This window comes from Pseudomonas sp. O39 (genome assembly GCF_045447295.1).
Classification (GTDB): domain Bacteria; phylum Pseudomonadota; class Gammaproteobacteria; order Pseudomonadales; family Pseudomonadaceae; genus Aquipseudomonas; species Aquipseudomonas antarctica_A.
Genome location: NZ_JBJGXV010000021.1, coordinates 1 through 115,343, shown reverse-complemented (window position 1 = coordinate 115,343; position 115,343 = coordinate 1). Strand labels below are relative to the sequence as shown.

At 59.9% G+C, this 115,343-nt stretch carries 102 protein-coding genes and 1 pseudogene (1 of these 103 running past the window's edge); 42 read left to right on the top strand and 61 right to left on the bottom strand.

Annotated features, from left to right (window positions below):
- Positions 1 to 1,316, top strand: partial view of a hemolysin family protein gene (locus tag ACI77D_RS22925; protein ID WP_053258701.1) — the 3' portion only. It extends 25 nt beyond the left edge of the window; only the last 1,316 of its 1,341 coding nucleotides appear in the window; its start codon lies off the left edge, out of view; its stop codon occupies positions 1,314 to 1,316.
- Positions 1,317 to 1,359: 43 nt separating this feature from the next.
- Here ACI77D_RS22925 and ACI77D_RS22920 read toward each other — a convergent pair whose 3' ends face one another.
- The 9 genes from ACI77D_RS22920 to ACI77D_RS22880 all read right to left on the bottom strand — a co-directional run bounded on the left by ACI77D_RS22920 (position 1,360) and on the right by ACI77D_RS22880 (position 11,777).
- On the bottom strand, positions 1,360 to 1,659 hold the full coding sequence (locus ACI77D_RS22920) for a helix-turn-helix domain-containing protein (protein WP_064454760.1): 300 nt from the start codon (positions 1,657 to 1,659) through the stop codon (positions 1,360 to 1,362).
- A gap of 4 nt (positions 1,660 to 1,663) precedes the next feature.
- On the bottom strand, positions 1,664 to 1,987 hold the full coding sequence (locus ACI77D_RS22915) for a type II toxin-antitoxin system RelE/ParE family toxin (protein WP_064454761.1): 324 nt from the start codon (positions 1,985 to 1,987) through the stop codon (positions 1,664 to 1,666).
- 187 nt (positions 1,988 to 2,174) lie between these two features.
- Entirely contained in the window at positions 2,175 to 3,074 is a 900-nt protein-coding gene (locus tag ACI77D_RS22910; protein WP_407017546.1) for a response regulator, read from the bottom strand.
- A 168-nt stretch (positions 3,075 to 3,242) separates the two neighbouring features.
- Positions 3,243 to 4,004, bottom strand: coding sequence for a phosphate signaling complex protein PhoU (gene phoU, locus ACI77D_RS22905; RefSeq protein WP_053258703.1), 762 nt, complete (start codon positions 4,002 to 4,004; stop codon positions 3,243 to 3,245).
- Between the two features lie 115 nt (positions 4,005 to 4,119).
- Complete coding sequence (pstB, locus tag ACI77D_RS22900) at positions 4,120 to 4,953, bottom strand: phosphate ABC transporter ATP-binding protein PstB (protein ID WP_221295917.1); 834 nt, start codon at positions 4,951 to 4,953, stop codon at positions 4,120 to 4,122.
- A 93-nt stretch (positions 4,954 to 5,046) separates the two neighbouring features.
- Positions 5,047 to 6,717, bottom strand: coding sequence for a phosphate ABC transporter permease PstA (gene pstA / locus ACI77D_RS22895; protein ID WP_064454764.1), 1,671 nt, complete (start codon positions 6,715 to 6,717; stop codon positions 5,047 to 5,049).
- A gap of 15 nt (positions 6,718 to 6,732) precedes the next feature.
- Entirely contained in the window at positions 6,733 to 8,766 is a 2,034-nt protein-coding gene (locus ACI77D_RS22890; protein ID WP_407017548.1) for an ABC transporter permease subunit, read from the bottom strand.
- 484 nt (positions 8,767 to 9,250) lie between these two features.
- A complete protein-coding gene (locus tag ACI77D_RS22885; protein WP_053258707.1) occupies positions 9,251 to 10,237 on the bottom strand; it encodes a phosphate ABC transporter substrate-binding protein PstS in 987 nt (328 codons plus the stop codon).
- 250 nt (positions 10,238 to 10,487) lie between these two features.
- On the bottom strand, positions 10,488 to 11,777 hold the full coding sequence (locus tag ACI77D_RS22880) for an MFS transporter (protein WP_064454766.1): 1,290 nt from the start codon (positions 11,775 to 11,777) through the stop codon (positions 10,488 to 10,490).
- 455 nt (positions 11,778 to 12,232) lie between these two features.
- On the opposite strand from ACI77D_RS22880, the gene ACI77D_RS22875 reads away from it, so the two are divergent.
- Entirely contained in the window at positions 12,233 to 12,637 is a 405-nt protein-coding gene (locus tag ACI77D_RS22875; protein WP_003176975.1) for an acyl-CoA thioesterase, read from the top strand.
- A 57-nt stretch (positions 12,638 to 12,694) separates the two neighbouring features.
- Positions 12,695 to 13,594: a D-hexose-6-phosphate mutarotase gene (locus ACI77D_RS22870; protein ID WP_407017545.1), complete on the top strand. Its 900-nt coding sequence runs from the start codon at positions 12,695 to 12,697 to the stop codon at positions 13,592 to 13,594.
- A 119-nt stretch (positions 13,595 to 13,713) separates the two neighbouring features.
- Here ACI77D_RS22870 and ACI77D_RS22865 read toward each other — a convergent pair whose 3' ends face one another.
- The 5 genes from ACI77D_RS22865 to ACI77D_RS22845 form a co-directional block, all read right to left on the bottom strand.
- On the bottom strand, positions 13,714 to 14,250 hold the full coding sequence (locus ACI77D_RS22865; RefSeq protein WP_050784921.1) for a DUF3299 domain-containing protein: 537 nt from the start codon (positions 14,248 to 14,250) through the stop codon (positions 13,714 to 13,716).
- A gap of 77 nt (positions 14,251 to 14,327) precedes the next feature.
- Complete coding sequence (locus tag ACI77D_RS22860; RefSeq protein ID WP_010168336.1) at positions 14,328 to 14,573, bottom strand: GlsB/YeaQ/YmgE family stress response membrane protein; 246 nt, start codon at positions 14,571 to 14,573, stop codon at positions 14,328 to 14,330.
- Positions 14,574 to 14,680: 107 nt separating this feature from the next.
- Positions 14,681 to 15,766 carry a 5-(carboxyamino)imidazole ribonucleotide synthase gene (locus ACI77D_RS22855; RefSeq protein ID WP_053258711.1) on the bottom strand — a complete coding sequence of 362 codons (1,086 nt, stop codon included), beginning with the start codon at positions 15,764 to 15,766 and terminating at the stop codon, positions 14,681 to 14,683.
- An 11-nt stretch (positions 15,767 to 15,777) separates the two neighbouring features.
- Entirely contained in the window at positions 15,778 to 16,269 is a 492-nt protein-coding gene (gene purE, locus ACI77D_RS22850; protein ID WP_003195648.1) for a 5-(carboxyamino)imidazole ribonucleotide mutase, read from the bottom strand.
- A gap of 348 nt (positions 16,270 to 16,617) precedes the next feature.
- On the bottom strand, positions 16,618 to 17,526 hold the full coding sequence (locus ACI77D_RS22845; RefSeq protein WP_064454769.1) for a LysR substrate-binding domain-containing protein: 909 nt from the start codon (positions 17,524 to 17,526) through the stop codon (positions 16,618 to 16,620).
- 182 nt (positions 17,527 to 17,708) lie between these two features.
- On the opposite strand from ACI77D_RS22845, the gene aspA reads away from it, so the two are divergent.
- The 7 genes from aspA (at position 17,709) to ACI77D_RS22810 (ending at position 26,066) form a co-directional block, all read left to right on the top strand.
- Positions 17,709 to 19,133 carry an aspartate ammonia-lyase gene (gene aspA / locus ACI77D_RS22840; protein ID WP_407017544.1) on the top strand — a complete coding sequence of 475 codons (1,425 nt, stop codon included), beginning with the start codon at positions 17,709 to 17,711 and terminating at the stop codon, positions 19,131 to 19,133.
- A gap of 342 nt (positions 19,134 to 19,475) precedes the next feature.
- A complete protein-coding gene (locus ACI77D_RS22835) occupies positions 19,476 to 19,925 on the top strand; it encodes a GNAT family N-acetyltransferase (RefSeq protein ID WP_064454770.1) in 450 nt (149 codons plus the stop codon).
- 307 nt (positions 19,926 to 20,232) lie between these two features.
- Positions 20,233 to 21,684 (top strand): sodium:alanine symporter family protein, encoded by a 1,452-nt coding sequence (locus ACI77D_RS22830; protein WP_064454771.1) that lies wholly within the window; start codon positions 20,233 to 20,235, stop codon positions 21,682 to 21,684.
- An 85-nt stretch (positions 21,685 to 21,769) separates the two neighbouring features.
- Positions 21,770 to 22,747, top strand: a complete 978-nt coding sequence (locus ACI77D_RS22825; protein ID WP_407017543.1) for an asparaginase — start codon at positions 21,770 to 21,772, stop codon at positions 22,745 to 22,747.
- A 50-nt stretch (positions 22,748 to 22,797) separates the two neighbouring features.
- The gene (locus ACI77D_RS22820) at positions 22,798 to 23,790 is read left to right on the top strand and encodes an AraC family transcriptional regulator (protein ID WP_407017542.1); all 993 of its coding nucleotides are present in this window, start codon (positions 22,798 to 22,800) and stop codon (positions 23,788 to 23,790) included.
- A 153-nt stretch (positions 23,791 to 23,943) separates the two neighbouring features.
- Positions 23,944 to 24,978, top strand: a complete 1,035-nt coding sequence (locus ACI77D_RS22815; RefSeq protein ID WP_407017541.1) for a histone deacetylase family protein — start codon at positions 23,944 to 23,946, stop codon at positions 24,976 to 24,978.
- Positions 24,975 to 26,066, top strand: coding sequence for a polyamine ABC transporter substrate-binding protein (locus ACI77D_RS22810; protein WP_407017540.1), 1,092 nt, complete (start codon positions 24,975 to 24,977; stop codon positions 26,064 to 26,066). Before ACI77D_RS22815 ends, ACI77D_RS22810 begins: the two co-directional genes overlap by 4 nt.
- A 14-nt stretch (positions 26,067 to 26,080) precedes the next feature.
- On the opposite strand, the gene ACI77D_RS22805 is transcribed toward ACI77D_RS22810, so the two are convergent.
- On the bottom strand, positions 26,081 to 27,628 hold the full coding sequence (locus ACI77D_RS22805) for a PLP-dependent aminotransferase family protein (RefSeq protein ID WP_407017539.1): 1,548 nt from the start codon (positions 27,626 to 27,628) through the stop codon (positions 26,081 to 26,083).
- An 86-nt stretch (positions 27,629 to 27,714) separates the two neighbouring features.
- Between ACI77D_RS22805 and ACI77D_RS22800 the strand changes: the two genes are divergently transcribed.
- The 4 genes from ACI77D_RS22800 to ACI77D_RS22785 all read left to right on the top strand — a co-directional run bounded on the left by ACI77D_RS22800 (position 27,715) and on the right by ACI77D_RS22785 (position 31,037).
- Complete coding sequence (locus ACI77D_RS22800) at positions 27,715 to 28,353, top strand: FMN-binding negative transcriptional regulator (protein WP_407017538.1); 639 nt, start codon at positions 27,715 to 27,717, stop codon at positions 28,351 to 28,353.
- Positions 28,350 to 28,796 (top strand): GNAT family N-acetyltransferase, encoded by a 447-nt coding sequence (locus ACI77D_RS22795; RefSeq protein ID WP_064454778.1) that lies wholly within the window; start codon positions 28,350 to 28,352, stop codon positions 28,794 to 28,796. The genes ACI77D_RS22800 and ACI77D_RS22795 overlap by 4 nt, the downstream gene beginning before the upstream one ends.
- A 10-nt stretch (positions 28,797 to 28,806) precedes the next feature.
- Positions 28,807 to 29,478: a GNAT family N-acetyltransferase gene (locus ACI77D_RS22790; protein WP_407017537.1), complete on the top strand. Its 672-nt coding sequence runs from the start codon at positions 28,807 to 28,809 to the stop codon at positions 29,476 to 29,478.
- Between the two features lie 266 nt (positions 29,479 to 29,744).
- The gene (locus ACI77D_RS22785; RefSeq protein ID WP_407017536.1) at positions 29,745 to 31,037 is read left to right on the top strand and encodes an autotransporter domain-containing protein; all 1,293 of its coding nucleotides are present in this window, start codon (positions 29,745 to 29,747) and stop codon (positions 31,035 to 31,037) included.
- Positions 31,038 to 31,119: 82 nt separating this feature from the next.
- Here ACI77D_RS22785 and oadA read toward each other — a convergent pair whose 3' ends face one another.
- Both oadA and ACI77D_RS22775 read right to left on the bottom strand, forming a co-directional pair.
- Complete coding sequence (oadA, locus tag ACI77D_RS22780; RefSeq protein ID WP_064454781.1) at positions 31,120 to 32,928, bottom strand: sodium-extruding oxaloacetate decarboxylase subunit alpha; 1,809 nt, start codon at positions 32,926 to 32,928, stop codon at positions 31,120 to 31,122.
- A gap of 101 nt (positions 32,929 to 33,029) precedes the next feature.
- Entirely contained in the window at positions 33,030 to 34,445 is a 1,416-nt protein-coding gene (locus ACI77D_RS22775; RefSeq protein ID WP_003213442.1) for an acetyl-CoA carboxylase biotin carboxylase subunit, read from the bottom strand.
- Between the two features lie 196 nt (positions 34,446 to 34,641).
- On the opposite strand from ACI77D_RS22775, the gene ACI77D_RS22770 reads away from it, so the two are divergent.
- Positions 34,642 to 35,616 (top strand): LysR family transcriptional regulator, encoded by a 975-nt coding sequence (locus ACI77D_RS22770; protein ID WP_407017535.1) that lies wholly within the window; start codon positions 34,642 to 34,644, stop codon positions 35,614 to 35,616.
- Here the strand turns inward: ACI77D_RS22770 and ACI77D_RS22765 are convergent.
- The 3 genes from ACI77D_RS22765 to ACI77D_RS22755 form a co-directional block, all read right to left on the bottom strand.
- Positions 35,546 to 35,740, bottom strand: coding sequence for a PA3496 family putative envelope integrity protein (locus tag ACI77D_RS22765; protein ID WP_082895969.1), 195 nt, complete (start codon positions 35,738 to 35,740; stop codon positions 35,546 to 35,548). The two genes, ACI77D_RS22770 and ACI77D_RS22765, sit on opposite strands and share 71 nt — an antisense overlap.
- A 219-nt stretch (positions 35,741 to 35,959) precedes the next feature.
- Positions 35,960 to 36,826, bottom strand: coding sequence for a transcriptional regulator HexR (gene hexR / locus ACI77D_RS22760; RefSeq protein WP_010168370.1), 867 nt, complete (start codon positions 36,824 to 36,826; stop codon positions 35,960 to 35,962).
- 162 nt (positions 36,827 to 36,988) lie between these two features.
- Complete coding sequence (locus ACI77D_RS22755) at positions 36,989 to 39,862, bottom strand: EAL domain-containing protein (RefSeq protein ID WP_064454783.1); 2,874 nt, start codon at positions 39,860 to 39,862, stop codon at positions 36,989 to 36,991.
- A 279-nt stretch (positions 39,863 to 40,141) separates the two neighbouring features.
- On the opposite strand from ACI77D_RS22755, the gene uvrD reads away from it, so the two are divergent.
- The 3 genes from uvrD (at position 40,142) to ACI77D_RS22740 (ending at position 43,929) form a co-directional block, all read left to right on the top strand.
- Positions 40,142 to 42,325 (top strand): DNA helicase II, encoded by a 2,184-nt coding sequence (gene uvrD / locus ACI77D_RS22750; RefSeq protein ID WP_064454784.1) that lies wholly within the window; start codon positions 40,142 to 40,144, stop codon positions 42,323 to 42,325.
- Between the two features lie 190 nt (positions 42,326 to 42,515).
- A complete protein-coding gene (locus ACI77D_RS22745) occupies positions 42,516 to 43,385 on the top strand; it encodes a Tim44 domain-containing protein (protein WP_221295926.1) in 870 nt (289 codons plus the stop codon).
- A 136-nt stretch (positions 43,386 to 43,521) separates the two neighbouring features.
- Positions 43,522 to 43,929 (top strand): SMI1/KNR4 family protein, encoded by a 408-nt coding sequence (locus ACI77D_RS22740; protein ID WP_017739032.1) that lies wholly within the window; start codon positions 43,522 to 43,524, stop codon positions 43,927 to 43,929.
- Positions 43,930 to 43,946: 17 nt separating this feature from the next.
- On the opposite strand, the gene ACI77D_RS22735 is transcribed toward ACI77D_RS22740, so the two are convergent.
- Entirely contained in the window at positions 43,947 to 45,710 is a 1,764-nt protein-coding gene (locus ACI77D_RS22735) for a cation:proton antiporter (RefSeq protein ID WP_064454786.1), read from the bottom strand.
- Between the two features lie 294 nt (positions 45,711 to 46,004).
- Between ACI77D_RS22735 and ACI77D_RS22730 the strand changes: the two genes are divergently transcribed.
- Positions 46,005 to 46,490 carry an acyl-CoA thioesterase gene (locus ACI77D_RS22730; RefSeq protein ID WP_053258732.1) on the top strand — a complete coding sequence of 162 codons (486 nt, stop codon included), beginning with the start codon at positions 46,005 to 46,007 and terminating at the stop codon, positions 46,488 to 46,490.
- 130 nt (positions 46,491 to 46,620) lie between these two features.
- On the opposite strand, the gene pdxY is transcribed toward ACI77D_RS22730, so the two are convergent.
- Complete coding sequence (gene pdxY, locus ACI77D_RS22725; protein ID WP_064454787.1) at positions 46,621 to 47,493, bottom strand: pyridoxal kinase PdxY; 873 nt, start codon at positions 47,491 to 47,493, stop codon at positions 46,621 to 46,623.
- A gap of 117 nt (positions 47,494 to 47,610) precedes the next feature.
- On the opposite strand from pdxY, the gene ACI77D_RS22720 reads away from it, so the two are divergent.
- Complete coding sequence (locus ACI77D_RS22720) at positions 47,611 to 48,006, top strand: DUF3301 domain-containing protein (RefSeq protein ID WP_064454788.1); 396 nt, start codon at positions 47,611 to 47,613, stop codon at positions 48,004 to 48,006.
- Here ACI77D_RS22720 and ACI77D_RS22715 read toward each other — a convergent pair.
- The 4 genes and pseudogenes from ACI77D_RS22715 to dksA form a co-directional block, all read right to left on the bottom strand.
- Complete coding sequence (locus tag ACI77D_RS22715) at positions 48,000 to 48,962, bottom strand: GTP-binding protein (protein ID WP_221295928.1); 963 nt, start codon at positions 48,960 to 48,962, stop codon at positions 48,000 to 48,002. The genes ACI77D_RS22720 and ACI77D_RS22715 overlap by 7 nt on opposite strands.
- 44 nt (positions 48,963 to 49,006) lie before the next feature.
- Positions 49,007 to 49,651 (bottom strand): DUF1826 domain-containing protein, encoded by a 645-nt coding sequence (locus ACI77D_RS22710; protein ID WP_064454790.1) that lies wholly within the window; start codon positions 49,649 to 49,651, stop codon positions 49,007 to 49,009.
- Positions 49,651 to 50,857, bottom strand: a pseudogene (zigA, locus tag ACI77D_RS22705) (zinc metallochaperone GTPase ZigA). The gene ACI77D_RS22710 and the pseudogene zigA overlap by 1 nt, the downstream one beginning before the upstream one ends.
- Positions 50,858 to 50,884: 27 nt before the next feature.
- Positions 50,885 to 51,289: an RNA polymerase-binding protein DksA gene (gene dksA / locus ACI77D_RS22700; RefSeq protein ID WP_064454792.1), complete on the bottom strand. Its 405-nt coding sequence runs from the start codon at positions 51,287 to 51,289 to the stop codon at positions 50,885 to 50,887.
- Positions 51,290 to 51,417: 128 nt separating this feature from the next.
- Between dksA and ACI77D_RS22695 the strand changes: the two genes are divergently transcribed.
- Positions 51,418 to 51,786: a hypothetical protein gene (locus tag ACI77D_RS22695; RefSeq protein WP_064454793.1), complete on the top strand. Its 369-nt coding sequence runs from the start codon at positions 51,418 to 51,420 to the stop codon at positions 51,784 to 51,786.
- Here the strand turns inward: ACI77D_RS22695 and ACI77D_RS22690 are convergent.
- A complete protein-coding gene (locus ACI77D_RS22690; RefSeq protein ID WP_064454794.1) occupies positions 51,783 to 52,994 on the bottom strand; it encodes an N-acetylmuramoyl-L-alanine amidase in 1,212 nt (403 codons plus the stop codon). The genes ACI77D_RS22695 and ACI77D_RS22690 overlap by 4 nt on opposite strands.
- Before the next feature lie 128 nt (positions 52,995 to 53,122).
- Between ACI77D_RS22690 and folE2 the strand changes: the two genes are divergently transcribed.
- The 7 genes from folE2 to ACI77D_RS22655 are packed head-to-tail and all read left to right on the top strand — an operon-like array spanning position 53,123 to position 58,748.
- Positions 53,123 to 54,019, top strand: coding sequence for a GTP cyclohydrolase FolE2 (gene folE2, locus ACI77D_RS22685; protein ID WP_407017534.1), 897 nt, complete (start codon positions 53,123 to 53,125; stop codon positions 54,017 to 54,019).
- Positions 54,016 to 54,684 carry a metal ABC transporter ATP-binding protein gene (locus ACI77D_RS22680; protein WP_262666605.1) on the top strand — a complete coding sequence of 223 codons (669 nt, stop codon included), beginning with the start codon at positions 54,016 to 54,018 and terminating at the stop codon, positions 54,682 to 54,684. The genes folE2 and ACI77D_RS22680 overlap by 4 nt, the downstream gene beginning before the upstream one ends.
- A complete protein-coding gene (locus ACI77D_RS22675) occupies positions 54,684 to 55,550 on the top strand; it encodes a metal ABC transporter permease (RefSeq protein WP_053258743.1) in 867 nt (288 codons plus the stop codon). The genes ACI77D_RS22680 and ACI77D_RS22675 overlap by 1 nt, the downstream gene beginning before the upstream one ends.
- An 11-nt stretch (positions 55,551 to 55,561) precedes the next feature.
- Positions 55,562 to 56,440, top strand: a complete 879-nt coding sequence (locus ACI77D_RS22670; protein ID WP_064454797.1) for a metal ABC transporter substrate-binding protein — start codon at positions 55,562 to 55,564, stop codon at positions 56,438 to 56,440.
- Entirely contained in the window at positions 56,437 to 56,850 is a 414-nt protein-coding gene (hisI, locus tag ACI77D_RS22665; RefSeq protein WP_407017533.1) for a phosphoribosyl-AMP cyclohydrolase, read from the top strand. Before ACI77D_RS22670 ends, hisI begins: the two co-directional genes overlap by 4 nt.
- Positions 56,847 to 57,407, top strand: a complete 561-nt coding sequence (locus tag ACI77D_RS22660) for a DapH/DapD/GlmU-related protein (protein ID WP_407017532.1) — start codon at positions 56,847 to 56,849, stop codon at positions 57,405 to 57,407. Before hisI ends, ACI77D_RS22660 begins: the two co-directional genes overlap by 4 nt.
- A gap of 3 nt (positions 57,408 to 57,410) precedes the next feature.
- Complete coding sequence (locus tag ACI77D_RS22655) at positions 57,411 to 58,748, top strand: dihydroorotase (protein WP_407017531.1); 1,338 nt, start codon at positions 57,411 to 57,413, stop codon at positions 58,746 to 58,748.
- Here ACI77D_RS22655 and ACI77D_RS22650 read toward each other — a convergent pair.
- Positions 58,745 to 59,266 (bottom strand): DUF3617 domain-containing protein, encoded by a 522-nt coding sequence (locus ACI77D_RS22650; protein WP_053258748.1) that lies wholly within the window; start codon positions 59,264 to 59,266, stop codon positions 58,745 to 58,747. The two genes, ACI77D_RS22655 and ACI77D_RS22650, sit on opposite strands and share 4 nt — an antisense overlap.
- Before the next feature lie 130 nt (positions 59,267 to 59,396).
- Between ACI77D_RS22650 and cls the strand changes: the two genes are divergently transcribed.
- On the top strand, positions 59,397 to 60,836 hold the full coding sequence (cls, locus tag ACI77D_RS22645) for a cardiolipin synthase (RefSeq protein ID WP_064454800.1): 1,440 nt from the start codon (positions 59,397 to 59,399) through the stop codon (positions 60,834 to 60,836).
- 133 nt (positions 60,837 to 60,969) lie between these two features.
- On the opposite strand, the gene cfaB is transcribed toward cls, so the two are convergent.
- The 8 genes from cfaB to hflK (ACI77D_RS22605) form a co-directional block, all read right to left on the bottom strand.
- Positions 60,970 to 62,154 carry a C17 cyclopropane fatty acid synthase CfaB gene (gene cfaB / locus ACI77D_RS22640; protein ID WP_064454801.1) on the bottom strand — a complete coding sequence of 395 codons (1,185 nt, stop codon included), beginning with the start codon at positions 62,152 to 62,154 and terminating at the stop codon, positions 60,970 to 60,972.
- An 87-nt stretch (positions 62,155 to 62,241) separates the two neighbouring features.
- Entirely contained in the window at positions 62,242 to 63,030 is a 789-nt protein-coding gene (locus ACI77D_RS22635) for a putative DNA-binding domain-containing protein (RefSeq protein WP_407017530.1), read from the bottom strand.
- Entirely contained in the window at positions 63,021 to 63,866 is an 846-nt protein-coding gene (locus ACI77D_RS22630) for a DUF692 domain-containing protein (protein WP_064454803.1), read from the bottom strand. Before ACI77D_RS22630 ends, ACI77D_RS22635 begins: the two co-directional genes overlap by 10 nt.
- Before the next feature lie 67 nt (positions 63,867 to 63,933).
- The gene (locus ACI77D_RS22625) at positions 63,934 to 64,185 is read right to left on the bottom strand and encodes a hypothetical protein (RefSeq protein ID WP_064454804.1); all 252 of its coding nucleotides are present in this window, start codon (positions 64,183 to 64,185) and stop codon (positions 63,934 to 63,936) included.
- A gap of 117 nt (positions 64,186 to 64,302) precedes the next feature.
- On the bottom strand, positions 64,303 to 66,189 hold the full coding sequence (locus ACI77D_RS22620; RefSeq protein ID WP_221295933.1) for a cation-translocating P-type ATPase: 1,887 nt from the start codon (positions 66,187 to 66,189) through the stop codon (positions 64,303 to 64,305).
- Positions 66,186 to 67,220, bottom strand: coding sequence for a protease modulator HflK (gene hflK / locus ACI77D_RS22615; protein ID WP_064454806.1), 1,035 nt, complete (start codon positions 67,218 to 67,220; stop codon positions 66,186 to 66,188). The genes ACI77D_RS22620 and hflK (ACI77D_RS22615) overlap by 4 nt, the downstream gene beginning before the upstream one ends.
- A complete protein-coding gene (hflC, locus tag ACI77D_RS22610; RefSeq protein WP_064454807.1) occupies positions 67,217 to 68,206 on the bottom strand; it encodes a protease modulator HflC in 990 nt (329 codons plus the stop codon). Before hflC ends, hflK (ACI77D_RS22615) begins: the two co-directional genes overlap by 4 nt.
- Positions 68,207 to 68,218: 12 nt before the next feature.
- Positions 68,219 to 70,144 (bottom strand): protease modulator HflK, encoded by a 1,926-nt coding sequence (gene hflK, locus ACI77D_RS22605; protein WP_407017529.1) that lies wholly within the window; start codon positions 70,142 to 70,144, stop codon positions 68,219 to 68,221.
- A 319-nt stretch (positions 70,145 to 70,463) separates the two neighbouring features.
- Between hflK (ACI77D_RS22605) and ACI77D_RS22600 the strand changes: the two genes are divergently transcribed.
- From ACI77D_RS22600 to ACI77D_RS22575, 6 genes are read left to right on the top strand one after another with little or no spacing between them, the layout of a single operon-like run.
- Positions 70,464 to 71,081, top strand: a complete 618-nt coding sequence (locus ACI77D_RS22600) for a CDP-alcohol phosphatidyltransferase family protein (protein WP_407017528.1) — start codon at positions 70,464 to 70,466, stop codon at positions 71,079 to 71,081.
- A 10-nt stretch (positions 71,082 to 71,091) separates the two neighbouring features.
- Positions 71,092 to 72,846 (top strand): bifunctional alpha/beta hydrolase/class I SAM-dependent methyltransferase, encoded by a 1,755-nt coding sequence (locus ACI77D_RS22595; protein ID WP_407017527.1) that lies wholly within the window; start codon positions 71,092 to 71,094, stop codon positions 72,844 to 72,846.
- Between the two features lie 2 nt (positions 72,847 to 72,848).
- Positions 72,849 to 74,147 (top strand): phosphatase PAP2/dual specificity phosphatase family protein, encoded by a 1,299-nt coding sequence (locus ACI77D_RS22590; protein ID WP_407017526.1) that lies wholly within the window; start codon positions 72,849 to 72,851, stop codon positions 74,145 to 74,147.
- Entirely contained in the window at positions 74,137 to 74,580 is a 444-nt protein-coding gene (locus ACI77D_RS22585) for a hypothetical protein (RefSeq protein ID WP_069552833.1), read from the top strand. Before ACI77D_RS22590 ends, ACI77D_RS22585 begins: the two co-directional genes overlap by 11 nt.
- 9 nt (positions 74,581 to 74,589) lie before the next feature.
- Positions 74,590 to 75,210, top strand: a complete 621-nt coding sequence (locus tag ACI77D_RS22580) for a lysophospholipid acyltransferase family protein (RefSeq protein WP_407017525.1) — start codon at positions 74,590 to 74,592, stop codon at positions 75,208 to 75,210.
- 1 nt (position 75,211) lies between these two features.
- The gene (locus ACI77D_RS22575; RefSeq protein WP_064454814.1) at positions 75,212 to 76,144 is read left to right on the top strand and encodes a phosphatidate cytidylyltransferase; all 933 of its coding nucleotides are present in this window, start codon (positions 75,212 to 75,214) and stop codon (positions 76,142 to 76,144) included.
- A gap of 85 nt (positions 76,145 to 76,229) precedes the next feature.
- Here the strand turns inward: ACI77D_RS22575 and ACI77D_RS22570 are convergent, their stop codons facing one another.
- On the bottom strand, positions 76,230 to 76,703 hold the full coding sequence (locus ACI77D_RS22570) for an Lrp/AsnC family transcriptional regulator (RefSeq protein ID WP_407017547.1): 474 nt from the start codon (positions 76,701 to 76,703) through the stop codon (positions 76,230 to 76,232).
- 137 nt (positions 76,704 to 76,840) lie between these two features.
- On the opposite strand from ACI77D_RS22570, the gene ACI77D_RS22565 reads away from it, so the two are divergent.
- The 3 genes from ACI77D_RS22565 (at position 76,841) to pbpC (ending at position 85,634) form a co-directional block, all read left to right on the top strand.
- Positions 76,841 to 77,470, top strand: coding sequence for a LysE family translocator (locus ACI77D_RS22565; RefSeq protein WP_221295938.1), 630 nt, complete (start codon positions 76,841 to 76,843; stop codon positions 77,468 to 77,470).
- Between the two features lie 78 nt (positions 77,471 to 77,548).
- Positions 77,549 to 83,356, top strand: coding sequence for an alpha-2-macroglobulin (locus tag ACI77D_RS22560; RefSeq protein ID WP_407017524.1), 5,808 nt, complete (start codon positions 77,549 to 77,551; stop codon positions 83,354 to 83,356).
- A complete protein-coding gene (gene pbpC, locus ACI77D_RS22555; RefSeq protein WP_407017523.1) occupies positions 83,337 to 85,634 on the top strand; it encodes a penicillin-binding protein 1C in 2,298 nt (765 codons plus the stop codon). Before ACI77D_RS22560 ends, pbpC begins: the two co-directional genes overlap by 20 nt.
- Here the strand turns inward: pbpC and ACI77D_RS22550 are convergent, their stop codons facing one another.
- The 24 genes from ACI77D_RS22550 to rpmH form a co-directional block, all read right to left on the bottom strand.
- A complete protein-coding gene (locus ACI77D_RS22550) occupies positions 85,635 to 86,801 on the bottom strand; it encodes a hypothetical protein (RefSeq protein WP_407017522.1) in 1,167 nt (388 codons plus the stop codon).
- Complete coding sequence (locus ACI77D_RS22545; protein WP_064454818.1) at positions 86,798 to 87,379, bottom strand: LemA family protein; 582 nt, start codon at positions 87,377 to 87,379, stop codon at positions 86,798 to 86,800. The genes ACI77D_RS22550 and ACI77D_RS22545 overlap by 4 nt, the downstream gene beginning before the upstream one ends.
- Before the next feature lie 121 nt (positions 87,380 to 87,500).
- Positions 87,501 to 87,863, bottom strand: a complete 363-nt coding sequence (locus ACI77D_RS22540) for a hypothetical protein (RefSeq protein ID WP_407017521.1) — start codon at positions 87,861 to 87,863, stop codon at positions 87,501 to 87,503.
- Positions 87,864 to 87,922: 59 nt separating this feature from the next.
- Complete coding sequence (gene glmS / locus ACI77D_RS22535; RefSeq protein ID WP_064454820.1) at positions 87,923 to 89,755, bottom strand: glutamine--fructose-6-phosphate transaminase (isomerizing); 1,833 nt, start codon at positions 89,753 to 89,755, stop codon at positions 87,923 to 87,925.
- 10 nt (positions 89,756 to 89,765) lie between these two features.
- Positions 89,766 to 90,536 carry a DeoR/GlpR family DNA-binding transcription regulator gene (locus ACI77D_RS22530; RefSeq protein WP_208604482.1) on the bottom strand — a complete coding sequence of 257 codons (771 nt, stop codon included), beginning with the start codon at positions 90,534 to 90,536 and terminating at the stop codon, positions 89,766 to 89,768.
- 226 nt (positions 90,537 to 90,762) lie between these two features.
- Positions 90,763 to 92,130: a bifunctional UDP-N-acetylglucosamine diphosphorylase/glucosamine-1-phosphate N-acetyltransferase GlmU gene (glmU, locus tag ACI77D_RS22525; RefSeq protein ID WP_064454822.1), complete on the bottom strand. Its 1,368-nt coding sequence runs from the start codon at positions 92,128 to 92,130 to the stop codon at positions 90,763 to 90,765.
- A 123-nt stretch (positions 92,131 to 92,253) separates the two neighbouring features.
- Complete coding sequence (locus ACI77D_RS22520; protein WP_003177061.1) at positions 92,254 to 92,670, bottom strand: F0F1 ATP synthase subunit epsilon; 417 nt, start codon at positions 92,668 to 92,670, stop codon at positions 92,254 to 92,256.
- Positions 92,671 to 92,714: 44 nt separating this feature from the next.
- On the bottom strand, positions 92,715 to 94,094 hold the full coding sequence (atpD, locus tag ACI77D_RS22515) for a F0F1 ATP synthase subunit beta (protein ID WP_064454823.1): 1,380 nt from the start codon (positions 94,092 to 94,094) through the stop codon (positions 92,715 to 92,717).
- A gap of 27 nt (positions 94,095 to 94,121) precedes the next feature.
- Positions 94,122 to 94,982, bottom strand: coding sequence for a F0F1 ATP synthase subunit gamma (gene atpG / locus ACI77D_RS22510; RefSeq protein ID WP_010207685.1), 861 nt, complete (start codon positions 94,980 to 94,982; stop codon positions 94,122 to 94,124).
- A gap of 50 nt (positions 94,983 to 95,032) precedes the next feature.
- Positions 95,033 to 96,577 carry a F0F1 ATP synthase subunit alpha gene (gene atpA / locus ACI77D_RS22505; RefSeq protein WP_053258793.1) on the bottom strand — a complete coding sequence of 515 codons (1,545 nt, stop codon included), beginning with the start codon at positions 96,575 to 96,577 and terminating at the stop codon, positions 95,033 to 95,035.
- Positions 96,578 to 96,598: 21 nt separating this feature from the next.
- Positions 96,599 to 97,135 carry a F0F1 ATP synthase subunit delta gene (locus ACI77D_RS22500; RefSeq protein WP_407017520.1) on the bottom strand — a complete coding sequence of 179 codons (537 nt, stop codon included), beginning with the start codon at positions 97,133 to 97,135 and terminating at the stop codon, positions 96,599 to 96,601.
- Between the two features lie 12 nt (positions 97,136 to 97,147).
- Entirely contained in the window at positions 97,148 to 97,618 is a 471-nt protein-coding gene (locus ACI77D_RS22495) for a F0F1 ATP synthase subunit B (RefSeq protein ID WP_016970692.1), read from the bottom strand.
- A 58-nt stretch (positions 97,619 to 97,676) separates the two neighbouring features.
- On the bottom strand, positions 97,677 to 97,934 hold the full coding sequence (gene atpE, locus ACI77D_RS22490) for a F0F1 ATP synthase subunit C (RefSeq protein ID WP_002555987.1): 258 nt from the start codon (positions 97,932 to 97,934) through the stop codon (positions 97,677 to 97,679).
- Positions 97,935 to 98,067: 133 nt separating this feature from the next.
- Positions 98,068 to 98,937 (bottom strand): F0F1 ATP synthase subunit A, encoded by an 870-nt coding sequence (atpB, locus tag ACI77D_RS22485; RefSeq protein WP_053258795.1) that lies wholly within the window; start codon positions 98,935 to 98,937, stop codon positions 98,068 to 98,070.
- A gap of 16 nt (positions 98,938 to 98,953) precedes the next feature.
- On the bottom strand, positions 98,954 to 99,361 hold the full coding sequence (locus tag ACI77D_RS22480) for a F0F1 ATP synthase subunit I (protein ID WP_053258796.1): 408 nt from the start codon (positions 99,359 to 99,361) through the stop codon (positions 98,954 to 98,956).
- 148 nt (positions 99,362 to 99,509) lie between these two features.
- Entirely contained in the window at positions 99,510 to 100,382 is an 873-nt protein-coding gene (locus ACI77D_RS22475) for a ParB/RepB/Spo0J family partition protein (RefSeq protein ID WP_064454825.1), read from the bottom strand.
- Between the two features lie 9 nt (positions 100,383 to 100,391).
- Complete coding sequence (locus ACI77D_RS22470) at positions 100,392 to 101,189, bottom strand: ParA family protein (protein WP_407017519.1); 798 nt, start codon at positions 101,187 to 101,189, stop codon at positions 100,392 to 100,394.
- Positions 101,190 to 101,207: 18 nt separating this feature from the next.
- The gene (gene rsmG, locus ACI77D_RS22465) at positions 101,208 to 101,852 is read right to left on the bottom strand and encodes a 16S rRNA (guanine(527)-N(7))-methyltransferase RsmG (protein WP_064454826.1); all 645 of its coding nucleotides are present in this window, start codon (positions 101,850 to 101,852) and stop codon (positions 101,208 to 101,210) included.
- On the bottom strand, positions 101,849 to 103,741 hold the full coding sequence (gene mnmG / locus ACI77D_RS22460; protein ID WP_407017518.1) for a tRNA uridine-5-carboxymethylaminomethyl(34) synthesis enzyme MnmG: 1,893 nt from the start codon (positions 103,739 to 103,741) through the stop codon (positions 101,849 to 101,851). Before mnmG ends, rsmG begins: the two co-directional genes overlap by 4 nt.
- 552 nt (positions 103,742 to 104,293) lie before the next feature.
- Positions 104,294 to 105,664 carry a tRNA uridine-5-carboxymethylaminomethyl(34) synthesis GTPase MnmE gene (gene mnmE, locus ACI77D_RS22455; protein ID WP_407017517.1) on the bottom strand — a complete coding sequence of 457 codons (1,371 nt, stop codon included), beginning with the start codon at positions 105,662 to 105,664 and terminating at the stop codon, positions 104,294 to 104,296.
- 79 nt (positions 105,665 to 105,743) lie between these two features.
- On the bottom strand, positions 105,744 to 107,423 hold the full coding sequence (yidC, locus tag ACI77D_RS22450; protein WP_064454828.1) for a membrane protein insertase YidC: 1,680 nt from the start codon (positions 107,421 to 107,423) through the stop codon (positions 105,744 to 105,746).
- Between the two features lie 2 nt (positions 107,424 to 107,425).
- A complete protein-coding gene (gene yidD / locus ACI77D_RS22445) occupies positions 107,426 to 107,671 on the bottom strand; it encodes a membrane protein insertion efficiency factor YidD (protein WP_073636650.1) in 246 nt (81 codons plus the stop codon).
- Positions 107,664 to 108,068 (bottom strand): ribonuclease P protein component, encoded by a 405-nt coding sequence (rnpA, locus tag ACI77D_RS22440; protein ID WP_026013533.1) that lies wholly within the window; start codon positions 108,066 to 108,068, stop codon positions 107,664 to 107,666. Before rnpA ends, yidD begins: the two co-directional genes overlap by 8 nt.
- A gap of 16 nt (positions 108,069 to 108,084) precedes the next feature.
- On the bottom strand, positions 108,085 to 108,219 hold the full coding sequence (rpmH, locus tag ACI77D_RS22435; protein ID WP_003213577.1) for a 50S ribosomal protein L34: 135 nt from the start codon (positions 108,217 to 108,219) through the stop codon (positions 108,085 to 108,087).
- Between the two features lie 585 nt (positions 108,220 to 108,804).
- Between rpmH and dnaA the strand changes: the two genes are divergently transcribed.
- From dnaA to gyrB, 4 genes are read left to right on the top strand one after another with little or no spacing between them, the layout of a single operon-like run.
- Positions 108,805 to 110,325: a chromosomal replication initiator protein DnaA gene (gene dnaA / locus ACI77D_RS22430; protein WP_064449985.1), complete on the top strand. Its 1,521-nt coding sequence runs from the start codon at positions 108,805 to 108,807 to the stop codon at positions 110,323 to 110,325.
- Between the two features lie 38 nt (positions 110,326 to 110,363).
- Positions 110,364 to 111,467, top strand: a complete 1,104-nt coding sequence (gene dnaN / locus ACI77D_RS22425) for a DNA polymerase III subunit beta (RefSeq protein ID WP_053258802.1) — start codon at positions 110,364 to 110,366, stop codon at positions 111,465 to 111,467.
- Positions 111,468 to 111,487: 20 nt separating this feature from the next.
- Entirely contained in the window at positions 111,488 to 112,591 is a 1,104-nt protein-coding gene (gene recF, locus ACI77D_RS22420) for a DNA replication/repair protein RecF (protein WP_064449986.1), read from the top strand.
- 4 nt (positions 112,592 to 112,595) lie between these two features.
- Positions 112,596 to 115,013, top strand: coding sequence for a DNA topoisomerase (ATP-hydrolyzing) subunit B (gene gyrB, locus ACI77D_RS22415; protein WP_064449987.1), 2,418 nt, complete (start codon positions 112,596 to 112,598; stop codon positions 115,011 to 115,013).
- Positions 115,014 to 115,343 lie beyond the last annotated feature (330 nt).

Sequence of the window (115,343 nt, the reverse complement as noted above, 5' to 3'; positions counted from 1 at the left end):
TCGCCACACTCTTCGCCGACTTCGGCATGATTCTTTTTGCACTGATCCTGGTACTGCTCAACGGTTTTTTCGTTGCGGCGGAGTTTGCCATGGTCAAATTGCGTGCCACCCGGGTCGAGGCCATCGCCCATAAAAACGGCTGGCGCGGGCAGATCCTGCGCACCGTGCACAGCCAGCTCGACGCCTACCTGTCGGCCTGCCAGCTGGGTATCACCCTCGCCTCCCTGGGCCTGGGCTGGGTCGGTGAGCCGGCCTTTGCGCACATCCTCGAGCCGTTGCTGGGCGCCGTGGGCGTGCAATCGCCTGAGGTGATCAAGGGCGTTTCGTTCTTTGCCGCCTTCTTCGTGATTTCCTATCTGCACATCGTGGTCGGTGAGTTGGCACCCAAATCCTGGGCGATTCGCAAACCCGAGCTGCTGTCGCTGTGGACGGCCGTGCCGTTGTACCTGTTCTACTGGGCGATGTACCCGGCGATCTACCTGCTCAACGCCAGCGCCAACGCCATCTTGCGTATCGCCGGCCAAGGGGAGCCCGGCCCACACCATGAGCACCATTACAGCCGCGAAGAACTCAAGCTGATCCTGCACTCCAGCCGTGGCCAGGACCCGAGCGACCAAGGCATGCGCGTGCTGGCCTCTGCGGTGGAAATGGGCGAGCTGGAAGTGGTGGACTGGGCCAACTCCCGGGAAGACCTGGTGACCCTGGACTTCAACGCCCCGCTCAAGGAAATCCTGGCGCTGTTCCGCCGCCACAAATTCAGCCGCTACCCGGTGTACGACGCAGTGCGCAATGAGTTCGTCGGCCTGCTGCACATCAAGGACCTGCTGCTGGAACTGGCGGCCCTGGACCACATCCCCGAATCGTTCAACCTGGCCGAGCTGACCCGCCCGCTGGAGCGCGTGTCGCGGCACATGCCGTTGTCGCAGTTGCTGGAGCAGTTCCGCAAAGGCGGCGCGCACTTCGCCCTGGTGGAAGAAGCCGACGGCAAGATCATCGGCTACCTGACCATGGAAGATGTGCTGGAAGTGCTGGTCGGCGATATCCAGGACGAACACCGCAAGGCCGAGCGCGGCATCCTCGCCTACCAGCCGGGCAAACTGCTGGTGCGTGGCGACACGCCGCTGTTCAAGGTGGAGCGCCTGCTGGGCGTCGACCTGGACCACATCGAAGCCGAAACCCTGGCCGGTTTGATCTACGACACCCTCAAGCGGGTGCCGGAAGAGGAAGAAGTGCTGGAGGTTGAAGGCTTGCGCATCATCATCAAGAAGATGAAAGGGCCGAAGATCGTGTTGGCCAAGGTGCTGTTGCTCGATTGATCAGATCAACGCAGGAGCGAGCAACTCGCTCCTGCGCCGTTGATTATGCCGGCAGCGGGGAGAAGCAGATGTCGACCTCCAAATGCGCTGCGGCAGACAAATTGACCAGCGCGTCCAGTGAGAACTTATCGATCTTGCCATTCAGGATGTTATTGAGCCGAGGCTGACTGATATTGAGCCGCTCGGCGGCCGCTTTCTGCGACAACTCCCAACTGCGAATGGTGTTGCACAGTTCCAGCAGCAACTTTGAGCGCAGCCGCATGTTGGCGGCTTGCTGCGGAGTATCCTCCAAAGCATCCCAGACACTACTGAAACGTTCGGTTTGAATTTTTGAGTCTGTCATAGGCTTAACCTAACTCCTGCAATCTGGCACGAGCCAGTTCGATATCCCGCCCTTCGGTTTTCTGTGTGGTCTTGCGCAGCGCGTGCAGCACATAGACAGCTTCCGGCCGATTGACCACATAGAAGACTCGAAACGCTCCCGATTCCTCCGTGATCCGAATCTCGCTGACGCCCCTCCCGATAGTTTTCATCGGCTTGCAATCAAAAGGCTGTTCACCCTGTTGCAAAAGATCCAACTGAAAACCGGCTGCCCTTCGGGCGTCGAGAGGAAACTCCTTGAGGTCCTTGAGCGAGCTACCTAGAAACACCACGTCCTTGTGCCTTGGCATTGGCTTCTCCTTTCCTGGAAAGAAAAAGCGTAATAGACGACTCAGGCGAAGGCGGTGCAGCTTTGTTTCAAGGCATAGCAAAAGCGCGATCGCACTGATGCGCTATCGAAAGACTATATCGAAACAGATATAAATCAAGTCACCTGACGGGAATCAGACAGTCGGTCGATTCCCGTTATTCAGGCGATCACGCACCCGGCACAAAGTGCTTCTGCGCCGTGCCGCGCGCGATCAGGCGGGAGATGTAGTCGAGCTTCTGCGCATCCTGGTCGATAAACCGGAAGGTCAGTTGCAGCCAGTCGCTGTCGGGCCTCGGCTCATAGGCGACGATCGCGTGCAGGTAGCCGTTGAGGCGTGCGACTTCGGCGTTGTCGCCTTGCTCAAGGTCCAGTACCGCGCTTTCCAGCACCTGAGGCAGGACTTCGCCACGACGCACCACCAGCAGTGCTTCCTTGATGCTCAGCGCCTTGATCACGCATTGCTGGGTGCCGCTGGACAGGCGCAGTTGGCCCTGACCGCGCCCACCAGCCGGCGAAGCAGCCGGAGCCGCCTGCACAGGCTGGTTGTTAAGCAGGCCGTTGCTCGGCGCTGCCACAGGGGCAGCTTTGACGGCTTCAGGCCTGCCGCCAGTCAAGGCGCTCAGGGAATCGTTGCCGAAGGCCGAGTTCATCTTGGTCGGCGCGCTGGCGACCAGCGCGTCAAGGCGGCCGACTTTGTGCAGGGCCTGTTTGACCTTGCTCAGCAACTGTTCGTTGGTGAACGGCTTGCTGACATAGCCGGAAACCCCGGCCTGGATCGCCTGGACTACGTTTTCCTTGTCGCCACGGCTGGTCACCATCACGAAGGGCATGGCCTTCAGATGGGCTTGCTCACGGCACCAGGTCAGCAATTCAAGACCGGACATCTCGGGCATTTCCCAGTCGCACAGCACCAGGTCGAAGGTCTCGCGCATCAGGATGGTTTGCGCCTTTTTGCCGTTCACCGCGTCTTCAATCTTGATCCCAGGGAAGTAGTTGCGCAGGCACTTCTTCACCAGGTCGCGGATAAACGAGGCGTCATCCACCACCAACACACTGACTTTACTCATCGACCCTTCATCCTATAAAAACTTCGGCACGCAAAACGCCTGACTGATGGCATTTTGCCAAAACTCGCTGGTCGCAGAAGGACTATATTGCTCCTGCTGCGCAAAATATTCAGATACCTCAAACGAAAACGCCCGACCAAAGGCCGGGCGTTAATTTCTCGGGCAACCTTACTTATCGTCAGATTCGCCCGGAACATTAGGGATTTGATCAGCGGTGCCTTCAACTTCAGCCTTCATACGCTTGAGCCCCATGTGCCGTACGTCGGTACCGCGCACCAGGTAAATCACCAGTTCCGAGATATTGCGCGCGTGGTCGCCGATACGCTCCAGGGAGCGAAGCACCCAGATAATGTTCAAGACCCGCGAGATAGAGCGCGGGTCTTCCATCATGTAGGTGGCCAGCTCACGCAGTGCGGTCTTGTATTCGCGGTCGATGGTCTTGTCGTACTGCGCCACCGACAACGCCAACTCGGCGTCGAAACGGGCAAACGCGTCGAGGGCGTCGCGCACCATGTTGCGTACCTGGTCACCGATATGGCGCACTTCCACATAACCGCGCGGTGCTTCGCCTTCTTCGCACAGCTGAATGGCACGGCGGGCGATTTTGGTCGCTTCGTCGCCAATGCGCTCCAGGTCGATTACCGACTTGGAGATGCTGATGATCAAACGCAGGTCAGACGCCGCCGGTTGGCGACGCGCCAGAATGCGCAGGCATTCTTCGTCGATATTGCGTTCCATCTGATTGATCTGGTCATCGATCTCGCGCACTTGCTGGGCCAGACCAGAGTCGGCCTCGATCAGCGCAGTGACGGCATCGTTGACTTGCTTCTCCACCAGCCCGCCCATCGCCAGGAGGTGGCTGCGCACTTCCTCAAGTTCGGCGTTGAACTGCGCGGAGATGTGATGGGTTAAGCCTTCCTTCGAAATCATGGTTTTGCTCCACAAAAGCTGTATGCCGCAAGCTACAAGCTGCAAGTTGATATGTGTCGTTGCATTGAACTGCTTTTACTTGCCGCTTGAAGCTTGCGGCTCGCAGCTGCTCCAACTAGCCATAACGACCGGTGATGTAGTCTTCGGTCTGCTTCTTCGCCGGATTGGTGAACAGGGTATCGGTGTCGCCGAATTCCACCAGCTTGCCCATGTACATGAACGCGGTGTAGTCGGAAACCCGCGCCGCCTGTTGCATGTTGTGGGTCACGATGACGATGGTGAACTTGGACTTGAGCTCGTAGATCAGTTCTTCGACTTTCAGCGTCGAGATCGGGTCAAGTGCCGAGCACGGTTCGTCGAGCAGCAAGACTTCCGGTTCCACGGCGATGGTACGGGCGATCACCAGACGCTGCTGCTGGCCGCCGGACAGGCCGAGTGCCGAATCGTGCAGGCGGTCTTTGACCTCTTCCCACAGTGCCGCGCCTTTCAGGGCCCACTCCACCGCTTCGTCGAGGATGCGTTTTTTGTTGATGCCCTGGATGCGCAGGCCGTAGACCACGTTTTCGTAGATGGTCTTGGGGAACGGATTCGGCTTCTGGAACACCATGCCCACACGGCGACGCAGCTCGGCCACGTCCTCGCCCTTGCGGTAGATGTTGCTGCCGTAGAGGTTGATTGCACCATCTACGCGGCAACCGTCCACCAGGTCGTTCATGCGGTTGAAGGTGCGCAGCAGCGTGGACTTGCCGCAGCCGGACGGGCCGATAAAGGCGGTCACGCGCTGCTTGGGAATGTTCATGCTGACATCGAACAGGGCCTGCTTTTCACCGTAGTACAGGCTCAGGCCTGGCACTTCGATGGCCACGGTTTCCTGGGCCAGGCTCAGGCTCTGCTTGTCGCGACCCAGGGCCGACATGTTGATGCCGTGGGTGTGGGTTTCGTGTTGCATGGTCTCACTCCGTTCGTAGCTGCCAGCTTCTAGCTGCAAGCTGCAAGATTTGAGCAAAAGCGGCTTGTAGCTTGCCGCTTGTGGCTAATAGCTTTAGCTGTCCAGCGCTTTGTATTTTTCGCGCAGGTGGTTACGAATCCACACCGCCGACAGGTTGAGCGTGGCGATCACCAGCACCAGCAGCAAGGCGGTGGCGTATACCAGCGGTCGTGCGGCTTCGACGTTGGGGCTCTGGAAGCCGACGTCATAAATATGGAAGCCCAGGTGCATGATTTTCTGGTCCAGGTGCAGGTACGGGTAGTTGCCATCCAGCGGCAGCGATGGCGCCAGTTTCACCACACCTACCAGCATCAGCGGTGCCACTTCACCGGCGGCGCGGGCCACGGCGAGGATCATGCCGGTCATCATCGCCGGGCTGGCCATTGGCAGCACGATCTTCCACAGCGTTTCCGCCTTGGTCGCGCCAAGCGCCAACGAACCTTCACGCACCGTGCGAGGAATCCGCGCCAGGCCTTCTTCGGTCGCGACGATCACCACTGGCACCGCGAGCAACGCCAGGGTCAGCGAGGCCCACAACAGGCCAGGCGTGCCGAAGGTCGGTGCCGGCAGGGCTTCGGCGAAGAACAAACGGTCGACCGAGCCGCCGAGCACATACACGAAGAAGCCCAGGCCGAACACGCCGTAGACGATGGCCGGTACGCCGGCCAAGTTGTTCACGGCGATACGGATAATCCGGGTCAGGGTGTTCTGCTTGGCGTATTCACGCAGGTACACCGCTGCCAGCACGCCGAACGGGGTCACGATCATCGCCATGATCAGGGTCATCATCACGGTGCCGAAAATCGCCGGGAAGATCCCGCCTTCGGTGTTGGCTTCCCGTGGGTCATCGCTGAGGAATTCCCAGACCTTGCTGAAGTAGAAGCCGACCTTGGTCAGCGTGCCCATGGCGTTCGGCTGGTAGGCATGTACCACTTTGCCGATGCCGATTTCCACTTCTTTGCCGTTGGCGTCGCGAGCGGTCAGGCTGTCGCGGTTGAACTGGGCGTGCAAGTCGGCCAGGCGCGCTTCGACGTCCTTGTAGCGGTTGTTCAGTTCGGCACGGCCTGAATCCATGTCCGCTTGGGCGGTAGCATCGAGCTTACCTTCCAGCTCAAGCTTGCGACCGTGCAGGCGGATGCGCTCCAACCCGGCGTTGATCGCGCCGATATCGGTTTTTTCCAGGCTCTTGAGCTGGGCAGCCAACTTGTTCACGCGGTCGACGCGGGCTTGCAGCTCCGGCCAAGCGGCTTCGCCTTCGGCGATGACCTTGCCATCCTGCTTGACGTTGACCAGCGTGCCGTAGAAGTTGCCCCACTCACGCCGCTCGATGGTCATCAGGTTGGCAGGCTTGGTCTGGTCCTTGAGCCACTCGCCGACGATCCAGGTGAAATCGTTGCCGTTCAAGTCACGGTTGCCGACCTTGATCAGCTCGCGGGTCATGAATTCCGGGCCTTGGTCCGGTACCGGCAAGCCAGCGCTTTTCAGGCGCTCGCGCGGTACTTCTTCCTTCTGTACCACTTCGCCGATGACGATATGGTTTTCCTGGCCCGGCACGTTGTAGTTGGCCTGGATCAGGTCAGCCGGCCAGAAGTGGCCCAAACCGCGCACCGCAATCACAGCCAGCAAACCAATGGTCATGATAACCGCGATGGACACCGCGCCACCGCTGATCCAGACGCCGGGGGCGCCGCTCTTGAACCATCCATTCAGGGAGTTCTGTTTCACAGACTTCTACCTTTCTTAAAGCGACGAGTATTTCTTGCGCAGACGCTGACGAATCAGCTCGGCGAGGGTGTTCATGATGAAAGTGAACAGCAGCAGCACCAGCGCCGAGAGGAACAGCACGCGGTAGTGACTACCACCGACTTCCGACTCAGGCATTTCCACCGCGACGTTGGCCGCCAGGGTGCGCAGGCCTTCGAACAGGTTCATCTCCATCACCGGAGTGTTACCGGTGGCCATCAGCACGATCATGGTCTCGCCGACGGCGCGGCCCATGCCGATCATCAGCGCCGAGAAAATCCCCGGGCTGGCGGTCAGGATGACGACGCGCGTCATGGTCTGCCATGGCGTGGCGCCCAGGGCCAGGGAACCCAGGGTCAGGCCGCGCGGCACGCTGAACACGGCGTCTTCGGCGATGGAGTAGATGTTCGGGATCACCGCAAAGCCCATGGCCAAACCGACTACCAGGGCGTTGCGCTGGTCGTAGGTGATGCCCAGGTCATGGGAAATCCACATGCGCATGTCGCCGCCGAAGAACCAGGTTTCCAGGTACGGGCTCATGTACAGCGAGAGCCAGCCCACAAACAGGATCACCGGAATCAGGATGGCGCTTTCCCAACCATCGGGCACACGCAGGCGGATCGATTCAGGCAGGCGGCTGAAGATAAAACCAGCGACCAGAATGCCAATCGGCAGCAGCATCAGCAGGCTGAAAATCCCCGGCAAATGCCCTTCCACATATGGCGCAAGGAACAGGCCGGCGAAGAAGCCGAGGATCACCGTCGGCATCGCTTCCATCAATTCGATCACCGGCTTGACCTTGCGGCGCAGGCTCGGGGCCATGAAGTAAGCGGTGTAGATCGCCGCGGCGACGGCCAGTGGGGCGGCCAGCAGCATGGCGTAGAACGCGGCTTTGAGCGTACCGAAGGTCAGCGGCGCCAGGCTCATCTTGGGTTCGAAGTCGGTGTTGGCGGCGGTCGATTGCCAGACGTATTTAGGCTCGTCGTAGTTCTCGTACCAGACCTTGCTCCACAACGCGCTCCAGGACACTTCCGGGTGTGGGTTGTCCAGTAGCAGCGGTTGCAGCTTGCCACCGGCTTCGACGATCACACGGTTGGCGCGTGGCGACATGCCGAACACACCCTGGCCATCGACCACCGGGTCCACCAGCAAGGTGCGATGCGCCGTGCTGTGGAACACGCCGAACTTGCCGGACGCATCGAGCGCCGTGAAGCCTTTGCGACGTTCTTCAGCGGTGATTTCCACAATCGGCGCGGTGCCCATCTGGAAGGTACGGATCTGCTTCAGGCGCTGTTCGCCATCCGGGTCGCGCGCCATGAACCACTGGGCCAGGCCACCCTTTGAGTTGCCGACGATCAGCGAGATACCGCCCACCAGCTGGGTGCTGGCGGTGATTTCGGCGTTGCCGTCTTCGAGCAGTTTGTAGCGACCGTTGAGGCTCTTGTCGCGCAGGCTGAACACATCGGCCAGGGCGCGACCGTTGATCACATACAGCCACTGCTGGCGTGGGTCGATGAAGATCGCCTTCACCGGCTCGGTCATTTGCGGCAGCTCGATGCGCTTCTGCTCGCTGGTGACTTCACCCGTCATCATGTTTTCTTCGCGGCTCAGGGCCAACACGTTCAAGTGCGAACCGGCCGAACCGGCGACCACCAGCGACGAGTCGGTGGCATTGAGGGCGACGTGTTCCAACGGACGACCGGCTTCATCCAGCACGATCGGCGTTTCGCCGTAAGGGTATTCAACCGCAGGCGTAATGGTTTTCTTGCCGTCCGGGTAGGACACCTTATAGGTATGGCGGAACACCAGGGACTGGCCATTCGACAAACCGAGGATCACCAGCGGGCTGCCCGGCTGGTCTTCACCAATGGAGGCAACACTGGTGCCTGCCGGAAGCGGCAAGTCGACACGCTTGAGCTCGGCACCCGTGTCCACATTAAAGAACAGCGCCTGGCCCTTATCGGAAACCCGCATGGCGACCTGGTTCTGTTCTTCGAGGGAGATCATCAACGGCTTGCCGGCGTCCTGGATCCAGGCTGGCGTCAGCGCGTCTTCCTTGGTCAGCGAGGCACCTTGGAACAGCGGCGCAACGACATAAGCGAGGAAGAAGAAAATCAGGGTAATGGCGCCGAGGACGGCGAGGCCGCCGATCAACACATACCAACGGGTCAGGCGATCTTTCAGCGCGCGAATACGGCGCTTGCGTTGCAGCTCAGGCGTATTGAAATCAATGCGCTTGGGGGGAGAAGTCGTCGTCATGGTGGAATTGGCCAGATCATTCATGCGCACACCCTAGCGATCCTGTATGACAGAAAGATGACAATGCAGTGACGCAAGAAATCCGCCGCGGAGCAGAGCTGGCAGCGGACTAAAAAATTAGGGGTGTAGACGGCGAGTGGGGGAGCGGTTTTGCCCGCGATGGCGTCATACGGTTTCAACTCTAAACCGCGTCGCCAGCATCGCGGGCAAGCCCGCTCCCACAGAAAAACATGCGTCTACACCAGGTCTTGCAGGCTTAGTTGCCTTCTTTCAAACCCAGGTCAGCCAGGGCCTTGGCGGCAACTTTGGCTGGCAGTGGGATGTAGCCGTCTTTGACGACCACTTCCTGGCCCTGTTTGGACAGAACCAGTTTCACGAACTCAGCTTCCAGCGGGGCCAGAGGCTTGTTCGGGGCTTTGTTGACGTACACGTAGAGGAAACGCGACAGCGGGTATTTGCCGTTCAGGGCGTTTTCTTCGCTGTCTTCGATGAAGTCAGTGCTGCCTTTCTTGGCCAGGGCCACGGTCTTCACGCTTGCAGTCTTGTAGCCGATGCCCGAGTAACCGATGCCGTTCAGCGAGGAACTGATCGACTGCACGACCGACGCCGAGCCTGGCTGTTCGTTCACGTTAGGCTTGTAGTCGCCTTTGCACAGGGCTTCTTCTTTGAAGTAGCCGTAGGTGCCGGATACCGAGTTACGACCGAACAATTGCACCGGCTTGTTGGCCAGGTCGCCGGTCACACCCAGGTCGCCCCAGGTTTTCACGTCGGCTTTAGCGCCGCACAGACGAGTAGACGAGAAGATCGCGTCGACTTGTTCCATGGTCAGGTGCTGGATCGGGTTGTCCTTGTGCACGAATACAGCCAGGGCATCCACAGCCACCGGAATAGCGGTTGGCTTGTAGCCGTACTTCTGCTCGAAGGCCGCCAGTTCGGTGTCCTTCATTTTGCGGCTCATCGGGCCCAGGTTGGAGGTGCCTTCAGTCAGCGCAGGAGGTGCAGTGGCGGAGCCGGCAGCCTGAATCTGGATGTTGACGTTCGGGTATTCCTTTTTGTAGGACTCAGCCCACAGGGTCATCAGGTTAGCCAGAGTGTCGGAACCAACGCTGGACAAGTTGCCCGAGACGCCGGTGGTCTTGGCGTAAGCCGGAATTGCCGGGTCAACACCAGCGGCCACCGCGTGGGCGGTCGCAACGCCAGCAGCGACAAAAGTCATTGCCGCCATCAAACGCTTCAGTTTCATGCCTTGCTCCTAGCAGATAGGGATAGTTGGATCGGGGCCAAGTATCGGTAGGCCGTGTGAACACTCTATGTCCGCAATGTGACAATTAGATGAAAGGCCAGCATTTATGAAAAACCTGACAGGAAGGGGAAAGATCAATAAATACGGGGCTTGCGAGGAGGTTGACGCGCTTGAAGCGGTGTTTCAGAAATACTCTGTAATCTATGACCGTTCCTACACAGCTGCGTAGGAACGATCTTCAACTATCGGCTTACCGCCCGCGCTTCCACAGGTACCCACCGACCAACGTCCCCATCACGCACAACACGGCGACATAGTAAGCAGGGCCCATGGGGCTTTCCTTCATCAGCAGCGACACCGCCAGCGGCGTCAACCCCCCAAACACGGCGTAGGCGACGTTGTAGGAAAACGACAACCCGCTGAAACGCACTACCGGTGGGAAGGCTTTCACCATCACGTAAGGCACCACGCCGATCACACCGACAAACAGACCCGTCAGGGTGTACAGCGGGAAGAGCCAGTTCGGGTGATCGATCAGGCTGTGGTAAAGCGTCCACGACGTCGCCAACAGCAACAGGCAACCGATGACCAGTACGCGGCCGGCGCCAAAGCGGTCGGCCAGGGCGCCGGAGGCGACGCAGCCGAGGCTGAGGGTGACGATGGCCAGGCTATTGGCTTGCAGCGCGATGGTCGGGCTGAAGTGATAGACGGTTTGCAGCACGGTCGGGGTCATCAGGATGACCACGACAACACCGGCCGACAGCAACCAGGTCAGCAACATCGACAGCACGATGGCGCCACGGTGGTCGCGCAACACGGCGCGCAAGGGCAGTTCGGCAGCCAGGGTTTTGCGTTGCTGCATTTCGGCGAAGATCGGCGTTTCATGCAGCCAGCGGCGCAGGTACACCGAGAGCAGACCGAACACGCCACCCAGCAGGAACGGGATTCGCCAGGCGTAATCCGACACTTGCTCCGGGCTATAAAGGGTGTTGATGGCGGTGGCCACCAGCGAGCCGAGCAGGATGCCGGCAGTGAGGCCGCTGGTCAGGGTGCCGCAGGCGTAGCCGATATGGCGCGGCGGTACGTGTTCGGAGACGAACACCCAGGCGCCCGGTACTTCGCCGCCAATCGCCGCGCCCTGGATAACGCGCATCAACAGAAGCAGGAGCGGCGCCCACAGGCCGATCTGCGCATAGGTCGGCAGCAGGCCCATGATCAAGGTCGGCACGGCCATCATGAAGATGCTCAAGGTGAACATCTTCTTGCGACCCAGCAAGTCGCCAAAGTGCGCCATGATGATGCCGCCCAACGGCCGCGCCAGGTAGCCGGCGGCGAAGATGCCGAAGGTCTGCATCATGCGCAGCCATTCCGGCATGTCGACGGGAAAAAACAGTTTTCCGACCACGGTGGCGAAAAACACAAAGATGATGAAGTCGTAAAATTCCAGCGCCCCGCCCAAGGCAGACAGTGACAGGGTTTTGTAGTCGTTGCGGGTCAGCGGGCGCGACGGTTGCGCACTGCTTGCGGGCACGGAGGACATGGCAAGGCTTCTCTTATAGTAGTGACGGCAAGCCCGGGACTTGCGGCGGGTCTGGCAAGATAGCAAATCGCTTGAAAAAGCACAGCGCCCACCGAATAACAGTTTAAAGGCGCGCGTTATTCCCCGTTCCTGCGCTTTATTAGTCATCAGAAGCACAGTTGCGGGAAAAAGCCGCATTACAGCCGCGATTTGCCGACCAAATGAGTGCCGGGAGGTCGTCTCGGCGCCAGGGTCTCGATATACTCGGCCCGTGCAAGCGCCAAACCCGCTGTCTTGACGGGCTGCTGTGCCAAAACGTCGTTGGGTGCCATCCAGCCGATTTGGCAGAGTTTCCCTTTAGTACGCCTTATGAGAAACGTATCGAGCGGTGTATGTTGGTGCTGAAACGTTTTTCCGGAAGACGGCTATCCACTTGAAATACCCATGAAGCGTCACGGGTCAGAGGCACCCTCGGCATGATCGAACTCGAACAAGAAGATCCTATCCCGCAAGGCGATCTCGCCCTGCAAATCACCGCCCTCCCGCGTGAAACCAACGGTTTTGGCGATATTTTCGGCGGCTGGCTGGTCGCGCAGATGGACCTGGCCGGTACGGCCATGGCCAGCAAGGTAGCGGGCGGACGTGTGGCCACCGTGGCCATCGATCGCATGGCGTTCCTGGTACCGGTGGCGGTGGGCGCGCAATTGTCCTTCTATACCCAGGCTCTGGAAATCGGCCGCAGTTCGATCCAGATGATGGTCGAAGTCTGGAGCGACGACCCGCTGTCCAGCGAATGGCGCAAAGTCACCGAGGCGGTGTTTGTGTTCGTCGCGATTGATGGCAGCGGCCGCACGCGTTCAGTGCCGTCACGCGCACGTTAAACCTCGCCGGGTTTTGACGGTCAATTGCCCCATTGCCTGCCATAAAGAGTGCTCTGTATGCCTACGCCCCACGTTGAAACCGTGAAAATCGACGAGCTGGACTGCTGGCGCATCCGTCACAACGGCGCCGAACTGCTGGTGGCCCAACAGGGCGCACATATCTTCAGTTACCAGCGTCAGGGCGAGCAGCCGTTGATCTGGCCGAACCCCGAGGCGGTGTTCAAGCAGGGCAAAGGCATTCGTACCGGCGTGCCGGTGTGCTGGCCGTGGTTCGGCGTGTTCGACCGCAACCCGCAAAGCGTACAAACGATGCGCCAGAGCGATCAACCTGCCGGCGCCCACGGTTTTGTACGGACTGCACGCTGGGAATTGGCCGGGACCACGATTGAAGGCGATGCAGTGCGCGTAGACCTGGTATTGCCAGTGCCTGCAGGCGGTTTCCCCGGCTGGCCCCATCAGGTCGACCTGAAGCTGAGCCTGTTGCTGGACGATCAACTGCATATCCAGCTGACCAGCCACAACCGTGGCACCGATACGGTAACCCTCAGCCAGGCGCTGCACACCTATTTCGCCGTGAGCGACGTGCGCAACGTACAGGTCGAAGGCCTGGACGGGCTGGCGTATATCGACACCGCCGACGGCTGGAGCAACAAACAGCAATCCGGGTTGCTGCACTTCACGGCCGAGACCGACCGTATCTACCTCAATACCCCGGCGCAGTTGAACATTGTCGATAAAGACTGGCAGCGCCGCATCCAGCTCACCAGGCAGGGCTCGAACTCGACGGTGATCTGGAACCCCTGGACCGAACGCGCCAAGGCGTTCGACGACATGGCCGATGATGGCTGGCAGGGCATGCTGTGCATCGAGACAGCGAATGTGCTGGATGATGTGGTGAGCTTGGCGCCGGGTGAAAGCCATACCTTGGGCGTAAGCATCATCAGTCTCGCCCTGTAAACCCAATCAAAAATGTGGGAGCGGGCTTGCTCGCGAATACGGTGTGTCAGCCACACATGCAGTGACTGACACCCTGCATTCGCGAGCAAGCCCGCTCCCACATTGGGTTCTGCGTCAGCTTAAAGATCCGATTCCTTCACCACCCGCACTTTCCCCGCATCCAGCGCATACGCCGCATCCGCCAAATCGTTATTCACCTTCTCCACCTTCAACGTGCCCGTGACCCACAGCGGTGTGTAGATATCATCCAGCTTCAACCCCTTGGGATAACGCACCAGCACCAACTGGTTAGGCGGCGGTGGCGGCACATGGATGCAGGCGCCCGGGTAAGGCACCAGGAAGAACAGCGTGCTGCGGCCTTTGGCATCGGTTTCCAACGGCACCGGGTAACCGCCGATACGGATGTTCTTGCCGTTCATGGCGGCCACGGTCTTGGTCGAATACATCACCGCCGGCAAGCCTTTGCTTTGCTTCAAGCCACCTTTGTCGGTGAACGTGCCTTGGGCTTCGGGGGAGTTGTGGTCGATCTCGGGCATGGCTTCGAGGGCTTTCTGATCCGACAGCGGCATCAGGTCGAGCCAATCGGTTTCTGGCAGTTCGCCAGCGTGGGCCAGGCCGGAGCCCAACAAAAGGAGAGTCAAAAGAAGGCGGCGCATGGAGAGGCTCGGCAATTACAAGTGACGAGCATTCTAGCCCTCTGCGCCTGCGCAGCGCAGAGGGCTTTGTCGCTTAATTATTTTTTACGCAGCAGACCGTAAATCACCAGCAACACGATGGCGCCGATCAGCGCACCGATAAAGCCTGCGCCTTGACCCGCCTGGTAGATGCCCAGGGCCTGACCGCCATAAGTGGCGACCAGGGAACCTGCGATACCCAACAGGATAGTCATGATCCAACCCATGCTGTCGTCGCCAGGCTTGAGGAAACGCGCGAGCAGACCGACGATCAGGCCGATAAAAATGGTTCCGATGATACCCATGGCATTTCCCTCTGAATTGAATGTGAGTCATGCCAAAGCCTAGTCAGGCTTTGCCATCCTGCAATCAGAGAGACGGCGGCAACCAATGGTTCCCGCCGTCCCCCGGGTTATTGCTCGGCGATCAGCGCTTCGACCTTGAGGATCTGCCCTTGCAGGGTCGCGCGGTCCTTGCAGCGCAGGTTGGCGTGGCCGACCTTGCGCCCGGCCTTGAAGGCCTTGCCGTAGTGATGCAGGTGGCAGTCGTCGATGGCGATGACTTTTTCCACCGGCGGTACAACACCGATGAAGTTGAGCATGGCGCTCTCACCGACCTTGGCCGTGGAGCCCAACGGCAAGCCCGCCACCGCCCGCAGGTGGTTTTCGAACTGGCTGCACTCGGCGCCTTCGGTGGTCCAGTGCCCGGAGTTGTGCACGCGCGGGGCGATTTCGTTGGCCTTGAGGCCACCGTCGACTTCAAAGAACTCGAACGCCATCACGCCGACGTAATCCAGCTGCTTGAGCACACGGCTGGAATAGTCTTCGGCCAGGGCCTGCAACGGATGGTCAGTGCTGGCCACGGACAGCTTGAGGATGCCGCTGTCGTGGGTGTTGTGCACCAACGGGTAGAAGCGGGTTTCGCCATCACGGGCACGCACGGCGATCAGGGAGACTTCACCGGTGAACGGCACGAAACCTTCCAGCAGGCAGGCAACGCTGCCCAGCTCGGCGAAGGTGCCGACCACATCGGCAGCCGTGCGCAGGACTTTCTGGCCCTTGCCGTCGTAACCCAGGGTGCGGGTTTTCAGCACGGCCGGCAGGCCGATGGAGGCAACGGCGGCGTCCAGGTCGGCTTGGGACTGGATGTCGGCGAACGCCGGCGTCGGGATGCCCAAATCCTTGAACATGCTCTTCTCGAACCAGCGGTCACGCGCGATGCGCAAGGCTTCGGCGCTCGGGTACACCGGTACGAACTGCGAGAGGAAGGCCACGGTTTCGGCCGGGACGCTTTCGAACTCGAAGGTCACCAGGTCGACTTCGTCGGCCAGTTGGCGCAGGTGATCCGGGTCGCTGTAGTCAGCCCGCAGGTGCTCGCCGAGTGCCGCCGCGCAAGCGTCGGGCGCCGGGTCCAGGAAAGCAAAGTTCATCCCCAGCGGGGTTCCCGCCAAGGCCAGCATGCGGCCCAACTGGCCGCCACCGATTACACCGATCTTCATCGTCAACAACCTCAGGCGATGCGTGGGTCTGGATTGTCCAGCACGCTGTCTGTCTGCTCAGCACGGAATTTTTTCAGCACCGCATGGAACTGTGGGTGCTTGGCGCCCAGGATGCTGGCGGACAACAAGGCGGCGTTGATCGCGCCGGCCTTGCCGATCGCCAGGGTCGCCACCGGGATACCGGCCGGCATCTGCACGATGGACAACAGCGAATCCACGCCCGAGAGCATCGACGACTGCACCGGCACGCCGAGCACCGGCAGGTGGGTCTTGGCCGCACACATGCCTGGCAGGTGCGCCGCACCGCCGGCACCGGCGATGATCACCTCGATGCCACGGGATTCTGCTTCATCGGCATACTGGAACAGCAAATCCGGGGTGCGGTGGGCAGAGACCACTTTCACTTCATACGGAATGCCGAGTTTTTCCAGCATATCGGCGGTGTGGCTAAGGGTGGACCAATCGGACTTGGAGCCCATGATCACGCCAACCAATGCACTCATCGTCGTGCCTCTTCTCTCTGGGCGCCCGCAGGCGCGTCAAAAAACAACAAGCCACGCGGGAAATCCGGCGTGGCTTGTTGTACGAAATTTGGCCGGTTGGACCGGCCGAAGGCCGCGCAGTATACCGTAATAATCCAGATAAACAGCCCCTGGAATGACCATCTGTCCAGCGGCGCAAACCGGCGGTTTTATTGACTTTCAGGTCAGCGAAAACACCGCCGATCAACCATGGGACTTGGAACAATGTGGGAGCTGGCTTGCCTGCGATAGCATCACCTCAATATGCCTGATGTATCGAGGTGCCCGCATCGCAGGCAAGCCAGCTCCCACATTTGATCTTCATCCCTTTCAGGTGCCTTGTGCAGCACCACCTTCCAACTTACGCCACAACAACCGCACGTTCGCCTTGCGCACCAACGCGCAGCGATACAGGCGAATTTCCAGCGGTACATGCCATTGCGGCCCGCCGCAGACCACCAGTTCACCGCGCGCCAGTTCGGCCCGCACGCTCAGTTGGGGCACCCAGGCAATGCCGAGCCCTTCCAGCGCCATGCTCTTGAGGCTGTCGGCCATGGCGGTTTCGTACACCGTGGTAAAACGCAGTGCGCGTTGGCGCAGCAACAGGTTCACCGAGCGACCGAGAAATGCCCCGGCGCTGTAGGCCAGCAGCGGCACACTGCCCTCGCCTTCCAGGTCGAACAACGGCTTGCCGTCGGCATCGGCAGCACACACCGGGAGCATTTCGGTATTGCCCAGGTGCAGCGACGGGAAGATCTCCGGGTCCATCTGCATCGCCGCATCCGGGTCGTAGAACGCCAGCATCAAATCGCAGCCGCCTTCACGCAGGGCGTGCACCGCGTCACCGACGTTGGTGGCGACCAGCCGTGTAGCAATATTCAGCCCTTCGTTACGCAGTTGCGCGATCCAGCGCGGGAAGAAGCCTAAAGCCAGGGAGTGAGCGGCCGCCACTTGCATGACTTCGCCCTGCCCGCCTTCCAAGTGATGCAAATGGCGCAGCACTTCACCGAGTTGCTCGACCACCGTGCGCGCAGTCACCAGGAACAACTGCCCCGCCGCCGTCAATTCGACTGGCGTGCGCGAGCGGTTGACCAGGGTCAAGCCGAGCGCAGCTTCCAGGCTGCGAATACGACGGCTGAACGCTGGCTGGGTAACAAAGCGCCGCTCCGCCGCCTGGGAAAAGCTGCGAGTCGCCGCCAAGGCGCTGAAGTCTTCCAGCCATTTGCTCTCAAGGTTCATCACTTCCTCCCACGGGTACGCACCATTTTGGCACACACGCCCGCCATGATAGCTGGGTCACACCTGCATTATGCCGTTTGTGCATAGGCCAGTGTTTAACAGCATTGGCCCAAAAACTCCCACAAGCCTAGCATTCGCAGCGTTCCGGCCAGTTCCGGGTCCATATCGAGATGATTTCCGTCATGTCCTCCGCTGCATCATTCCGCACAGAAAAAGACCTGCTTGGCGTACTCGAAGTACCTGCTCAAGCGTATTACGGCATCCAGACCCTGCGAGCGGTGAATAACTTCCGCCTCTCGGGCGTTCCGATTTCGCATTACCCGAAATTGGTGGTCGGCCTGGCAATGGTCAAGCAAGCAGCCGCTGACGCCAACCGCGAGTTGGGCCAGCTCAGCGAAGCCAAGCACGCTGCCATCAGCGAAGCCTGTGCCCGCCTGATCCGTGGCGATTTCCACGAAGAATTCGTGGTGGACATGATTCAAGGCGGCGCTGGCACTTCAACCAACATGAATGCCAACGAAGTCATCGCCAACATCGCGTTGGAGGCCATGGGCCACAACAAGGGCGAATATCAGTACCTGCACCCCAACAACGACGTGAACATGGCGCAGTCGACCAACGACGCCTACCCGACCGCGATCCGCTTGGGTCTGCTGCTGGGCCATGACGCGCTGCTGGCCAGCCTCGACAGCCTGATCCAGGCGTTCGCCGCCAAGGGCGTCGAGTTCAGCCAGGTGCTGAAAATGGGTCGCACCCAATTGCAAGACGCCGTGCCGATGACCCTCGGCCAGGAATTCCGCGCCTTCGCCACCACCCTCGGTGAAGACCTGGCCCGCCTGAAAACCCTGGCGCCTGAGCTGTTGACCGAAGTGAACCTGGGCGGCACCGCCATCGGCACCGGCATCAACGCCGATCCGCGCTACCAGGCCCTGGCCGTGCAGCGCTTGGCACTGATCAGCGGCCAGCCGCTGGTACCGGCTGCCGACTTGATCGAAGCCACCTCCGACATGGGCGCCTTCGTGCTGTTCTCCGGCATGCTCAAGCGTACCGCGGTGAAACTGTCGAAGATCTGCAACGACCTGCGCCTGCTGTCCAGCGGCCCACGCACCGGCATCAACGAGATCAACCTGCCGGCACGTCAGCCAGGCAGCTCGATCATGCCCGGCAAGGTCAACCCGGTGATCCCGGAGGCTGTTAACCAAGTGGCGTTCCAAGTCATCGGCAACGACCTGGCCCTGACCATGGCAGCCGAAGGCGGCCAGCTGCAGCTGAACGTGATGGAACCGCTGATCGCGTTCAAGATCTTCGACTCGATCCGCCTGCTGCAACGCGCCATGGACATGCTGCGCGAGCACTGCATCGTCGGTATCACCGCCAACGAAGCACGCTGCCGCGAACTGGTGGAGCACTCCATCGGCCTGGTCACCGCGCTGAACCCGTACATCGGTTATGAAAACGCCACCCGCATCGCGCGCATCGCCCTTGAAAGCGGTCGTGGTGTGCTGGAGTTGGTGCGCGAAGAAGGCTTGCTCGACGACGCCATGCTCGACGACATCCTGCGCCCCGAAAACATGATTGCCCCACGTTTGGTCCCGCTGAAGGCCTAAGCGTTTGTTGCACCGCTCACCAGGTTGAGGGACTAGACACCTCTCACCTTTTGAGGGCTTGGAGAACCATTCTCCAGGCCCTTTTTTTTGCCTGTCGTAAAGCCTCGACAGATACAAAAGCAAGCGCCCTCTTTTTCGTGTGTAAAGTCCTGCGCGGACGTTGCAGACACAGATGCTTTCTCCTTGCCAGGGCTGGAAACCTGATAGCAGGAGCACTCAGTACGGAGGATGGAGCCTTCCAGCGCAATCTATGGTTTTTGAATGTGCTGTTAGCTATGGTTGGCGCAGGGCTTGTCGCACTCACGGCCAGGGTCAAATTCTTTAGTAAAATGGAACTTTATAATGAAAAAGAATGATGATTTTTTTACTGCTGAGGGCTACCGCCTGAACGCAGACAAGCGCCTGCTGGACCTGGACTTTATCCATGGGTTTCTCGTCCAGTCGACGTGGGCCAAAGGCATTACCCGTGACCGTGTGCAATTAAGCATTGATAACAGTTTATGCATGGGCGTCTATCACCATGAGCGGCAAGTCGGCTTTGCCCGGCTGGTGACGGATTTTGCGACGTTCGGCTATTTGTGCGATGTGTTTGTCGACGAACAATATCAAGGTAAAGGCCTGGGCCGCTGGGTGTCCGAAGGCATACTGGCGGGCCCCGAGGCCGAGCAGCTGCGCCGCATCATACTGGCCACTACGACAGCGCCGTGGCTGTATGAAAAGATGGGCTTTGTGCCGGTTAACCAACCGAACTACATCTGGCAAGTCTTCCGCTCCGATATCTACCAGCGCTGAAACCTCGTTAAACCCCGCCTGGGGAACCACCCCGGGCGTGAGCGTTCATCGGTCCATAAGCCGGTGGTCACTGACCGCTGCATCTTCCTTTAATCGCCTCATGCAGACGTATGCCGTTCGGCTAGGTATAGTGCGGCCCCTCTTCGCGTCTGCGGCCGTCGGTAACGAGGCCCGGATACAACGCGAAAGCGCATGAATAACAACACCCGCAAAAGGATTGGGGCGAAGCGTCGTGCACTGCCTGGTGCCGAGCGACGCGTCGGACCGTCCTGCGTTTGCCATTAGAAAAATCAGCGAGGAACACTCCATGCTCGAAGTCATCAACGACTTCCTCTCAGGGAAAGTACTGATCGTGCTCATTGTCGGGCTCGGCGGTTATTTCACGATCCGCTCGCGTTTCGTTCAGTTGCGTCACTTTTTCCACATGTTCTCGGTGTTTAAAGACAGCCTGAAGAGCAGCGCCGGCCAACTCAGCTCGTTCCAGGCGCTGATGCTCAGCCTGGCCGGCCGCGTCGGTGCCGGTAACATCGCCGGTGTCGGCATTGCCGTCACCCTGGGTGGCCCGGGTGCCGTGTTCTGGATGTGGGTCACCGCGTTGGTGGGCATGTCCTCGAGCTTTATCGAATGCTCGCTCGGCCAGCTGTATAAGCGCACCGACGCTGAAGGCACTTACCGCGGTGGCCCGGCCTACTACATCCAGCACGGCCTGCATAAGCGCTGGCTGGGTATGGTCATGGCGTTCCTGTTGCTGGTGACCTTCGGTTTCGCCTTCAACGGCCTGCAAGCCCACGCCGTGACCCACTCGCTGAACAATGCTTTTGGCCTCGACACCACCTACACCGGCCTCGCGCTGGCCGTATTGCTGGGCCTGGTGTTCATCGGCGGGATCAAGCGTATCGCCTCGATCGCCGACCTGCTGGTGCCGGTCAAGACCCTGGTCTACATCGCCGTGACCCTCTACGTGATCGTGCTGCAATTCGACCACGTGCCGGCCATGCTCGCGACCATCGTCAAGAGCGCTTTCGGCCTCGACCAAGCCTTTGGTGGCCTGGTGGGCAGCGCAATCATCATGGGTGTGAAGCGCGGCGTGTTCGCCAACGAAGCCGGTTTGGGCAGTGCGCCTAACGTGGCAGCCGTGGCCTCGGTAGAACACCCGATCGCCCAAGGCGTGGTCCAGGCATTCAGCGTGTTCCTCGACACCTTCGTGATCTGCACCTGCACCGCGTTGCTGATCCTGCTCTCCGGTTTCTACACCCCAGGTTTTGAAGGCGACGGCATTGCCCTGACCCAGAACTCCCTGGCAGCCGTGGTCGGCGACTGGGGCCGCATGTTCATTTCGGTGGCCCTGGCGTTGTTCGTGTTCACCTCGATCATGTACAACTACTACCTCGGTGAGAGCAACCTGCGCTTCCTGGTGGGCAACAACCGCAAGGTGCTGATGGGCTACCGCGCGTTGGTGCTGGTGCTGATTTTCTGGGGTTCCATCGAGAACCTGGGTACCGTGTTCGCCTTCGCCGACATCACCATGACCATGCTGGCGTTCGTCAACCTGTTCGCCCTGGCGTTCCTGTTCAAGATCGCCATGCGCATACTGAATGACTACGACGGCCAGCGGGCTGCGGGCATCAAGACGCCAGTGTTCGATTCCAGCAAATTCCCTGACCTGGACCTGGACCGCAAGGCCTGGCCGGCAAATCCAGCGAAGCCTGAGCCTGGCGCTCAAGCATCGGCTGAACTGAACGCTCAAGCGCAACGCTGAGCGTAGAAGCCTAGATAGATGACACGCCGCCCGGCCTTGGGCATGCTCTGGGCCCGGCGGCGTTTTTCGTTCAGGAGAATTCTCGATGTCCAAAGCTAACAACATCATGGTGCTCTACACCGGCGGCACCATCGGCATGCAAGCCAGCGCCAACGGCCTGGCCCCGGCTTCCGGCTTCGAGGCGCGCATGCGCGAACAGCTTGCCGACCTGCCAGTGCCTGCCTGGCGCTTCCGGGAAATGGCGCCGCTGATCGACAGCGCCAACATGACCCCCGCTTACTGGCAGCGCCTGCGCACCGCTGTGATTGAAGCCGTGGACGACGGCTGCGACGCCGTGCTGATCCTGCACGGCACCGATACGTTGGCCTACAGCGCGGCGGCGATGAGTTTCCAACTGCTGGGCCTGCCCGCGCCGGTGGTGTTCACCGGCTCGATGCTCCCCGCTGGCGTGCCTGACAGCGATGCCTGGGAAAACGTCAGCGGCGCCCTGCTGGCATTGGGCGAAGGCCTGGCACCGGGCGTGCAGCTGTACTTCCACGGCGCGCTGATGGCGCCGACCCGATGCGCGAAGATTCGCAGCTTTGGTCGCCATCCATTTGCTGCCTTGCAGCGTAATGGCGGCGTAGCCAAGGCCGATGCACTGCCGCCAGCCCTGGATTATCGCCAACCCAAAGCGCTGGCCAACGTCGGCGTGCTGCCGCTGGTGCCGGGTATCGCCGCTACGCAGTTAGATGCACTGATCGACAGCGGCATTCAGGCGTTGGTGCTGGAATGCTTCGGCAGCGGCACTGGGCCGAGCGATAACCCGGCGTTCCTCGCCAGCCTCAAACGCGCGCAGGACCTGGGCGTGGTCGTGGTGGCGATCACCCAATGCCATGAAGGCGGCGTGGAACTCGACGTCTACGAAGCCGGCAGCCGTCTGCGCGGCGTGGGCGTGCTGTCCGGTGGCGGCATGACGCGCGAAGCGGTGTTCGGCAAGCTGCAGGTGCTGCTGGGTGCCGGGCTGGCGACCAGCGAGGTACGCCGCCTGGTAGAACTGGACCTGTGCGGCGAACTGAGCTGACCGGCATGTAACTTGCTCCACTTCCAGCCATCCCCTGGCTGGAAGTTCCCATGCTGCACTCCCACCTCACCACCCTCAATGCCGTTTCCCTGGTCCTCAGCACGTTCAAGGCCGAAGGCTTGCCCTTTGAAGCGCTGCTGGCCGGCAGTGGCATCTGTGCGGCGGACTTGAGCCGCGCGGACACGCGCATCACCACCAATCAGGAAATGCGCGTATGCGCCAACGCCGTGGCCCTGCGCCGGGATGTGGGCCTGGAGTTGGGCCGGCAGATGCATGTCTCGGCCTACGGCATGCTCGGTTACGCCCTGCTCACCAGTGCCACCTTCGGTGACGCTTTGCGCCTGGCGTTGCGTTATCCGGCGCTGCTGGGAACACTTTTCGAGCTCAGCCTTGAAGAAGACGCTGAGCGCATCTGGTTCACCGCCAGCGACTACCGGGAAAACCCGAGCCTTGCGATGTTCAACGTCGAACTGTGCCTGGCGTCGCTGAAGGTCATCTGCGACGACTTGCTCGGCCAACCGCTGCCGCTGCTCGCCGCGCGCTTTGAACACAGCGCACCGGATTATCACGCACGCTACAGCGAGTGCTTTGCCTGCTCGCTGCATTTTGAAACCACCACCAACGCGTTCGCCTTCGACAAACACTGGTTGGACCACCCCCTGCCTCTGGCCGACGCGGTCACTCACCAGGCCATGGCCGAGCGTTGCCGCAAGCAGAACCTGGAATTCACCGGTCGCCAGGCCTGGCTCGGCAGAATCCGCCAACTGCTCGCCAGCCAACTCGGCGCGGCGCCGGGGATTGAAGGCCTGGCCGAACAGATGAACTGCTCGGCCCGTACCTTGCGTCGACACCTGCATGACCTGGGCTGCAGCTACCAGGAACTGCTCGACGAGCTGCGCTTCGAGCGAGCCAAGCAATGGCTGGCCGAAGATGAACTGCCCATCTACCGGATCGCCGAGCAACTCGGCTTCAGTGAAACCGCCAGTTTTCGGCACGCCTTCGTGCGCTGGAGCGGCGTGGCGCCCAGCCAGTTCCGGCCCTGATGCCTGTTGAGAGAGCATGGCCGCGCCATTTCGGGGCGAATTGAGGACAGATAATTTGGCCAGATTTATCCCCTTTTGGCCGCTCCTGCCATTCTCATAAAACCCGCCCGCCGCAAGACTGCATCCACCGATACAGCCTGCGGAGAACAATAAATGCTGACGATCTACTCGGACGATCACCACCTGCATCACGGCCGTTGCGAATTGATGGACGGGCAACTGATGCCCTGCTTCGAAATGCCATCACGCGCCGATCATGTGTTGCAACGGGTCAAGGACCGCGAGCTGGGCCCAGTTCAGGCACCGCAGGACTTTGGCCTGGCACCGCTGCAACGCATTCACAGCCGCGACTACCTCGACTTCTTCAAAGGTGCCTGGGCGCGCTGGACCGAGTTCGGCCAGGACGGCGACTTGCTGCCCTACACCTGGCCTGCCCGCACCCTGCGCCGGGTACTGCCTGCCAGCCTGCACGGCCAACTGGGTTATTACAGTTTTGACGGCGGCGCACCGATTACTGCCGGCACTTGGCAAGCGGCCTACAGCGCCGCGCAAGTCGCCCTGACGGCGCAACAGGCAATCGCACAAGGTGCAAGCGCCGCCTTTGCCCTGTGTCGCCCGCCGGGGCACCACGCCGCCAGCGACTTGATGGGCGGTTATTGCTACCTCAACAACGCGGCCATTGCCGCTCAGGCATTTCTCGACCAAGGCCATAAAAAGGTCGCGATTCTCGACGTGGATTACCACCACGGTAATGGCACGCAGTCGATTTTTTATGCCCGCAGCGACGTGCTCTTCACCTCGATCCATGGGCACCCAGAAGCGGAGTTTCCGTTTTTCCTGGGGTATGCCGACGAACTGGGAGAAGACGCCGGCGAAGGCTTCAACTTCAACTACCCGTTGCCGGCAGGTTCCGGCTGGGATCGCTGGAGCGCGGCACTTGAAGAAGCCTGCACTGAGATTGAGCGCTACGGCGCCGACATCATCGTCGTTTCCCTGGGTGTGGATACATTCAAAGACGACCCCATCTCGCAATTCAAACTCGACAGCCCTGACTACCTGGCGATGGGTGCGCGCATCGCCCGCTTGGGCAGACCCACGCTGTTTGTGATGGAAGGCGGCTACGCCGTGGAAGAAATCGGCATCAACGCCGTCAACGTGCTCGAAGGTTTTGAGGAGTCCGCCCAATGAACATGCTCAAGTCACTCGTCCTCTGTGCAGCCGTTCTCGGCGGCGCGGCCCACGCCGAAGAGAAAACCCTCAAGGTCTACAACTGGTTCGACTACATCACCCCCAAGGCGCTTGAAGACTTCAAGGCACAGCACCCGCAGGTCAAGCTGGTGTACGACATCTTCGACACCAACGAAGCCCTTGAGGCCAAGTTGCTCACCGGCAACTCGGGCTATGACGTGGTGGTGCCGTCCAACGTGTTCCTGGCCAAGCAGATCGAAGCCGGCGTGTTCCAGCCGCTGGACCGGAGCCAGTTGCCCAACTGGAACCACCTCGACCCCAAGCTGATGAAGCTGATCGAAGCCAACGACCCCGGCAATAAATTCGCCGTGCCCTATATGTACGGCACCATCCTGATCGGCTTCAACCCGGCCAAGGTCAAAGCGGTGTTGGGCGATAACGCGCCGGTGGACAGTTGGGACCTGATCTTCAAGGAAGAGAACATCAGCAAACTCAAACAATGCGGGGTCGCCCTGCTGGATTCGCCCTCGGAAATCCTGCCCCTGGCCTTGCAACACCTGGGCCTGGACCCCAACAGCAGCAACCCCAAGGATTACGTCAAGGCTGAGGCGCTGTTGATGAAAATCCGCCCCTACATCACCTACTTTCACTCGTCCAAATACATGGCTGATATCGCCAACGGCGACATCTGTGTGGCCGTGGGTTATTCCGGTAGCTTTTCCCAAGCCTCCAACCGCGCCAAAGAGGCCAAAAATGGCGTAACCGTGGACATGCGCCTGCCCAAAGAAGGCGCGCCGATCTGGTTCGACATGCTCGCCATTCCCAAGGGCGCGCAAAACCCGCAGGACGCCTACACCTTTATCAACTACCTGCTGCAACCCCAGGTGATCGCGCCGATCAGTGATTTTGTCGGCTACCCCAACCCGAACAAGGACGCCACCGAGTTAGTCGACCCGGCAATTCGCAATAATCCCAACCTGTACCCAACCGAGGCGGCCATGGCCACGCTGTATACCTTGAAGCCATTGGGGCGTGATGCGGAACGGGCCAGAACGCGGGCCTGGACCAAGATCAAGTCGGGGACCTGAACCGACAGGCAAACTCAGCCAGGGCGGGCGCCCCATGCCTGCCTTAAGCGCGACAGCGCCACGGCGATATCCGCTTCGGGCACGGCGGCGAAGCCCAGCACCAGCCCGGCACGCTGATCGACCGGCGTGGTGGACTGGGGCAGCCAATAGCTGCTCAAGCCGTTGACCTCGACGCCTGCCGCGTGGGCCTGGACCAGCAATTGCTGCTCGCGCGCCAGGCTGTCCACGCGCACCGTCAGGTGCAGCCCCGCCGCAACGCCGAGCAGTTCGCTGACACCTGGCAACCCTTTGGGCCAACCGGCGAGCAAGGCGTTTCGCCGACTCAACGCCGCACGCCGCATGCGGCGGATATGCCGCTGGAAATGCCCGGCGGCCATAAACTCCGCCATCACCGCCTGGGTACTCACTTCGGAATGGCGCATGTCCACGGCGCGGCGCCGGGTAAAAGCGTCCACCAGGCCGGGTGGCAATACCAGATAACCGAGGCGCAGCGCCGGGAACGCCACCTTGCCGAAGGTGCCGACATACAACACTCGCCCACTACGATCCAGCGCCGCCAACGGCGACAGGGGCGCGCCGCTGTAGCGGTACTCACCGTCATAGTCGTCCTCGATGACCCAGCCGCTCGTACGTTCAGCCCAGGCCAGCAGCTCCAGGCGCCGCGCCAGGCTCATCACCACACCCAGCGGGTACTGATGAGAAGGCGTGACATACGCCACACGACAGTCATCCAGTGTGTTGAGCACTTGGCAATCAATCCCCTCGCCGTCCACCGGTACGCCTTGCAGTCGCCCACCCGCCAGGGCAAATGCATGCCCAGCCGCGCGATAGCCCGGGTTTTCCACCGCCACCCGGTCTCCCGGCTCCACCAGCAACTGTGCACAAAGGCTGATTGCCTGCTGCGCACCACAGGTGATTACAATTTGCTCAGCCGAACACTGCATGCCCCGCGAGCTGCGCAGGTAAGCGGCGATCAAACCGCGCAGACGGCCGTCACCTGCCGGGTCGCCATAGCAAAGCTGTTCCAGGTCAGGCTTGCGCCAGAACGCCCCATTCAGCTTGGCCCAGACCTCAAACGGAAACAGATCAAAGGCCGGCACACCCACGCGAAATGCCCGAGGCGGCCCCGAGGGAGGCAGGGAAAGATGGTTATTTTTGACCCGCGCCACGCCCGCACTGTGGATAACTTCATTGTCGAGATCTTCCGGAAAATCCGCCCATTTTGTGGATAAGGCTGTGGGTAAGCCTGTGGAAAACCCTGTGGATACTTTTGTGGATAGTTTTTTTGGCGTGGGCAATTGGGCGACATACGTGCCATCACCCACCCGGCTCTCAATAAACCCCTCCGCATACAACTGATCGTAGGCGCGCACCACACTGTTGCGGGAGATCGACAGTGCTGCCGCCAAGTCGCGGGTGGCGGGCAACCGCGTGCCACTGACCAGCCGCCCGTCCAGCACCCGATGGCGCAACGCGCCGTAGAGTTGGCGAGTCAGGCCCTGACGGCGATCCAGCTCAATGCCTGCGGGGTTGAATAACAGCGGCGGCGAAATAGGCGGCATATTGGACCCATGAAATTGGCGCTAGATGGCTCTTACAACGAACCATTAGCCTGCCTAGGATGCAGGCATTCGCCAAGGAAAATTTCATGTACACACCACGCGCCTTTGCCCTCGAAGATTTGCCTGAACTGCAGCAACTGATCCAGCACACCCGCCTGGCGCAGTTGGTCACCTTCGGTGAGCAGGGCTTGCAAGCCAGCCACTTGCCGCTGCTGCTCAACCCCGATGAAGGCCCGTATGGCACGCTCTATGGGCACCTCGCCAAGGCTAATCCGCAGTGGCGCGAGCTGCAAAATGGCAACGAAGCCCTGGTGATCTTTGCCGGTGCCGAAGGCTATGTCAGCCCGGCGTTTTACCCGTCCAAGGCCGAGCACGGCAAAGTGGTGCCTACCTGGAATTACCTCGCTGTACATGCCTATGGCAAAGCCGAGGTGTTTACCGACGCCGAGCGCCTGCTGACCGTGGTCAGCGCCCTCACCGACCGTCACGAAGGCCGCCGCGCCCACCCCTGGAAAGTCAGCGACGCGCCGGCCGACTACATCGACGGCATGCTCAAGGCCATCGTCGGCTTCGCCCTGCCGATCGAGCGCCTGCTCGGCAAGCGCAAACTCAGCCAGAACCGCAGCCCGGCCGACATCGCCGGCGTACGCGAGGGCCTGGCCGCCAGCGTGGATGTGCGCGACCAGACCCTCGCCCGCTTTATTCCCCAAGGAGTTTCAGAATGAGCCAGATCGATATTCGCCAGGTAACTGCCGCCGACCACGGCGCCTGGTTACCCCTGTGGCAAGCGTATTTGACGTTTTACAACACCGAACTGCCGGACGCTGTCAGCCAAAGCACCTGGCAACGCCTGATCGACGCCAACGAGCCGACTCACTCGGCCCTCGCCTGGCAGGACGGCAAGGCAGTGGGCATGGTCAACTTCATCTACCACCGCTCCAACTGGAGCATCGAAAACGCCTGCTACTTGCAGGACTTGCTGGTGGACCCGGCGCAACGCGGCACCGGCGTGGGGCGTAAGCTCATCGAATTCGTCTACGCCACCGCCAAGGACGATGGCTGCTGCAAGGTGCATTGGCTGACTCACGAGACCAATGCCACGGCGATTCAACTGTATGAACGCATTGCCGAACGCCCCGGTTTCATTCAATTTCGCAAAGGTCTTTAAGGAGCGCAGCATGCCTATCTCACCCGCCGATTGGAAAGGCGTCCCCGCGCCCACGGTTCAATTGCTGGAAGGGCGCTACATCCGCCTGGAAAAACTCGACCCGGCCCGCCATGGCGACGAACTGTTTCAAGCCCTTCATGGCCCCGGCGCCGACCCTAAGCTGTGGGACTATTTGCCCTACGGCCCGTTTGCCGAACGCGCCGCGTTTGATACCTGGCTCAACAACCATGCCCAGCACAACGATCCGTATTTCTTCAGCGTAATCGACCGCACCAGCGGCGACGTCCAAGGCATCCTCAGCCTGATGTCCATCGTCCCGGCCCAGGGCCGTATCGAAATCGGCCACGTCACCTTCGGCGCGCCGATGCAGCGCTCACCGAAAAGCACCGAGGCCGTGTACTTGCTGGCCAAGTACGCTTTCGAACAGGGCTACCGTCGCCTGGAATGGAAGTGCAACAACGGCAATGCTCGCTCTAAATACGCGGCCGAGCGCTTGGGGTTCAGTTTTGAAGGCGTATTCCGCCAGCACATGGTCGTGAAGGGGCAGAACCGCGATACGGCGTGGTATTCGATCCTGGATTCGGAATGGCCGAAGGTCGCGGCTGGCTTTGAAGCGTGGTTGTCCGAGGCGAATCAGAGTGGGGACGGCCAACTGAAAACACTGGCCGAGTGCCGAGCCTGACGCTCACTGACAACACAGAACCACACTTTAGATCGTCAGCGATTTCAAACGATGGGTTCAGCCGCCTTTGCCCACCTTGCAGTCCAACGCCTTCAAGGCATCACACCCATCCGCAACAACAGATGCGCTGACGGGGCAATGGCAGATGAGTTTTTAATCGCGCCGGACTAGAGAAAGCTCCCGCAAACCAAGGGTCGATTACCTGACAGTTATCACCCCGCTATCTCGCTAAATTCCCGGCCTCATTCATCAGAGGTCGGGATTACATGCCCTTTACACATCACAGACTTGCCCTTCTCATGGCCCTCGCGATCAGTGCCGCCAGCCTTCAATCCGCACAGGCGCAAGGTGATATCGCCTTCACACCCTACGTATTTGATCCCCTCCCGGCACTTAACAATGCGTGGTTTTACACCCCTCCAGTGCAAGCGCCCTCAATCGACGGTTACCTCACTCGCCAGGCCACCACGCATAACGGCCTGCAGGTCGCCAAGGTCCTGGAGCCCGCGCTGAGTCGCCTGCTGGAATCCGGTGAGTTGACCAGAAGACAGATCAACGCACTGGAACGGTTCGGTGACGATCTTGCTGCCCAACCCGGAGGAATCGGTGCAGTTCTCGAACAATTGGCGGGCAGCCAAAATGCCAATCTGGCTGGCGCAACCCAGGCCATCACCGGAAAAATCAGCAACCAATTGCTCTCAACCCTGCGCACGCTGCCCACCAATGGCGATGGCCACTTTTGGGTGCAAGGCCTGGGCGACGACGGCAAGCTCGACAAACAGAACGGCAGCGACGGGCTCAAACATGACACCAAAGGCCTGATGCTGGGCGCCGATTGGGCGGTGGCTGACGCCTGGAGAGTCGGTGTGATGGGCGCAAAATCCTCCAGTGAGCTTCAAGCTCAACGCTTTCGGGCCGAACTCGACAGCTTGCACCTGGGCGGTTACGCCGTGCGCGAGGACGGCCCTTTGGCCCTGCGCCTGGGGGCGATCTACAGTGCCCATACCGGGGAGAACAAACGCAGCGTCAACCTGCTTGATTACAAAGAGCAGCTCAAAGGCCGTTACAACGCCCAAAGCCAAAGCGTATTTTCCGAACTGGGCTATCAACTGGGCAGTGCAGACTTACGCGTGGAGCCCTTCGCAGGCCTCGGCTATCAGCGCTATCACCGCGGCAGTTTCAAGGAAAGCGGTGGCCTGACCGCGCTGAACGCAGGCTCACAAACCCAACAGAACCTGAGCAGTACCTTTGGCCTTCGTCTGGCCACGGTGTATCGGTTCGACAACCGGATGAGCCTCACACCCCACGTGAGTACGAGCTGGAAACACCTCTACGGCGAAGTCGATAGCCAGGTGCGCCAATCGTATCGCTACACGCCCGGACTCATTGATGGTTTCACCCTCAACGGCACCTCGCTGGACCGTAATAGCCTGGATATGCAGGCGGGCCTGGACCTCGCCTTATCCAGCCAACACACCGTCGGCCTGACCTATAACGCACAAACCGGCAGCCAAAGCCAAAGCCAGGGCCTGATGGGGCAATGGAAGATGAATTTTTAACGGCGCCCAGCGATAAATTCGAGGCAAAAAAAAGGGGAGCACCTGCCCCCCCGAGGATTAAGCGATAGTGTCGAAGGCTGAATCAGCCTTCGATTTCAATCAGGATTTCGCCAGGATTGACCCGGTCGCCCTTGGCCACATGAACGGCGGTCACCTTGCCGGCGATCGCGGCCTGCACTTCGGTTTCCATCTTCATGGCTTCAGTAATCAGCACGGCCTGGCCGGCCTTGACCACGTCGCCTTCCTTGACCAGCACGTCGACGATATTGCCCGGCATCGCGGTGCTGACATGGCCCGGCTCAGTGGCGTGCTTGCGCTTGCTGCCGCCGCTGCTGACAAACTCGTTGAGCGGTTCGAACACCACTTCTTCCGGCATGCCGTCGATGGACAGGTAGAAGTGACGCTTGCCTTCGGCCTTCACGCCAACACCCGTAATGTCGACACGGTAGCTTTCGCCGTGCACGTCGATAACGAATTCGGTCGGTACGCCTTCGCCACCGGCACGGGCCACACCGCCGGCCTCAGGGATCGGCAACAGCACTTCCGGCGCCAGGGTGCCGGCGTCGCGTTCTTCGAGGAACTTGCGACCGATGTCGGGGAACATGGCGTAGGTCAGCACGTCTTCTTCGGACTTGGCCAACGCACCGATTTCGCCACGCAGCTTGGTCATTTCCGGCTTGAGCAAATCAGCCGGGCGATGGTCGATCACTTCTTCGCTGCCGATGGCCTGGCGACGCAGTTTTTCGTTCACGGTGCCCGGCGCTTTGCCGTAGCCGCCTTGCAGGTAGAGCTTCACTTCGTTGGTGATGGTCTTGTAGCGCTCGCCGGCCAGTACGTTGAAGAACGCCTGGGTACCGACGATCTGCGAAGTCGGCGTCACCAATGGCGGGAAGCCGAGGTCTTCACGCACCCGTGGGATTTCGGCCAGCACTTCGCTCATGCGGTTGAGTGCGCCCTGCTCTTTCAACTGGTTGGCCAGGTTGGAAATCATCCCGCCCGGCACCTGGTTGACTTGCACACGGGTGTCGACAGCGGTGAACTCGCTTTCAAACTGGTGGTACTTCTTACGCACCGCGTAGAAGTACAGGCCGATTTCCTGCAGCAGTTCCAGGTCGAGACCGGTGTCGAACTCGCTGCCTTTGAGGGCGGCGACCATCGACTCGGTGCCAGGGTGGCTGGTGCCCCAGGCGAAGCTGGAAATGGCGGTGTCGATGTGGTCGGCGCCGTTTTCGATGGCCTTGAGTTGGCACATCGCAGCCAGACCCGCCGTGTCATGCGAGTGAATAAAGATCGGCAGGCTTTGCTCGGCCTTCAACGCTTTGACCAGTTCGCCAGTGGCGTACGGGGTCAACAGCCCGGCCATGTCCTTGATCGCCACCGAGTCGCAACCCATGGCTTCCATTTGCTTGGCCTGGGCCACAAACGCGCCGATGGTGTGCACCGGGCTGGTGGTGTAGGCGATGGTGCCCTGTGCATGTTTGCCGGCGGCTTTGACCGCTTCGATGGCCACGCGCAGGTTACGCACGTCGTTCATCGCGTCGAAGATGCGGAACACGTCGATGCCATTCACGGCGGCCTTGGCGACGAAGGCTCTGACCACGTCGTCGCTGTAGTGGCGGTAGCCCAGCAGGTTCTGGCCGCGCAGCAGCATTTGCAGACGCGTGTTAGGCAATGCGGCGCGCAGTTTGCGCAGGCGCTCCCACGGGTCTTCTTTCAAAAAGCGTACGCAGGCGTCGAAGGTCGCGCCGCCCCAGACTTCCAGCGACCAGTAGCCGACTTTGTCGAGCTTGTCGCAGATCGGCAGCATGTCGTCGGTGCGCATGCGGGTGGCCAGCAACGATTGGTGGGCGTCGCGCAGGATGGTGTCGGTTACGAAGATCTTTTTAGTCATTGGTATCTCCTCATAGCGGCAAGTCTCAAGCTACAAGCTGCAAGAAAAAGCCAATCTGCTTTTACTTGCCGCTTGTAGCTAAAGGCTCGCAGCTGTTTCATTCATAGGCCTGCGTGGGCGGCGATGGCGGCGGCGATGGCCAGGGCCAGCTCTTCGGGTTTGCGCTTGATCGAGTAGTTGGTCAGCTCAGGATGGCTTTCCACAAAGCTGGTGTTGAACTGGCCGCTGCGGAATTCCGGGTTGCGCAGGATTTCCTGGTAGTAGGCGGCCGTGGTCTTCACGCCTTGCAGGCGCATGTCGTCCAGGGCACGCAGGCCGCGGTCCATGGCTTCTTCCCAGGTCAACGCCCATACCACCAGTTTCAGGCACATGGAGTCGTAGAACGGCGGAATGGTGTAGCCGGTATAAATCGCCGTGTCGGTGCGCACGCCGGGGCCGCCGGGCGCGTAGTAACGGGTGATCTTGCCGAAGCTTGGGAGGAAGTTGTTCTTCGGGTCTTCGGCGTTGATGCGGAACTGCAACGCGAAGCCACGGTGCTGAATGTCTTCCTGCTTCACCGACAACGGCAGGCCCGACGCGATGCGGATCTGCTCACGCACGATGTCGATGCCGGTGATTTCTTCGGTGATGGTGTGTTCCACCTGCACCCGGGTGTTCATCTCCATGAAGTACACCTCGCCCTCGGCGAGCAGGAACTCCACGGTGCCGGCGTTCTCGTAGCCCACGGCCTTCGCGGCGCGCACCGACAGGTCGCCGATGTAGGCGCGCTGTTCAGGGGTCAGCTGCGGGCTGGGGGCGATTTCGATGAGCTTCTGGTTACGGCGCTGGATCGAGCAATCACGCTCGAACAGGTGCACCACGTTGCCAAAGCTGTCACCGAGGATCTGCGCCTCAATATGCTTGGGATTGACGATGCATTTTTCCAGGAACACTTCCGCCGAGCCGAACGCCTTGGTGGCTTCGGATATAACGCGGGGGAACGCTTGTTCAAGTTCTTCGCGGCTGTTGCAACGACGGATACCGCGACCGCCACCACCGGAGGTGGCCTTGAGCATTACCGGGTAACCAATGCGGTCGCCTTCGGTCAGGGCTTCGGCGATGTCCGCAACGTTGCCTTCGGTGCCCGGCGTGACCGGCACACCGGCCTTGATCATGCTGCGGCGCGCTTCGGTCTTGTCGCCCATGCGGCGAATGACTTCTGCCGACGGGCCAATGAATTTGATGCCGCGTTCGGCGCAGATGTCCGCCAGCTCGGCGTTTTCCGACAGGAAACCATAGCCGGGGTGCAACGCATCACAACCGGTTTCCACCGCCAGGTTCACCAGCTTGCGCGGGTTGAGGTAACCGGCCAGGGGCTCGGCACCAATGCTGTGGGCTTCGTCGGCACGTTTGACGTGCAACGCATGGCGGTCGGCGTCGGAATAGACCGCGACCGAGCGAATGCCCATCTCGGCGCAAGCACGCACGATTCGTACGGCAATTTCACCACGGTTGGCGATCAGGATCTTTTTTATCACTTGGAAATTCCCTTGAGCCGATTGCTGCGTTCTTCAACCCTTTGGATCCGGGTCGGCGCGTGACCAAATGTTTCATGACAGTCGCGAGACACACACTATGCGCACCGGAGGATTAACAAAAATCAATAATTATTGGGTCGTGCATAAGTAAAGACTTATAGTTGGCCGAACGGCCCCAGGCGAGAGCACTTAGATAATGCGTAAGTCATTGATGCGTATTACATTACGCCAATTGCAGATTTTTAATGAAGTCTGTGATTTGCGTTCCTACAGCCGCGCAGCCGAAGAAATGTCCCTCACACAACCGGCCGTTAGCCTACAAATTCGCCAGCTGGAAGAACTGATCGGCCAGCCGCTGTTCGATTATGTCGGCAAAAAGCTCTACATGACCGAGGCTGCCGAAGCCTTGCAACGGGCCAGCCGCGATATTTTCGGGCGCCTGGAAAACCTCGATATGCAGCTGTCGGACATGCAGGGCTCGCTGCAGGGGCAGTTGAAACTGGCCGTGGAATCCAGCGCCAAGTACTTTGTGCCGCACCTGTTTGCCGCCTTCAAGCGCCAGCATCCGGAGGTGCAGTTGCACCTGACGGTGGTCAACCGGGCCCAGGTGATTCGCCGGCTTTCAGATAACCGGGATGACCTGGTGATCATGTCCATGGTGCCCCAGGACATGGGCCTGGAATTCCTGCCGTTTCTCAACAATCCGATTGTTGCCGTGGCGCCGCCTGATCATCCGTTGAGCCTGCAAGGACCGCTTCGCCTTCAGGACCTGGAGCCTTACACGCTGCTGATACGTGAACCGGGTTCCGGCACGCGACTGGCCTGCGAGGAGTACTTCAAGGAAAAACGCGTGCACTTCACCCAAACGGTGGAGGTGGCTTCGGCCGAGGCGCAGCGTGAGTGTGTGAGCGCAGGGTTGGGCGTGGCGCTGCTGACGCGCCACGCGGTCAACCTGGAACTGGCCACCGGCGGGCTCAATGAGCTGCCGGTGGAGGATCTGCCGCTGTACCGCAGTTGGTGCCTGGTGCAAGCCAAAGCCAAGCGCCTGTCACCGGTGGCCCATGCGTTCCTGGGCTTTATCCGCAGCGAACGGGTGCAGATCAGCGCGTTGGCTGAACGCTTCGCTGGGCAGCCGCGGGTGCCTGCCAGTGGAGTTCCGGGTAGTCACTGATGCTCTGGAGCAATTGACGCTCCTCGCAACGGTCTTCGATTGCGCGACGGAACGCCATGCGGCGCTGGTCTTCCTGCTGACGACGGGTTTTGACGGTGCTGCTGTCTTCGTATTGCCGGGCCATTTTGAGTCTCCCAATGCGAGTACGGGGAGGTCAGGATGGGCGCGCGGGATGACGGTTTGGCGGCGCGGGGGTTACAGGACGATGAATCTTCGGAAACTGGCGCAAAGCCAATGTGGGCTGGCTTGCGATAGCGGTGCATCAGCCACCCAATATGGCAACTGGCAGACCGTAATCGCAGGCAAGCCAGCTCCCACATGTTTGACCGCGTTCAGCCGCTGATCAGTCGTCGAGGGCTTTGACGGATTTAGGCGAGAGACGAAGGCTGCGCAAGCTGCGCTTCACGCTCTTGAGGTGGTTGACCAGGCTCGGCCCGCGCGCCATGGCCACGCCCATCGCCAGCACGTCGATCACCACCAAGTGGGCGATGCGCGAGGTCAACGGCGTGTAAATTTCGGTGTCTTCGTGCACATCGATCGCCAGGTTGACCGTGGACAGCTCCGCCAACGGCGTCTGGCTCGGGCACAGGGTGATCAGCGTCGCGCCGCTTTCACGCACCAAGTTGGCGGTAATCAGCAAGTCTTTGGAGCGACCGGACTGGGAAATGCAGATGGCCACGTCAGTCGGTTTCAGCGTGACCGCCGACATCGCCTGCATGTGCGGGTCGCTATAGGCCGCTGCGGTGAGCAGCAGGCGGAAGAATTTGTGCTGGGCATCCGCAGCAACGGCACCCGACGCACCGAAGCCATAAAACTCCACGCGCTGCGCCTGGGACATCGCCGTCACGGCCTTCTGCAGCTCCACAGGGTCGAGCTTCTCGCGCACTTCCATGAGGGTGTGCAAGGTGGTGTCGAAGATTTTCAGGCTGTAGTCGGCGACGGAATCGTCTTCGTGAATCGCAAACTGCCCGAAGCTCGCACCGGCAGCCAGGCTCTGGGCCAGTTTGAGTTTCAAGTCCTGGAACCCGGAGCAACCGATGGCGCGGCAGAAGCGCACGATGGTCGGCTCACTGATGCCCACGCTGTGGGCCAGGTCGGCCATGGAACTGTGCATCACAGCCGCAGGATCAAGCAGCACGTGATCGGCAACCTTGAGTTCCGATTTGCGTAACAGGTGGCGCGACTGGGCGATATGTTGCAACAGGTTCAAAGGACAGGACTCTTGTTATTGGCGGGTGCCAGGGATGTAGCAAGCTTGTAGTTATACTACAAGAATTGCCGTTTTGCCCGTCCGATGCATCACTAAATCGCCCTGCTGCCCTCTGATTCAAAGGGCAGAGGCTTTGTAGCCACACGGGTAGCCTTGGCGTCATTAAGAAAAATCTGCATTTTTCCGTAACAAATCTGCCAACCCCTCGGCCTGCATCGGCCGGCTGATCAGGTAGCCCTGCACCTCATCGCATCGCTCCCCTCGCAGGAAATCCAGCTGCTGCTGATCTTCCACTCCTTCGGCCACCACCTTGAGTGCCAGGCCATGGGCCATCGCGATGATCGCCCGGGTGATGGCCGCGTCTTCACGGCCTTGGCCAAGCCCGCGAATAAACGTCTGGTCGATCTTCACGTAGTCCACGGGGATACGCTTGAGGTAACTGAGGGACGAATAGCCCGTGCCGAAGTCATCAATGGCCAGCTTCACGCCCAAATCGCGCAGTTGCTGGAAGGTGGCGATAATGTGTTCAACATTGTCGAGCAGCTGGCTTTCGGTCAGCTCCAGCTCCAGGTAGTGCGGGGCCAGGCCGGTTTCTTCAAGTACCTGGCGCACCAGGCTGACCAACTTGCCCTGGCGCAACTGATGCACTGACAGGTTCACCGACACCCGGATCGGTGCAAGCCCCTGGCGCTGCCACTCGCACGCCTGCCAACACGCCTGGCGCAGCACGAACTCGCCCAGCGGTACGATCAAGCCGGTCTCTTCGGCCAGGCCGATAAAGTCCCCCGGCGGCACCATGCCCCATTGCGGATGCTCCCAGCGAACCAGTGCTTCGGCAGCGTTCAATTTGCCCGTGGCCAGGCACAGTTTCGGCTGGTAGAACACCGTGAGCTGGCGCTCGTCGATGGCCTTGCGCAAGTGGTTCTCCAGCTGCAAACGCTCCAGGGTGCTGGCTTGCAGGCTATCGGTGTAGAACTGGAAATTATTGCCGCCCAAGTGCTTGGCGTGCTGCATGGCCATGTTCGATTGGCTGACCAGCGCGGAAATCTCCCGCGCATTATCCGGCAGCAGGCTTACGCCCATTGAGGCGCTGACCACCAGCTCATGCCCTTCTACCGTCACCGGCACGCGCAGTTTGGCCAGGAGCCGCGTGGCCACACGCGCCAGGCTCGACAAGTTGCCGTAGCCGTCGAACAGTACGGCGAATTCATCACCGGACAGCCGCGCAATGGTGTCGGCTTCGGGCAAGGCATTGATCAATCGCCGCGCCATTTTCTGCAACAGCTGATCCGCGACTTCATGGCCGAGGCTGTCATTAAGCAGCTTGAAGCGGTCCAGGTTGATATGCAGCAGTGCCAGGCTGCGCCCGCCCTGACGCACGCGTTGGTGAGCTTCGCGCAGCCGTTCGCGAAACAGCGAGCGGTTGGCCAGGCCCGTCAACTCGTCATAGTGAGTGAGGTAGCGCATGCGCTCTTCGGATTCACGCCGCGCGGAAAGATCGGCGAAGAAGCCGACAATATGACTGACTTTTCCGCGAGCATCGCGCACTACATTCAGTTGCAGCCATTGCGGGTACAGCTCGCCGTTTTTGCGCGTTTCCACCAGCTCGCCCTGCCAGGTGCCATGGCTGAGCAGTGCCTGGCGGATCACCGGAAAATGCCGGCGGGCGTCACGACTGCTGGGCAGTTCCACGACATTGCGGCCAATCATGTCGTCCATTTCAAAACCGGTGACACGGCTGAAGGCCTGGTTGACCGCAATCAGCACGTACTCCGGGTTGAGGATCACAATGCCTTCGCTGGCGGCTTCGAAGACGGTCGACGCGAGGCGCTGCTGCTCTTCCAGGACCTTGCCGGCGCTGATGTCGCGGCGGGTGCCGAGCATGCGCGTGACGCGTCCGCTGGGCGTGCGCTCCACGGCGCGACCACGGTCTTCGATCCATACCCAATGGCCAGCGCCATGGCGCACACGGTATTCGACCTGATAATCCTCGCTGCGGCCCTTGAGGTGCTCCACCAGGGCGCGCTTGAGCAGCGGCAGGTCGTCGGGGTGCAGGCGTGGCTTGAGATGGCTGAGCATTGCAGTAACGTACTCAGGCTCCAGGCCGAACAGTTCCTTGAGTTGGGTATGGTGCACTTCATCGGTTTGCAGGTTCCAGTCCCACAAGCCCAGTTCGCTGGCTTGCAGGGCCATGGCCAGGCGCGCTTCGCTTTTATTCAGGGCGAGGCTGGCGGCGTCCAGTTCCTGGCTGCGTTGCGCCACACGGTCTTGCAGACCGGTTTGCGCCTCGCGCAACTCCTGTTCGACCTGCCGACGCTGGCCAACTTCACGCACCAGTTCCTGATTCAATTGCTCGCTGCGCTGCTGCGCCTGCTGGAGATGCTCGATCAACGCCTGGTTCTGGAAGCGCCGCAACAACCCGCGCTGGATCAGGCGGTTGACCTGCCACGCCACCAGGCTCAAAGAGGCCAGCAGAATCAGGCCGAGTACCCCCCAACCTTGCTGCTGCGGGGCCCCATTCCAGAACAGATAGACAATCGCCGGCACCAGGCACGGCACGGCAAATGACAGGAAGGCGGGCAGGCTCACGGCATAGGCCACACTGGCCGACAGCGTCGCTGCGCCGATCAGGCCGAACACCCAGGCTTGCTGCATAAAACTGTCGACAGGCACCAGGGCGATGGCGGCAGTCGCCAGTGTCAGGCCGCTGACCGCCGAGCCCAGCATGAACATGCCCCGCCAGATCGGCCGGGCCTGGCGACTGGGCATCGCCGAATCAAAAGCCGCCACCTGGATCACACGCAGGGCCACCAGAGCGAGCAGCCAGACCAGCCAGATGCTGTCCAACACATATTGCTTGGGGTTCCACAGCAACCAGGCACACACCAGGCCGTTGACCAACATCAATAACGTCGGCAGCAAAGACCCCTGATACAAGAGGCGCGTGCGTTCGACCGCCATCTCGGTTGCGTAATGTTTACGGATGACCTGCGCGGGCGCCGCCGAGGGGCCGAACAGATCGGGACTGAGGGTCATAGGCAGTATTCTTATAATGGTGAGCCCGAAACGTCGACGGAGCATACACAAGCAAGCGCTTGGGCCAAACTGCTCCACGTCATAAAAACCGCACTGGAATCGGCCGCAAACCTTCGAGCCAGACTGCTTGAGCGAGAGCCCGTGCGGGCTGTGGCCCATGACCAACCAGTCATCAGCCCCGGCAGAATGTTTGCCCGGCCACTGTCACGCTGGATGTTTTCCATCGACCACCCGGCATTGGGATTTGCCCCACTCCCGTTAGGCCCATAGAATGCGCCGATGCGCGATGATCTCTCTCTTTTGCTGAACTCCCTCAACGATGCCCAACGCCAGGCCGTAGCAGCCCCCGTTGGCCGTCAGTTGGTCCTGGCCGGTGCTGGCTCCGGTAAAACCCGAGTGCTGGTGCACCGTATCGCCTGGTTGATCCAGGTCGAAAACGCGTCCCCGCATTCGATCCTGTCGGTAACCTTCACCAACAAGGCCGCTGCAGAGATGCGTCACCGCATCGAGCAGTTGATGGGCATCAGCCCCGCCGGCATGTGGGTGGGCACGTTCCACGGCCTGGCACACCGCCTGTTGCGAGCGCACTGGCAGGAAGCGGGCTTGAGCCAGACGTTCCAGATCCTCGACAGCGACGACCAGCAACGCTTGGTCAAGCGCGTGATCCGCGAACTGGGCCTCGACGAACAACGCTGGCCTGCGCGTCAGGCGCAGTGGTTTATCAACGGCCAGAAAGACGAAGGCTTGCGCCCGCAACATATCCAGGCCAGCGGCGATTTGTTCCTCGCCACCATGCGCAGCATCTATGAAGCGTACGAGGCGGCCTGCGTACGCGCCGGCGTGATCGACTTCTCCGAGCTGCTGCTGCGCGCCCTCGACCTGTGGCGCGACAACCCCGGCTTGCTGGCGCATTACCAGAAGCGCTTCCGGCACATTCTGGTGGACGAGTTCCAGGACACCAACGCCGTGCAGTACGCCTGGTTGCGCTTGCTGGCCAAGGGCGGTGACAGCCTGATGGTGGTGGGCGACGACGACCAGTCGATCTACGGCTGGCGCGGCGCGAAAATCGAGAACATCTACCAGTATTCCGACGACTTCCCGGACGCAATCACCATCCGCCTGGAGCAGAACTACCGCTCCACCGCCGGCATCCTCAAGGCTGCCAACGCGCTGATCGCCAATAACACCGGGCGCATGGGCAAAGAGCTGTGGACCGACGGCGGCGAAGGCGAAGCGATCAACCTGTACGCCGCGTTCAACGAACACGATGAAGCGCGCTATGTGGTGGAAACCATCGAAAGCGCGCTGAAAACCGGTTTGGCGCGCAGCGATATCGCCATCCTGTATCGCTCCAACGCCCAATCGCGGGTGTTGGAGGAAGCCTTGCTGCGCGAACGCATCCCGTACCGCATCTATGGCGGCCAGCGCTTCTTCGAGCGGGCGGAAATCAAGAACGCCATGGCCTACCTGCGTTTGCTGGAAGGTCGTGGCAACGATGCGGCACTGGAGCGGGTGATCAATATCCCGGCGCGTGGCATCGGCGAAAAAACCGTCGAAGCTATTCGCGACCACGCACGCCACGCCGATGTGTCGATGTGGGAAGCCATGCGCTTGCTGATCGCCAATAAAGGCCTGACCGGCCGCGCCGCCGGTGCTTTGGGTGTGTTTGTCGAACTGATCGAGAACCTGGCGGCCAAGTGCGCAGAAATGCCGCTGCACTTGATGACCCAGACCGTGATCGAGCAGTCCGGGCTGATCGCCTATCACGAAGCGGAAAAAGGCGAGAAAGGCCAGGCCCGGGTAGAAAACCTTGAGGAACTGGTCAGCGCCGCCCGCGCGTTCGAAAACACTGAAGAAGATGAAGAGCTGACCCCGCTCGCCGCGTTTCTGGGTCATGCCTCGCTGGAAGCCGGCGATACCCAGGCCGATGAGCATGAAGACAGCATCCAGCTGATGACCTTGCACAGCGCCAAGGGCCTGGAATTTCCGTATGTGTTCCTGGTGGGCATGGAAGAAGGCCTGTTCCCGCACAAGATGAGCCTGGAAGAGCCCGGCCGCCTTGAGGAAGAACGCCGCCTGGCCTACGTGGGCATCACGCGTGCCATGCAGAACCTGGTGATGACCTATGCCGAGACCCGACGCCTGTACGGCAGCGAAACCTACAACAAGGTGTCGCGCTTCGTACGTGAAGTGCCGAAGGGGCTGATTCAGGAAGTGCGCCTGTCCAACAGCGTCAGCCGCCCGTTCGGCGGCGGCCAGCAGCAGAACTCCAGCAACCTGTTTGCTGGTTCCGAGATTCCGGAAACACCGTTCAGCCTTGGCCAGCAGGTCAAGCATGCGATCTTTGGCGAAGGCGTGATTCTCAACTTCGAAGGCGCTGGCGCCCAGGCACGGGTGCAGGTGAATTTCGCCGAAGGCAGCAAGTGGCTGATGATGGGCTACGCGAAGCTCGAAGCAATCTGATACATCTTCTCTACATGAAGGTTGTTGGCCCGCCCTTGTTTTTAACAAGCGCGGGCCAATATCAGTAATAAGTCCTACAGGCCATTCTGATTCGGGCCTACGCAAAAGCCCGAAACATTATGTCGCTAGCCACTGCCACAACACCTGTGCAACATGGCGCGCGTGCAATCCACAAATGGGAATTCCCTTTATGAAACGTTTTCTTAGCATCGCCATGGCGTTGTGCATCGGCTTGACGATGAGCCTCGACGCCAACGCCAAGCGCTTCGGTGGCGGCAAAAGCATGGGCTCGGCGCCGACTCACCAGACCAGCCAAATGGCTCCATCCGCCGGTGCCGGCGGTGCAGCGGCTACCGCTGGCGCAGCCGGTGCGGCTGGCGCGGCTGCCAAGGCCGGCGGTGCTTCGCGCTGGTTGGGCCCTCTGGCCGGTATCGCAGCCGGTGGCCTGCTCGCGTCCATGTTCATGGGCGGCGGCTTCCAGGGCATGCAGATCTTCGACATCCTGATCATGGCCGTCATCGCCTTCCTGATCTTCCGCTTTATCGCCGCCCGTCGCCGCAAGCAGCAGGAGCACATGGCTCCAGCCGGCGCGCCGATGCAGCGTGAAGTGTTCGAACAAAAACCAGCCGTGGGCTCGATCTTCGGTGGTTCGGCTGCTCCTGCTCCCGCCCGTCCGGTAATCAATGCACCGGCCTGGTTCAACGAAGAGCGTTTCGTCGAAGCGGCCCGCAGCCACTTCCAGTCCCTGCAGCAGCACTGGGACGCCAACGAGATGGACAAGATCTCCGAGTTCGTGACCCCGCAACTGCTGGAGTTCCTCAAGCGCGAACGCGCCGACCTGGGCGACGGCTTCCAGTCGACCTACATCGACGACCTGCGCGTCCAGTTGGAAGGTGTGGATGATCGCGCCGACAAGACCATCGCCACCCTGACCTTCAGCGGCGTGTCGAAGACCTCGCGTTTCGACCAGGGCGAAGTGTTCAGCGAAAGCTGGAACATGGAACGCGCCCAAGGCGACAACCAGCCTTGGCTGGTCGCCGGTATCCGTCAGAACGGCTGATAGCTGCGCGTTTGAGCACTTGGTCATAAAAACCCCGGACATGTTCCGGGGTTTTCTATTTCACGGTTGCACTTATAGCGAGCTACTGTATAAAACGCCCCTATAAACCGCGCCATCTAGCAAGAGGATCCCGGCCGTGGAAGAAATCATCGAACAATTGCGTGAAGCCAACGAACCGGTCCCGGTTCCTCTGGAGCTGCCTGACGAAGACCAACTGGTGGAAATCGAAGAACAACTGTTCATCGACATCCCCTTTGTCTTCCGCGAATTCCTGCTGACCGTCAGCGACGTGGTGTATGGCAGCCTGGAGCCGGTGACCGTCACCGACCCGCAATCCCACACCTACCTGCCGGACGTTGCCGCCAACGCCTGGGATGCCGGTGTTGACCGCAGCATGATCCCGATCTGCCAGGACGGCGACGACTACTACTGCGTCGAAGAAGACGGCACCGTGGTGCTGTGGTCCGGCGAAGAAGAACTCGTCACCGAAGAAACCTGGGAATCGGTATGGCACTGGGCGCGGGACGTCTGGCTGGAAAGCTGAGTCGCACCACCGGGGCTCTAGTGCTCCGGCGTATCCTTGTGGTTATCCAGCGTCTCCAGCAAGGCGACCTGCATCCGCGTATGTACGCGGATGAACCACCGCCAGAGCACAGCCGCGACTGCTGCCGTGACTATGGCAATCAGCACCAGCAACTTGTTGGTCGGCAGAATACTGGCCGACAAGGCTGCCAGTAGCAGGAAGATCACCAGCAGCGAGAGGATGGGGATCAGTTCGGCGATCACCCGCCGCACACGCTGGGTATGCCGCCCGGCCATTTCCGGCTTCACGCTCATCTCCGCCAGCAACATCGACAGAGCCTTGAGTTTGCGATACGCCGCAATCAGGAACGGCAGCGACAACAGCAACGCCGCGCCCCAGATCAATGCCTTCTGCCAACTCGGATCACTGATCCAGCCTTCCAGATACCCACCGATGCGCGCCGCGAAAAAGCTGCCGGTGAAGAATATCGCCACCACCAGCGCCAGGTTGACCCCCACTTGCAGGATGATTTTGCGGATCATCGACGCCAGCATTGCCCCTTCACCCTGAGGCTGGATGCTGCGTAGCCATTCGCCATACATCCCAAATACCCGGCTCATGCGCTTAGGTATCACCGAGGCAATCTTTAACGACAACGGGTCGGCACCGCGGATCAGGTAAGGCGTCAGCAAGGTGGTAATTGCCGAAACCGCCACCGCCACCGGATAGAGGAAGTCACTGGTAACCTGCAAGGTCATGCCCAGCGCGGCGATGATGAATGAAAACTCGCCAATCTGTGACAGCCCCATGCCAACCCGCAGTGAGGTGCGGCCGTCGTTGCCGGCAATAAAAGCCCCCAGGCCGCAGGACAACATCTTGCCCAGCACCACCGCAACGGTAATCACCGCGATCGGCCACGCGTACTGCAGCAGGATTTGCGGGTCGATCATCAAACCGATGGCGACAAAGAAGATCGCGCTGAACATGTCTCGCACTGGCTCGATCAAGCGCTCGATCTTAATCAACTGGCGGGACTCGGCCATGATCGCGCCGATCAGGAACGCGCCCAGCACCATGCTGTATTCCAGCTTGACCACCAGCAGGCAGAAGCCGAAACACAGACCCAATACGGTGATCAGCAGCATCTCGTTGCTTTCGAACTTGGCCACGTAGGCCAGCAGGCGTGGCACCAGCAAAATGCCGATGACCAGCGCGACGATCATGAACAGCGAGAGCTTGCCGACCGTGGAGAACACCTCGCCGGAGCTGACCGTACCACTGACGGCGATACTCGACAGCAAGGCGATAATGCCGATGCCGAGGATGTCCTCAACGATCAACACGCCAAAAATCAGCTGGGCGAAACGCTGGTTTTTCATCTTCAGGTCATTCAGTGCCTTGACGATGATGGTGGTCGAGGAGATCGCCAGGATCGCGCCGAGGAACAGCGAGTCCATGGTGTTCCAGGCGAACCATCGGCCGATCTCGTAGCCGATCCAGATCATCAGGATGATTTCGAGGAACGCCGCTATAAACGCGGTGGCGCCGACCTTGAACAACTTGCGCAGGCTGAACTCAAGGCCCAGACAGAACATCAGGAAGATCACCCCCAGCTCGGCGAGGGTCTTGATGGTGTCTTCGTCATGGATCAGGCCGAATGGCGGGGTGTGAGGGCCGATGATGAACCCGGCGACGATATACCCCAGCACCACCGGCTGCTTGAGGCGATGAAACAGGACAGTGACAACCCCTGCCACCAGCATGATCACGGCCAAGTCCTGGATAAAGCTGATGGCGTGCATGGCGAGGGGCTCCTTGAGGGTACTGGCGCTTTTCCCACTTCCACTCACGCCTTTGAAAAGTCGCAAAGAGCGGAAGGAAAAGTCTGCCTTGATCGTAAGAAATTCCCTGAGATGGGCGTTTGAAGGTTAACACCGCGACTTCCGGCAGAAAGCCGGTGCAATATATGGAAACAGATCGGTGCACGCGTGACGGCAAGCCGCCCACCGGCGTCCCGTTAGGGAGAGCGCTGCAAAGAGTTCAGCACCCGTAGAGGTGCCGCCCCCCAACCAATGCCTACAACCCGTGAGTGTGCTATGGAACCCGGAAACGCCCAGCTGTCGATGACGGTATTGATGACCCCTGACATGGCCAACTTCTCAGGCAATGTCCACGGCGGCACCCTGCTCAAGTACCTCGACGAAGTGGCCTACGCCTGCGCGAGCCGTTACGCGGGCCGCTATGTCGTCACGTTGTCGGTCGACCAGGTGATCTTTCGCGAGCCGATCCATGTCGGCGAGTTGGTGACCTTCCTTGCCTCGGTCAACTACACCGGCAACACCTCAATGGAAGTGGGCATTAAGGTGGTGACCGAGAACATCCGTGAGCGCTCGGTGCGCCATACCAACAGCTGCTTTTTCACCATGGTGGCCGTGGACGACCAGCGCAAACCCGCCGCCGTACCGCCGCTGCAGCCGCAGAACAGCGAAGACAAGCGCCGGTTTGTGCAGGCCCAGCAGCGTCGGCAGATTCGCCAGGAGCTGGAAAAGCGCTATCAGGAAATCAAAGCCGACGCGCCGTAAGCCTCAGGCTGTAAATCCAATCAAAATGTGGGAGCGGGCTTGCTCGCGAATACGGTGGGTCAGTCATTGGTAAGTCGACTGACACTCCGCTTTCGCGAGCAAGCCCGCTCCCACATTGGGTTCCGGGTACTTACAGACTGATCGGCGTGGCCTCGAAGCGTACCCGGGGGTGGGCGATACGGTCCTGGGCGCGTACCAGTTCCAACTCGTAACTGGCGCAGGCCTGGGTTTCCAGCAGCACTTCATGCACCGCAGCCGCCGTAAACTCGAAGGCCGCCAGCAAGCTGTCACCCAACAGCACCCGCGCCAGGAACAGCCCTGACGTCAGGTCGCCCACGCCCACCGGCTGGCGCGGGAACGCCAGCAACGGCCGACGCAAGTGCCAGCTGCCGTCGGCAGTCACCAGCAGCATCTCGAAACCCTCCGGCAATTTGCCCGGGTAATCCAGGTGCTTGACCAGGACCGCCTTCGGCCCGCGTGCCAGCAATGCCTTGGCCATGCCCAGGCAGTCGAACAGCGATTGCGGCTTGCGCCCGGCAAAGCTGTCGAGCTCCAGCTGGTTGGGGCACAGGAAATCCGCCAGGGCGGCCGCCTCGTCCAGCAGGAAATCGCTGACTTCCTGGGGCACGATACAACCCTTTTCCGGGTGACCCATCACAGGGTCGCACAGGTACAGGGCCTTGGGGTTGATGGCTTTGATCCGCGCCACACCCGTCAGAATCGCACGGCCCTGGTCCGCACTGCCGAGGTAGCCGGACAGCACCGCATCGCAGTTGCCGAGCTCGCCAATCGCGGCAATGCCTTCCACCAGTGCCGGAATTTGCTGCGGCGCCAACACTTCGCCCGCCCACTGGCCATACTGAGTGTGATTGGAGAATTGCACGGTGTTGAGCGGCCAGACGTTCACCCCGACCCGCTGCATGGGGAACACGGCGGCGCTGTTTCCGGCGTGGCCAAAGACCACATGAGACTGGATCGCAAGCAGATGAGGTGTGCGTTTCATGCGGGGGATTTCCGTAAAGCCGTTGAAATTCTAGCCGCGCAGTATGCGACTAAACACAGCCTATACGACAGACCAGAGACACAGTTAAGCTGCTCTCACTTTGTTGGAGTTCATCGCATGCTGACCCTGGGAAACATCTTTGTGTTGATGCTGCTGGCGACTGGCGCCGCTTGGGTGTGGCACAACCACGGCCTGCGCGAGCGGGCGCTGGAGCGGGTCAAGCAACATTGCGCCAAGCTCGATATCGAACTGCTCGACGGCGCGGTGGCGTTGAAACGCATCGGTTTTGTGAAGGATGCCAAGGGTCGGCGGCGCTTGGCACGTATCTATAACTTTGAATTCACCGTGACCGGCGAAACCCGCCATCCCGGGACTATCACCCAGTTCGGCGCCCACAGCGCGCAGATTGAACTGGCGCCCTACCCGTTCGAGATCAAGACGCCGCTGCCCAGCGCGGAAGTGATCGAGCTAAGCCAGTGGCGCCAGGACCACGCCACCAAGACGCGTCACTGACGACAGGCGGCCAGCGCGCTCTGCAATGCGACTACGTCCTGTGGCTCGCTGAAAATCAATTCAATGCGCGAATCGCGGCGCCACTCGCTGGGTTGCCAGACGAGTGGGCTTTTATCCACAGCGTTGGCGCTGACCCACCCATGGCGGCTGTGGATAACCAGTTTGGCGCGGCGCCATGCAAGGCTTGTCAGCCAATGGGCCAGGCGCCCGGTTTCGAATTGCTGGCTCGGGTGCCAACGCCAACCGATGCTCCAGCCACCCTCTTGAGCCTGGCTCAGGCAGATGGGCAGTGTGGGATCGCTCCAGATGGCTGGCATCTGCGCCAAGCCTTTGGGCACATCGAAGTTATCCACAGGGGCGCCAGCTTTGGTCTGGAGGCCCGGCAACTGCGCGAGCGGCAAGTGCGCCTGGCGGGTCCAGTAAAGCGGGCAGTCGGGTAATTGTCTTTCGACGGCTTGGCGCTGCGCGGTATCCAGCGTTTCGTCCTTGTTCAATACCAGCAGCCCGGCGCTGGCCAAGGTCTCGCGCTGCGCTTGCGGCAAGGGTTTGCCCGCCGCCAATGCCTGGGCATCCAGCACCAGTACACAGGGCTGGACCGCCAGCACGTTTTGCCAGGGTGCTTCGCGCAATTGCTTGAGCAGTTGTGCGGGATGGCCCAAACCCGAGGGCTCGATAAACAACCGATCCGGTTTAGCCTTGCGCAATAAGCGGCCCAGGCCTACCTGGAACGGTGCACCATTCACACAGCACAAACAGCCACCGGCGACTTCGCCCAGGGCAATGCCATCGTCGTCCTGGGTGAGTAACGCCGCATCCAGGCCGATCTGCCCGAACTCATTGATCAGTACCGCCCAGCGCTCGTTGGCCGGGCGTTGGGCCAGCAGGTGCTTGATCAGGCTGGTCTTGCCGGCGCCCAAAGGCCCGGCAATCACGTGAGTAGGAATGTTCTGCAGCATGATAGGCATCATTCAGACCGTGTAGAGAGCTTGATCCTACCCGGTTATGCCAGCCAATCCAGCGTCAGGATCAACCGTCGCTCATCGGCCTTGAGCGCCGGCGAGCGGTGAATCAGGCCATGGGCTTCGTTGCCGTGCCACTTGGTGCCCTTGAGCAAGGCCACCTCGCCACAGTCGATTTGCTCAATGCGCTCGGTGGGTTCGGCATCCGGTTGGCTCAGTTTTCGGCGGTCCATCACCCCTTCGCGCAACCACTGGCTACCGATTCCGGCGTAGGTGGTAATCAACCGAACGGGTACATGGTCAACGTGAAAACGTGGGCACATGGCCTTGTCCAACAGGCGCAAACGCACGCCAATACGCTTGGCACCGAGCAGGCAGGCGAACGCGCTGACCAGCCACGACACATCGGCGATAAACCCTTCGTAGCCTTCAAGATCACGGCAACTTGACGCCAAACCCTGCAAATTCGGCTCGGCGTCTTCGTTGTTGAGTTCGATCACCAGGGATTCGGCCAAAGGCTCATTCAGCGCCACCAGCAAGGCGCCGAATTCGGCAATATGATGGGGCAATTGGCGCCGCCATGTCGCCAGGTTTACGCCTTCTTCCAGAATATCGGACAGTGCCAGCGGGGTTTCCCCGCGGGTCTGACGTATCACGGGACGCAGGGGGATAACCGGTGCCAACATCACGCGACCTCTTCATACCAAGGGCCAAAGGGGTCGGCCAGCAAGCGCCAACTTTCGACACCCAGAGCCATTTCGTCATCCGTGAGCAAACAGGCGTCCAGCTCGGCGCGCATCTGGCTGAAGTCGATGTTTTGCCCGATAAACACCAGCTCCTGGCGGCAATCGCCGGTGCTCAGCTGCCAGTTGCCCATGATCGCCGCCACGCTTTCTTCGTCCTGAGGCCATTGGCTTTTCGGCACAAAACGCCACCAGCGCCCAGCAAAGCCATGGCGCATCAATCCTCCGGCCTGAGACCAACTGCCCGCATCCTGATGCTTGCTGGCCAGCCAGAAAAAGCCTTTGGAGCGCAGCAGTTTGCCGTTTACCCACGGACGGTCGATGAAGTTGAAAAAGCGCTGCGGATGAAATGGGCGGCGCGCACGATAAGCCGTGGAAGCGATGCCGTATTCTTGCGTTTCCGGCACATGTTCACCGCGCAATTCCTGCAACCAGCCAGGGGCCTGGGCAGCGCGTTCGAAGTCAAAGCGGCCGGTGTTCAGGATCTTGTTAAGCGGCACCTCACCCATGACCATCGGAATGATTTCTGCTTGGGCGTTGAGGCGCTCGAGGATGGCCATCAGTTCTTCGCGTTCGCGGCTGCTGATCAGGTCGATCTTGCTGATCAAGATCACGTCGGCGAACTCGATTTGCTCGATCAGCAGGTCGGTGATCGAGCGTTCATCTTCTTCGCCGAGGGTTTCGCCGCGTGAGGCCAGGCTTTCAGCGGCCTGGTAGTCGAGCAGGAAGTTCATGCCATCCACCACGGTGACCATGGTGTCCAGGCGCGCAATATCGGCCAGGCTTTGCTCGTTTTCATCACGAAAGGTGAACGTTTCTGCCACGGGCAACGGCTCGGAAATACCAGTGGTATTCGATCAACAGGTAATCGAACCGGCCTTCCTTGGCGAGTTTTCCGACTTCTTCCAGCAAGTCTTCACGCAAAGTGCAGCAGATGCAGCCGTTGCTCATTTCTACCAGTTTTTCTTCGGAGCGATTCAGGGTGACATCACGCTGAACCTCGCTGCCGTCAATGTTGATTTCGCTCATGTCGTTGACGATCACCGCCACCCGCAGGTTTTCGCGGTTGCGCAGGACGTAGTTGAGCAGCGTGCTTTTACCGGCGCCTAGAAAACCGGACAACACGGTAACGGGGAGACGATCTGGCATCAGGTATTCCTCATCAGGGTTGGCCGGTCAAATCGCCCGTTTATGGCGTTCGCGCAGCTCTTCACGTTCTTTGGCTTCGATACTCAAGGTGGCGGTGGGGCGCAGTAGCAAGCGTTGCAGGCCAATGGATTCGCCAGTGTCACGGCACCAGCCGTATTCGCCGCGGGCCAGCAGTTCGAGGGCGTCGTCGATCTTGTCCAACAGCTTCTTTTCCCGCTCAAGCAGGCGTAGTTGCCATTGGCGCTGTTCTTCGGCGCTGCCCATATCGGCGGGGTCGCTATTGGTTTCCTGCTCACGCAGCACCAGGAACTGGCCCTCAATGCGCGCTTGCAGCTCAGTACGCTGGGCAAGCAGCAATTCACGGAAGAACCTTTGCTGGGCTTCATTCATGTAGTTGGCGGGCGGTTGGGCCAGCAGGTCTTGTTCAGTCATAGGAAGCGGGTCACGGGTCAGGCTGTGGTTTTATGTTATAGTATAACAACACAAATAAGCTAATCCCGACTTGCTCACCACGACGAAGGGCGCAATGCTTGAGCACTTCCCTTGCCCCGAGAAACGCTATGAAACGCCTGTTGTACGCCCTGTTATTGGCAGCGGCAGGACCTGCCTGCGCCCAAATGCCAAGCCTGTTGGCGAACTGCACGCGCAGCGCCAACCTGCTGGCCTGCGTGGATCCGTTGGGGAATGCCTACAGCGTGGCGACTGTCGGCAGCACCACGTACTTGCGCGGTTTCGAGGTGATCGGCAAACGCTACTGGGCACAAACCAACAGCCGCTATGGGCAGCTGACGTTCTTTACTGGGTTAGCGTCCGACGGAGAGGCGTGGGTCGGCTACACGCGACGCGTGGGCTGGACCACCCTCAACCGGTTTTCCAGCTCAGGTGGCGCCAGTGCCAAGTTCACGTGCAGCCGTATGACCGGCTGTTAGACCTGGCCGTTCTTCTGCTCTTGAACCCAGGCCATGTAGCTGTTCATCGGTGGGTTCTTCTCGAAGTATTTTTTCAATCCCTCAAACAGGCCATCCGCCACCGCCTGTTGATGACGCGCAGTCACCAACCGCTGGGCGTCCTGGGTATTAGAGATAAACCCGGTCTCGACCAGAATAGAGGGGACGTCCGGTGATTTAAGTACCGCAAACCCAGCCTGCTCCACGCGCTTCTGGTGCAGCGTGGTGATGCTTTGCAGGCTGCCCAGCACCGAGCTGCCCAGTTGCAGGCTGGAGGCGATGGTGGCGTTCATCGACATATCGAGAATCACCCCGGCCAACATCGGGTCCTTGTCCTTGAGATTGAGCAAGGTCGTGGCGCCCAACAGGTCCGCACCGTTTTCGCGCTGCGCCATAAAGCGCGCCGTAGCGGAAGTTGCGCCCCCTTCAGACAACGCATACACCGAGGCCCCGGATGCCGTGAGACGTGGCGCGGCGTCGGCATGCACCGAGATAAACATATCGGCCTTGTGCTGGCGGGCAATGTCCACACGCTTGCGCAGCGGCACGAAGAAGTCATCGTTGCGCACCAGTTTCACGTCAAAGCCCTTCTCACGCTTCAAGCGTTTGGCCAGCAATTGGGCGATCGACAGCACCACGTCTTTTTCGCGCTGGCCCCTGGAGCCGATGGCGCCAGGGTCTTTACCGCCGTGGCCGGGGTCAACCACCACGATGATGTCGCGCTTGGGATGCGCTTTGTCTACCGGCGCGACCAGAGGAGGCGGTTCAGCGGCTATTTGGCGCGGGGCATGAGTGGCGTTGGTCAGGTCGAGCACCAGGCGATGACCTTGGCCATCCTGGGGCGGCAATAAAAAGCTGTTGAGCTGCATCGGCGCGGCCAGGTCCAGCACGATGCGTGTGTCGCCTTTGCCGAAATGCCCGGAGCGGATCGAAGTAATCCCGCTGTTCTTTAATGCCAGCTGAGAAAAATCCCCCGACAGCCCGGCGCCGCTCAGGTCGATGATCAAACGTTCCGGTGAGGTCAGGGAAAAGGTCTTGTATTGCACCGGGCCGCTAAGGTCGAACACCAGCCGCAGTTTATCGTCCGAGCGCCACAGGCGCGCATTGCGGATCTGCGTGGCGTAGGCCCCCAAAGGCAAGGTGAACAGGGGACTGACCAGCAGCAGGTTGAGGAGCTGACGTCTGTGCATGACATATACCGCAAATAGAGGAGCGTCCCTGCTCGACATGACTGAAGAAAGGCTGGAGCAGAAAAATCATCGTCGATTCAATAGTTATAATATAACATGTCTTTTTATTTCCAACGATGGACCTGCCCATGAATGCGCTGACTCTGCCGGATATTGCCGCGCAGGCTTCACGCCAAGCTGTGCCGCTCGACTGGGTAGGCATGTGCGGCATTGCCCTGCCGATCCTCATCGACGGCCAACGCTTGACCGCCACTGCCGATGCGGGCGTCAGCCTGGACGATGGCGAGGCCCGTGGCATTCATATGTCACGCCTGTACCTGGCCCTGGAAATGCTCGACCAACAGCCTCTTACGCCTGCGCTTCTGCGTACTCTACTTGAGCGCTTTCTTGAGAGTCATGAAGGTTTATCTAAGAACGCCTACCTGCGTATCCACGCGAATTTGCTGCTCAAACGGCCCGCGCTGGTCAGCCCTTTAACCGGCTGGAAAGGCTACCCGGTGAGCATCGAAGCGCGCCTGGAAAACCAGATGTTCCACGTGGAACTAAAAATTGACGTTACTTACTCTTCAACCTGCCCTTGCTCGGCCGCGCTCGCCAGGCAGTTGATTCAGCAGCAATTTCTCGAAGATTTCGCCAACACACCACTGCAGCACGAGGATGTTCTGACGTGGCTTGGCAGCGCCAACGGCATCGTCGCCACGCCCCACAGCCAACGAAGCAGCGCAGAACTGTCCATCCAGCTGGACGCCAACCAGTCCACCTTGCCCCTAACCGACCTGATCAACGACGTTGAAACCGCCCTCGGCACTGCCGTGCAAACCGCTGTGAAACGTGCGGACGAACAAGCCTTCGCCCTGGCCAACGGGCAGAACCTGATGTTCTGCGAAGACGCCGCCCGCCGCCTGAACCTCGCCTTGAAACGCTCGGATGCCGTCAAAGCCTTCCACTTGAAAGTGATCCACGCCGAAAGCCTGCACGCGCACGATGCCGTGGCTGAAAGCCGCTGGACGAGAGACTCTGCATGATCACCTGTAACGCATTGCGCTGGGGCGCCCCCGGGCAACCGCTCACACCGGCGCTGGATTTGAAGCTGGAAAAGGGCAGCCTCACCGGCATCATCGGCGCGAATGGCACAGGCAAGAGCAGCCTGCTCAAGGTCATTGCCGGCCTGCAAAAGCCGCTGACGGGCAACGTCAGCGTGGATGTTCCACGCCGCGGCGGCCTGTCATTCCTGCCCCAGCAACAACATTTGGATCGCCAGTTCCCGATCAGCCTGCAAGAGTTGGTCGCCGCCGGTTTCTGGGGCACCCAGCTCACCCCGCAACACCGTAGCCAACGGCTGCAAGCGGTACTGGAAGACTGGTGCCTCAGTGGTCTGGAACACCGTCCGTTGATGGCGCTGTCCGGCGGCGAACTGCAACGCGCCCTGCTCGCTCGCATGAGCCTGGCCGAAGCGCCAGTCCTGCTTCTCGACGAACCTCACGCCGCCCTCGACGAAGAAGGCCAGGCGCTCTGCTGGAAACACATTCACGCCTGGCACGATGAAGGCCGCACACTGATCGTCGTCTGTCATGACTTGGCGTCGGTGCGTCACCACACCCAGCAAGTGGTGCAGATCAAAAGCACCGGCTGCCTATTCGGCCCCAGTAAAGAGCTGATCCGCCCGCAACCGCACATGCAGGTGGCCTGATGCACTTCGCCGCCCATCTGTGGATGCCATTCCTCGACTTTGTCTTTATGCGCCGCGCGCTCATCGGCGGGCTGGTCCTCGCTTGCAGCACCGCGCCGCTGGGCGTGTTTCTGATCCTGCGCCGCATGAGCCTCATCGGTGACGCCGTTGCCCATGGCATCCTGCCCGGCGCCGCGCTGGGCTTCTGGTTTGCCGGCCTCAGCCTGCCCGCCCTGACCATTGGTGGCCTCGGCGCAGGCCTGAGCATGGCCGGCGTGTCAGCCTGGATAACCCGCCGCACCGGCCTGCGCGAAGACGCCAGCCTCGCCGCCATCTACCCCATCTCTCTCGCCGCAGGTGTATTGATTCTCGGCATTGCCGGCAAACGCCTGGACCTTTTGCACCTGCTGTTCGGCTCAGCACTGGCTGTCGATGAAACCACCCTGACCGGCATGCTCTGGGTGTCCGGCTTCAGCCTGATCGCCATGGCGCTGATCTACAAACCACTGCTGCTGGACACCCTTGACCCACTGTTCCTGCAAACCGTCAGCCGCCTCGGCCCACTCGCCCACGGGTTATTCCTGACCTTGGTGGTGCTGAACCTGGTGATTGGTTTCCAGGCCATCGGCGCGTTAATGGTGGTGGGTTTGATGATGTTGCCGGCCATTGCTTCACGCTTCTGGAGCCGGCGCCTGCCGGTGTTGATCGCGGTATCGGCGGTGCTGGGATGCCTGTCGGTGTGGTTGGGTTTGTTGCTGTCGTTCTACTACTCGCTACCCAGCGGCCCGGCCATCGTGCTGGTGGCTGGCGGTGGGTATTTGCTGTCCGTGGTCTTCGGTCCGGTGCACGGCTTGCTGCGCCGCCCGCCCTTGCTTACATCCCAATGAGGTGTTTCCCGATGCGCGCTCTACTCGTGCTGTTCAGCATTCTGCTGCCATTGTCGATGGCTCAGGCCGCCGACAAACTTCAAGTGGTTACCAGCTTCAGTATTCTCGATGACATCACCCACCAGATCGGTGGCGATCACATCCAGATCAGCAACATGGTGGGCCCGGACGCCGACGCCCACACCTACGAACCGACACCGGATGACGCCAAGGCGCTGCTCAAGGCCAAGGTCATCATCAAGAACGGCCTCGGCTTCGAGCCCTGGCTGGACCGCCTGGTCACCAGCACCGAAACCAAAGCCACCGTGGTCACCGCCAGCAAAGGCGTGATCTCCCACACCATGGAAGAAGACGGCGAAACCATTCCCGATCCGCACGCCTGGCATAACCTGGCCAACGCCGAAATCTATGTGAACAACATCACCAAGGCACTGGTGGCCGCTGACCCGGCGAACAAGGCCGACTACCTGCGCAACAGCCAGGCGTACCTGAAAGAGATCTACCGCCTGCTGGCCGAAGCCAAAACCAAGTTCGGTGCATTGCCACCTGGCAACCGCCGCATCGTCACCTCCCATGACGCGTTCGGTTACCTGGGCCAGGCCTACGGCATTCAGTTCCTGGCTCCTCAAGGGTTGTCGACTGAGCGTGAACCATCGGCCGCCGAAGTCGCTGCGCTGATCACCCAGATCCGCAAGGACAAGGTCAAAGCCGTGTTCATGGAAAACATCAAGGACTCGCGCCTGCTCAAGCAAATCGCGGATGAAAGCGGCGCGCAGATCGGCGGCACGCTGTACTCCGACGCCCTCGCCGCTGAAGGCCCGGCCAGCACCTTTACCGGTCTGTTCGAGTACAACCTCAACACCCTGTGCGCCGCCCTGAGCAAGCCATGACCTTGAGCATGCTCGACCTGGAAGAGGCTGCCATTGGCAGCCACTTTCCACTCGAACAGGTACTGAACGCCCTGCCGTGGAACAGCGATGGCTTGATTGCCGCCATTGTCCAGCAACACGGCAGCGGCCAGGTGTTGATGCTGGCCTGGATGAACCGCCAGGCCCTCGATGAAACCCTGGCCACAAGGCGGGCCTGCTACTGGTCGCGCTCGCGCCAGCAACTATGGCGCAAAGGCGAAAGCTCCGGCCACTGGCAGCAGTTGGTCGAAGCGCGTCTGGATTGCGACGGCGACGCAGTGCTCATGATTGTCGACCAGCACGGCCCGGCCTGCCACACCGGCCGACCCACCTGCTTCTACAACGCCATCGACGGCGCCTACGTTCACATCATTACGGAGCCCGCTGCATGATCCGCAAGAACCCCTCCGGCGATCTGCCGGTGATTGCCGAATCAGCCTACGTCGATAAAACCGCCATCATTTGCGGCAAGGTCATCATCGGCGAGAACGTGTTCGTCGGTCCCTACGCCGTCATCCGCGCCGACGAAGTCGACGCCAGCGGTGCCATGGACCCCATCACCATCGGTGCGAACTCCAATATTCAGGACGGCGTGGTCATCCACTCCAAATCCGGGGCGGCGGTGACCATCGGCGAGCTCACCTCCATCGCCCACCGCTCCATTGTCCACGGCCCCTGTTCCGTCGGCGACCGCGTCTTCATTGGATTCAACAGCGTGCTGTTCAACTGTGCCGTCGGTGATGGCTGCGTGGTGCGTCATAACTCGGTGGTCGACGGCCGTGACTTGCCCGCCGCCTTCTACGTGCCCTCCACCACCCGCATCGGCCCGAACACCGACCTGTCGCAATTCCCGCCGGTGAGTGTCAGCGCCTCGGAGTTTTCCGAAGACGTGGCGCGCACCAACGTCGACCTGGTGCGCGGTTACAAAGCCCTGCAAAACGAGTTCTGAACCATGAGCCGCCTGCTGATTCGCAATGCCCGCCTGGTGAATGAAGGCCAGTTATTCGACGCTGATGTACTGGTCGCCAATGGCCGTATCGAGAAGATCGCCACCAGCATTGAAGGCTATAACGAACCCGTAGAAATCGACGCCCAAGGCCAATGGCTGCTGCCGGGAATGATCGATGACCAGGTGCACTTTCGCGAACCCGGCGCGCCCGAAAAAGGCAGCTTCTACAGTGAATCCCGCGCTGCAGTGGCGGGTGGCATCACCAGCTTCATGGACATGCCCAACACTAACCCCGCCACGCTTAACCTAGGGGCCCTGGCCGATAAGAAGCGCCGGGGCGCGTTGCACTCGGTGGCCAACTACGGCTTTCACTTTGGAGTCAGCAACGACAACCTCGACACGGTTGCCGCCCTGGACCCGCGCGAAGTGGCCGGGGTGAAAGTGTTCATGGGCGCCTCCACCGGCAACATGCTGGTGGACGACCCACGGATTCTGGAGCGACTGTTTGCCGAAGTACCCACCATCCTGCTCGCTCACTGCGAACACACGCCGAGCATCCTGGCCAACGAGCAACGCCTGCGCGAGCGCTTCGGCGAGCATATTCCCGCCGTCGCCCACCCGCTGATTCGGGATGCCGAAGCCTGCTATCGCTCATCATCGTTTGCAGTGGAACTGGCCAAGCGTCATGGCACGCGCCTGCATGTGCTGCACCTGACCAGCGCCATCGAGTTGGCGCTGTTCGAAGATAAACCCCTGGCCGAAAAGCGCATCACCGCCGAAGTCTGCCTGCACCATCTGCTGTTCGATGACCACGACTATCACCGCCTCGGCCACCAGATCAAATGCAACCCGGCGATCAAGACGCGCGCCGACCGCGACGCCCTGCGCCAGGCCTTGCTGACTGACCGTCTGGATGTGATTGGCAGTGACCATGCGCCGCATACCTGGGCGCAAAAACAATTGGGCTATCGCGAAGCGCCGTCCGGGCTGCCGTTGGTGCAGCACGCGTTGCCGGCGTTGTTGGAGTTGGTTGCGGACGGGCTCTTGCCCCTGCCGACCCTGGTGGCCAAAACCAGTCACCGGGTGGCCGACCTGTTCGCCATTCCCGATCGTGGCTACTTGCGCGAAGGCTATTGGGCCGACCTGGTGCTGATCAAACCCGAGCCCCAAGGCAAACCCGTCAGCAGCCAGCCGATTCTCGCTCGCTGCGGCTGGACGCCCTTCGCCGAGCGCAGCTTTCGCCACAGCGTCAGCACCACGCTGGTGTCGGGCCACCTGGCGTGGCACAACGGCCAGGTGGTCGACAGTTGCCAGGGCTTGCCCCTGCACTTTCTGCGTTAAGCGCGGGGTTTGACCGTACCGCAATCGTTGCCCAGCCACTGTGCGTGAGTGTCCAGGCTGCCCTTCTGCTGAACGCCGGTCGCATTGAAAGTGCCATTAACCGTCGTGGTGAATTCCTGCTGGCTCTGGAACGTCGCTACACCGGTGCCCTGGGCTTTCGGGCAGCTGAAACGAAACTTCCACTGGTTGCCGGTCTTGTCGGTCACTTGCTGTTTACAGCCCGATTGCGGGTCAGTCAGCGGGATTGAATCAGAGGCGACCTGGGCCGGGGTGAGGCACACCTGCACGCCTTTGCCGGCCATGGTGATGCCCTGTTTTTCCAGCATCGCGCGCTGTTCAGGGGTCATCTGTTGTTTGAGCTGACCGAGGATCAGCGACAGGTCCGGCAAGTCCTGGTTATCAACTTTCATATTACTGGTGGTCAATTCCCACAAGCCCGGCGCCAGCATCTGCGCCTGAGCCGCCACGGGCAGCGACAATCCAACAACCATGGCCAAACCAAGCAGACGAGCATTCATCGGGTAACTCCTGGATAATTGTGGGCGTTAGACGCCGCAAAGCTGCCAGTGTTGCACGGCAAATAAAATAGCGACATTCACCGTCGAACATGGTCTGTTAGGCACTTGGTTGCCTGGAGTTACGTCGTTCATGGATTTTTTTGGCCCGCACCTGCTCGCCTACTTCATTGCCACGCTGCACTTTCTCGGGACTCTGGCCGCGATTCACGCGGTGCTGACCGTCAGGACCGCCCAAGGCTCAATCGCCTGGGCCTTGTCGCTGATGTTCATGCCTTACCTGACGTTGATTCCGTACCTGATCTTTGGTCGCAGCACTTTCGACGCCTATATCCAGGCGCGTCGCCAGGCCAACCAGGAAATGCACACCGCCATCACCGCGCTGAACTGGCGCCCATGGGTCGATGAGGCGCTGGCCGCACGCAACTCCAATGCCTACGCATCCCTGCGCGCCATGCCCAAATTGGGCCGCATGCCGTGCCTGGCCAACAACGAAGTACGCTTGCTGATCAATGGCGACGCTACTTTCAGCGCAATCTTCGACGCTATCCGCACGGCCAAAACGGCGGTGCTGTTCCAGTTTTTTATCATTCATGACGACGAACTCGGCCGCCAACTGCACACCTTGCTCAAGGAAAAGGCCGCCGAAGGCGTAGACATCCACGTGCTCTATGACCGCATCGGCAGCCACGCCCTGCCCTATCGTTACGTGCAATCCCTGCGCGACGCTGGCGTAAAGGTCAAAGCATTTGCCACCCGCAGCGGCTGGCTCAACCGCTTTCAGGTCAACTTCCGCAACCATCGCAAGATCGTCGTAGTGGACGGCATCACCGGGTTTGTCGGCGGGCATAACGTCGGCGATGAGTACCTGGGCAAAAAGCCGCCATTGGCGCCATGGCGCGATACCCATGTGCAGGTCACTGGCCCGGTCGTGGCATGCCTGCAGGAGTCGTTTGCCGAAGACTGGTTCTGGGCCGCGCGCGAGTTGCCGCCACTGATCCTGCCGGATACTTACCCCGAAGACGGCGTGCTCTGCCAACTGCTCGCCAGCGGCCCGGCTGACCCGTATGAAACCTGCTCGCTGTTTTTCGTCGAAGCGATCCATGCCGCGACTGAGCGAGTGTGGATCACCAGCCCCTATTTCGTGCCCGACGAAGCCGTGTTCGCCGCCCTGCGCCTGGCAGTTTTACGCGGGGTGGATGTGCGCCTGCTGCTGCCGTCGCGGCCCGACCACCGCATTGTGTATGCCGCCTCCAGCCTCTACGCCATCGAAGCGGTGCGCGCCGGCGTGCGGGTGTTCCGCTATAAGCCAGGCTTCCTGCATCAAAAAGTGGTGTTGGTGGACAGCGAAATCAGCGCCATCGGCAGTGCAAACATGGACAACCGTTCGTTCCGGCTTAATTTCGAAGTGATGCTGCTGACCGTGGACGAGGCGTTTGCCAGCGAAGTGGAACAGATGCTGCTGGACGACTTCGCCCTCGCCCATGAAGTCAGCCAGGAAGAAAGCCGCGAAACCCGCCGCCTGCAACAACTGGGCATGCGAGTCGCGCGTTTGATATCACCGATTCTCTAACAAACAACACAGATAGCACTGTGGGAGCTGGCTTGCCTGCGATGGCGGTGTATCAGTCGACTCATCCAGTCCTGATAGACCACTATCGCAGGCAAGCCAGCTCCCACATTTTCAGCGCTTCGGTGTTCCTGCTTCAGCGGTAGATATCTTCCCGCGTCCACGGCAGTTCATGGCTGCCATCGGCATGAGGTTTCACCGCCAGGATCTGATGCAGGTTGATCCAGCCCCGGGCGAACGCATAGGCACAACCGGCCAGGTACAGCCGCCAAATACGCAACGCTTGCTCCGGCACCATCTTCGCCGCCGCTTCAAGGTTGTCCTCAAGCCGCTCGCTCCAATGGTCCAGCGTGCGCGCGTAATGCAGGCGCAGGCTTTCGACGTCGACCACTTCCAGCCCGACTTCACTGATCTCGGCAGTCATCATCGCCAGATGGGGCAACTCACCATTGGGGAACACGTAACGCTCGATAAAATCCCCGGCGCCACGGCCGACAGGACGACCATCCGTGTGCTTGGCGGTAATGCCGTGGTTCATCACCAGGCCGCCTTCACGCACCGCGCCAAACAGGGTTTTGCAGTATTGCGCCAGGTTGGCATGGCCAACGTGTTCGAACATGCCCACGCTGACCACTTTGTCGAAGCGACCGTCTTGGGGCAGGTCGCGATAGTCGAGCAGTTGCAGGTCCACTTGGTCTTCCAGGCCATCCGCTTTTACGCGCTCCCGGGCCAGTGCCAACTGCTCCTTGCTCAGGGTGATACCAAACACTTTGACCCCGAATTCCCGCGCCGCAAAACGCGCCAATCCGCCCCAGCCACAGCCCACATCAAGCAAATATTCACCCGGTTGCAAACGCAGTTTGCGGCACAGGTGGCGAAATTTGTCTTGTTGAGCCTGGTCGATGGATTCGCTACCGGTTTCAAAGTAGCCGCAGGAGTACGCCATGTCCTGGTCCAGCCAAAGCTGGTAGAACTCGTTGGACAGATCGTAATGATAAGAAATGGCGGCGGCATCAGTGGCCTTGTCGTGGATCGAGCGCACCGGATGACTTTCCTCGTCATCTTCGATCAGGGCGTGACTCAACTCGTCACATACCCGAATGACCTCGGCGATGGAACCTTCCAGCTCCAATTTGCCCTCGACGAACGCTTCGCCCAATGAGTCGAGCGTTGGATGGGTCAGCATGGAGACCGCCGTGGGGTCCTTCACCACGATGGTCACACTGGGCTCAGGGCCCAGGTTGAATTCATGGCCGTCCCAGAGTCGAAGACGAAGCGGTAGCTTGAGATTCTGTAAGGCCGGTGGAAGTGGCGCGAGCATGAGTAGTCCCCCCTTGTTTCAGACGTCTGGAATGAGGGTAGACCATCCGAAGACAAAGTAGGTGGCTATCGAATTGATAGCGCTTTTCTACGAGGCCCGAAACTCGAGCAAACCGTCTTGGATCCACTGTTTCAGCCACGTCACCGCTTGCAGCGGTGCACCCTCCTTATAAGTGACTGCTAACTCTGCGCACAGTTCTGAAAAGCTCCAGCCAGTGGCGACCATTCCTGCAAGTGCACAGGCTTCAGAGGGTTCCAGGCTGCGGTAGTGGCACACGTTCTGGTGGCGCCACACCAGGCAAACCTGCGCTAATTCCAGCGCGTGGCTGTCGGGGAAGTCAGACTCATCCTTGCTGGCCCGCCAAATCGCCACGGTATTGAAATGGCAGAGCATCTGCTGCACAGAAGGCGCCAGGACTACCTGCAAACCCGGCCAGGCTTCGGGTGGCAGTTGCGCCATATCATTCAGGGTCAGCGGCTCACCCTGCGGCGCATCAAATGCCAGGGTGAAGGCCCACTCCAACCGTGCCAGTTCGGCCAGCGGCGCGCTCTGCTCAGCCACCAGGTGCTCAACGATAAATGCCGGGAACCGCTCACCCAGCCAACGCAGGCTGTAATGGGCAGACGGATAACGCCGCACATAGGCCTGTGTCAACAACGCGAACTCATCATCCCCCAGCCAATACCAGATGGCGCCGAAATCATGGCGCAACACTTCCTGCAACCGCGACACGTAGGCGTTGTGATAAATCGCCAGCCCCGTGTCTACGTCCAGGGTCGGACCGCCGAGCAAGGTGGCGGCGAAACCACTGTTGGCCACCGCCGTTTCGGATAATAGATGCTGTTCAAAGGCCAACTGCCAATCGGTCAGGCGCATAACGACCTCCGGGCCAACGCGGTAGCCCCCAGTTCACGGGCCTTGCTCAACTCGGTCAGCAGCTCTTCGAACGGCGGGAAATGGTCATCGCGCTCCAACAGCGTCGACACCGGCCCCAAATGCTCAAGTGTCTGTTGATAGAGCGCCCACACCGGGTCGCATACCGGATGGTCATGGGTATCGACGACATAATCACCGTAGTCCATATGCCCGGCCAAATGCAGTTGGCGGATACTCTCGGGCGGCAGGCTGCGGATAAACGTCCACGCATCAAACCCGTGATTGCGCGAGCTGACATACACATTGTTGACGTCCAGCAGCAACTGGCACCCCGTGAGGTGAGCCAAGGCATTGAGGAATTCCCACTCAGTGAATTCGTCCGCCCTGGAGCGTACGTAGCTGGAGACATTTTCCAGCACCAACGGACGCTGCAACACGTCCTGCACTTGGCGCACACGGCCGGCCACGTGGTAGAGGCTTTCTTCGGTGTACGGCAATGGCAGCAAATCGTGCAACTGATGCGCGCTGCCGCGGCTCCAGCACAGGTGATCGGAAACCCACGCAGGTTGAATACGCTCGGCGAGCTGTTTGATTTGTTTAAGGTAATCGTTATCGAGGGCATGAGGCCCACCGATGGACAGGGACACACCGTGCATCACCAGGGGATAGCGCTCGGCTATCGCGTCCAGGTAGTACAAGGCTTTACCGCCCTGGACCAGATAATTCTCGGAGATCACTTCGAACCAATCCACGGCTGGCGATTGTTCAAGGATCTGCTGGTAATACTCACTGCGTAAACCCAGGCCGTAACCCAGACTGTTAAGGGAAGTGGACATCAGACACTCCTGGGCAAAGTGTCCGCAGCGGCGGGGGGCGTCCGCTGCGGTTGCACTGGTTTGCCGGTTATTCGCCGACTTTGCCGCCTTTTTCGTCGCACATTGCCTTGCTCATAGAGAGGAAGCCCTGGCCTTTGCAGGAACCTTGACCTTTGCAGGCGTGGTCTTTGGTTTTGCAGTCGTTCTGGCCTTTGCAGGCGTTGACGCCATAGCAATGCACAGCGGTATCAGCGGCTTGAGCCTGAGTGACTACACCAGCAAACATAGTAGCGGCGGCCATTGCGAGGGCGGCACCGGCAGCAGCGGATTTAATGTTCATTCTCGTATTCCTCATGAGCAGTAGTGGAGTCGGTCTGAACGGATTGTTCAGTCTCGACATACCACTAGAGTGAGGTCCCGCATTGGCGTTACAGCCGTGTGCAAATATTTCTGAAAATTATTCGTCGAGCTTCAAAAGCGGCTCCTGAAAGCGCAGCAAACGCCCGGCGTTGCCCAGTACCAGCAAGGTGCTGAGGTTATGCAACACTGCCGCAATCATTGCGCCTGCTGCGCCCAGCCAGCCAAACGCCGCGAACACCACGATGGCCAAGGTCCAGCCCAGGCCGATAACCACATTGACCTGCAACGTATGTCGGCACTGACGGCTCAAGCGCACACAGGTGCCCAGGCGGCGCAGGTCGCTGCCGATCAACACCACGTCCGCCGACGCGAGGGCGATGTCCGCCCCACCCGCACCCATCGCCACGCCAACCACACCCGCCTTCAGCGCCAAAGAGTCGTTGATGCCGTCGCCCACCACCATCGGCCGGAAACCACTGCTGATTTCTCCCAACACGCGGTTGAGCTTGTCTTCCGGCAAGGCCTGCGCTTCGACGTCGCTGATGCCTACGTCCAGCGCGAGGCTGTCGGCCACGCTTTGACGGTCGCCGGTCAGCAGCAATTGGCGGCCAAGGCCTAAATCCCGCAACTCTTGCAGTGCCTGACGTGCCTCCGGCTTGACGCTGTCGGCCAGCAACAGCCACGCGAGGAACTGCCCGTTCAGCGCCAACCCGGCAATCGGGCCGTCGTGATTGGGGACAGGGGTGCTGACGATGCCCAATTGCTCAAACAACTCCGGTCGCCCAAGGGCCGCCTCGCCCTGCTCGGTCTGCGCCACTACGCCAAGGCCCTGGCGTTCGCGAATGTCCGTAAGCGCCAGCATTTGTTCCTGAGTCGCCAAACCTGCCAATGCACGGCTGACCGGGTGGCTGCTGGCCGAACCGAGGCTGGCCGCCAGGTTCAACACCACCTGCCGATCCGGCGCCGTGGTTTCGATGGACTGCAAGCGCAAGGTGCCAAAGGTCAGCGTGCCGGTCTTGTCGACCACCAACGAGGTCAGGTCCGCCAGTTCCTCCAGAAACGCGGAGCTGCGAATCAAAATCCCATGGCGCGCCGCCACCGCAATCCCGGCAATCGCCGTGGCCGGTGCCGACAGCACCAAGGCACACGGGCACGCCGCCACCAGCACGGCGAGCATCGCCTGGGCGTCATTGGTAACAAACCAGGTCACCGCCGCCAGCAGCAACACCAGCACCATATAGCTGCCGGCATAGCGCTCCAGCAGCCGCGTGATCGGCGGTTTGGAGCGCTCGGCGTTCTGCATCAGCGCAATGACTTTGCCCAAGGTCGACTCATCACCGGTGCGCGTCACTTGCAGGCGCAACACGCCATCAAGGTTGATCGCCCCACCAAACACCTGCACGCCGACGCCGGCTTCCAACGGCACCGACTCCCCGGTGATAGGCGCCGTGTCCAGGCTGGCCTGGCCCGACAGCACCACGCCATCGGCGGGTACCCGGTCGCCGGCGCGCACTTCGACGATATCCCCGGTGTTCAGCGTGCCGTTATCCACTTCAACGATGCTGCCGTCTGCCTGCACCAACCGCGCGTTGCTGCGGGTGAGTTTGCCCAGTGCGTGAATCGCTTCCTGGGAGCCGATCACGCTGCGCTCTTCCAGCACATGGCCGAAGATCATGATGATCGGCAGCAAGGCGGCGGTCAGCAGGTCGCCCGTGGCCCACGCCCCCATCATCGCCAGCGCGATCAATTGGTCGGTGATGCCATGCAGGCTCGGGTAGCGCAGGCTGTACCAGGCCGAACGCATCACCGGCACGGCCACCAGCAAGGAAGCAACACCGAGCAGTAATTGGCTGACACCGTTCTGATCCGGCGCCAGCCAGCGCCACACCAGGCCCAATACCAGCAACCCCAAGGCCAGCATGGCCAGGGTCAATTGCCGGGCAGCACTGCGCTGCTCGGCGGACGTCAACATAGGCGCGCTCATTGCTCGGCTCCCTGGATGATCAAGCGGGAGTCGTCTTTAGGATCGACCGTCGTCACTGAACCGGCCTGGCCAAGAATTTTCGGCACGCGCTCTCGGTAGAGGCGCAGCAGCAAGCCTGGGTCTTTGACCTGCGCCAGGCTGGCAACAGTGGCGGTTTGCGCCTGGGCATTGGCCAGGCGCTCACTGGCCTGGGCGTGGGCAACTTGCACCAGGCGGTCAGCCTCCTGGTTCGCGCTCTGGGTGAGTTTTTCCGCTTCGGTGCGCGCGTTGGCCACGGCTTTATCGGCTTGCTGGCTGGCCGTCAGCACCGCGTTGAACGCATTCACCGCCGGGCCCGGCAGGCTCGATTGCACGTCGACACGGGTGACTTCAATGCCCAGCCCCAAACCCGTCGCGGCCAGCTCCGCCAGGCGCTTATTAATAGCTTGCACCAGATCTGCGCGCAGCCGCTCACGGCGCTCGGCCGCGCCGTTGTCAGTGCCGATCAGTTCCGGGCGCGCCACCAAAATCGTGTCCAGATCGCGCGCAGCCGTCAGCGCCACGGCGCTGCGCGTCACCAGTCGATCCAACGCCGGCAGCACATGCTCGCCCTGCAGCACAAACGCGTAGGGTTCGGTGACCTTGTAAAACACCCGCACATCCAGCTGCACCACACCGGCATCGCCGGTCAGCAGGTAACCGGAACCCGCCAGCGCATCACTCAATGGCGTGGCGAAACTGGCGACGCGGTCGGCCTGGGTTGCCGCATCGGAGCGCAGCAGGTTCTCCACCCGACGTTCGATCACGCGGTCCGCTGCGGGTAACAGCACGACTTGCTCGAACGGCTGTGGCCACGCCAGCAGGAGCCCGGCGTTTTGAATCCGGTCCAGTGCGCCGAAGTGCAACACCACGGCGCGGTTTTGCGGGTCGATCTGCCGCACATTGGAAAACGCCCAAGCCAACGCCGCCAGCACCGTCACCGCGTACAACGCCAGGAACGTCAGGCGCCCGGCCTGGATCCACGGGCTGTCCGGGCCGTCACGCTCGGTCATGGTTGAACGTCCTTCGGTCCGTCCACCAGTGCACGGAACGGCGCGGCGTCGGTGCGCAGGATGATCCGAGTGCTCGGCGTGACCACCGTGCCCAAGGTGTCGAGCGAACGCAGCAGGTTGTACAGCTGCGGATTGCCCGCGTAGGCCCGACCATAAATTTGCGCGGCTTCAACCCGCGACTGGGCTTCGATATCGGCGGCTTTCACCGTGGCATCGGCCTGCACAATTCGCGCATCACGCTCGGCGGCAGAGCGGATCTGCGCCGCTTCACGCTTACCGACAGCGGTGCGTTCAGTGGCAATGGTTTCACGCTCGGCACGCATGCGGTCGACGGTGGCCGTGAGGGTGACCGACGGCAGAGTCAGGCGCTCGATACCGACTTGTGCCACGCGCACGCCATAGGTGGTGAGCAATTGTTGATCAATCTGCTGGCGCAATTGCGCCTCGAAATCGGCAATGCGCACCTGGCTGGCGTCGGTGTTAATCAAGCTGGACAGGTCGAAGCTGGCCGCCGTGGTTTCCAGCGCCGAGCCGACGAACGTGCGAATCTGCCGCGCTGCTTCGTCCGGCTGGTTCTGCACCGCGCGCATAAAGCGCTGCACATTGTCGGCATCGCCCTGCACCTGCCACGCCACATAGGCCTGCACGATGATCCGCAGACCGTCGCGGGTACCCACATCCTGCAAACCGCTGGAGGTAGTGCGCAGGCGCAGGTCCACCGGGATCGCGGCTTCGAACGGTGCCGGCCAGCGCCAGCCCAGGCCCGGCTCCAGCAGCACCCGCGACGGGTTGCCGAACCGCGTAATCACCGTGGCCTCGCCGGAACGCACTTGCACCAGGCTGGCAGCCGCCACCGCAAACAGCACCAGCAACACCGCCCAGGCCATGCGCCGCCACGGGAATGGCCCGGCCGCCTGCTCATCGCCGTGATGGTGGTGATGATGGCCGTGGTGGTGATGACCGTGATCGTGAGAATGAGCGCTCAACAGACAGACTCCTTATTGAACGGCTTTACGCGGCACCGAAGGATCGGCCGGCAAAGTAAAAGAACGCAGATCGATCGTTGGCGCACCATCGGCGCCCAGGCGGTGATCCAGAATAAGCAGCTTGGCGTGCGCCAGCCCTTGGCTCAGTTGAGCGAGATACTGCTCCAGCACGAAGGCACGGCCTGCGGTGGCGTAAGCCTTTTGTTCGGCGCTAAAGCGCAGGTCTGCCGCTTGGGCGCCCGCGTTCACTTCACGGGCGGTGGCCATCGCCTGGTCGCGCGCGGTGCTGGCCTGCAGCAAAGCCTGGTTAGTTTGTTCGCTGGCGGCGCCGCGCTCACGGGAAATCAGTGCCTGGGCACCGATTTGTGCCGCCTGCACGCCGTGGTAGGCGTTGGCGGCGCCGGCCGGTGGGTGAATGGCTTCCACCACCGTGGCCAGAATTTCCACGCCGCTGTCGAGTTTTTGCAGGTCCGCCTGTACCGCGCGCCCGACCTCGTCGGCGAGGCTGGTGCGCTGTTCGCCAAGAAGTTCGTCGAGGGTGCGCGAGGCAAAGTCATGCACGAGGATGCGGCTGGCAGTACTGCGAATCAGCGTCGGCACATCGGCGCTGTTATAGGTGGCGGCCAGTGCGGCCTGATCGGTGAGGCCGATGCGGTAGACGAAACGTACGTCCATATTGACGATCTGGAAGCTCTGCTTGTCGCCGCTGCTGCTGGCGATCACCTGGGACTTGTCATTCACATGGCTGGCATCCCACAACCGGTTGGCGATCAGCGGCGCCGGGCCTTCGGCAGGGGCCAACGGCGGTGCTGCGGCGTCGCTGGCGCTGGTGGCCAGCTCATGCACAACGCCGTTTTCCACACTCAGGACACGACCCAGTGGCCACGGCAACCCGGCATGCAGACCCGGGCCGAAGACTTCCACCGGTTTGCCGAACCGCTCATAAATCCCACGGCCTTGCAGGGGCACTTCGTGCACGCCGGTCAGTGACCAGCCTACCGCCAGCACCACCAGCAGCACCGGCAAGAACGCCCGGCGCATGTAGGTAAACGCCCAGATCTGGCGCAGGTCGATGCCGAAGCGGTTGTGCAGTTCGTGCTGCAAAGCGAGCAAGGGTTGTGGCGGCCAGCGCAGCAGCCCGGCGATAAAGCTTTGCGCCATCAAGCGCGGTTCGAGCCGTGGCTGGCGCGGGCTGAACAGCGACAGCGTGCCCCTTAACAGGAACTCCAGCGCCACCAGCGCTGGTAACAGGCCAACAATCGTCGCCAAGCGCAGCGGCCAGACGGATTGCGCGCCGGCAAACAACAAACAGATCGCACTGACCACCAGGACAAGAATCGCCACCCGGATCAACTGCGCCAGCTGCGAAGCTTCAGGCCATTGCGCAGCGGTTTCCTGAGCCAGACGGCGCTCGAACACCAACAAGCCAAAGGCCAGCGCCAGCGCCAACGCAGCGCCGATGCTCGCGGATTGCCCCACGGGCGATGCGGGCAGGGCCAGGTTCCAGAACTCGATGATGCTGACCAACGCCAACAACGACCAACCACAGAGCCACAACACGGGCGCGCCGATCTGGGCCAGCAAGCCGCTGCCGAAACGCTCCAGCAGACGCGCGTACCCGTCCCGCTCTTCGACGGGCCGTTCGATCAGTTCAGCCGCAGGCTCTTCCAGCGCCTGGGCGCGCCAATCGGCGACCCACCACGCCGATTGCAACCCGGCCACCAGCACCAGCAGAGCGCTCGCGCAATTGATCAGCACCACCGGCCAGATCGACAGCGGCGCAAACAAGGCGACGAACAACGCCAGCACCCAACTGGCGACAGCCAGGGCGGTCAGGCTGATGCCGGCCTGCCTCAATCGACGGGCATGGAACAACCCTTGTTGAAAACGCGCGAGGCCTTCAACCGAAGCGCCGTCAGCTTCTAAATCCACTTGCATCCACTCAACGCCCGCTTACACACAGTTCGTTACGATATAACACGCGGCGTGAAATTTTTGTTCGCTAAAGACCGTTTTTGAGCCCTGCGCAGCGCCCCTGTGAACGGGGCTTACTCGCGATGGCGATGGGTCAGTGGATGCCTGTACTGGCTGGCCCACCGCTATCAGGCGCAAGCCCCCTGCCACAAATACCCTCCGGCACCTGCGAGACCGTGACTAACCCCCCATAAACACGCGCCATCACTGGTGCAGACACGGATTAATCGGCACACTCCAAAACAGTTTTCGCGGGTTCACGGACAAGGAAGCGCCACTCCCCATGATTTCGATCTATCAGCTCAAGCCGCGTTTTCAAAACGTGCTGCGCCCCCTCGTGCAGCGTCTCTATGACAACGGCACCACCGCCAACCAAATCACCGTGTTGGCTGGCGTGGTTTCCCTGCTGGTCGGCCTGTTGATCGCCAGCTTCGCCCAACACCTCTGGCTGTTTGCGCTGATCCCGCTGTGGATGATCCTGCGCATGGCACTCAATGCCATCGACGGCATGCTCGCCCGGGACTTTGGCCAGCAATCGCGCCTCGGTGCCTACCTCAATGAACTGTGCGACGTCATCGCCGACAGCGCGCTGATCCTGCCCTTTGCCCTGATCCCCGATGCCAGCCTGGTGCCGGTGCTGCTGGTGGCGCTGCTCGCCGTGTTCAGCGAATACGCCGGTGTGCTCGGGCCGATGGTGGGCGCTTCGCGCCGCTACGACGGCCCAATGGGCAAGAGTGATCGCGCGTTTGTACTCGGGGTGCTCGCCACCGGCGTGGCACTGGGTTGGCTCAACGCAGGCTGGGTCGATACGGTGATGTGGCTGGTCGCCGCCCTGCTCGCCTATACCTTGGTCAACCGCGTGCGCCAAGGCCTCAAAGAAACGATTTCCCATTCTGCATAAGGAATTTGCGATGCGCGAACAGCAAGAGCACACCTTCAGCACCCATGATGGCGTCGAGCTTTTCTATCGGCACTGGCCGGCCACGGCGCCTGCGGGCGATGAGCCGCGCAAGGCGATCCTGCTGTTTCATCGCGGCCACGAACATTCGGGGCGCATTGCTCACCTGGTCGACGAACTCGACCTGCCGCAATTCGATTTCTTCGCCTGGGACGCACGCGGCCACGGCCAATCCCCCGGCGCACGCGGTGACAGCCCCAGCTTCGCCACCAGCGCCCGCGACGTGCAGACCTTCTGCGACCATATCGGCGCCACTTACGGCATCGAAGAAGAGAACGTCGCCGTCATCGCCCAAAGCGTGGGCGCCGTGATCGCCGCCACCTGGGTGCACGATTACGCACCCAAAATCCGCGCCCTGGTGCTGGCCTCCCCAGCGTTCAAGGTCAAGCTCTACGTACCTTTTGCGCGACCGGGCCTGGCGCTGATGCGCACGTTGCGCGGCAACTTTTTCGTCAACAGCTACGTCAAGGCCAAGTTCCTCAGCCACGACCCGGAGCGGGTCGCGTCCTACGACAGCGACCCATTGATCACCAAAGCCATTTCAGTGAATGTGCTGCTCGGGCTGTACGAAGCTGCCGATCGCGTTGTGGCCGATGCCCAGGCGATTCAAGTGCCCACACAACTGCTGATCTCCGGCTCCGACTTTGTGGTGCACCGTAAACCCCAGCAGCAATTTTTCGACCGCCTCGGCAGCCTGAAAAAAGAGCTGCATATTCTTCCCGGTTTTTTCCACGACACCCTCGGCGAACGCGACCGAGCGATAGCCGTGAGCAGCGCCAAGCGCTTTATCCTGCAGAACTTCACCCACCCGCTGGACCGCGCCTCTTTGCTCGATGCCGACAAATTGGGCGCCACCTGCGCCGAGTCGGAATCCCTCGCCGCGCCGCTGCCACGTCATTCATTGCGCGACCTGTACTGGCGCATGACCCGCGCCAGCATGGGCTTGGGCAAGAACGTGTCGGCCGGCGTGAAATTGGGCTTCGACACCGGCTTCGACTCCGGTAGCACGCTGGACTACGTGTACCGCAACACGCCCACCGGTAAGGGCGGGCTGGGGCGGATGATCGACACCAACTACCTCAACTCCATCGGCTGGCGCGGCATTCGCCAGCGCAAGCTGAATGTCGAAGAACTGCTGCGCCTGGCCATGGCCAAGTTGCGCGCAGATGATCGTGAGGTGCGAATTATCGATATCGCCGCCGGCCACGGCCGCTATATTCTCGAAGCCTTGCAGGGCGTTTCGCCGCTGCCGGAATCAATCCTGCTGCGCGACTACAGTGACATCAACGTGCGCGACGGTGGCGCGCTGATCCGCGAAAAAGGCCTTGGGGATATCGCCCAGTTCGTCAAAGGTGATGCGTTTGACCGGGCTGATCTGGCGGCACTGGACCCCAAGCCGACTTTGGCGGTGGTGTCCGGGCTGTATGAATTGTTTGCCGATAACCGCATGGTCGGCGGTTCATTGGCAGGGCTGGCCGAAGCGGTGGAGCCTGGCGGTTATCTGGTTTACACCGGCCAACCGTGGCATCCGCAGCTGGAACTGATCGCCCGCGCGCTCACCAGCCATCGCCAGGGCCAGGCCTGGGTGATGCGCCGGCGCAGCCAGGCAGAGATGGATCAGTTGGTCGAGGCCGCAGGCTTTCGCAAGATCACCCAGCGTGTCGACGAATGGGGCATTTTCACCGTGTCCCTGGCACAGAAGATCTGAGCATGCGCGAACCCGGCTTATTGAAACCGGCAGTCCTGTGGCTGCTGTTGCTGGCGCCGTTGTTTTTCAGTACCTACGGCTTTGCCACCTGGGTCACCAGCCAGCGCAGCGACGTCGGCACGCTGGTGTTCGGCTGGGAAACCCATATGCCGTTCTGGGCCTGGACCATCGTGCCCTATTGGTCCATTGACCTGCTCTACGGGTTCTCGTTGCTGCTGCCCAACACTCGCCATGAGTTGAAACAACACGCATTGCGCCTGCTCAGTGCGCAAGTCATCGCCGTGAGCTGCTTCCTCATCTGGCCACTGCGTTTCACCTTTGAACGGCCGGAACTGGACGGTGTGTTTGGCTGGCTGTTTGCGGTGCTGGCCGGCTTCGACAAACCCTTCAACCAGGCGCCCTCACTGCACATCGCGCTGCTGGTGATCCTGTGGGTCATGTACCAGCGCCACACGCAAGGGTTCTGGCGTTGGGTGGTGCATGGCTGGTTCGCGTTGATCGGAATTTCGGTGCTGTCCACTTATCAACATCACTTTATTGACTTACCCACAGGCGCCCTCGCAGGCTGGTTATGCGTGTGGTTGTGGCCCGTGGAGCACCCGAGCCCGCTGTTGAATGCACGGCTTACGCGGGATTCGCAGCAGTGGCGGCTCGGCTTGCGTTACGGCGCGGGGTCGGTGGTGCTATTGATTGTGGCGCTGACCTTGGGGGGCGGGTGGCTCTGGCTGATCTGGCCGGCGGTTTCCCTTGGCCTGATAAAGGCAAACTACCTGGCGCTGGGCGCTGCGGGCTTTCAGAAACGCACCGATGGCCGTCTGACGCCCGCCGCACGCTGGTTGTATGCGCCCTACCTGGCGGCGGCGTGGATTAACTCGCGGTTGTGGACGCGTAAACATCCACAACCCGAGCAGGTTGTGGATAACGTCTGGCTTGGTCGAATTCCTACCGCTAGCGAACAGGGGTCATTCAAGGCCATCGTCGATCTCTGCGCCGAATTGCCGATTAATCCACAGAGCTGCGCTTATCAATGCATCCCTGTGCTCGACTTGATCGCCCCGACCCCCGCCGAATGCCTGCAAGCCGCGCAAGCCATCGAACGCCTGCGCCTGGGCGGGCCCGTGCTGGTGTGCTGCGCCCTGGGTTATTCGCGCAGCGCCACGGCGGTCGCCGCATGGTTGCTGCACAGTGGCCGCGCGGCCAGTGTCGAGGAAGCGCTGGCTATTATTCGTACAGCCAGGCCCCGCGTGGTCCTGCATCCCACTCACCGTGAAGCTCTGGAGGGTTTGCCCCATGCCTGCTGATATGGAACTCCAAGTGGTCGCCAGCCTTCTGCGCCGGGGCCGATCGCTCGATCAGTTATCCACAGGCCTGACCGTGGTCGGTGTGCTGTTCGGCCTGGCTCAATTGCTGATGGCGAGTATTTCGACAATCTGCCTGCTGCTCAGCCTGTGGATGATTATTCTCGGCCTGCTGCAAAAGTACTGGGCGCTACGCGTGGCTTTCGATGCCGACCTGTTCGCTCTGCTGGCCCGCGACCCCCAGCGCACACCCGATCTCGACCAGGCCTTGCAAACCCTCGGCCTGCAATCGCCCAAACGCGCCGGCCGGCCCTGGACCGAACGCCGTCGCGGCGCCCTTAAATTGTTGCGCAAGCAGGCTTGGCTGCTGGGCGCGCAAGTGCTGCTGACCTTGCTGGTGATACTCGCCAGCCCTTGGCTACCTTTTGCCGGATAAGGAATTCCCATGTTCGAACCTGTGGTCGCCACACTGATTACCTCGATGGCCCGCACCGTCACCGGCGCCCGTAGCCTGTGGCTGGGTTGCGCGCCGGTTCCGGTGCAACGCATTTACTTCGCCAACCACAGCAGCCACGGCGACTTTGTGCTGCTGTGGGCATCACTGCCGCAGAACCTGCGCAAATTCACGCGCCCGGTGGCCGGTAGCGATTACTGGAACAAAAGTGCTTTGCGCCGCTACATCATCAACCGTGTATTCAATGGCGTGCTGATCGACCGCGAGCGTAAAGACCCTGTGGATAACCCCTTGCAGCCCATGCTGGCTGCGCTTGAAGGCGGCGACTCGCTGATCATCTTCCCCGAAGGCACGCGCAACCTGGAAGACGGCCTGCTGCCGTTCAAAAGCGGCCTGTATCACCTGGCAAAAAGTTACCCACAGGCGGAATTGGTCCCCGTGTGGATAGCCAACCTCAACCGGGTCATGCCCAAGGGCCGCGTGCTGCCGCTGCCGTTGTTGTGCACCACCAGCTTCGGTACGCCGTTGCAATTGGAAGAAGGTGAAGACAAAGCCGCATTCCTTGCCCGTACCCGCGACGCCCTGCTTGCCCTCGCCCCGGAGCATGTCTGACATGGATAGCCAAACCCTGATGTTGTTCGGCGGGATCGGCGCGATCCTGGTGCTCGCCTCACTGATCGGACTGATCCTCAAACTGCGCACCCGTGGTACACCGAATGCGGTGATCGACAACCTCAACGCCCGCATCAACGCCTGGTGGGTAATGGTGGTGGTGATCGGCATTGCTTTCTGGCTCGGTACCGGCGCGGTGATCCTGCTGTTCTACGCGGTGTCGTTCTATGCCCTGCGCGAATTCCTCACCCTCACCCCCACGCGCCGCAGCGACTACCCGGCGCTGGTGGCCGCGTTTTACGTGGCCCTGCCCTTGCAATACGTGCTGATCTACTCGGACTGGTACGGGCTGTTCTCGATCTTTATCCCGGTGTATGTGTTCCTGCTGCTGCCGATCCTCGCGTCCCTCGGTGGCGACAGCACGCACTTCCTGGAGCGGGCCTCGAAAGTGCAATGGGGCCTGATGATCGCGGTCTTCTGCGTGTCATTCGTGCCGGCCCTGTTGACCCTCGACATCCCCGGTTATGAAGGCCGTAACCTCTTGCTGATCGCCTACCTGGTGATTGTGGTGCAACTGTCGGACGTACTGCAGTACGTGTGCGGCAAGCTGTTCGGCAAGCACAAGATCGCGCCCAACCTGTCGCCCTCCAAAACCGTCGAAGGCTTTATTGGCGGGATTCTGCTGTCGTCCCTGATCGGTGCGGCGCTGTGGTGGACTACGCCGTTTAATCCGTGGCAGTCGTTTTTGATCGCCTTGTTGATCAACCTGTTGGGTTTTGCCGGCGGCATTGTGATGTCGGCGATCAAGCGCGACCGGGGCGTTAAGGATTGGGGGCATATGATCGAAGGACATGGCGGGATGCTGGATCGTCTGGATTCGGTGTGTTTTGCCGCGCCGATTTTCTTTCACCTCGTTCGCTACTGGTGGACCTGAGCCATACAGCCTCAAGCCCAATGCGGATCAAATGTGGGAGCTGGCTTGCCTGCTCCCACACTGGTTTTGCAGTGTTTTCCAGTCCTCAGCCCGGCAAATGTCCCAGGGGCAAGGCGCCTGGGGTTTTCACGGTCTGGATCGCGAAGTTACTGCGAATATCCCTCACCCCCGGCAGCTTCAACAGGCTGCCGGTGACAAACCGCTCATACCCACGTAAGTCCGGCACCACCACCTGCAACAAAAAGTCCGACTCCCCCGACACCAGAAACGCCGAGATCACTTCGGGCAATGCCGTCACCGCCTCGCGAAAGGCATTCGCTTCGGTGTCGTTGTGCCGCTCCACCTTCACGCCGACAAACACCATCATGCCCAGCCCCACTTCGTCGCGGTCCAGCGTGGCCTGATAACCGCGAATCACCCCGGCGTCTTCCAACAATCGCACGCGGCGCAAACAGGGGGAGGCGGACAGACCGATCGCATCAGCCAGTTGCACATTGGTCAGGCGGCCGTCCCGTTGCAGCGCTTCGAGAATCTTGCGGTCAAAAGCGTCAAGCTTGATATTTGGCATAAGTGGATGGCCGTTGGCTGTATTGGTGGCAGATAGTGCCAAGACTAGACGCTTATCTGGCTGACTTCGCAAGCACCTGCCCCGCGTTTCAACTCTAGAATTGGCCGACAAATGGTGGGAGGTGAAACATGGCGCAGCTCTGGTTATTTCTGTTGGCCTTATCGGTGGCTTTCCTGTTGCCGGGGCCGGACATGATCCTGCTGCTGCAAACTGGCGCGCGCCAGGGCAAAGCCTTGGCGCTGACCACGACAATCGGCTTGGGGCTGGCCCGGGCATGCCATGTGGCGTTGGCAGGTATGGGCTTGGCGACGTTGTTCAAAGTGGCGCCGTGGACGTTCGACGTGGTGCGCCTCGGTGGCGCCGCCTACCTGTTATGGCTGGGCGTGCAATGCCTGCGTGCCAATGGGCTGACATCGTTCAACGAGAGCCAGGGCGCACCGTCGGTCCACGCCTGGCGCACGGCCTTTCAGCGCGGCCTGCTCACCAATCTGCTCAACCCCAAGGCCCTGCTGTTCTGCTCAGTGCTGCTGCCGCAATTCATCAACCCACAAGCAGGCCCGGTGGCGGCGCAGTTTGCGTTGCTCGGTGTAATCCTGGTGAGCGTCGGTTTCGTATTCGACTGCTGCTATGCCCTGGCCGGCGCGCGCATCGGCCACTGGCTGGCGCGCAATCGCTCGGCGCAGCGTGTGCAGCAGTGGTTATTTGGCAGTCTTTTGATTGGTTTTGCGGTGCGTCTTACGTTTGTGCAGCAGGCCTGAGCACGTCGGCAATTTCACGTCATCTTTTGTATCAAAGACGCGTGTAATATAGGCCGCACTTAGCCAGGGATGCTCACCATGCTCGATTCGTTGAAAGCGACCAGCCGCCGAATTCTCGGCGCTTTACTGACTGTGGTGAGTGCTCTCTTCGGCCAATGGCAACCGCCGCCCTGGCTGCGCACCCTCGGCCATGGCCTGACAAATGTGGGCCATAAAGCACGCGCCTACCCGCGTCAGGCCGGTGCCGGGGTGTTGGGTCTGGTGTTACTGGCCGCCGCCGGCTTCTATGGCTGGCAGTGGTACTCGCACCTGCCGCAACCGCACACCGTTGGCTATTCGCTGCACAAACCGAACCTGACTGATTACACCCAGCAACCACCGGTTGTGGATAACTTGCAGGTGCGTTTCGCCGAATCTGTGGCTCCACTGGCAGCCATTGGCAAGCCAGTCACCGAAGGCATCACCCTAAAACCTGAAGTGGCCGGCGCCTGGCGTTGGTCCGACGACCACACCTTGTTGTTCGTGCCGGAAAAAGACTGGCCCGTCGACGCCCATTACACCCTCGACCTGGCCAAGAAAAAGCTGCTGGCCGACGGTGTACTGCTCAACCAGTACAGCAGTCAGTTTTCCACTCAACCCTTCCGCGCCACCCTGGCGCAAAACGAGCTGTATCAAGACCCGTCCAACCCGACGTTGAAACAGCTGGTGGCGACTTTTCATTTTTCCCACCCGGTCGATGAAGACAGCCTGCGCAAGCGTGTATCGGTAACCCTCGGCAAAGGCCTGGCCTACCGCGATGCCCAGTTACCCAACCGCCCGGAAATCACCTTCGACGACACCAGGCTCAACGCCTACGTACGCTCCGCCGCCCTGGCCACGCCACTGGAAAGCACGCCCGTCAGCGCCAAGCTCGATGAAGGGATCAAGGCCCGCGACGGCGGCAACGCCAGCACCGCTCCGCTGGTCTCTGAGGTCACCGTGCCCGGTCGCTATCGCCTGACCTTTACCGGCGCCGAAGTGAGCTTTGTCGACAACGCGCGCGCTGAACCGGAACCCGTGCTGATGTTCAGCAGTTCCAGCGCCGTGGCCGATGACACCATCGCAGGTAAGGTCCAGGCCTGGCTGCTGCCGGAAAAAGCCCAGGACGATACCCGCCCCTATTACAGCAACGAGATCGACGATGCTCTGCTGGCCCGTAGTTCAAAGGTCACCCTGACCCACGTGCCCAGCGTCGAACCACTGAATACGCTTCACGCCTTCAAGTTCAAGGCTCCCGCAGGCCGCGCGCTGTATGTGCGCGTTCCCGCGAACCTGGAAGCCATCGGCGGCTACCTGGCGAAAGACCCTACAGCGTCGCTGATCAGCATGCCGGCGTACCCACGCACTTTGCAGTTCCTGTCTGACGGCGCCTTGCTCAGCCTCAACGGCGAAAAACGCCTGGGCTTCATGGCCCGCGGCGTGCCCGGCGCCCATGTGGAAATCGCCCGCCTGCTGCCCAATCAGTTGCAGCACCTGGTGGACCAGAGCAGCGGCAGCTTCGCCCGTCCGAATTTTGGCAATGATTACTTCGACCGTATGGTGGAGCGTCAGTCGCTGGATATTCCGCTGTCGTCCAATGACCCGGCGAAAACCGTCTACGACAACGTCGACCTGAGCCACTACCTCACCGCCAACGGCGGTCGTCGCGGCATCTTTGTGCTCAAGCTCAGCCCTCAGGATGACCCCGCCGAGCGCACGTTCGATTACTCACGCAGCAGCACCAGCGACTTGCGTTTCATCGTGGTCACCGACCTTGGCATCATCGCCAAACGCTCCAGCGACGGCAGCCATGATGTGTACGTGCAGTCCATTGGCAACGGTTCGCCGGTGGCCGACGCACAAGTCGACATCATTGGTCGTAACGGTTTGCCGGTCAGCAGCGGCCGCACCGATGCCGAAGGCCATGCGCATTTCGCCAAGCTGGATGAACTGCGCCGTGAGAAAACGCCGCTGATGTATGTCGTCACTCGCGGCAATGACCAGTCGTTCCTGCCGATTGCCCGTCAGTCGCAACAGCTGGATTTGTCGCGCTTTGATGTAGGCGGTTTGGAAGAAGACGGCGCGATTGATCGCCTCAGCGCCTACCTGTTCACCGACCGCGGCCTGTATCGGCCCGGCGAAACGGCGCACCTGGGCATGATCGTGCGCAGCGGCAATTGGAAAGGCGCATTACAAGGCCTGCCGGTGGAGCTGCAAATCACCGACCCACGTGGCCTGGAAGTCATTCGCCAGCCGCTGAAACTGTCCACCAGCGGTTTTGAAACCTTTGATTTCCCCAGCAGCGAAGTCGCCCCCGCCGGGGATTACACCGCGACCTTGCAGTTGATTGGCCAGAAAAACACGCGCACCGACCTGGGCAGTGTCAGCTTCAAGGTCCGCGATTTCGAGCCAGACCGCATGAAGGTCAGCCTGAGCCTGCACGACACTCCGGTGTTGGGCTGGATTCCACCGGACCAGGTGGTGGCCAAAGTCACCGCGATGCACCTGTTCGGCGCCCCGGCGTCCGGCCGTCGCGTCACCGCCAAAATGTCCCTGAGCCCCACGCTGGCGGCCTTCGACCGTTACCCCGATTACCGCTTCCGCCTCAACGATTCGCTGGAAGAAGCCAGCACCGAAGACCTGGCGGAAACCACTGTCGACGACAACGGCCAGGCGGTGCTCGACCTCAACTTGCAACGCTTCGCCAACAGCACCTATCGCCTGCAAGTGATGACCCAAGTGTTCGAAGCTGAAGGTGGCCGTAACGTTGCAGCGCAAAATGCGCTGCTGGTGTCATCCGCACCTTATCTGGTCGGTGTGAAAAGTCAGGATTCGCTGTCGTACGTCGCCAAAGACGCCCCACGCCAAGTGCAATGGCTGGCCGTGGCGCCGGACCTTACACCCGTGGCGGTGGACGGCCTGACCAGCGAAGTCATCGAGCACCGCTATGTGTCGGTGCTGGTAAAACAGTCCAACGGCACCTACAAGTACGAGTCGCGCATCAAGAACATCAGCCAACCGGCCTCGCCGCTGGTGATGACCAAGGAAGGCGCCAAGCAGACCCTGAACACCGGCACGCCGGGCGATTTCACCCTGCAACTCAAGGACGCCAACGGCAACCTGCTCAACCAGATCGACTACAGCGTGGCCGGGCGCGGCAACACCTCGCGCTCCCTGGAGCGTAACGCCGAGTTGCAATTGCGCCTGGATAAACGCAGCTACGCCACGGGTGACGAGATCGCAATCAGCATTCGCGCGCCATACACCGGCGCCGGCTTGATCACCATCGAGCGTGACAAGGTTTACACACAGCAGTGGTTCAAGGCCGACAGCACCAACAGCGTGCAACATATCCGCGTGCCTGCAGGGCTCGAGGGCAATGCCTACGTCAACGTGCAGTTCGTGCGGGACATCGGCTCGTCCGAGGTCTACATGAGCCCGTTGTCCTATGGCGTGGTGCCGTTCAGCATCAACCTGGATGCACGGCGCATGGCGCTGAAAGTCGAAGGCCCGGCGAAGATTGAGCCGGGGCAGACCCTGGATATCAAGGTCACTGCCGACCGCCCAGGCCGCGCGGTGGTCTACGCGGTGGACGAAGGTATCCTGCAAGTGGCGCGCTATCAGACGCCAGACCCATTGGGCTTCTTCTTCCAGAAGCGTGCGCTTGAAGTCGGCACCAGTCAGATTCTTGACCTGATCTTGCCGGAATTCAGCCGCCTGCTCAGTGGGGCGGCGCCCGGCGGCGATACAGAAGGCGGCCTGGCCAATCATCTGAACCCGTTCAAGCGTAAACATCAGCCGCCGGTGGCCTGGTGGTCCGGACTGGTGGACTTGCCCGCCGGTGAAACCGTGCTGCATTACCAGGTGCCGGACAGCTTCAACGGCAAGCTGCACCTGTTTGCGGTGGCGGTGGATGCCGACAGCGTCGGTGTCAGCGAGGCCAATACCGAGGTGCGCGGGCCGATTGTGATAACGCCGAACGTACCGGCTTTTGTGGCGCCGGGAGATGTGTTCAATGTAAGCGCCGGGGTGTTCAGCAACCTGGATGCTGCGGCGGATGTGAAGTTTGAAGTGCAGACCAGCGACGGCCTCAACGTGCAGGGCGACAAGGGCAGCACCTTGTCCCTGCAACCGCGCAAGGAAGGCACGGCAGAGTTCAAGATCAAGGTCGGCGAAACCCTCGGCTCGGCGGACCTGCGTTTTATCGCGGTATTGCCGGACGGCAAACGCATCCAGGTCGCGGAAACCACGTCGATCCGCCCACTGAGCGAGCATCGCGTGGCCCTGAGCCTGGGCCGCTTCGACAGCGCCAGCAAAGAACTCAAGCCAACGCGTGAACTGTTCAGCCAATTGCGTGATGTGCAACTGGGTGTGGCGGCCTCGCCGCTGGTGTGGGCCAACGGCCTCAAGCATTACCTGGATGACTACGGGTATGCCTGCACCGAGCAACTGGTGTCCAAGGCCATGCCGGCGTTGATCTGGGGTGGCACTGCGCCAGAAGCCGAGCAAGCGTTCAGCGGCGCGGTACGCATGCTGCGCCAACGCCAGAACTCGGCCGGCGGCTTTGGCTTGTGGGCGGCCAACCCGGACGTGGCGCCGTACGCCAGTCTGTACGCCACTGACTTCCTGATCGAAGCCAGGGAGCGCGGGCTACCGGTGCCGGAAGACCTGCTGGTACGCGCCAACACGTATCTGACAGACCTGGCCAATGGTCCGAGCGAAGGCCTGTCGGAATTGCGCAACCGTGCCTACGCCAGCTACTTGCTGAGCCGTCAGGGGATTCTGGTGAGCGGCGCCCTGAGCGATATCCGCGAGCGCTACGAGAACTACTTCAAGGACACCTGGCAGAACGACCTGGGCGCCGCCTACCTGGCTGCCAGCTACAAGCTGCTTAAGCAAGATCGCCAGGCGGATGCATTGTTCCGCAAAATCCCGTGGCGTTCCCTTGTGGATAAGTGGGACAGCGATGGCCTGTACTACGACCCGCTGGTGCACGATGCTGAACACTTGCACCTGCTGGCGCGTCATTTCCCCGAGTTGCTGGGCGATGTGCCGACGGCGTTGCTGGACAAACTCGGCAAGCGCCTCAACGAACAGCGTTACAACTCGCTGTCGGCCGCCCTGTTGCTGCGCGCTCTGGATAACTACGGCCAGCGTGCGCAAAGCGACATGACCCTCAAGGCCACCGCCTGGTTGGGTGACAAGCAACAGCAACTGCTGGAAATGGCCGGCCAGCCACCGCGCGCCGCCGTGCCGGGCAGCACGCAGAAACTGGTGATGGAAAAAACCGACGGCCCGGCCGCGTTCTACATGCTCAGCGAAGCCGGCTTCGACAAAGGTACCCAGCTCAAGCCAATCAACAACGGCCTGGAAATCATCCACGAGTACCTCGACCTTAAAGGCGAGCCAGTGAGCAAAGTCGCAGTAGGCGATGAGTTCCTGGTGCGTCTGCGTCTGCGCGCCACCGACCGTGATCAAGTGCAGCAAGTGGCCGTGGTCGACCTGCTGCCGGGTGGCGTCGAGCCTGTGTATAACTTGCCGCCGGAGCCGGAGGCCGCCAGTACCGATGAAAGCGAGGGTGAAGACTCCGAATACGCCGAAACCGCAGACGGCGAAGAAGCGGACGCCTGGCAGGCGCCCATCGGCGAGACCGAGTTGAGCAATTGGCAGCCGGACTATGTGGATGTGCGTGACGATCGCGTAGTGTTGTACGGCACCGCGCTGCGCGATGTAGGCACGTTCGTCTACCGCGTACGCGCCACCAACGCAGGTACGTTCAATACGCCACCGGCCTATGCCGAAGGTATGTACGAAACCACCCTGCAAGGGCGCGGCAAAGTAGGCCAGCTTGAAATTACCAAGCCTTAAGCGCCTGACGCCGCTGCTGGCAGCGGCGGTGGTACTGGCGGGGCTGCGGCTGTGGCCCCATGCCCCGCTGGAACACGCCGTGACCTCGTCACGGGTAGTGCTGGCCGACGACGGCTCGCTGCTGCGCATGACGTTGGCGGACGACGGACAGTACCGCCTGTGGCTGCCCCTCGAGCGTATGTCGCCGTCACTGGTCGAGGCGTTGCTGCTCAAGGAAGACCGCAATTTCTACTGGCACCCGGGTATCAATCCCCCCGCGTTGCTGCGCGCGGCCGCGACCACCTACAGCGGCGGCCAGCGCCAGGGCGGCTCGACACTGAGCATGCAACTGGCGCGGCGCCTGTGGGACCTCAACACTCGCCAAGTACCGGGCAAGTTGCAGCAGATGGCGTTGGCGCTGTGGCTGGAAGCGCGCTACAGCAAGCACGACATCCTTGAGGCGTACCTGAACCTGGCGCCCATGGGCGGCAATATCGAAGGTGCCGAAGCGGCCAGTCGCATTTATTTCGGCAAGTCGGCGGCGCAGTTGTCGTTGTCCGAAGCCTTGGCGCTGGCGGTGATTCCGCAACAGCCGGGTCGGCGCGCGCGCTTCGGGCCATCGCTGCAAAACGCACGGCTGCGGTTGATGACCGAATGGCGCGAAACTTATCCACAGGACCCGCGCAACGACAGTTTGCTCGACTTGCCCCTGGAGGCGCGCAACCGCCAGCAGATTCCTTTTCTGGCGCCACATGTGAGTGAACAACTGTTGGCGTCCCAGGCCGGCAACGAACTCAACACCACCCTTAACCTGCCCTTACAGCAATTGCTCGAACGCCTGATCACAGGCTTTATTGCCGAACGGCGCAGCACAGGTGTGGAAAACGCCACAGCGATCCTGATCGACAGTCGCGACCAGAGCGTCAAGGCCTTGGTGGGTTCGGCGGATTACTTATCCACAAGCATCCACGGCCAGGTCAACGGAGTGTTGTCCCGCCGCTCACCTGGGTCGACGCTCAAGCCATTTCTGTATGGGCTGGCGCTGGATCAGGGGGTGATCCACCCCATGAGTATCCTCAAGGACTTGCCGAGTAACTTCGGCTACTTCCAGCCGGAAAATTTCGACGGTAGCTTTGTCGGGCCGCTGACAGCGCGGGATGCTTTGATCCGTAGTCGCAACATCCCGGCGGTATGGCTCGCCAGCCAAGTGCAGTCGCCTTCGCTGTATGGGTTGCTGCAACGTGCCGGCATCAAAGGGTTGCGCAACGAAAGCCATTACGGCCTGGCGCTGGCCTTGGGCGGCGGCGAGATGACGCCGGAAGAGCTGGCGCGTCTGTATGTGATGCTGGCCGGCGACGGGCATTTGCGGCCGTTGCGGTATTTGCAGGAGCAACCGCAATCCACGGGCGCGCAGCTGCTCACGCCCCAAGCCGCGTTTATGGTGCGCGACATGCTTCGGCGCAACCCACGCCCGGACGGTTTGCCCGGCCGCCACTGGCGCACCGCCTGGAAAACCGGCACGTCCTGGGGCTTTCACGATGCCTGGAGCGCAGGCTTGGTCGGCCCGTACGTGCTGGTGGTGTGGGTGGGTAACTTTGATGGCCGACCGAACCCGGCTTTTATCGGTGCCAAGACCGCTGCGCCGTTGTTCTTTCGGATCGCCGACGCCTTGCCTCTGGCGCTGCCCAATGTCGTGATTAAAGCCGACAAACCGCCCGCCGGGCTGGTGCGCATCGATGTGTGCGCCGCCTCCGGCGAGTTACCCAACCACTGGTGCCCGCAAACTCGCAAGACTTGGTACATTCCCGGCGTGTCACCGATTCGCGTGTCTAACCTGCACCGCCCGGTACTGATCGACACGCGTACGGGCAAGGCCGCGTGCCCACCGTTCGATGCGCAATACACCCGCGAAGAAGTCTTCGAGTTCTGGCCCAGTGACGTGCAGCGCCTGTACCGTGCGGCTGGCCTGCCTCGACGTACGCCGCCCAACGTAATGAAGAACTGCCAACCCAACCGCATCAGCGATCAAAGCGAAGCGCCGCAGATACGCTCGCCGCTGACGCAAGTGAGTTATCAGTTGCGCCTGTCCCAGCCCCAGGAAAGTATCCCGCTCACTGCCAACGCGGCCAGCGATGCGGCGACGCTGTATTGGTTTGCCAACCAGACCCTGATCGGCCAGGGCCCGCCACAAACCACACTGAACTGGCGGCCGGGCAAGTCGGGGGAATACCGGTTGCGGGTCAGTGATGATCAGGGGCGCAGTGCGAGCCGGGGGTTGAAGGTGGAATTTGTGCCGTGATCAGGCGTCTTCGTCGCCGAAACCGGCTTTACCGACGCGCTTTGCAAAATGGTTGTACGCCGCACCCAGCTTCCGTTGCTCGAAGATTGAAAACACCAAGGTACCCAGCAGGATCAGCATCCACACCAGAAACAGCTTCAAGGTATCCACCTGAGCAACGAACAGCAGTAAGGTCACTACGCCGCCGATGATCATGCCCAGCCCCATCCACGCCCCCAGGACACGGCCGACGGCCAGGCGCATGCCTTGGGGCAGGACAAGGCGGGTTGCCATCATCACCACGATGAGCGTCAGGAAGAAGCCAAACGCGGCCATGAAGGGAATCGGGAAACCGCCCTCGCGGTACAACCAGGCCAGCAGTCGATACACCGGGCCCAATGGCTCCATCTGTTGATAGGTATCGGGGCCCGGCAAATGCAATTGGGCAAAATGCGCAGGCGTCATGGCCATGATGCCAACCCCGATCATCCCTATGATTGCGGCATAGAAACCGCCGGCGCGCCACAATGGCGCCAGCACCCGGGTATTTTCCACATCCTGGGTTTGCGAAAGGCCGAACACCGCGTTGCGCTGTTTGCCCTGGGCGATCACCGGCTTGCCCTCGTGCTCGCAGGCGTCGCCGATCAGCATCACATCCAGGTCCTGGACCAGCAGGATTTCACCTTGGCGTCGTGAGCTGCCGACGAGTTCATAGTCGTCAGGCGATTTGTTGCCGAACAGGTCAATACCCTCGGCCATCACGCGGATCTCACCTGTGGCGTCCTGTAGCCGAAAGTCATTGCAGCGCGCCTCTCCGGACACCCGGCTCCAACTCCAGCGGCCGTCGTCGTCTTTCTTGCCGTCTTCGACAATCCAGACATACCCCACGCATGGCGTGCCATTGACCGGCGACAGCAGGGTCTTGTCAGCAATCACTGTGCCGCGTACCTCCACCAGACCCATCGCCAGCGACCGAATCTGGCTGGTGGCCAGCCGCTGTTCGGTTTTGTAAAAGTTGGGACCAAAGCTCGCCAGCAAGCCGACCAGAATGCCGACTGGAAAAAACAGCGCGATGAAGAGGTTCGGGGCATACACAATCAAACTGATAAAACCCGCGACCAACGCCAGTGCCAGCAGGGTTTTCCACAGCGGTTTTTTCACAACCTCACCGACCTGAGTGGTTTTCATGCCCCGGGCACCTCAAGCTTCACACCCTCGTAGCGGGTTTCTTCAGCACTGATGGCCAACAACGGAATGCGCTGATAGCTGAGCATTCGCGCAAAGAACAGATCGGGGAACACCGCGATGGCGATGTTGTAGAGGTTGACCGACTCGTTGAAGAACTCACGTCGGTCGGCAATTCGCTCCTCCACGGCCGAGATGGCCTGCTGCAACTCAACCATGTTCGGTCCTGAGATCAGCGCGGGGTAACTCTCCGCCACCGCAATCACCGACTTGAGTGCCGCATTGAGCTGGTTGGACGCGTCGACCTTGTCGTTAAGGCTGCTGGCGTTGAGGTATTGAGTCCGCGCGTCGCTGAGGCGGGTGAACAGCGCGTTCTCATGGTTCATGGCGGTCTGCACCACGCGCATCAAGTCGGGAATCTGGTCGGCCCGTTGCTTGAGCAGTACGTCGATGTTGGCGAACGCCTTATCCACATCGTTACGCCGCATCACCAGGCCGTTATAGACCCCGACCATCCAGCCGACCAGGCCCACGACAATGATCAGCACGACAATGCCGGCGATTAGCAGTTCTATGTTCATGGTGACGGCGTCCCTGGCTGAGTTATCCACAGGGAAGCATTCTAGGGGTTAGCCTGACTGCGCGCCCGGTAGTAGCCCACAGATTCGACAAGAGGTCGTTGATTCAACGAGCCGCTCGCCGTTACTCAGTAAACTCGATGTAGCTGGACTCCCCACCGCCTGTCGCACCCGACAACCATCCCCATACAAACGTCAACGTGGTGCGCCCGGCATGATCAACGCCTACCGTGCCGCGAGACCAACCGGCGAGGAGTTCACCTTCGGTGGTCAAGCATTGGTAAAGAAGTTCGAGGGTGTTGGGGCCTGTTACGCGCCCGACCTGCTGACCCATGCGTATCCGGCCGCCTTGGTAAGTGCCCGAAATGGCATCTCCTTCCACCTGGTAATGAAATACCGTCCCTGAGCCGGAAAGCCCTTGAGTGTTGTTCGCGACCGTAAATCGGCGATTGTTCAAGCGCTCGTGGACGCGGGAGGAGGTTTGCATCGAATCGCATCCTTTCGTTGGAGCCTGAAGGCCTTGCGGGCCTCCAGGCGCGTGGCGTGTTACTCCACCGTCACCGACTTCGCCAGGTTACGCGGCTGGTCCACGTCGGTGCCCTTGAGCACCGCTACGTAGTACGACAGCAACTGCAGCGGGATGGTGTAGAGGATCGGCGACAGGGTGTCGTGGATGTGCGGCATGTTGATGACGTGGGTGCCTTCACCATTGGTCATACCGGCTTTCTCGTCGGCGAACACGATCAGTTGGCCGCCACGGGCACGCACTTCCTGCAGGTTGGATTTGAGTTTTTCCAGCAGTTCGTTGTTCGGCGCGACGGTTACCACCGGCATGTCGTCATCCACCAGGGCCAGCGGGCCATGTTTCAGCTCACCGGCCGGGTAGGCTTCGGCGTGGATGTAGGAGATTTCCTTGAGTTTCAGCGAGCCTTCCATGGCCACCGGGTACTGCGCGCCACGGCCGAGGAACAGGGTGTGGTTTTTGTCGGCGAACAGTTCGGCGACTTTTTCCACGGTGCTGTCCATGGCCAGGGCTTCACCCAGGCGGGTCGGCAGGCGGCGCAGTTCTTCCACCAGGGTGGCTTCGACGCCTTCGGCGAGGGTGCCGCGAACCTGGCCCAGGGACAGGGTCAGCAGCAACAGGCCTACCAGTTGGGTGGTGAAGGCTTTGGTGGACGCCACGCCGATTTCGCGACCGGCCTGGGTCAACAGGGTCAGGTCGGACTCGCGCACCAGGGAGCTGATGCTGACGTTGCAGATCGCCAGGCTGGCGAGGAAGCCCAGCTCTTTGGCGTTGCGCAGTGCGGCCAGGGTGTCGGCGGTTTCGCCGGACTGGGAGATGGTCACAAACAGGGTGTCTGGCTGCACCACGACCTTGCGGTAGCGGAATTCGCTGGCGACTTCGACCTGGCAAGGGATGCCGGCCAGTTCTTCCAGCCAGTAACGCGCAACCATACCCGCGTGGTAGCTGGTGCCGCAGGCGACGATCTGCACGTTGCGCACTTTGGCGAACAACTCGGCCGCTTGCGGGCCGAATGCATTGACCAGCACTTGGTTCTGGCTCAGGCGACCTTCCAGGGTGCGTTGCACCACGGAAGGTTGCTCGTGGATTTCCTTGAGCATGAAGTGGCGGAACGCACCTTTGTCGGCGGCTTCGGCGCCGTCGCGGTATTGCACGGCTTCGCGTTCGACGGAATTGCCGTTGACGTCCCAGATCGCCACGCTTTCACGGCGGATGTCGGCGATATCGCCTTCTTCCAGGTACACGAAGCGGTCGGTGACCTGGCGCAGGGCCAGTTGGTCGGAGGCGAGGAAGTTTTCCCCCAGGCCCAGGCCGATCACCAACGGGCTGCCACTGCGGGCGGCAACCACGCGGTCGGGTTGGCTGGCGCTGACCACGGCCAGGCCGTAGGCGCCGTGCAGTTCCTTGACGGTGGCCTTGAGGGCAACGGTCAGGTCGCCGAGGTCCTTGAGCTTGTGGTTCAGCAGGTGAGCGATGACTTCGGTGTCGGTGTCCGAGGTGAACACGTAGCCCAGGCCCTTGAGCTGTTCGCGCAGCACTTCGTGGTTTTCGATGATGCCGTTGTGCACCACCGCCAGGTCACCGGAGAAGTGCGGGTGGGCATTACGCTCGCACGGCGCGCCGTGGGTGGCCCAGCGGGTGTGAGCAATGCCCAGACGGCCGACCAGCGGCTCGCCGAGCAGCGCTTGCTCCAGCTCAGCGACCTTGCCCGGGCGACGCATGCGCTCAAGCTTGCCGGCGTTGGTGAAAACGGCCACACCGGCGCTGTCGTAGCCGCGGTATTCCAGGCGCTTGAGGCCTTCGAGCAAGATGGCGGTGACGTTGCGTTCAGCGACTGCGCCTACAATTCCACACATGGTATGTCTCCTAGATGATTGCCGCGCATATCAGCGTAATGCCGCGGGCTTGAATCTGGTCGCGGGCCTCAAGCGGCAGGCGATCATCGGTGATAAGGGTATGGACGCTGCTCCAGGGCAGTTCCAGGTTGGGAATCTTGCGGCCAATCTTGTCGGATTCGACCATCACCACCACTTCACGCGCGACCTCGGCCATCACACGGCTCAGGCCCAACAATTCGTTGAAGGTGGTAGTACCGCGCTCCAAATCGATGCCGTCAGCGCCGATGAATAATTGATCAAAGTCGTAGGAACGCAGCACTTGCTCGGCGACCTGGCCCTGGAACGAATCCGAATGCGGGTCCCAGGTGCCGCCCGTCATCAACAGCACCGGCTCGTGTTCCAGTTCGCTCAAGGCGCTGGCCACGTGCAGGGAGTTGGTCATTACGACCAGACCCGGCTGGTGGCCCAGCTCAGGGATCATGGCGGCGGTGGTGCTGCCGCTGTCGATGATGATGCGCGCGTGTTCACGTAGACGCATGACGGCTGCACGGGCGATGGCGCGCTTGTAGGCCGAAATGGGCTGGGCGGCATCGCCCACCAGTTCCTGGGGCATGGTGATCGCGCCACCGTAACGGCGCAGCAACAGGCCGTTGCTCTCCAGAGCGGCCAGGTCCTTGCGGATGGTCACTTCTGAGGTTTCGAAACGTTTGGCCAATTCGTCCACGCTGACTTCGCCCTGTTCATTGAGCATCGTCAGAATGTTGTGGCGTCGTTGGGGTGTATTTCGTTTCGACATGATGATCTTAAGTTTCGTTTCGAAAGATAACGAAGGCAATCAAAACCTATTGGCAGGAAATCGTCAAGCAGATCGAAAAGTCTTTTTGATACAACACTGAGCAAAATGTGGGAGCGGGCTTGCTCGCGAATGCGGTGTGTCAGTCAACTTTTCAGTGCCTGACCCGACGCTTTCGCGAGCAAGCCCGCTCCCACATTTGAACTGTGCTGATTTCGACTCTGTGGATAACTCAGGTCTTTTTGATTTTGACCGGGCGTTTCCAACCGTCGATGTTGCGCTGGCGGGCTCGGGCTACTGCCAGTTGAGACTTATCCACATCCTGATTGATGGTGGAGCCCGCAGCAGTGTTGGATCCATCGCCGATGGTGACGGGTGCAATCAGCGAGTTATTCGAGCCAATGAATACATCCTCACCAATCGTCGTCTGATACTTGTTGGCGCCATCGTAGTTGCAGGTGATTGCACCTGCGCCGATGTTGCTGCGAGCACCGATGACCGCATCACCCAGATAGGCCAGGTGGCCGGCCTTGGCATCGTCGCCCATACGCGCATTTTTCAGTTCGACGAAATTACCTACATGTGCCCTGGCGCCGAGCACGCTGCCCGGACGCAACCGCGCAAATGGACCGGCATCGCTGCCCTCGCCCATCACCGCACCTTCAATATGGCTGTTGGCTTTGACCACCACGCCCTTGCGCAGGGTGCTGTCCTTGATCACGCAGTTCGGGCCAATCACCACGTCGTCTTCAATGATCACGCGGCCTTCGAGGATCACGTTGATATCAATCAGCACGTCGCGGCCGACAGTAACCTCACCGCGAACATCAAAACGCGCCGGGTCGCGCAAGGTCACACCTTGCGCCATCAAGCGGCGGCCTTCGCGCAATTGGTAGTGGCGCTCCAGTTCTGCAAGCTGCTTGCGGTCGTTGGCGCCCTGCACTTCCATAGGGTCGTGGGGCTGCTCGGTGGCAACCAGCAGGCCATCGCTCACGGCCATTTCGATGACGTCGGTGAGGTAATACTCGCCCTGGACGTTGTTGTTGGACAGACGGCTCATCCAGTCAGCAAGCTTGTTGGCAGGGACGGCGAGAATGCCGGTATTGCCTTCGGTAATAGCACGCTGGGCTTCAGTGGCATCTTTGTGTTCAACGATGGCCGCAACCTTGCCGTCGGCATCGCGCACGATGCGGCCATAGCCGGTAGGGTCCTCCAGCTCGACGGTGAGCAGGCCCATCTGGCCAGGGACTACGTGCTTGAGCAGGCGTTGCAGGGTTTCCACTTCGATCAGCGGCACGTCGCCATAAAGAATCAGCACAGTATCGGCACTGATGAACGGCACGGCTTGCGCGGTGGCGTGGCCGGTACCGAGTTGTTTGTCCTGCAATACGAAATTCAGGTCATCCGCAGCCAGGCGTTCACGCACCACATCGGCACCGTGGCCAATCACCACGTGAATCCGCTGCGGGTCCAGTTGCCGGGCGCTGTGGATAACATGGCCAAGCATGGAGTTGCCCGCTACGGGGTGCAGCACCTTGGGCAGGGCCGAACGCATGCGGGTGCCCTGGCCTGCGGCGAGGATGACAATTTCAAGAGACATGAATGGCTACCAATCCTGGGCGGTCCGGCTTCAGACCAGAGAAGTGTTTTGCTAAAAAAGAAAAAGGGTAGCCGAGGCTACCCTTTTTAATCAATCGCGCTTGAAGCATGGCGGCTGGGCCGCTTACTTCTTGCGGATCTGCTGGAGCGTGCGCAGCTGAGCTGCAGCTTCGGCCAGACGTACAGCAGCAGCGCTGTAGTCGAAGTCCGCGCCCTTTTCGTTCAGGGCCTTCTCGGCAGCCTTGACGGCTTCCTGAGCGGAGGCTTCATCCAGGTCGCCAGCACGTTGCACGGTGTCGGCAAGTACCTTGACCATGTTCGGCTGAACCTCGAGGAAACCACCGGAGATGTAAAACACCTCCTTTTCCCCGCCTTGCTTGGTCAGAGTGATCGGACCTGGCTTCAAGCTGGTGATCAATGGCGCGTGGCCCATGGCAATACCCAGGTCACCGAGTTCGCCGTGTGCAATCACCATTTCTACCAGACCGGAGAAGATTTCCCCTTCCGCGCTGACGATATCGCAATGGACTGTCATAGCCATCTGATTGCCTCAACCTGATGAGCGCCCGTTGCCGGGCGCCGGGATTACAGTTTCTTGGCTTTCTCGATCGCTTCTTCGATGCCGCCGACCATGTAGAACGCTTGTTCTGGCAGGTGGTCGTAGTCACCGTTGAGGATGCCTTTGAAGCCAGCAATGGTGTCTTTCAGGGAAACGTATTTACCCGAGGCACCGGTGAAGACTTCAGCCACGAAGAACGGCTGCGACAAGAAACGCTGGATCTTACGAGCACGGTTTACCAACTGCTTGTCGGCTTCCGACAGCTCGTCCATACCCAGGATCGCGATGATGTCCTTCAGTTCTTTGTAACGCTGCAGCACGTACTGAACGCCGCGAGCGGTGTCGTAGTGCTCCTGGCCGATCACGTTCGGATCCAGCTGGCGCGAAGTCGAGTCGAGTGGATCGACCGCTGGGTAGATACCCAGGGAAGCGATGTCACGGGACAGAACGACGGTGGCGTCCAAGTGGGCGAAGGTGGTCGCTGGCGACGGGTCGGTCAAGTCATCCGCAGGTACGTATACCGCTTGGATCGAGGTGATCGAACCTTCTTTGGTCGAAGTGATACGTTCTTGCAGAACGCCCATCTCTTCAGCCAGAGTCGGCTGGTAACCTACTGCCGAAGGCATACGGCCCAGCAGTGCGGATACTTCAGTACCGGCCAGGGTGTAACGGTAGATGTTGTCGACGAACAGCAGAACGTCGTTACCTTCGTCACGGAACTTCTCGGCCATGGTCAGGCCAGTCAGTGCTACGCGCAGACGGTTACCCGGCGGCTCGTTCATCTGACCGTAAACCAGTGCCACTTTGTCCAGAACGTTGGAGTCCTTCATCTCGTGGTAGAAGTCGTTACCCTCACGAGTACGCTCACCCACACCGGCGAACACGGAATAACCGCTGTGCTCGATGGCGATGTTACGGATCAGTTCCATCATGTTTACGGTTTTGCCTACACCGGCACCACCGAACAGACCGACTTTACCGCCTTTGGCGAACGGGCAAACCAGGTCGATAACCTTGATGCCGGTTTCCAGCAGATCGTTGCCGCCAGCTTGCTCGGCGAACGAAGGTGCCGGACGGTGAATGCCCCAGCGCTCTTCGGTGTCGATCGGGCCAGCTTCGTCAATCGGGTTGCCCAGTACGTCCATGATCCGGCCCAGGGTCGCTTTACCGACCGGTACGGAGATGGCAGCGCCAGTGTCCAGAACATCCAGACCGCGCTTCAAGCCTTCGGTGGAACCCATTGCAATGGTACGAACCACGCCGTCGCCCAGCTGCTGCTGAACTTCCAGAGTGGTGCCTGCATCGCTTTGTACTTTCAAAGCGTTGTAGATGCTCGGTACGCTGTCGCGTGGAAATTCCACGTCGATAACGGCGCCGATGATTTGAACGATACGTCCGCTACTCATAGCTGGATCCTCTGAATATTTGAACCGTTAAACCGCGGCAGCGCCGCCGACGATTTCCGAGATCTCTTGGGTGATCGCAGCCTGACGCGCCTTGTTGTAGATCAGCTGCAAATCGCTGATCAGATCACCGGCGTTATCGGTAGCGTTTTTCATCGCGATCATCCGCGCCGCTTGTTCAGCTGCGTTGTTCTCGACCACCGCCTGGTACACCTGCGACTCCACGTAGCGCACCATCAAGCCGTCAAGCAGCTCTTTGGCGTCTGGTTCGTAGAGGTAGTCCCAGTGGTGCTTGAGTTCCTGATCCGGAGTCGCCACCAGTGGAATCAATTGCTCCACGGTTGGCTGCTGGGTCATGGTGTTGATGAACTTGTTGGATACCACGGACAGGCGGTCAATCCGGCCTTCCAGGTACGCATCCAGCATCACCTTCACACTGCCGATCAAATCATTGATCGACGGCTCTTCACCCAGGTGGCTGATAGCTGCAACGACGTTACCGCCGAAGTTGCGGAAAAAGGCCGCACCCTTGCTACCAACAACACACAGATCGATCTCGACGCCCTTTTCGCGGTTTACCGCCATGTCCTTGACCAGGGCCTTGAACAGGTTGGTATTCAAACCACCGCACAAACCACGGTCACTGCTCACTACCACATAACCCACACGCTTAACTTCGCGGTCGATCATGAACGGGTGGCGGTATTCCGGGTTGGCGTTGGCCAGATGCCCAATTACCTGGCGGATACGCTCCGCATAAGGACGGCTAGCAGCCATGCGCATTTGTGCCTTGCGCATTTTGCTGACCGCCACTTTTTCCATGGCGCTGGTAATTTTTTGCGTGCTTTTGATGCTCGCAATCTTACTGCGAATCTCTTTTGCGCCTGCCATGTAACACCTATCAGGTTAGCAAGCGGGAACCTTGCGGCTCCCGCTGCGGCTTACCAGGTTTGGGTGGCCTTGAACTTCTCGATACCGGCTTTCATGCCAGCGTCGATATCGTCATTGAAGTCACCCTTCACGTTGATCTTCGCCATCAATTCGGCGTGATCGCGGTTGAAGTAAGCAATCAGCGCTTGTTCGAAGCTGCCGATCTTGGTGATTTCAACGTCGGTCAGGAACCCACGCTCAGCGGCATACAGCGACAACGCCATGTCAGCGATCGACATTGGGGCGTATTGCTTCTGCTTCATCAGCTCGGTAACGCGCTGACCATGCTCAAGTTGCTTACGGGTCGCTTCGTCCAGGTCAGAAGCGAACTGGGCGAATGCCGCCAGTTCACGGTACTGAGCCAGAGCGGTACGGATACCACCGGAGAGCTTCTTGATGATCTTGGTCTGAGCGGCACCACCCACACGGGATACCGAAACACCGGCGTTCACAGCAGGACGGATCCCGGAGTTGAACATGGCCGATTCCAGGAAGATCTGACCGTCGGTGATGGAAATCACGTTGGTCGGAACGAACGCGGAAACGTCGCCAGCCTGGGTTTCGATGATCGGCAGTGCGGTCAGGGAACCGGTTTTGCCGGTCACTGCGCCGTTGGTGAACTTCTCTACGTATTCTTCCGAAACGCGGGATGCGCGCTCCAGCAGACGGGAGTGGAGATAGAACACGTCGCCTGGGTAAGCTTCACGGCCTGGTGGACGGCGCAGCAGCAGGGAAATCTGGCGGTAAGCCACTGCTTGCTTGGACAGATCGTCATAAACGATCAGCGCGTCTTCACCGCGGTCGCGGAAGAATTCACCCATGGTGCAACCGGAGTACGGTGCCAGGAATTGCAGCGCAGGAGATTCCGAAGCACTGGCAGCCACGATGATCGTGTTGGCCAGGGCGCCGTTTTCTTCCAGCTTGCGAACCACGTTGGCGATGGTCGATTGCTTCTGACCAATAGCTACGTAGACGCAGAAAATGCCGCTGTTCTTCTGGTTGATGATCGCGTCGATCGCCAGAGCGGTTTTACCGATCTGACGGTCACCGATGATCAGCTCACGCTGGCCGCGGCCGACTGGGATCATGGCATCGACAGCCTTGTAGCCAGTCTGTACAGGCTGGTCTACCGACTTACGCCAGATCACGCCTGGAGCAACTTTCTCGACCGCATCGGTCTCGGTGTTGCCCAGTGGACCTTTACCGTCAACAGGGTTACCCAGTGCGTCGACTACGCGACCCAGCAGTTCCTTACCAACCGGAACCTCCAGGATGCGGCCGGTGCACTTGGCGCTCATGCCTTCAGCCAGACTGGTGTACGCGCCCAGTACAACGGCACCTACGGAGTCTTGCTCCAGGTTGAGGGCCATACCGTAGACGCCGCCCGGAAACTCGATCATCTCGCCGTACATTACGTCGGCTAGACCGTGAATCCGCACGATGCCGTCAGATACGCTGACGACAGTGCCTTCGTTACGGGCTTGGGAGGTCACATCGAGCTTGTCGATGCGGCCCTTGATAATTTCACTTATTTCGGAAGGATTGAGTTGCTGCATTGCTCTGCTGCCCCTTCAAACTCAAGATTTCAATGCTTCGGCAAGTTTCGCGATTTTGCCGCGAATCGAGCCATCGATAACCAGGTCGCCGGCGCGGATAACGACACCACCAATCAGGGATGCGTCCTCCGTAGCTTGCAGGCGCACTTCCCGATTGAGTCGTGCACTGAGAACCTTGGCGAGTTTGTCTTGCTGTTCTTGGTTCAATGCGAAAGCACTGGTCACTTCAACGTCTACCGATTTCTCTTCTTCGGCCTTGTACAGGTCGAACAGAGCGGCAATCTCCGGCAAAAGCGGGAGACGGTCGTTTTCGGCAACGACGTGGATGAAGTTCTGCACTTTCACATCAAACTTGTCGCCGCACACTTCAATAAAAGTGGCGGCCTTGTCTGCGCTCGTCAGGCGCGGGGCCTTGAGCACGCGCTGCATGGTGTCGTCTTGCGACACTGCTGCAGCCAGGCCGAGCATGGCTGACCAAGAGGCCAGATGCTGGTGGGCCTGGGCGTGCTCGAAGGCTGCCTTAGCATAAGGTCGGGCCAACGTGGTCAGTTCTGCCATGATCGCCCTCGCTTAAATTTCAGCAGCCAGTTTGTTAACCAGCTCCGCGTGCGCGTTTTGATCGATTGTGGCACCGAGGATCTTCTCAGCACCGCCGACCGCCAGAGCACCCAGTTGGGCACGCAGCGCGTCTTTGACGCCGTTCAGTTCCTGTTCGATCTCGGCATGAGCCGAAGCCTTCACACGGTCAGCTTCGACGCGGGCTTTATCAACAGCCTCTTCGACGATCTGGTTACCGCGTTTCTTGGCTTGCTCAATGATTTCAGCTGCCTGTGCTTTAGCTTCGCGCAGTTGATGACCCGCTTTCTCTTGGGCCAACTCCAGGTCGCGAGCTGCACGGGTGGCAGCGTCCAAACCATCCGCGATCTTCTTCTGACGTTCGTGCAAAGCCGCGATGACCGGAGGCCACACGAACTTCATGCAAAACACTACAAAAATGAAGAACGCAACGGATTGGCCAATCAGGGTTGCATTAATGTTCACGCCAACACCTCGCTCATTCGTTGTCCATCACCCCAATCAACTCGAAAAATTCGAGTGATTAGCCAGCGAGTTGACCAACGAAAGGGTTCGCGAAGGTGAAGAACAGAGCGATACCAACACCGATCATGGTCACGGCGTCGAGCAGGCCGGCGACGATGAACATTTTAACTTGCAGCATTGGGACCATTTCTGGCTGACGCGCTGCGCCTTCCAGGAATTTGCCGCCCAGCAGGCCGAAACCAATGGCAGTACCCAGGGCGCCCAGGCCGATCAACAGTGCAACAGCGATAGCGGTTAGACCAACTACAGTTTCCATCTTTCCTCCCGACTTTTACGTCGTATGGTTTAGGTTTTTTAGATTTTAAAGCGGTAAAACAAATCGTTTCATAGCCCTGGTGGGCCACCTTCCCGTGTTACCGGGAAGGACATCAGACTAGTCGAGACTGGTCTTAATGGTTCTCTTCGTGCGCCATCGACAGGTAGACGATGGTCAGCATCATGAAGATGAAGGCCTGCAGGGTGATGATCAGGATGTGGAACACAGCCCACGCCCACTGCAGAACGATGCCCAGGCCGCTAAGCCAGAGCAGACCACTGCCGAACATCACAGCGATCAGAATGAATACCAGCTCGCCGGCGTACATGTTGCCGAACAGTCGCAGGGCCAGGGAAATCGGCTTGGCGACCAGGGTCACGAACTCCAGCAGGAAGTTCACCGGGATCAGCAGGGCTTGAACGAAGATGTTCTTGCTGCCGAACGGGTGCAGGGTCAGTTCGCCGATGAAGCCGCCGATGCCCTTGACCTTGATGCTGTAGAAAATGATCAACGCAAACACCGACAGGGCCATGCCCAGGGTGGCGTTAGGGTCCGTGGTGGAAACCGCACGGAATGGAATGTGGTGATCGCCGGTGATCAGGATGGCCAGCTGAGGAATCCAGTCGACCGGAATCAGGTCGACGGCGTTCATCAGGAACACCCAGACGAAGATGGTCAGTGCCAGCGGTGCAATCACCGGGCTACGGCCATGGAAGCTGTCTTTCACGCTGCCATCGACGAATTCGACCAATACTTCAACGAAGTTCTGTAAAGCACCTGGCTGACCGGAAGTCGCCTTCTTTGCCGCCATGCGGAAAATCAGGACGAAGATCAGACCCAATGCGACAGACCAACCCAGAGTATCCAGGTGGAATGCCCAGAAGCCCATTTCTTTGGCTTCTGCTGCGGTGTGGGCGAAGCCCCAGCCGCCGTTGGGAAGCTGACCGAAGGTCAGGTTCTGCAAGTGGTGCTGGATATAGCCCGAAGCGGTTGTTTCTGCCATGGTTGCCTCAAACGCCCTAAGGTTTCGAAAGTCTTGTTTTCATTAGCAGGGGAGCGAACCAGCTGACCAGTTGGGTCAACACGAAGACGCCGAATACAGCCAGCGGCGCCAATGGCTTCACACCTGCAAAGGTCAGTGCAAACAGCACTGCCGTCAAAATCAATTTCCCTGCCTCGCCAGCATAAAAAGACCGGACGATGGACTGGGCTGCTCGGGCGCCGGAAAACCGAAAGGCCCTGTGAGCAAAATACATATTGGGCAGCAAGGCTATCAGGCCTCCGCAGAGTCCTGAATACCCGGCTACGACTCCATGCCAATACCAAAGCGCCAATGCGGCGATCAGCAAAACGACAAATTGAGCCAATAAAACCGGGAAAACGGCCAAGCGATGGAACGGCAACGTGTTTGGCGTGCGGGTTTCCATCACTCTTGCTCCTCAATGGTCGGCTGCCGGAAATCAATAACTTGGCATAATTTGTGCCGACAAAATGCGCGCAGAGTATAGGGGCGGTTCTGCCCCTATTCAACTGTCGGGTAGTGTTTTCCGATCGCGCGCTACATAAGCAAATGTTTCAGCGGATGTGGGCAAGGACGCCCTGAAGCTCATCGAGTGAGTTATATCCGATCACCAATTGCCCTTTGCCTTTCTTGCCATGACGAATTTGCACCGCAGAGCCTAGGCGCTCGGCCAGGCGCTGTTCGAGACGCGCGATATCCGGATCAGGTTTGGCCGTTTCGACCGGTGCAGGTTTGCCGCTCAGCCACTGGCGAACCAGGGCCTCGGTCTGACGAACGGTGAGCCCCCGTGCGACAACGTGTCGCGCCCCTTCAACCTGTTGATTTTCCGGCAAACCGAGCAAAGCACGTGCATGACCCATTTCCAGGTCGCCGTGGGACAACATGGTCTTGATAACTTCCGGCAGTGCGATCAAACGCAACAAGTTGGACACAGTCACGCGGGATTTACCCACCGCATCGGCCACTTGTTGTTGGGTCAGCTGGAATTCCTGCTGCAACCGCTGCAACGCGATCGCTTCTTCGATCGGGTTGAGGTCTTCACGCTGGATGTTCTCGATCAACGCCATGGCAATGGCGGTTTCGTCCGGCACATCGCGCACCATCGCCGGGATGGTTTCCTTACCGGCCTGCTGGCTGGCACGCCAGCGGCGTTCACCGGCAATGATTTCGAAGCGGCCACCACCGATCGGGCGTACCACGATCGGCTGCATCACGCCCTGGGCCTTGATCGAATTGGCCAGTTCTTCCAGCGCCTGGGGGTCCATGTCGCGGCGTGGCTGGTATTTACCGCGCTGGATCAGGTCCAGCGGCAGGTGTTGCAGCTCGCGCTCTTCGGCCTGCACCGCTTGTTCTTCAAGCGAAGTGACAGTCGGACCACTCAGCAGTGCATCCAGTCCACGTCCGAGACCTCGTTTCTTGACGGCCATGGGGATTCCTTAAGTTAGCTGGGCAGCAGCGGTGCGTGAGTTGCGGCGTTGACGGCGAACCATCTCGCCGGCCAGTGCCAGGTAGGCAATGGCACCACGCGATGATTTGTCGTACGCCAGCGCAGGCATGCCATAGCTTGGCGCTTCGGCCAAACGGATGTTACGTGGGATCACGGTGTCGTAAAGCTGATCGCCAAAGTGTTCCTTGAGCTGCGCCGACACATCGTTCATAAGGCTCAGACGCGGGTCATACATCGTGCGCAGCAGGCCTTCGATTTGCAGGTTCGGGTTGAGCAGTTCAGCGATACGCTTGATGTTATCCACAAGGTCACTCAACCCTTCGAGCGCGAAGTACTCGCACTGCATGGGGATAATCACCCCGTCGGCTGCAACCAATGCGTTCAACGTCAGCATCGACAGCGACGGTGGGCAGTCGATCAAAATGTAGTCGTAGTTCTCGCGGATCGGCGCCAAGGCGCTGCGCAGACGGCTTTCTTTCATCTGCATTTCCAGCAGCACCACTTCCGCCGCCGTCAAATCACGGTTGGCCGGCAGCAGTTGATAACCGCCGTGTTCGGAGTAGTGCATGGCCTGGGCCAGGTCGCACTCGCCGATCAGCAAGTCGTAGACCGAGTTTTCCAGGCCGTGTTTATCCACACCGCTACCCATGGTGGCGTTGCCCTGTGGATCGAGATCGATCAACAACACCCGGCGCTTGGTAGCAACCAGGGATGCTGCGAGGTTGATGCAGGTGGTGGTTTTGCCCACGCCACCTTTCTGGTTCGCTATCGCGAATACCTTAGCCATTCTTGCTTGTGTTCCCAATCATGCCGTGCGGCGCAGTATCAGCAGATGGCGTTGGCCTTGGCAACCGGGTACGGCCAAGGCGTGTTCGCTATCGAGGTGGAAGTCTGCCGGCAATGCTAGCAGCTCGTCGCTTGGATGAACGCCCTTCATTGCCAGCCAGCGGGTGTCGCGGTCGCCCAAATGGCGCGTCCAGTTACTGAAGTTCTCCATGCTGCTGAACGCCCGGGAAACAATTCCATTGAAAGGCAATTCAGGCGTGAATTCTTCGACCCGGCTGTGGATAACTTGCAGGTTATCCAACTTGAGCTCGAGTTTGACCTGGGTCAGGAAGCGGGTTTTCTTGCCGTTGCTGTCCAGGCACGTCACTTGCGAGTCCGGAAACAGGATGGCCAGCGGAATGCCTGGCATGCCTCCGCCACTGCCAACATCGAGCCAGCGACCGTTTTCGATAAACGGCATCACGCTCAGGCTGTCGAGCAAATGTCGGGAAACCATTTCGTCAGGATTACGTACCGCAGTCAGGTTGTAAGCCTTGTTCCATTTGATCAACAGGGCCAGATAACCCAGCAGCAACTCGTGCTGGGCTGCAGTCAGGTCAACACCCAACTGGCGTGCACCTGTGGATAATTCTTCGGCGTGTTGCGAGGTGACCAACGAACTCAAGCGCTTTGCTCCAACTGACGGCCCGCGCCGCGTTTTTTCAAATGAATCATCAACAACGAAATCGCTGCCGGGGTGACGCCGGGAATACGTGAAGCCTGACCCAATGTTTCCGGCCGAGTTATCCCCAGCTTGCTTTGAATTTCTTTCGACAACCCGGAAATCCCGGTGTAATCGATATCCACAGGCAGCTTGGTGTTCTCACTGGCGCGCAGGCGAGCGATCTCATCCTGCTGGCGGTCGATGTACCCGGCGTACTTGGTCTTGATTTCAACTTGCTCGGCGACTTGTGGGTCTTCGGCACCGTGGCCTGTCACTTCGACCAGACCAGCGTAGTCGATTTCCGGACGGGACAGCAGGTTCAGCAAGTTGTATTCGTGGGTCAGCGGCGTGCCGAATTTTTCGGCAATCGCGTCGCCCTGCTCGGTGCCCGGGCGAACCCAGGTACTTTTCAGGCGCTGCTCTTCCAGCGTGATGCTTTCGCGTTTTTTGCAGAAAGCGGCCCAGCGTGCGTCATCGACCAAGCCCAGCTCGCGACCTTTTTCGGTCAAGCGCAGGTCAGCGTTGTCTTCGCGCAGGATCAGGCGGTATTCCGCCCGGGACGTAAACATCCGGTACGGTTCCTGGGTACCCAGGGTAATCAGGTCGTCGACCAATACGCCGATGTACGCCTCATCGCGACGCGGGCACCAGCTGTCTTTGCCCTGCGCACGCAGCGCTGCGTTGGTCCCGGCCAGCAAACCTTGGGCGCCGGCTTCTTCGTAACCGGTGGTGCCATTGATTTGCCCGGCGAAGAACAAGCCGCCGATGACTTTGGTTTCGAGGCTGTACTTCAGGTCACGCGGGTCGAAGTAGTCGTACTCGATGGCGTAGCCCGGGCGCACGATGTGCGCGTTTTCCATGCCACGAATCGACTGCACGATCTGGATTTGCACGTCGAACGGCAAGGAAGTGGAAATCCCGTTCGGATAAAGCTCGTGGGTGGTCAAGCCTTCGGGTTCGATGAAGACCTGGTGGCTTTCCTTGTCGGCAAAGCGGTGGATCTTATCTTCGATCGACGGGCAATAACGCGGGCCAATACCTTCAATCACCCCGGAATACATCGGCGAACGATCAAGGTTCGCGGCAATGATTTCGTGGGTCCGGGCGTTGGTGTGGGTAATCCAGCAGCTGACCTGTTTCGGGTGCTGTTCTTTGGAACCCATGAACGACATCACCGGGATCGGCGTATCGCCGGCTTGTTCGGTCATTACCGAGAAATCCACAGAGCGCCCGTCGATACGCGGCGGGGTCCCGGTTTTCAAGCGGCCAACACGCAGTGGTAACTCGCGCAGGCGTTTTGCCAAGGCAATCGACGGTGGATCACCGGCGCGGCCACCGGAATAATTCTGCATGCCGATGTGGATAAGTCCGCCAAGGAACGTACCGGTGGTCAACACCACGGATTCTGCGAGGAAACGCAGGCCCATTTGGGTGACAACACCGCGTACCTGGTCCTGTTCGACGATCAGGTCATCCGCTGCTTGCTGAAATATCCACAGGTTCGGCTGGTTTTCCAGGGTTTCACGTACCGCGGCCTTGTACAGGATGCGGTCTGCCTGTGCGCGAGTAGCCCGTACGGCCGGGCCTTTGCGGCTGTTGAGCACGCGAAATTGAATACCACCTTTGTCGGTAGCTATGGCCATGACACCGCCAAGGGCGTCGATTTCTTTGACCAGATGACTTTTGCCGATCCCACCAATGGCGGGGTTGCAACTCATGGCTCCGAGGGTTTCCACGTTGTGCGTCAGCAACAGGGTTTTGACGCCCATGCGTGCTGAGGCCAGTGCTGCCTCGGTACCGGCATGACCGCCGCCGATGACGATCACTTCAAAACGGGAAGGGAAATCCACCACGCACCTCGTGCCTGCTTATCTAGGTAATCAGGAATTGATTGTTGAAAGAGTTTTAGAGCTTTGGCGGCAAGTATAGGGACTTAGCCCTTCCTAAAGAACCCTTTGCACAAAATTTAACCAGCTGTGGATGAATCACTGACAATAGAAATTAAAAAAGAAGAAATTTATAAGATCTTTGTTTTTATGTTTATTTCTATTGAGCCTACTTTCTGTGGATAGATCTCTACAGGCCTTTATTTACAATGTGTACAGAGATTCAAAAGTCTGTGGTCATGTGCCAATGAGGCCCTTGGATAAGTGCTTTAAGCCTGTGGATTAAACAGGTGGTTATCCACAAGGAGGTTTTTACTCAGGTTTCAAGCCCTGTTATCAACCGGGCACAAGGGCGGTTATTCACAGGGCTTAATCCACAGAAATTTGCCCACATGGCCAAATAGCGCCCACACAAAAGCCGCCATAGGCACAGTGGTGAATCAAAAGATGGAATGAAATGCCCTGGAGCGGGCGAAACAGACAGGCGCGAATGGCCTGTCTGTGGACAACGAAGGGTTATTTACCGATGCAGAAGCTGGAAAAGATCCTTCCCAGAAGATCATCGGAGCTGAATGCACCGGTAATTTCGCCCAGCATCTGCTGCGCCTGACGTAAATCCTCAGCCAGCAGCTCTCCTGCGCCCGCCAACGTCAGCTGAGCCCGACCGTGCTCCAACGCCACGCTGGCATGACGCAGCGCCTCCAGGTGCCTGCGGCGTGCACTGAAGCTGCTTTCCGAGGTCTGCTCATAGCCCATGCAGGCCTTGAGATGATCGCGCAACAACTCCAGGCCGTCGCCGGCCGACTTGGCACTCAGGCTGATGGTGACGTGGCCATCTTCGCTGGTTTCCATGGCGATGGCTTCGCCAGTCAGATCCGCCTTGTTGCGGATCAAGGTCACTTTGGCCGGGTCAGGTCGCTGCTCAAGGAATTCCGGCCACAAGGCAAAAGGATCCAAGGCCTCCGGCGCCGTGGCATCCACCATCAGCAGCACCCGATCCGCTTCGCCGATGGCCTTGAGTGCGCGTTCCACGCCGATCTTTTCCACCTGGTCATCGGTATCGCGTAAGCCGGCGGTATCAACCACGTGCAGCGGCATGCCATCGATGTGGATATGTTCACGCAATATATCCCGGGTGGTGCCGGCAATTTCGGTAACGATGGCGGCTTCACGACCTGCCAGGGCATTCAGCAGGCTGGACTTGCCCGCATTCGGACGACCGGCAATCACTACCGTCATGCCGTCACGCAGTAATGCGCCTTGTCCGGCTTCACGCAGCACTGTGGATAACTCATCACGAACTTTATCGAGCATTGCCAGGACATGGCCATCGGCGAGGAAGTCGATTTCCTCCTCCGGGAAATCAATGGCTGCTTCAACGTAGATGCGCAAGCTGATCAGTTGCTCGGTCAGGTTGTGCACACGCATGGAAAAAGCCCCCTGCAGCGAGCGCAGCGCATTGCGCGCCGCTTGTGCAGAACTGGCCTCGATAAGGTCAGCAATCGCTTCGGCCTGGGCCAGGTCAAGCTTATCGTTGAGAAATGCCCGCTCGCTGAACTCTCCCGGACGAGCCAGGCGGCAACCTAACTGCAGGCAGCGCTGTAGCAACATATCCAATACAACCGGGCCGCCGTGGCCTTGTAACTCCAGTACATCCTCACCCGTGAAGGAATTTGGCCCAGGAAAATACAGGGCCAGGCCTTCATCCAGCACCGTGTGATCGGCATCCAGAAATGGGCCGTAGTGAGCGTATCGGGGTTTCAACTCGCGGCCGCTGATGGCCTGGGCTGCCACGCTGGCGAGGGGCCCGGAAATTCGAACGATACCCACACCGCCACGACCTTGAGCGGTAGCGACAGCGGCGATGGTTTCACGAGGAGCGCTCATCAGCAGGTTCCAGAACAAAAGTGACGGAAAGCAAAACGCCCCACTAGGGGGCGTCTTGAGTGGTTATCCACACAGTAAATTATGCCGCAGCTTTGGTAGCCGCTTCAATTTTACGTGTGATGTACCACTGTTGAGAGATCGACAGGCAGTTGTTGACCACCCAGTACAGCACCAGACCTGCTGGGAACCACAGGAAGAAGAAGGTGAAGATGATTGGCATCATTTTCATTACCTTGGCTTGCATCGGGTCCGGCGGAGTCGGGTTCAAGCGCTGCTGGATAAACATGGTTGCGCCCATGATGATCGGCAGGATAAAGAACGGGTCTTTGATCGACAGGTCAGTTATCCACAGCATGAACGGAGCCTGGCGCATTTCCACGCTTTCCAGGAGTACCCAGTACAGCGACAGGAACACCGGCATCTGCACCAGAATCGGCAAGCATCCACCCAGCGGGTTGATCTTCTCTTTCTTGTACAGCTCCATCATGGCCTGCGACATTTTCTGCCGATCATCGCCATGTTGCTCTTTCAGAGCGGCCAGTTTCGGAGCCACGGCACGCATACGCGCCATCGACTTGTAGCTGGCTGCCGACAGAGGGAAGAAGATCCCTTTGATCAGCATGGTCAGCAAGATGATCGAGAAGCCCCAGTTACCGACGATGCTGTGGATATGTTGCAGCAACCAGAAGATTGGCTGGGCAATGAACCACAGAATGCCGTAGTCCACAGTCAGTTCCAGACCTGGGGACAACTCTTTCAGCACGGCCTGACTTTTCGGGCCGGCATACAGAGTGGCGCTGGTTTCGGCCTTGGCACCTGGAGCGACGGTCAACGCCGGGCCAGTAAAACCAATGATGTAGTTGCCTTGGCTGTCTTTGCGGGTTTGAACCAGGTTGGCTTCACCCTTGTTCGGGATCCATGCGGTCACGAAGTAGTGCTGCAACCAGGCGACCCATCCACCTTGGACTGTTTCTTTCAGCGCGCCCTTGTCGATGTCTTTCATCGACACTTTTTTGTACGGCTCGCTACTTGTCCATAGGGCGGCGCCCAGGTAAGTCGCGGTGCCGGTGGCGGTGCTGGAAGAAGGATCGGCACTGTTGTCACGCTTGAGCTGGGCAAACAGGTTGCCCGTCCACGGTTTGGCGCTTTCGTTGTCGATCAGGTAAGTGACCTTCAAATCGTACAAACCACGGGTGAAACTGAAACGCTTGATGTAGTTGACGCCGTCCTGACTGAATTTCAGGTCGACATTCAGCTGGTTCTGGCCATCAGCCAGTTGATAAGTCTTCTGTTCGGTCGAATAAACCGGACGACCGGTAGCACGAGCATCCGGACCGTCAGTGCCGGTCAGGCCACTTTGTGCCAGATAAGTACGTTCACCACCGTTATCGAACAGTTGGAACGGAACATCTGGATGGTCTTGGCGACGTGGATACAGCGGCAGTTTCAACTGCGCGATATCACCACCTTGTGGGTCGATAGCCAGGTCGAGCACATCCGTTTTCACGTGGATGAGGTCTTTGTTGGTGACCACTGGCGTTTCTAGAGGGGCGCTTGTCTCGCCATTCGCGCTGGGAACATCGGCACTCGCGGACGCATTGTTACCCAACGGGGTGTCCGGAATAGCCGGCGCAGCCTGATTGGTAGCAACATTCTGAGTCGGCAGGGCAGCTTGGCCGTAGTCCTGGTTCCACTTAAGAACCATGACGTAGGACACGATTGCCAGGGCGACGATCAGGATCGTGCGTTTAATATCCATGATTACTCGGCCATCGAAGAAGAACGGGAGGTAGGGATAGGTGGAACCGGGTCGAAACCACCGGGATTCCACGGATGACAGCGGCCTAAACGACGAAAGGCCAGCCAGCCACCGCGCAGAAGACCATGATTTTCTATGGCCTCTAACGCGTAGCAGGAACAACTGGGGTAGAAACGACAGTGGTCGGCCATCAGAGGACTAATGGCATAACGGTAAAACTGGATCGGAACGAGGGCCAGTTTACGCATTGGTGCTGTCTACCCCTACAGTTTCGGTGCTGACTGCTGGTGCTGGCTTGTTAGTACGCGCCAAACGTTTCCAGAGCTTGCCGAAATGCTGAATCAATTCGGGGTTTTCTACATCCCCCAAGCCTTTGCGCGCGACGATAACAATATCCCAACCAACCAGAGTGTCCTGGTGGAGGCGAAACGATTCGCGCATCAGACGCTTGAGGCGATTGCGCTCAACGGAGAGCTTTACGCTCTTCTTGCCAATCACCAACCCGAGACGGGGGTGATCCAGATCGTTGTTACGCGCAAGGAGCAGGAGATTTTTCCCCGGAACCTTGCCGGTGGGGGAGTCAAAGACTGCCTTGAAGTGCCGGGGTGTAAGCAGACGCTTTTCCCGACTGAAGTCCTGACTCACCACCAGTACCGGATTATCAAACTGCCAGACGCGCACGACCTTTGGCGCGGCGACGCGACAGGACAGCACGGCCGTTCTTGGTAGCCATGCGAGCACGGAAGCCGTGAGTACGGGCGCGTTTGATGGTGCTTGGTTGGAAAGTACGTTTCATGGCGTTGTTACCTGGTTCGTCCACAACGGGCCGGAATGGCCCCCGTTTTAAGAGACCGGCGATTCTAGAGAAAGCAAGCCTCTAGGTCAATTTCCAACCAGCTTTTCCTTTAATTAGATTCTTCTGGTCCATCAGCACGTTTCTGTTCGCTCGGCTTTCATGAGCAGTGCCATAGATATAAAAATAAAGAAGGAAGTTATTTAAAGCTTTTCTGTAAAGCTTATAAAAGCTAGGGGAGCGATCTTCTGTGGATAACTGCCTTAAGGCCACATTCCACCTGATGTACAGAGAATGACAACTCGGGGGAGAAACGGTGCTCTGCCTGTGCTGCGCTGTCGGATAAGCTGTGTGTGGAATGGGGTTTTATCCACAGGCCAGTTACCCACAGACTTTCGACCCCACTTGTACAACGAGCTTAGGTGCGCTTATCCACAGAGCTTATGCACAGACCATTGGTCGGCTTTTTTACGCTTAACGCATTGATTTTGGGTGCCCTGTGAGCAACCTACGTGTGGATAAGTAGGCGACTGGCCGCTACAATGGCGGCTGTTTTTGCCTCACCGGCTTTCAACTTAGGGGATATCCGTGTCAGTGGAACTTTGGCAGCAGTGCGTGGAGCTTTTGCGCGAAGAGCTGCCTGCCCAGCAATTCAACACCTGGATCCGTCCGCTACAGGTCGAAGCCGAAGGCGACGAGTTGCGTGTCTACGCGCCGAATCGTTTTGTTCTCGACTGGGTCAACGAGAAGTACCTGAGCCGCGTTCTCGAATTGCTCGATGAGCACGGTAATGGCCGCGCGCCTGTGCTTTCCTTATTAATAGGCAGCAAACGAAGCTCTGCACCGCGTGCTGCGCCGAATGCGCCGTTGGCCACGAGTGCCTCTCAGGCTCAGGCAGCAGTGGCACCTGTTAATAACTCATCAGCACCGGTCGCCCAGACGCCTTCAAAATCGGCGTCACAGAAAAACGCACCTATAAATGAAGAGCCGTCCCGCGACAGCTTTGATCCCATGGCCGGTGCCAGCTCTCAGCAAGCTCCGGTCCGCGCGGAACAGCGCACCGTCCAGGTAGAAGGTGCGCTCAAGCACACCAGTTACTTGAACCGTACTTTCACCTTCGAAAACTTCGTCGAAGGTAAATCCAACCAGTTGGCCCGGGCGGCAGCCTGGCAGGTGGCCGATAACCCCAAGCATGGTTACAACCCGCTCTTCCTTTATGGTGGCGTTGGCTTGGGTAAGACGCACTTGATGCATGCTGTGGGTAACCACCTGTTAAAGAAGAACCCGAATGCCAAGGTCGTGTACCTGCACTCGGAGCGCTTCGTGGCTGACATGGTCAAGGCTTTGCAGCTCAATGCAATCAACGAGTTCAAGCGTTTCTATCGCTCGGTTGATGCCTTGCTGATCGATGACATTCAATTCTTCGCGCGTAAGGAACGGTCCCAGGAAGAGTTTTTCCACACCTTTAACGCTTTGCTCGAAGGTGGCCAACAGGTCATCTTGACCAGTGACCGTTATCCGAAGGAAATCGAAGGCCTGGAAGAGCGTTTGAAGTCGCGCTTTGGCTGGGGCCTGACCGTTGCGGTAGAGCCGCCGGAGCTGGAAACCCGTGTCGCGATCCTGATGAAAAAGGCCGACCAGGCGAAAGTCGATCTGCCCCACGATGCCGCTTTCTTCATCGCTCAACGCATTCGCTCCAACGTGCGTGAGTTGGAAGGCGCGCTCAAGCGGGTCATTGCTCACTCGCACTTCATGGGTCGCGACATCACCATCGAGTTGATTCGTGAATCCCTGAAAGACCTGCTGGCACTGCAAGACAAGTTGGTGAGTGTGGATAACATCCAGCGCACCGTGGCTGAGTACTACAAGATCAAGATTTCCGACCTGCTCTCCAAGCGCCGCTCGCGCTCGGTGGCACGTCCTCGTCAGGTGGCCATGGCGCTCTCTAAAGAGCTGACCAACCACAGCCTGCCGGAAATCGGTGATGTGTTTGGCGGTCGCGACCACACCACGGTCTTGCACGCGTGCCGCAAGATCAACGAACTTAAGGAATCCGACGCGGATATTCGCGAGGACTACAAGAACCTGCTGCGTACACTGACTACTTGATGACACCAGCGCAGCTTATTAAGGCAAGGGACTAGACCATGCATTTCACCATTCAACGCGAAGCCCTGTTGAAACCCCTGCAACTGGTCGCAGGCGTCGTCGAGCGCCGACAGACCTTGCCGGTGCTCTCCAACGTATTGCTGGTGGTCGAAGGCCAGCAATTGTCCTTGACCGGTACCGACCTGGAAGTCGAACTGGTTGGCCGTGTTCAATTGGAAGAGCCTGCTGAACCGGGCGAGATCACTGTGCCGGCGCGCAAGCTGATGGACATCTGCAAGAGCCTGCCCAACGACGCGCTGATCGACATCAAGGTTGATGAGCAGAAGCTGGTGGTCAAGGCCGGTCGCAGCCGTTTCACCCTGTCGACGTTGCCTGCCAACGACTTCCCAACGGTGGAAGAGGGCCCGGGCTCGCTGACCTGCAGCCTGGAGCAAAGCAAGCTGCGCCGTTTGATCGAGCGCACCAGCTTCGCCATGGCCCAGCAGGACGTGCGTTACTACCTCAACGGTATGTTGCTGGAAGTATCGGAAGGCATTATCCGCGCTGTTGCCACCGACGGTCACCGTCTGGCCATGTGCTCGATGAAGGCCGATATCGGTCAGCCGGACCGTCACCAGGTGATCGTGCCGCGTAAAGGTATTCTTGAGCTCGCGCGTTTGCTCACCGAGCCGGATGGCAATGTCAGCATCGTCCTGGGTCAGCACCACATCCGCGCCACCACCGGCGAATTCACCTTCACCTCTAAGCTGGTTGACGGCAAATTCCCGGATTACGAGCGCGTGCTGCCTAAAGGTGGCGACAAGCTGGTGATTGGTGATCGTCAGGCCCTGCGTGAAGCGTTCAGCCGTACTGCGATTCTGTCGAACGAAAAGTACCGTGGTATTCGCCTGCAACTGGCCAACGGCCAGCTGAAAATTCAGGCCAATAACCCGGAGCAGGAAGAGGCTGAAGAAGAAGTGGGTGTCGACTACAACGGCGGCTCGCTGGAAATCGGCTTTAACGTGAGCTACCTGCTGGACGTACTGGGTGTGATGACCACCGAACAGGTTCGCCTGATTCTGTCGGACTCTAACAGCAGCGCCCTGGTGCAGGAATCCGACAACGACGACTCGGCTTACGTTGTTATGCCGATGCGCCTGTAACCATGCTCAGCAGAAGCTAGATGTCCCTTAGTCGCGTCTCGGTCACCGCGGTGCGCAATCTGCACCCGGTGACCTTCTCCCCATCACCCCGCATCAATATCCTCCACGGCGCCAACGGCAGTGGCAAAACCAGTGTGCTGGAGGCCATTCACTTGTTGGGCCTGGCACGCTCCTTTCGCAGCGCTCGCTTGTTGCCGGTGATTCAGTACGAGCAATTGGCGTGCACGGTGTTTGGCCAAGTCGAATTGGCCGAAGGAGGGCACAGCAGCCTGGGGATATCTCGTGATCGCCAGGGGGAGTTTCAAATTCGCATCGACGGGCAAAATGCCCGTAGTGCCGCGCAACTCGCCGAAATTCTGCCACTGCAGCTGATCAACCCTGACAGTTTCCGCCTTCTGGAAGGTGCGCCGAAAATCCGCAGGCAGTTCCTCGATTGGGGAGTATTCCATGTGGAACCGCGGTTCATGGCCACTTGGCAGCGCCTGCAGAAGGCCCTGCGGCAGCGGAACTCGTGGCTGCGGCATGGTACACTTGACGCCGCTTCGCAAGCGGCCTGGGACCGGGAACTGTGCCTGGCCAGCGACGAAATAGATGAATACCGCCGCGCCTATATCAAAGCCTTGAAACCAGTCTTTGAGCAGACCTTGAGTGAGTTGTTGGATCTCGAAGGGCTGACGCTGAGCTACTACCGTGGTTGGGATAAAGAACGTGAACTGAGCGCAGTGCTCGCCACGTCCTTGCAACGGGACCAGCAGATTGGCCATACCCAGGCGGGGCCCCAACGGGCTGATTTGCGCCTTAGACTAGGCGCACATAATGCCGCGGATATCTTGTCCCGTGGTCAGCAGAAGTTGGTGGTGTGTGCGCTGCGGATTGCCCAAGGGCATTTGGTTAGCCAAGCCCGGCGCGGCCAGTGTATTTATCTGGTGGATGATTTGCCGTCTGAACTAGACGAACAACACCGCCGCGCGTTATGCCGCTTGTTGGAAGACTTACGCTGCCAGGTGTTTATCACCTGTGTAGACCACGAATTATTGAGGGAAGGCTGGCAGACGGAAACGCCAGTCGCTTTGTTCCACGTGGAACAGGGCCGTATCACCCAGACCCACGACCATCGGGAGTGAAGGCATGAGCGAAGAAAACACGTACGACTCGACCAGCATTAAAGTGCTGAAAGGTTTGGATGCCGTACGCAAACGTCCCGGTATGTACATCGGCGACACCGATGATGGTAGCGGTCTGCACCACATGGTGTTCGAGGTGGTCGACAACTCCATCGACGAAGCTTTGGCCGGTCACTGCGACGACATCAGCATTATCATCCACCCGGATGAGTCCATCACGGTGCGCGACAACGGTCGCGGCATTCCGGTCGATGTGCACAAAGAAGAAGGCGTTTCGGCGGCTGAGGTCATCATGACCGTGCTGCACGCCGGCGGTAAGTTCGACGACAACTCTTATAAAGTCTCCGGCGGTTTGCACGGTGTAGGCGTGTCGGTAGTGAACGCTCTGTCTGAAGAGCTGATCCTGACCGTTCGCCGTAGTGGCAAGATTTGGGAACAGACCTACGTGCATGGTGTGCCACAGGAGCCGATGAAAATCGTCGGCGACAGTGAATCTACCGGTACACAGATCCACTTCAAACCTTCTGACGAAACCTTCAAGAATATCCACTTCAGCTGGGACATCCTGGCCAAGCGTATTCGTGAATTGTCCTTCCTCAACTCCGGTGTGGGTATCGTCCTCAAGGACGAGCGCAGCGGCAAGGAAGAACTGTTCAAGTACGAAGGCGGCCTGCGTGCGTTCGTTGAGTACCTGAACACCAACAAGACTGCGGTCAACCAGGTGTTCCACTTCAACATCCAGCGTGAAGACGGCATCGGCGTGGAAATCGCCCTGCAGTGGAACGACAGCTTCAACGAGAACCTGTTGTGCTTCACCAACAACATTCCACAGCGCGACGGCGGTACTCACTTGGTGGGTTTCCGTTCCGCACTGACGCGTAACCTGAACACCTACATCGAAGCCGAAGGCTTGGCCAAGAAGCACAAAGTCGCCACCACCGGTGACGATGCGCGTGAAGGCCTGACCGCGATTATCTCGGTAAAAGTGCCGGATCCTAAGTTCAGCTCCCAGACCAAAGACAAGCTGGTCTCTTCCGAAGTGAAGACCGCCGTGGAACAGGAGATGGGTAAGTACTTCTCCGACTTCCTGCTGGAGAACCCGAACGAAGCCAAGTTGGTTGTCGGCAAGATGATCGACGCTGCACGTGCTCGCGAAGCGGCGCGTAAAGCCCGTGAGATGACCCGTCGTAAAGGTGCGCTGGACATTGCTGGCTTGCCAGGCAAGCTGGCTGACTGCCAGGAGAAGGACCCCGCCCTCTCCGAGCTATACCTGGTGGAAGGTGACTCTGCTGGCGGTTCCGCCAAGCAGGGTCGTAACCGTCGCACCCAGGCGATCCTGCCGTTGAAAGGTAAGATTCTCAACGTCGAGAAGGCCCGCTTCGACAAGATGATTTCCTCCCAGGAAGTTGGCACCTTGATCACGGCGTTGGGCTGCGGTATTGGCCGTGACGAGTACAACATCGACAAGCTGCGCTACCACAACATCATCATCATGACCGATGCTGACGTCGACGGTTCGCACATCCGTACCTTGCTGCTGACGTTCTTCTTCCGTCAGTTGCCTGAGTTGATCGAGCGTGGCTACATCTATATCGCGCAGCCGCCTTTGTACAAAGTGAAAAAAGGCAAGCAAGAGCAGTACATCAAAGACGACGACGCCATGGAAGAGTACATGACGCAGTCGGCCCTGGAAGATGCCAGCCTGCACTTGAACGACGAAGCCCCGGGTATCTCGGGTGAGGCGTTGGAGCGTCTGGTTAACGACTTCCGCATGGTGATGAAGACCCTTAAGCGTCTGTCGCGCCTGTACCCTCAGGAACTGACCGAGCACTTCATCTATCTGCCGGCCGTAAGTCTGGAGCAGTTGGGTGATCATGCAGCGATGCAAGATTGGCTGGCTCAGTACGAAGTACGCCTGCGCACTGTTGAGAAGTCCGGCCTGGTGTACAAAGCCAGTCTGCGTGAAGACCGTGAACGTAATGTGTGGCTGCCAGAGGTCGAGTTGATCTCCCACGGCCTGTCGAATTACGTCACCTTCAACCGCGACTTCTTCGGCAGTAATGACTACAAGACGGTCGTGACCCTTGGCGCGCAGTTGAGCACTCTGCTGGATGATGGTGCTTATATTCAACGTGGCGAGCGTAAGAAAGCGGTCAAGGAGTTCAAGGAAGCCTTGGACTGGCTGATGGCGGAAAGCACCAAGCGTCACACCATTCAGCGATACAAAGGTCTGGGCGAGATGAACCCTGATCAGTTGTGGGAAACCACCATGGATCCAGCTCAGCGTCGCATGCTGCGCGTGACCATCGAAGACGCCATTGGCGCAGACCAGATCTTCAACACCCTGATGGGTGATGCGGTCGAACCTCGCCGTGACTTCATCGAGAGCAATGCCTTGGCGGTGTCCAACCTGGACTTCTGATCAGGTGTAGGTGCACTGAATAGTGGTTCGGCTAATCACCACTGATATGCCGACCATGCGAAGAAGGCCCGCGGACAGCGGGCTTTTTTTTGCCCGCATTATTTGCTGCCAAGGTCTTGGGACGTTTCTAACGACAGCAGGCTTTTTAGCATGGGAAAATAATTTTTAGATGGGGGGTTGACCACGTATTCTAATACTGTATTATTCGCCTCCCGCTAACGAGCAACTTGAACAAAGTTGCTACTTAAGTATTTGATTTTATTAAAAGATCATAAAATTTTAAGTGTGTTAGCTGGTGAGGTGCTGTAGAATGCGCGCCTCGGTTGAGAT

Coding starts and splice junctions, on each gene's coding strand:
- ACI77D_RS22920 (WP_064454760.1), bottom strand. CDS start 1,659: ATGACAGACTCAAAAATTCAAACCGAACGTTTCAGTAGTGTCTGGGAT.
- ACI77D_RS22915 (WP_064454761.1), bottom strand. CDS start 1,987: ATGCCAAGGCACAAGGACGTGGTGTTTCTAGGTAGCTCGCTCAAGGAC.
- ACI77D_RS22910 (WP_407017546.1), bottom strand. CDS start 3,074: ATGAGTAAAGTCAGTGTGTTGGTGGTGGATGACGCCTCGTTTATCCGC.
- phoU (WP_053258703.1), bottom strand. CDS start 4,004: ATGATTTCGAAGGAAGGCTTAACCCATCACATCTCCGCGCAGTTCAAC.
- pstB (WP_221295917.1), bottom strand. CDS start 4,953: ATGCAACACGAAACCCACACCCACGGCATCAACATGTCGGCCCTGGGT.
- ACI77D_RS22885 (WP_053258707.1), bottom strand. CDS start 10,237: ATGAAACTGAAGCGTTTGATGGCGGCAATGACTTTTGTCGCTGCTGGC.
- ACI77D_RS22880 (WP_064454766.1), bottom strand. CDS start 11,777: ATGTCCTCCGTGCCCGCAAGCAGTGCGCAACCGTCGCGCCCGCTGACC.
- ACI77D_RS22875 (WP_003176975.1), top strand. CDS start 12,233: ATGATCGAACTCGAACAAGAAGATCCTATCCCGCAAGGCGATCTCGCC.
- ACI77D_RS22870 (WP_407017545.1), top strand. CDS start 12,695: ATGCCTACGCCCCACGTTGAAACCGTGAAAATCGACGAGCTGGACTGC.
- ACI77D_RS22865 (WP_050784921.1), bottom strand. CDS start 14,250: ATGCGCCGCCTTCTTTTGACTCTCCTTTTGTTGGGCTCCGGCCTGGCC.
- ACI77D_RS22860 (WP_010168336.1), bottom strand. CDS start 14,573: ATGGGTATCATCGGAACCATTTTTATCGGCCTGATCGTCGGTCTGCTC.
- ACI77D_RS22855 (WP_053258711.1), bottom strand. CDS start 15,766: ATGAAGATCGGTGTAATCGGTGGCGGCCAGTTGGGCCGCATGCTGGCC.
- purE (WP_003195648.1), bottom strand. CDS start 16,269: ATGAGTGCATTGGTTGGCGTGATCATGGGCTCCAAGTCCGATTGGTCC.
- ACI77D_RS22845 (WP_064454769.1), bottom strand. CDS start 17,526: ATGAACCTTGAGAGCAAATGGCTGGAAGACTTCAGCGCCTTGGCGGCG.
- aspA (WP_407017544.1), top strand. CDS start 17,709: ATGTCCTCCGCTGCATCATTCCGCACAGAAAAAGACCTGCTTGGCGTA.
- ACI77D_RS22835 (WP_064454770.1), top strand. CDS start 19,476: ATGAAAAAGAATGATGATTTTTTTACTGCTGAGGGCTACCGCCTGAAC.
- ACI77D_RS22830 (WP_064454771.1), top strand. CDS start 20,233: ATGCTCGAAGTCATCAACGACTTCCTCTCAGGGAAAGTACTGATCGTG.
- ACI77D_RS22825 (WP_407017543.1), top strand. CDS start 21,770: ATGTCCAAAGCTAACAACATCATGGTGCTCTACACCGGCGGCACCATC.
- ACI77D_RS22820 (WP_407017542.1), top strand. CDS start 22,798: ATGCTGCACTCCCACCTCACCACCCTCAATGCCGTTTCCCTGGTCCTC.
- ACI77D_RS22815 (WP_407017541.1), top strand. CDS start 23,944: ATGCTGACGATCTACTCGGACGATCACCACCTGCATCACGGCCGTTGC.
- ACI77D_RS22810 (WP_407017540.1), top strand. CDS start 24,975: ATGAACATGCTCAAGTCACTCGTCCTCTGTGCAGCCGTTCTCGGCGGC.
- ACI77D_RS22805 (WP_407017539.1), bottom strand. CDS start 27,628: ATGCCGCCTATTTCGCCGCCGCTGTTATTCAACCCCGCAGGCATTGAG.
- ACI77D_RS22800 (WP_407017538.1), top strand. CDS start 27,715: ATGTACACACCACGCGCCTTTGCCCTCGAAGATTTGCCTGAACTGCAG.
- ACI77D_RS22795 (WP_064454778.1), top strand. CDS start 28,350: ATGAGCCAGATCGATATTCGCCAGGTAACTGCCGCCGACCACGGCGCC.
- ACI77D_RS22790 (WP_407017537.1), top strand. CDS start 28,807: ATGCCTATCTCACCCGCCGATTGGAAAGGCGTCCCCGCGCCCACGGTT.
- ACI77D_RS22785 (WP_407017536.1), top strand. CDS start 29,745: ATGCCCTTTACACATCACAGACTTGCCCTTCTCATGGCCCTCGCGATC.
- oadA (WP_064454781.1), bottom strand. CDS start 32,928: ATGACTAAAAAGATCTTCGTAACCGACACCATCCTGCGCGACGCCCAC.
- ACI77D_RS22770 (WP_407017535.1), top strand. CDS start 34,642: ATGCGTAAGTCATTGATGCGTATTACATTACGCCAATTGCAGATTTTT.
- ACI77D_RS22765 (WP_082895969.1), bottom strand. CDS start 35,740: ATGGCCCGGCAATACGAAGACAGCAGCACCGTCAAAACCCGTCGTCAG.
- ACI77D_RS22755 (WP_064454783.1), bottom strand. CDS start 39,862: ATGACCCTCAGTCCCGATCTGTTCGGCCCCTCGGCGGCGCCCGCGCAG.
- uvrD (WP_064454784.1), top strand. CDS start 40,142: ATGCGCGATGATCTCTCTCTTTTGCTGAACTCCCTCAACGATGCCCAA.
- ACI77D_RS22745 (WP_221295926.1), top strand. CDS start 42,516: ATGAAACGTTTTCTTAGCATCGCCATGGCGTTGTGCATCGGCTTGACG.
- ACI77D_RS22735 (WP_064454786.1), bottom strand. CDS start 45,710: ATGCACGCCATCAGCTTTATCCAGGACTTGGCCGTGATCATGCTGGTG.
- ACI77D_RS22730 (WP_053258732.1), top strand. CDS start 46,005: ATGGAACCCGGAAACGCCCAGCTGTCGATGACGGTATTGATGACCCCT.
- pdxY (WP_064454787.1), bottom strand. CDS start 47,493: ATGAAACGCACACCTCATCTGCTTGCGATCCAGTCTCATGTGGTCTTT.
- ACI77D_RS22720 (WP_064454788.1), top strand. CDS start 47,611: ATGCTGACCCTGGGAAACATCTTTGTGTTGATGCTGCTGGCGACTGGC.
- ACI77D_RS22715 (WP_221295928.1), bottom strand. CDS start 48,962: ATGCTGCAGAACATTCCTACTCACGTGATTGCCGGGCCTTTGGGCGCC.
- ACI77D_RS22710 (WP_064454790.1), bottom strand. CDS start 49,651: ATGTTGGCACCGGTTATCCCCCTGCGTCCCGTGATACGTCAGACCCGC.
- dksA (WP_064454792.1), bottom strand. CDS start 51,289: ATGACTGAACAAGACCTGCTGGCCCAACCGCCCGCCAACTACATGAAT.
- ACI77D_RS22695 (WP_064454793.1), top strand. CDS start 51,418: ATGAAACGCCTGTTGTACGCCCTGTTATTGGCAGCGGCAGGACCTGCC.
- ACI77D_RS22690 (WP_064454794.1), bottom strand. CDS start 52,994: ATGCACAGACGTCAGCTCCTCAACCTGCTGCTGGTCAGTCCCCTGTTC.
- folE2 (WP_407017534.1), top strand. CDS start 53,123: ATGAATGCGCTGACTCTGCCGGATATTGCCGCGCAGGCTTCACGCCAA.
- ACI77D_RS22680 (WP_262666605.1), top strand. CDS start 54,016: ATGATCACCTGTAACGCATTGCGCTGGGGCGCCCCCGGGCAACCGCTC.
- ACI77D_RS22675 (WP_053258743.1), top strand. CDS start 54,684: ATGCACTTCGCCGCCCATCTGTGGATGCCATTCCTCGACTTTGTCTTT.
- ACI77D_RS22670 (WP_064454797.1), top strand. CDS start 55,562: ATGCGCGCTCTACTCGTGCTGTTCAGCATTCTGCTGCCATTGTCGATG.
- hisI (WP_407017533.1), top strand. CDS start 56,437: ATGACCTTGAGCATGCTCGACCTGGAAGAGGCTGCCATTGGCAGCCAC.
- ACI77D_RS22660 (WP_407017532.1), top strand. CDS start 56,847: ATGATCCGCAAGAACCCCTCCGGCGATCTGCCGGTGATTGCCGAATCA.
- ACI77D_RS22655 (WP_407017531.1), top strand. CDS start 57,411: ATGAGCCGCCTGCTGATTCGCAATGCCCGCCTGGTGAATGAAGGCCAG.
- ACI77D_RS22650 (WP_053258748.1), bottom strand. CDS start 59,266: ATGAATGCTCGTCTGCTTGGTTTGGCCATGGTTGTTGGATTGTCGCTG.
- cls (WP_064454800.1), top strand. CDS start 59,397: ATGGATTTTTTTGGCCCGCACCTGCTCGCCTACTTCATTGCCACGCTG.
- cfaB (WP_064454801.1), bottom strand. CDS start 62,154: ATGCTCGCGCCACTTCCACCGGCCTTACAGAATCTCAAGCTACCGCTT.
- ACI77D_RS22635 (WP_407017530.1), bottom strand. CDS start 63,030: ATGCGCCTGACCGATTGGCAGTTGGCCTTTGAACAGCATCTATTATCC.
- ACI77D_RS22630 (WP_064454803.1), bottom strand. CDS start 63,866: ATGTCCACTTCCCTTAACAGTCTGGGTTACGGCCTGGGTTTACGCAGT.
- ACI77D_RS22625 (WP_064454804.1), bottom strand. CDS start 64,185: ATGAACATTAAATCCGCTGCTGCCGGTGCCGCCCTCGCAATGGCCGCC.
- ACI77D_RS22620 (WP_221295933.1), bottom strand. CDS start 66,189: ATGAGCGCGCCTATGTTGACGTCCGCCGAGCAGCGCAGTGCTGCCCGG.
- hflK (WP_064454806.1), bottom strand. CDS start 67,220: ATGACCGAGCGTGACGGCCCGGACAGCCCGTGGATCCAGGCCGGGCGC.
- hflK (WP_407017529.1), bottom strand. CDS start 70,144: ATGCAAGTGGATTTAGAAGCTGACGGCGCTTCGGTTGAAGGCCTCGCG.
- ACI77D_RS22600 (WP_407017528.1), top strand. CDS start 70,464: ATGATTTCGATCTATCAGCTCAAGCCGCGTTTTCAAAACGTGCTGCGC.
- ACI77D_RS22595 (WP_407017527.1), top strand. CDS start 71,092: ATGCGCGAACAGCAAGAGCACACCTTCAGCACCCATGATGGCGTCGAG.
- ACI77D_RS22590 (WP_407017526.1), top strand. CDS start 72,849: ATGCGCGAACCCGGCTTATTGAAACCGGCAGTCCTGTGGCTGCTGTTG.
- ACI77D_RS22585 (WP_069552833.1), top strand. CDS start 74,137: ATGCCTGCTGATATGGAACTCCAAGTGGTCGCCAGCCTTCTGCGCCGG.
- ACI77D_RS22580 (WP_407017525.1), top strand. CDS start 74,590: ATGTTCGAACCTGTGGTCGCCACACTGATTACCTCGATGGCCCGCACC.
- ACI77D_RS22575 (WP_064454814.1), top strand. CDS start 75,212: ATGGATAGCCAAACCCTGATGTTGTTCGGCGGGATCGGCGCGATCCTG.
- ACI77D_RS22565 (WP_221295938.1), top strand. CDS start 76,841: ATGGCGCAGCTCTGGTTATTTCTGTTGGCCTTATCGGTGGCTTTCCTG.
- ACI77D_RS22560 (WP_407017524.1), top strand. CDS start 77,549: ATGCTCGATTCGTTGAAAGCGACCAGCCGCCGAATTCTCGGCGCTTTA.
- ACI77D_RS22550 (WP_407017522.1), bottom strand. CDS start 86,801: ATGAAAACCACTCAGGTCGGTGAGGTTGTGAAAAAACCGCTGTGGAAA.
- ACI77D_RS22545 (WP_064454818.1), bottom strand. CDS start 87,379: ATGAACATAGAACTGCTAATCGCCGGCATTGTCGTGCTGATCATTGTC.
- ACI77D_RS22540 (WP_407017521.1), bottom strand. CDS start 87,863: ATGCAAACCTCCTCCCGCGTCCACGAGCGCTTGAACAATCGCCGATTT.
- glmS (WP_064454820.1), bottom strand. CDS start 89,755: ATGTGTGGAATTGTAGGCGCAGTCGCTGAACGCAACGTCACCGCCATC.
- glmU (WP_064454822.1), bottom strand. CDS start 92,130: ATGTCTCTTGAAATTGTCATCCTCGCCGCAGGCCAGGGCACCCGCATG.
- ACI77D_RS22520 (WP_003177061.1), bottom strand. CDS start 92,670: ATGGCTATGACAGTCCATTGCGATATCGTCAGCGCGGAAGGGGAAATC.
- atpD (WP_064454823.1), bottom strand. CDS start 94,094: ATGAGTAGCGGACGTATCGTTCAAATCATCGGCGCCGTTATCGACGTG.
- atpG (WP_010207685.1), bottom strand. CDS start 94,982: ATGGCAGGCGCAAAAGAGATTCGCAGTAAGATTGCGAGCATCAAAAGC.
- atpA (WP_053258793.1), bottom strand. CDS start 96,577: ATGCAGCAACTCAATCCTTCCGAAATAAGTGAAATTATCAAGGGCCGC.
- ACI77D_RS22500 (WP_407017520.1), bottom strand. CDS start 97,135: ATGGCAGAACTGACCACGTTGGCCCGACCTTATGCTAAGGCAGCCTTC.
- atpE (WP_002555987.1), bottom strand. CDS start 97,934: ATGGAAACTGTAGTTGGTCTAACCGCTATCGCTGTTGCACTGTTGATC.
- atpB (WP_053258795.1), bottom strand. CDS start 98,937: ATGGCAGAAACAACCGCTTCGGGCTATATCCAGCACCACTTGCAGAAC.
- ACI77D_RS22480 (WP_053258796.1), bottom strand. CDS start 99,361: ATGGAAACCCGCACGCCAAACACGTTGCCGTTCCATCGCTTGGCCGTT.
- ACI77D_RS22475 (WP_064454825.1), bottom strand. CDS start 100,382: ATGGCCGTCAAGAAACGAGGTCTCGGACGTGGACTGGATGCACTGCTG.
- ACI77D_RS22470 (WP_407017519.1), bottom strand. CDS start 101,189: ATGGCTAAGGTATTCGCGATAGCGAACCAGAAAGGTGGCGTGGGCAAA.
- mnmE (WP_407017517.1), bottom strand. CDS start 105,664: ATGAGCGCTCCTCGTGAAACCATCGCCGCTGTCGCTACCGCTCAAGGT.
- yidC (WP_064454828.1), bottom strand. CDS start 107,423: ATGGATATTAAACGCACGATCCTGATCGTCGCCCTGGCAATCGTGTCC.
- yidD (WP_073636650.1), bottom strand. CDS start 107,671: ATGCGTAAACTGGCCCTCGTTCCGATCCAGTTTTACCGTTATGCCATT.
- rpmH (WP_003213577.1), bottom strand. CDS start 108,219: ATGAAACGTACTTTCCAACCAAGCACCATCAAACGCGCCCGTACTCAC.
- dnaN (WP_053258802.1), top strand. CDS start 110,364: ATGCATTTCACCATTCAACGCGAAGCCCTGTTGAAACCCCTGCAACTG.
- recF (WP_064449986.1), top strand. CDS start 111,488: ATGTCCCTTAGTCGCGTCTCGGTCACCGCGGTGCGCAATCTGCACCCG.
- gyrB (WP_064449987.1), top strand. CDS start 112,596: ATGAGCGAAGAAAACACGTACGACTCGACCAGCATTAAAGTGCTGAAA.